This is a genomic window from Alteromonas sp. DY56-G5, from assembly GCF_041414725.1.
Taxonomy (GTDB): domain Bacteria; phylum Pseudomonadota; class Gammaproteobacteria; order Enterobacterales; family Alteromonadaceae; genus Alteromonas; species Alteromonas macleodii.
Genome location: NZ_JANHZQ010000011.1, coordinates 1 through 115343, shown reverse-complemented (window position 1 = coordinate 115343; position 115343 = coordinate 1). Strand labels below are relative to the sequence as shown.

General features: G+C 45.3%; 100 protein-coding genes and 1 pseudogene (1 of these 101 running past the window's edge). 40 read left to right on the top strand and 61 right to left on the bottom strand.

All coding sequences use genetic code 11. The features are described 5' to 3' along the window. The 5 genes and pseudogenes from NO989_RS07995 to NO989_RS07975 form a co-directional block, all read right to left on the bottom strand. Positions 1–440, bottom strand: partial view of an Ig-like domain-containing protein gene (locus tag NO989_RS07995; RefSeq protein WP_278345963.1) — the 5' portion only. Its footprint begins 139 nt before the window's first position; 440 of the gene's 579 nt are visible here — the first part of the coding sequence; the start codon lies at positions 438–440; its stop codon lies beyond the left edge, outside the window. 11 nt (positions 441–451) lie between these two features. Then, complete coding sequence (locus tag NO989_RS07990; protein WP_239241163.1) at positions 452–2044, bottom strand: DUF4331 domain-containing protein; 1593 nt, start codon at positions 2042–2044, stop codon at positions 452–454. 153 nt (positions 2045–2197) lie between these two features. Continuing rightward, complete coding sequence (locus NO989_RS07985) at positions 2198–2935, bottom strand: anti-sigma factor domain-containing protein (RefSeq protein ID WP_049588265.1); 738 nt, start codon at positions 2933–2935, stop codon at positions 2198–2200. Beyond that, on the bottom strand, positions 2932–3465 hold the full coding sequence (locus tag NO989_RS07980; RefSeq protein ID WP_156086877.1) for a sigma-70 family RNA polymerase sigma factor: 534 nt from the start codon (positions 3463–3465) through the stop codon (positions 2932–2934). Before NO989_RS07980 ends, NO989_RS07985 begins: the two co-directional genes overlap by 4 nt. A gap of 152 nt (positions 3466–3617) precedes the next feature. Beyond that, positions 3618–5693, bottom strand: a pseudogene (locus NO989_RS07975) (TonB-dependent receptor). 175 nt (positions 5694–5868) lie between these two features. Here NO989_RS07975 and NO989_RS07970 point away from each other — a divergent pair. After that, the gene (locus NO989_RS07970; RefSeq protein WP_014950605.1) at positions 5869–6453 is read left to right on the top strand and encodes an RDD family protein; all 585 of its coding nucleotides are present in this window, start codon (positions 5869–5871) and stop codon (positions 6451–6453) included. Between the two features lie 100 nt (positions 6454–6553). Here the strand turns inward: NO989_RS07970 and lptG are convergent, their stop codons facing one another. Then, positions 6554–7615, bottom strand: a complete 1062-nt coding sequence (gene lptG, locus NO989_RS07965; RefSeq protein WP_014950604.1) for an LPS export ABC transporter permease LptG — start codon at positions 7613–7615, stop codon at positions 6554–6556. Continuing rightward, positions 7616–8716, bottom strand: a complete 1101-nt coding sequence (gene lptF / locus NO989_RS07960; protein ID WP_049588260.1) for an LPS export ABC transporter permease LptF — start codon at positions 8714–8716, stop codon at positions 7616–7618. Positions 8717–8979: 263 nt separating this feature from the next. On the opposite strand from lptF, the gene pepA reads away from it, so the two are divergent. The 3 genes from pepA to NO989_RS07945 are packed head-to-tail and all read left to right on the top strand — an operon-like array spanning position 8980 to position 13724. Further along, a complete protein-coding gene (gene pepA / locus NO989_RS07955; protein WP_014999437.1) occupies positions 8980–10485 on the top strand; it encodes a leucyl aminopeptidase in 1506 nt (501 codons plus the stop codon). Positions 10486–10491: 6 nt separating this feature from the next. Beyond that, positions 10492–10914: a DNA polymerase III subunit chi gene (locus tag NO989_RS07950; protein WP_371342352.1), complete on the top strand. Its 423-nt coding sequence runs from the start codon at positions 10492–10494 to the stop codon at positions 10912–10914. A 35-nt stretch (positions 10915–10949) separates the two neighbouring features. Further along, entirely contained in the window at positions 10950–13724 is a 2775-nt protein-coding gene (locus NO989_RS07945) for a valine--tRNA ligase (RefSeq protein WP_014980190.1), read from the top strand. Between the two features lie 212 nt (positions 13725–13936). On the opposite strand, the gene NO989_RS07940 is transcribed toward NO989_RS07945, so the two are convergent. Beyond that, positions 13937–16609: an ATP-binding protein gene (locus NO989_RS07940; RefSeq protein ID WP_371342351.1), complete on the bottom strand. Its 2673-nt coding sequence runs from the start codon at positions 16607–16609 to the stop codon at positions 13937–13939. Between the two features lie 55 nt (positions 16610–16664). Next, entirely contained in the window at positions 16665–17948 is a 1284-nt protein-coding gene (locus tag NO989_RS07935) for a PotD/PotF family extracellular solute-binding protein (RefSeq protein ID WP_269350658.1), read from the bottom strand. A gap of 187 nt (positions 17949–18135) precedes the next feature. On the opposite strand from NO989_RS07935, the gene NO989_RS07930 reads away from it, so the two are divergent. Beyond that, on the top strand, positions 18136–18984 hold the full coding sequence (locus NO989_RS07930) for an SPFH domain-containing protein (protein WP_014980187.1): 849 nt from the start codon (positions 18136–18138) through the stop codon (positions 18982–18984). A 71-nt stretch (positions 18985–19055) separates the two neighbouring features. Continuing rightward, a complete protein-coding gene (locus NO989_RS07925) occupies positions 19056–19262 on the top strand; it encodes a hypothetical protein (protein WP_014980186.1) in 207 nt (68 codons plus the stop codon). A 56-nt stretch (positions 19263–19318) separates the two neighbouring features. On the opposite strand, the gene NO989_RS07920 is transcribed toward NO989_RS07925, so the two are convergent. From NO989_RS07920 to NO989_RS07910, 3 genes are all read right to left on the bottom strand, one after another. Beyond that, a complete protein-coding gene (locus NO989_RS07920) occupies positions 19319–20131 on the bottom strand; it encodes a choice-of-anchor H family protein (RefSeq protein ID WP_171337869.1) in 813 nt (270 codons plus the stop codon). 116 nt (positions 20132–20247) lie between these two features. After that, the gene (gene rraB, locus NO989_RS07915; protein WP_014980184.1) at positions 20248–20646 is read right to left on the bottom strand and encodes a ribonuclease E inhibitor RraB; all 399 of its coding nucleotides are present in this window, start codon (positions 20644–20646) and stop codon (positions 20248–20250) included. Between the two features lie 32 nt (positions 20647–20678). Beyond that, positions 20679–21404 (bottom strand): 1-acylglycerol-3-phosphate O-acyltransferase, encoded by a 726-nt coding sequence (locus NO989_RS07910; RefSeq protein WP_014950593.1) that lies wholly within the window; start codon positions 21402–21404, stop codon positions 20679–20681. 205 nt (positions 21405–21609) lie between these two features. Here NO989_RS07910 and NO989_RS07905 point away from each other — a divergent pair, with 205 nt between their 5' ends. Next, positions 21610–22749, top strand: a complete 1140-nt coding sequence (locus tag NO989_RS07905; protein WP_014980183.1) for an HD-GYP domain-containing protein — start codon at positions 21610–21612, stop codon at positions 22747–22749. Positions 22750–22819: 70 nt separating this feature from the next. Here the strand turns inward: NO989_RS07905 and NO989_RS07900 are convergent, their stop codons facing one another. Next, positions 22820–24139 (bottom strand): aspartyl protease family protein, encoded by a 1320-nt coding sequence (locus NO989_RS07900; RefSeq protein WP_014980182.1) that lies wholly within the window; start codon positions 24137–24139, stop codon positions 22820–22822. Positions 24140–24301: 162 nt separating this feature from the next. On the opposite strand from NO989_RS07900, the gene NO989_RS07895 reads away from it, so the two are divergent. Together NO989_RS07895 and NO989_RS07890 are read left to right on the top strand one after the other, a co-directional pair. Next, a complete protein-coding gene (locus tag NO989_RS07895) occupies positions 24302–24808 on the top strand; it encodes a hypothetical protein (RefSeq protein WP_370136232.1) in 507 nt (168 codons plus the stop codon). Then, a complete protein-coding gene (locus NO989_RS07890) occupies positions 24808–25014 on the top strand; it encodes a helix-turn-helix transcriptional regulator (RefSeq protein WP_014980180.1) in 207 nt (68 codons plus the stop codon). The genes NO989_RS07895 and NO989_RS07890 overlap by 1 nt, the downstream gene beginning before the upstream one ends. A gap of 47 nt (positions 25015–25061) precedes the next feature. Here NO989_RS07890 and glnG read toward each other — a convergent pair whose 3' ends face one another. The 4 genes from glnG to glnA form a co-directional block, all read right to left on the bottom strand. Next, positions 25062–26471, bottom strand: a complete 1410-nt coding sequence (gene glnG / locus NO989_RS07885; protein ID WP_014980179.1) for a nitrogen regulation protein NR(I) — start codon at positions 26469–26471, stop codon at positions 25062–25064. Next, positions 26461–27546, bottom strand: coding sequence for a nitrogen regulation protein NR(II) (gene glnL, locus NO989_RS07880; RefSeq protein WP_014950590.1), 1086 nt, complete (start codon positions 27544–27546; stop codon positions 26461–26463). The genes glnG and glnL overlap by 11 nt, the downstream gene beginning before the upstream one ends. A 130-nt stretch (positions 27547–27676) precedes the next feature. Then, a complete protein-coding gene (locus tag NO989_RS07875) occupies positions 27677–28303 on the bottom strand; it encodes a DUF4124 domain-containing protein (RefSeq protein WP_371342350.1) in 627 nt (208 codons plus the stop codon). A 239-nt stretch (positions 28304–28542) separates the two neighbouring features. Next, positions 28543–29952 carry a glutamate--ammonia ligase gene (gene glnA / locus NO989_RS07870; RefSeq protein WP_014980177.1) on the bottom strand — a complete coding sequence of 470 codons (1410 nt, stop codon included), beginning with the start codon at positions 29950–29952 and terminating at the stop codon, positions 28543–28545. Positions 29953–30409: 457 nt separating this feature from the next. On the opposite strand from glnA, the gene typA reads away from it, so the two are divergent. The 3 genes from typA (at position 30410) to NO989_RS07855 (ending at position 34386) form a co-directional block, all read left to right on the top strand. Next, positions 30410–32242, top strand: coding sequence for a translational GTPase TypA (typA, locus tag NO989_RS07865; RefSeq protein ID WP_371342349.1), 1833 nt, complete (start codon positions 30410–30412; stop codon positions 32240–32242). A gap of 327 nt (positions 32243–32569) precedes the next feature. Further along, a complete protein-coding gene (locus NO989_RS07860) occupies positions 32570–32947 on the top strand; it encodes a response regulator (protein ID WP_371342348.1) in 378 nt (125 codons plus the stop codon). Between the two features lie 263 nt (positions 32948–33210). Next, positions 33211–34386: a MalY/PatB family protein gene (locus NO989_RS07855; protein ID WP_202941977.1), complete on the top strand. Its 1176-nt coding sequence runs from the start codon at positions 33211–33213 to the stop codon at positions 34384–34386. 215 nt (positions 34387–34601) lie between these two features. Here NO989_RS07855 and NO989_RS07850 read toward each other — a convergent pair whose 3' ends face one another. Next, complete coding sequence (locus NO989_RS07850) at positions 34602–35798, bottom strand: Nramp family divalent metal transporter (RefSeq protein WP_014980175.1); 1197 nt, start codon at positions 35796–35798, stop codon at positions 34602–34604. A 253-nt stretch (positions 35799–36051) separates the two neighbouring features. Between NO989_RS07850 and NO989_RS07845 the strand changes: the two genes are divergently transcribed. Then, positions 36052–36753 (top strand): UPF0149 family protein, encoded by a 702-nt coding sequence (locus tag NO989_RS07845; RefSeq protein ID WP_039226366.1) that lies wholly within the window; start codon positions 36052–36054, stop codon positions 36751–36753. 60 nt (positions 36754–36813) lie between these two features. Here NO989_RS07845 and NO989_RS07840 read toward each other — a convergent pair whose 3' ends face one another. From NO989_RS07840 to NO989_RS07830, 3 genes are all read right to left on the bottom strand, one after another. After that, positions 36814–37005 (bottom strand): hypothetical protein, encoded by a 192-nt coding sequence (locus NO989_RS07840; protein ID WP_014950582.1) that lies wholly within the window; start codon positions 37003–37005, stop codon positions 36814–36816. A gap of 196 nt (positions 37006–37201) precedes the next feature. Then, a complete protein-coding gene (locus NO989_RS07835) occupies positions 37202–37630 on the bottom strand; it encodes a CopD family protein (protein WP_014950581.1) in 429 nt (142 codons plus the stop codon). A gap of 1 nt (position 37631) precedes the next feature. Next, a complete protein-coding gene (locus NO989_RS07830) occupies positions 37632–39308 on the bottom strand; it encodes a chloride channel protein (RefSeq protein ID WP_039235311.1) in 1677 nt (558 codons plus the stop codon). A gap of 106 nt (positions 39309–39414) precedes the next feature. Between NO989_RS07830 and NO989_RS07825 the strand changes: the two genes are divergently transcribed. Continuing rightward, positions 39415–40122, top strand: a complete 708-nt coding sequence (locus NO989_RS07825) for a DUF6776 family protein (RefSeq protein ID WP_269350672.1) — start codon at positions 39415–39417, stop codon at positions 40120–40122. Positions 40123–40180: 58 nt separating this feature from the next. On the opposite strand, the gene NO989_RS07820 is transcribed toward NO989_RS07825, so the two are convergent. Together NO989_RS07820 and azu are read right to left on the bottom strand one after the other, a co-directional pair. Further along, positions 40181–41290 (bottom strand): putative manganese transporter, encoded by a 1110-nt coding sequence (locus NO989_RS07820; RefSeq protein ID WP_371342347.1) that lies wholly within the window; start codon positions 41288–41290, stop codon positions 40181–40183. A 202-nt stretch (positions 41291–41492) separates the two neighbouring features. Next, entirely contained in the window at positions 41493–41942 is a 450-nt protein-coding gene (azu, locus tag NO989_RS07815) for an azurin (RefSeq protein ID WP_014950577.1), read from the bottom strand. Between the two features lie 190 nt (positions 41943–42132). Here azu and NO989_RS07810 point away from each other — a divergent pair, with 190 nt between their 5' ends. The 5 genes from NO989_RS07810 (at position 42133) to minE (ending at position 46232) form a co-directional block, all read left to right on the top strand. Beyond that, positions 42133–42471, top strand: a complete 339-nt coding sequence (locus tag NO989_RS07810) for a hypothetical protein (RefSeq protein ID WP_014980170.1) — start codon at positions 42133–42135, stop codon at positions 42469–42471. Between the two features lie 153 nt (positions 42472–42624). Continuing rightward, positions 42625–43998 (top strand): class II fumarate hydratase, encoded by a 1374-nt coding sequence (locus NO989_RS07805; protein WP_371342346.1) that lies wholly within the window; start codon positions 42625–42627, stop codon positions 43996–43998. 351 nt (positions 43999–44349) lie between these two features. After that, positions 44350–45132, top strand: coding sequence for a septum site-determining protein MinC (gene minC, locus NO989_RS07800; RefSeq protein ID WP_039218971.1), 783 nt, complete (start codon positions 44350–44352; stop codon positions 45130–45132). A gap of 30 nt (positions 45133–45162) precedes the next feature. Further along, positions 45163–45972 (top strand): septum site-determining protein MinD, encoded by an 810-nt coding sequence (minD, locus tag NO989_RS07795; protein ID WP_039218970.1) that lies wholly within the window; start codon positions 45163–45165, stop codon positions 45970–45972. Next, positions 45972–46232, top strand: a complete 261-nt coding sequence (gene minE / locus NO989_RS07790) for a cell division topological specificity factor MinE (protein ID WP_014950572.1) — start codon at positions 45972–45974, stop codon at positions 46230–46232. The genes minD and minE overlap by 1 nt, the downstream gene beginning before the upstream one ends. Before the next feature lie 48 nt (positions 46233–46280). Here the strand turns inward: minE and NO989_RS07785 are convergent, their stop codons facing one another. Then, a complete protein-coding gene (locus NO989_RS07785; RefSeq protein ID WP_371342345.1) occupies positions 46281–47114 on the bottom strand; it encodes a polyphosphate kinase 2 family protein in 834 nt (277 codons plus the stop codon). A 248-nt stretch (positions 47115–47362) separates the two neighbouring features. Here NO989_RS07785 and erpA point away from each other — a divergent pair, with 248 nt between their 5' ends. Beyond that, on the top strand, positions 47363–47707 hold the full coding sequence (gene erpA, locus NO989_RS07780; RefSeq protein WP_014950570.1) for an iron-sulfur cluster insertion protein ErpA: 345 nt from the start codon (positions 47363–47365) through the stop codon (positions 47705–47707). 191 nt (positions 47708–47898) lie between these two features. After that, positions 47899–48471 carry a glutathione S-transferase family protein gene (locus NO989_RS07775; RefSeq protein ID WP_039218964.1) on the top strand — a complete coding sequence of 191 codons (573 nt, stop codon included), beginning with the start codon at positions 47899–47901 and terminating at the stop codon, positions 48469–48471. A gap of 61 nt (positions 48472–48532) precedes the next feature. On the opposite strand, the gene NO989_RS07770 is transcribed toward NO989_RS07775, so the two are convergent. After that, positions 48533–49525 (bottom strand): D-2-hydroxyacid dehydrogenase, encoded by a 993-nt coding sequence (locus NO989_RS07770; protein WP_278344026.1) that lies wholly within the window; start codon positions 49523–49525, stop codon positions 48533–48535. A 155-nt stretch (positions 49526–49680) separates the two neighbouring features. Between NO989_RS07770 and NO989_RS07765 the strand changes: the two genes are divergently transcribed. After that, positions 49681–51492 carry a PLP-dependent aspartate aminotransferase family protein gene (locus NO989_RS07765; RefSeq protein WP_371342344.1) on the top strand — a complete coding sequence of 604 codons (1812 nt, stop codon included), beginning with the start codon at positions 49681–49683 and terminating at the stop codon, positions 51490–51492. A 201-nt stretch (positions 51493–51693) separates the two neighbouring features. Beyond that, positions 51694–52140, top strand: a complete 447-nt coding sequence (locus tag NO989_RS07760; protein ID WP_239241707.1) for an SRPBCC domain-containing protein — start codon at positions 51694–51696, stop codon at positions 52138–52140. Between the two features lie 79 nt (positions 52141–52219). Here the strand turns inward: NO989_RS07760 and NO989_RS07755 are convergent, their stop codons facing one another. Together NO989_RS07755 and NO989_RS07750 are read right to left on the bottom strand one after the other, a co-directional pair. Further along, entirely contained in the window at positions 52220–53362 is a 1143-nt protein-coding gene (locus NO989_RS07755) for an alkene reductase (protein WP_371342343.1), read from the bottom strand. A gap of 211 nt (positions 53363–53573) precedes the next feature. Continuing rightward, positions 53574–54893, bottom strand: a complete 1320-nt coding sequence (locus NO989_RS07750) for a carbohydrate porin (RefSeq protein WP_171337877.1) — start codon at positions 54891–54893, stop codon at positions 53574–53576. Positions 54894–55392: 499 nt separating this feature from the next. Between NO989_RS07750 and fucP the strand changes: the two genes are divergently transcribed. Beyond that, a complete protein-coding gene (fucP, locus tag NO989_RS07745; RefSeq protein ID WP_371342342.1) occupies positions 55393–56730 on the top strand; it encodes an L-fucose:H+ symporter permease in 1338 nt (445 codons plus the stop codon). A gap of 246 nt (positions 56731–56976) precedes the next feature. After that, the gene (locus NO989_RS07740) at positions 56977–58230 is read left to right on the top strand and encodes an SLC13 family permease (protein ID WP_371342341.1); all 1254 of its coding nucleotides are present in this window, start codon (positions 56977–56979) and stop codon (positions 58228–58230) included. Positions 58231–58293: 63 nt separating this feature from the next. Here the strand turns inward: NO989_RS07740 and NO989_RS07735 are convergent, their stop codons facing one another. Both NO989_RS07735 and NO989_RS07730 read right to left on the bottom strand, forming a co-directional pair. Next, positions 58294–59496: an anhydro-N-acetylmuramic acid kinase gene (locus NO989_RS07735; protein WP_371342340.1), complete on the bottom strand. Its 1203-nt coding sequence runs from the start codon at positions 59494–59496 to the stop codon at positions 58294–58296. Between the two features lie 10 nt (positions 59497–59506). Further along, positions 59507–60832 (bottom strand): OapA family protein, encoded by a 1326-nt coding sequence (locus NO989_RS07730; RefSeq protein WP_014950560.1) that lies wholly within the window; start codon positions 60830–60832, stop codon positions 59507–59509. 316 nt (positions 60833–61148) lie between these two features. Between NO989_RS07730 and tyrS the strand changes: the two genes are divergently transcribed. The 4 genes from tyrS (at position 61149) to NO989_RS07710 (ending at position 64630) form a co-directional block, all read left to right on the top strand. Beyond that, positions 61149–62348 (top strand): tyrosine--tRNA ligase, encoded by a 1200-nt coding sequence (gene tyrS / locus NO989_RS07725; RefSeq protein ID WP_014950559.1) that lies wholly within the window; start codon positions 61149–61151, stop codon positions 62346–62348. Between the two features lie 374 nt (positions 62349–62722). Then, positions 62723–63430, top strand: coding sequence for a hypothetical protein (locus NO989_RS07720; RefSeq protein WP_342339809.1), 708 nt, complete (start codon positions 62723–62725; stop codon positions 63428–63430). 70 nt (positions 63431–63500) lie between these two features. After that, positions 63501–64028, top strand: a complete 528-nt coding sequence (locus NO989_RS07715; RefSeq protein ID WP_014950557.1) for an RNA polymerase sigma factor — start codon at positions 63501–63503, stop codon at positions 64026–64028. Then, entirely contained in the window at positions 64025–64630 is a 606-nt protein-coding gene (locus NO989_RS07710) for a hypothetical protein (RefSeq protein ID WP_371342339.1), read from the top strand. Before NO989_RS07715 ends, NO989_RS07710 begins: the two co-directional genes overlap by 4 nt. Before the next feature lie 15 nt (positions 64631–64645). Here the strand turns inward: NO989_RS07710 and NO989_RS07705 are convergent, their stop codons facing one another. The 13 genes from NO989_RS07705 to gltB all read right to left on the bottom strand — a co-directional run bounded on the left by NO989_RS07705 (position 64646) and on the right by gltB (position 79836). Continuing rightward, the gene (locus NO989_RS07705; RefSeq protein ID WP_014950555.1) at positions 64646–64999 is read right to left on the bottom strand and encodes a DUF1428 domain-containing protein; all 354 of its coding nucleotides are present in this window, start codon (positions 64997–64999) and stop codon (positions 64646–64648) included. Between the two features lie 97 nt (positions 65000–65096). Next, the gene (locus NO989_RS07700; protein WP_371342338.1) at positions 65097–66455 is read right to left on the bottom strand and encodes an FAD-dependent oxidoreductase; all 1359 of its coding nucleotides are present in this window, start codon (positions 66453–66455) and stop codon (positions 65097–65099) included. A gap of 30 nt (positions 66456–66485) precedes the next feature. Further along, positions 66486–67091 carry a GNAT family N-acetyltransferase gene (locus tag NO989_RS07695; RefSeq protein WP_014950553.1) on the bottom strand — a complete coding sequence of 202 codons (606 nt, stop codon included), beginning with the start codon at positions 67089–67091 and terminating at the stop codon, positions 66486–66488. Then, positions 67088–67489, bottom strand: coding sequence for a DUF2721 domain-containing protein (locus NO989_RS07690; protein ID WP_061486467.1), 402 nt, complete (start codon positions 67487–67489; stop codon positions 67088–67090). The genes NO989_RS07695 and NO989_RS07690 overlap by 4 nt, the downstream gene beginning before the upstream one ends. Before the next feature lie 136 nt (positions 67490–67625). Next, on the bottom strand, positions 67626–68030 hold the full coding sequence (locus NO989_RS07685; RefSeq protein WP_014950551.1) for a rhodanese-like domain-containing protein: 405 nt from the start codon (positions 68028–68030) through the stop codon (positions 67626–67628). Positions 68031–68163: 133 nt separating this feature from the next. Then, a complete protein-coding gene (locus tag NO989_RS07680; RefSeq protein WP_156087363.1) occupies positions 68164–69069 on the bottom strand; it encodes a cobalamin-binding protein in 906 nt (301 codons plus the stop codon). Between the two features lie 14 nt (positions 69070–69083). Next, a complete protein-coding gene (locus NO989_RS07675; protein ID WP_156086858.1) occupies positions 69084–70031 on the bottom strand; it encodes a cobalamin biosynthesis protein in 948 nt (315 codons plus the stop codon). A gap of 1 nt (position 70032) precedes the next feature. Continuing rightward, positions 70033–70734: a 5'-methylthioadenosine/adenosylhomocysteine nucleosidase gene (locus tag NO989_RS07670; RefSeq protein WP_014950548.1), complete on the bottom strand. Its 702-nt coding sequence runs from the start codon at positions 70732–70734 to the stop codon at positions 70033–70035. 164 nt (positions 70735–70898) lie between these two features. Continuing rightward, positions 70899–71486: a DUF2726 domain-containing protein gene (locus NO989_RS07665; protein WP_014950547.1), complete on the bottom strand. Its 588-nt coding sequence runs from the start codon at positions 71484–71486 to the stop codon at positions 70899–70901. 209 nt (positions 71487–71695) lie between these two features. Beyond that, a complete protein-coding gene (locus tag NO989_RS07660; RefSeq protein ID WP_014977266.1) occupies positions 71696–72145 on the bottom strand; it encodes a hypothetical protein in 450 nt (149 codons plus the stop codon). Between the two features lie 159 nt (positions 72146–72304). Next, complete coding sequence (locus NO989_RS07655) at positions 72305–73822, bottom strand: M20/M25/M40 family metallo-hydrolase (RefSeq protein WP_371342337.1); 1518 nt, start codon at positions 73820–73822, stop codon at positions 72305–72307. A 118-nt stretch (positions 73823–73940) separates the two neighbouring features. Next, positions 73941–75356: an FAD-dependent oxidoreductase gene (locus NO989_RS07650; RefSeq protein WP_014950544.1), complete on the bottom strand. Its 1416-nt coding sequence runs from the start codon at positions 75354–75356 to the stop codon at positions 73941–73943. 13 nt (positions 75357–75369) lie between these two features. Continuing rightward, complete coding sequence (gene gltB / locus NO989_RS07645; RefSeq protein ID WP_281715647.1) at positions 75370–79836, bottom strand: glutamate synthase large subunit; 4467 nt, start codon at positions 79834–79836, stop codon at positions 75370–75372. 662 nt (positions 79837–80498) lie between these two features. Here gltB and NO989_RS07640 point away from each other — a divergent pair. From NO989_RS07640 to NO989_RS07620, 5 genes are all read left to right on the top strand, one after another. Next, positions 80499–81422, top strand: a complete 924-nt coding sequence (locus tag NO989_RS07640; protein ID WP_371342336.1) for an N-acetylmuramoyl-L-alanine amidase — start codon at positions 80499–80501, stop codon at positions 81420–81422. Between the two features lie 99 nt (positions 81423–81521). Beyond that, on the top strand, positions 81522–83876 hold the full coding sequence (gene arcB, locus NO989_RS07635; protein WP_014950541.1) for an aerobic respiration two-component sensor histidine kinase ArcB: 2355 nt from the start codon (positions 81522–81524) through the stop codon (positions 83874–83876). Positions 83877–84075: 199 nt separating this feature from the next. After that, entirely contained in the window at positions 84076–84630 is a 555-nt protein-coding gene (locus NO989_RS07630) for a PH domain-containing protein (protein ID WP_156086854.1), read from the top strand. After that, positions 84630–86336 carry a PH domain-containing protein gene (locus NO989_RS07625; protein WP_061486463.1) on the top strand — a complete coding sequence of 569 codons (1707 nt, stop codon included), beginning with the start codon at positions 84630–84632 and terminating at the stop codon, positions 86334–86336. Before NO989_RS07630 ends, NO989_RS07625 begins: the two co-directional genes overlap by 1 nt. A gap of 101 nt (positions 86337–86437) precedes the next feature. Beyond that, the gene (locus NO989_RS07620) at positions 86438–88015 is read left to right on the top strand and encodes a sodium/solute symporter (RefSeq protein ID WP_371342335.1); all 1578 of its coding nucleotides are present in this window, start codon (positions 86438–86440) and stop codon (positions 88013–88015) included. Between the two features lie 10 nt (positions 88016–88025). Here NO989_RS07620 and NO989_RS07615 read toward each other — a convergent pair whose 3' ends face one another. The 6 genes from NO989_RS07615 to NO989_RS07590 form a co-directional block, all read right to left on the bottom strand. Then, entirely contained in the window at positions 88026–89282 is a 1257-nt protein-coding gene (locus NO989_RS07615) for a response regulator (RefSeq protein ID WP_371342334.1), read from the bottom strand. Positions 89283–89403: 121 nt separating this feature from the next. Then, on the bottom strand, positions 89404–90585 hold the full coding sequence (gene prpF / locus NO989_RS07610; protein WP_371342333.1) for a 2-methylaconitate cis-trans isomerase PrpF: 1182 nt from the start codon (positions 90583–90585) through the stop codon (positions 89404–89406). Between the two features lie 312 nt (positions 90586–90897). Continuing rightward, positions 90898–93489, bottom strand: a complete 2592-nt coding sequence (gene acnD / locus NO989_RS07605) for a Fe/S-dependent 2-methylisocitrate dehydratase AcnD (protein ID WP_371342332.1) — start codon at positions 93487–93489, stop codon at positions 90898–90900. A 15-nt stretch (positions 93490–93504) separates the two neighbouring features. Continuing rightward, complete coding sequence (prpC, locus tag NO989_RS07600; protein WP_371342331.1) at positions 93505–94626, bottom strand: 2-methylcitrate synthase; 1122 nt, start codon at positions 94624–94626, stop codon at positions 93505–93507. A gap of 259 nt (positions 94627–94885) precedes the next feature. Continuing rightward, positions 94886–95761, bottom strand: coding sequence for a methylisocitrate lyase (prpB, locus tag NO989_RS07595; RefSeq protein WP_014950533.1), 876 nt, complete (start codon positions 95759–95761; stop codon positions 94886–94888). A 65-nt stretch (positions 95762–95826) separates the two neighbouring features. Next, positions 95827–96489 (bottom strand): GntR family transcriptional regulator, encoded by a 663-nt coding sequence (locus NO989_RS07590; RefSeq protein ID WP_283645245.1) that lies wholly within the window; start codon positions 96487–96489, stop codon positions 95827–95829. Positions 96490–97286: 797 nt separating this feature from the next. On the opposite strand from NO989_RS07590, the gene NO989_RS07585 reads away from it, so the two are divergent. The 3 genes from NO989_RS07585 to NO989_RS07575 all read left to right on the top strand — a co-directional run bounded on the left by NO989_RS07585 (position 97287) and on the right by NO989_RS07575 (position 100334). Continuing rightward, positions 97287–99551 carry a TonB-dependent receptor gene (locus NO989_RS07585; protein ID WP_014950531.1) on the top strand — a complete coding sequence of 755 codons (2265 nt, stop codon included), beginning with the start codon at positions 97287–97289 and terminating at the stop codon, positions 99549–99551. Between the two features lie 126 nt (positions 99552–99677). Then, positions 99678–99950: a hypothetical protein gene (locus NO989_RS07580; protein ID WP_371342330.1), complete on the top strand. Its 273-nt coding sequence runs from the start codon at positions 99678–99680 to the stop codon at positions 99948–99950. Between the two features lie 51 nt (positions 99951–100001). Further along, the gene (locus NO989_RS07575) at positions 100002–100334 is read left to right on the top strand and encodes a hypothetical protein (RefSeq protein WP_014950529.1); all 333 of its coding nucleotides are present in this window, start codon (positions 100002–100004) and stop codon (positions 100332–100334) included. Positions 100335–100341: 7 nt separating this feature from the next. Here NO989_RS07575 and NO989_RS07570 read toward each other — a convergent pair whose 3' ends face one another. The 10 genes from NO989_RS07570 to NO989_RS07525 form a co-directional block, all read right to left on the bottom strand. Continuing rightward, entirely contained in the window at positions 100342–100962 is a 621-nt protein-coding gene (locus tag NO989_RS07570; RefSeq protein ID WP_014950528.1) for a DNA-binding response regulator, read from the bottom strand. Further along, complete coding sequence (locus NO989_RS07565; RefSeq protein ID WP_371342329.1) at positions 100959–102149, bottom strand: sensor histidine kinase; 1191 nt, start codon at positions 102147–102149, stop codon at positions 100959–100961. Before NO989_RS07565 ends, NO989_RS07570 begins: the two co-directional genes overlap by 4 nt. Before the next feature lie 16 nt (positions 102150–102165). Beyond that, positions 102166–102495, bottom strand: a complete 330-nt coding sequence (locus NO989_RS07560; RefSeq protein WP_014950526.1) for a multidrug efflux SMR transporter — start codon at positions 102493–102495, stop codon at positions 102166–102168. Positions 102496–102523: 28 nt separating this feature from the next. Further along, entirely contained in the window at positions 102524–103120 is a 597-nt protein-coding gene (locus tag NO989_RS07555; protein WP_014950525.1) for a hypothetical protein, read from the bottom strand. Positions 103121–103245: 125 nt separating this feature from the next. Next, positions 103246–104628 carry an MFS transporter gene (locus tag NO989_RS07550; RefSeq protein WP_371342355.1) on the bottom strand — a complete coding sequence of 461 codons (1383 nt, stop codon included), beginning with the start codon at positions 104626–104628 and terminating at the stop codon, positions 103246–103248. Positions 104629–104647: 19 nt separating this feature from the next. Next, positions 104648–105223: a BON domain-containing protein gene (locus tag NO989_RS07545; protein ID WP_014950523.1), complete on the bottom strand. Its 576-nt coding sequence runs from the start codon at positions 105221–105223 to the stop codon at positions 104648–104650. A 14-nt stretch (positions 105224–105237) separates the two neighbouring features. Then, complete coding sequence (locus NO989_RS07540; protein WP_014950522.1) at positions 105238–105834, bottom strand: phosphoheptose isomerase; 597 nt, start codon at positions 105832–105834, stop codon at positions 105238–105240. 178 nt (positions 105835–106012) lie between these two features. Further along, positions 106013–107101 (bottom strand): glycosyltransferase family 4 protein, encoded by a 1089-nt coding sequence (locus NO989_RS07535; protein WP_039226230.1) that lies wholly within the window; start codon positions 107099–107101, stop codon positions 106013–106015. Positions 107102–107282: 181 nt separating this feature from the next. Continuing rightward, complete coding sequence (locus NO989_RS07530; RefSeq protein ID WP_061486452.1) at positions 107283–107624, bottom strand: YraN family protein; 342 nt, start codon at positions 107622–107624, stop codon at positions 107283–107285. A 4-nt stretch (positions 107625–107628) separates the two neighbouring features. Continuing rightward, the gene (locus tag NO989_RS07525) at positions 107629–109629 is read right to left on the bottom strand and encodes a penicillin-binding protein activator (protein ID WP_156086844.1); all 2001 of its coding nucleotides are present in this window, start codon (positions 109627–109629) and stop codon (positions 107629–107631) included. 141 nt (positions 109630–109770) lie between these two features. On the opposite strand from NO989_RS07525, the gene rsmI reads away from it, so the two are divergent. From rsmI to NO989_RS07510, 3 genes are all read left to right on the top strand, one after another. Next, complete coding sequence (rsmI, locus tag NO989_RS07520) at positions 109771–110607, top strand: 16S rRNA (cytidine(1402)-2'-O)-methyltransferase (RefSeq protein WP_014980129.1); 837 nt, start codon at positions 109771–109773, stop codon at positions 110605–110607. A gap of 98 nt (positions 110608–110705) precedes the next feature. Next, entirely contained in the window at positions 110706–110969 is a 264-nt protein-coding gene (locus NO989_RS07515; RefSeq protein WP_061486450.1) for a hypothetical protein, read from the top strand. Positions 110970–111052: 83 nt separating this feature from the next. Continuing rightward, positions 111053–111820, top strand: coding sequence for a glycosyltransferase family 2 protein (locus tag NO989_RS07510; RefSeq protein WP_061486449.1), 768 nt, complete (start codon positions 111053–111055; stop codon positions 111818–111820). A 91-nt stretch (positions 111821–111911) separates the two neighbouring features. Here NO989_RS07510 and nspC read toward each other — a convergent pair whose 3' ends face one another. The 3 genes from nspC to NO989_RS07495 all read right to left on the bottom strand — a co-directional run bounded on the left by nspC (position 111912) and on the right by NO989_RS07495 (position 115137). After that, a complete protein-coding gene (nspC, locus tag NO989_RS07505; RefSeq protein WP_156086843.1) occupies positions 111912–113042 on the bottom strand; it encodes a carboxynorspermidine decarboxylase in 1131 nt (376 codons plus the stop codon). A gap of 182 nt (positions 113043–113224) precedes the next feature. Next, positions 113225–114427 carry a saccharopine dehydrogenase family protein gene (locus tag NO989_RS07500; protein WP_156086842.1) on the bottom strand — a complete coding sequence of 401 codons (1203 nt, stop codon included), beginning with the start codon at positions 114425–114427 and terminating at the stop codon, positions 113225–113227. A 299-nt stretch (positions 114428–114726) separates the two neighbouring features. Continuing rightward, a complete protein-coding gene (locus NO989_RS07495; protein WP_039226244.1) occupies positions 114727–115137 on the bottom strand; it encodes a hypothetical protein in 411 nt (136 codons plus the stop codon). Positions 115138–115343: the final 206 nt, after the last annotated feature.

The window sequence follows — 115343 nt, the reverse complement described above, 5'->3', positions numbered from 1 at the left end:
GCCTCAATCGTAACGCTAACAGTAGCGGTAACTTCTGGATTTACGCCGTCAGAAACGGTGAATGTGAAGCTATCGCTACCTGTTACCTGAGCGTTAGGTGTGTAGGTAAAGCTGCCATCAGCATTAACTTCTGCATTACCTAACGTACCGTTTTCACCAAGCCCGAAGGTAAGTGCATCACCATCGTCATCGGTTGCTGTCAACGTGCCATCAAACGCAATATCTGCTTGCGTCGTTAGCATTTCATCAATGGCTACGGGCGCTGCATTTTCTTCTGGCGCTTGATAATCGTTATCGTCATCACTATCGAAACAACCAGTTAGCGCTAGCACCAATCCAGAAATGACCCACAACTTATGTTTCTGCAAAGGGGCTTGACCCGACTTAACAAACGCGGGGGCATTTGGATTCTTGTTAAATAACCTAATCTTCATAGACATGATGGGTCTCCTTATTCAGAGCCAGCAAGTGGTGTTTTTAGGTAAGGAAACGATGAATCAATCATGCTTGCATCTACAGGTGCACCATCAGTGAAAGGTACATTACCTACGCTGGCGTCCTCTGGTGTACAAAGGCCAAGGTCTGTATCTTCACCTGCTACCGGGATGGGATAACACAAACGGCCCATAACAACGCGAAGGGCAATATCAACCACGTCATCACCTGGGCGGCGACCGTTCGGGAATCCTGCTAAGTCATCGCCTGCCACACCAAATGCTGACTGCGATTCGGCTGGCGTTGCTGGGATCCCTGTGTTTAGGCGCAGCATTTCTGATGCTGTTACAGTTGCTTGCTGGTTAACGCCAGGGAAACCTGTAAGGAACGCTGTTACTAAGTCCATACGCGGGAAATTCGTCGGCGCAAGGGTCTCAATATCCGTACCCAGCGTAGTATTCACTGCATCTTTAAACAGAATGTTCAGTAGTTCTGGTAAAGAAGGGTGGGTTACATAATCAGCGAATTGACCGTCTGCACTTGGATGAGAAGTAGAGAATTTGTCTTTATCGCCAATACCGATAACAAGCTCATTTACTAGCGGGCTACCTAAACGAGACACTTGAGTCATCGCACCACCATTAGTCTCAGGTTTCGCAAAAGTAGCATCTGGGTTTAGGATACGCGCTTGCGGCAAGCTTGCCGTGGTCCAACTACCAATTACGCCATTACCTTCACCTGTAACACACGCCTTAGGTACTTCAATAGATAACGCTGTCACGTTTTTATCGGCTAAGTCATCATTCATGGCACTTTGCGTTATACCGCCAGGAAAACCTTCACCATCGCCTGCGCCCGGTGCGCTGTCGCCCTCAACAGGTACATAATTTACCAGGTCGAATGTTTTGCCCAAGTTAACAACGAAGGGGTCTTTACGCTGACCAACAAACACTTTGGCCATGTCATCGCACCCAGGGATGCTGAACGAATAAATAAAGCTTTCAGCATAGCGTACGTATTCCGCTTCACTGGTAAAGGTTTTATTACCAATGTAATCAAGCGGCTTTTTAAACATATCGCCCATGGCGGGATTAAGAGTAGTGCGCGTGCCTGTCTGCATGTCGCCACTCACCATAGTAAGGCTGTACATTTCCGAGAAGTTTGCTGCGCTTGAATCGTCTGCGCTGATACCGCCTACATTTTTAAGCGGTACTTTCACCATTTTCTGTTCGCCTTCAGGGCCTATAGGCAAGGCGATACCTTCGTTATCGGCAGCAAGCATATTGTTAAACTTAAAAACAAAGCTTAAGTCTTCAACCGCGTCGCCATCGCTATCAATATGAATCGCGTAGTGCGCATTCGGGTCCATTGCAAAGTAGTTAGGGCCACCATAGGCATCTTGCAGTGGAATATAATTTGCTATGAAAGTCACATAATCTTCACGGCCTTGTTCATAGCTATTGAAAGCATAAAAGTCGGTGCTATCTAACGCTGGGTGGCGAGTGATATTAGGTGCTTCTCGGTGACTTGACGCTATTGCGCCAGCAGTTACGGCTGCACATGTCACGGCGACAGCCAGTGACAAAGTTTTGCGTTTGAATTGGATCATGTCGAGTCTCTCTGCTTTTTTATGAGTTCAAGAGACCAAACGACTGAGGTTTCACCTTAGATGCAAAAATATTTAAAAAATTAAAATAAAGTTTTTATAAAAAGTAAAAGGCCACGTTTCGTGGCCTTTTGGTGTGCTGCTTTGTGCGTAAAATTACACGGAAACAATCGGCGCTATATATAGCACTTCCGTTGGTGCGCCTGTTACCGAGCCGCCTGGTGCTTCTAAGCTCACTGCTAACGCCGCGATACTTTGATCTAGCAAGATATCTGGTGTCGCGCGCGTGTCGCCATTAACTTCAGGCATCAAGCCGAGAGAAATTGGTGCTTCGCCGTTTGCCGGCACCATCCAAAGCTCATAGTCTTTGTCTGCTAACGCCACAAATGCATCGGTGACCTTAACATTCATGGTTGTGTCAGATACTTCTATTACCCACAATGGCGTGTTATCAGCATTATTGACTACGGCAATATGGGAAACCTCTGGGGTAGGCACAGGTTGCATCAGGAAAAGCAATACGGCTAACACCAATGCAGCAGCTGTGGATATGAACGATAAGTTCTTCCAGCGTTTCTGCTTTTCTTTTTCAAGATCAACTACATTGTCGCTACTGGGTATACTATTAGTAGTCTGACCGACAAACTCTGTATCATTGGCCGCTTTGTGGCCAAGCTTCACTTGTATGCTCTCCCACACGCTGTCAGGTGGTGTCACCGGAGGCAAGGTTTCAGCAAATCCAGTAAGGTATTGCTCCCATTGTGCGGTTGCATCGCTAACAGCCTGATACTGCATCATTAACTTTTGATAGCGCGTACGCGCTTTGCCGCGCAGCGTTCCAACTACATATTCAGCGGCGAGGGCGTTTAATCGCTCTTCTTTTAAATAATTCATAGTGATAGGCACCTCTGCAAGCTTTGCAAGCCTCGTCTTATCCAGCTTTTAATGGTTCCAAGTGGTGACGCCAAGTGAGTTACCACCTCTTGATGCGACATGCCATTCACATAGGCTAATTGGATAGCCTGACGCTGCGGTCCATCAAGTTCATCTAAACAAGAGGCCAACTTTGCTTGCTCTGCCTCTAACTTTATTGATTGTGTGGTTTCCATACCTGACGGTGCGTCATCATTTAATTCGACTTCATTTCTTACGTTGTGATAGCGGATTAAATCGAGCGCACGATAGCGAGCTATACTGACCATCCAGGTAAGTACCGTACCTTTGCCTCGTTGATAATTACCGGCGTTATGCCAAATTTTTATATAGGCGTCTTGTGTGGCTTCGTCAGCGAGTTCAGGGCGTTTCAAAAGCTTTAAAGCAACAGCGTAGAGCTGTGGACTTGTTATCTTATAAAGCTCTGCGAACGCTTTTTTGTCGCCGTCTGCGGTTTTACACAGCAGAGGAAACAGAGTTTCGTGTTCCATTGTTGCTCCTATTTTTATCGTTGTAGTGCGGCCATTTGTTTATTGCTCTAACTATTTGGCGGCTACTTCTTAAAGTAGCATGTTTTATATACAACTGCCTGAATGGTTACCTAATCAATAGACAGCCCCCCAAACAGTAAAGCGTTTATGTATTAATACTTTATTGAAAAGGTAAGGCGCACATTTCTCGGCTCGACAGGGTGATAATGTAAATCCTCAACCCCTTCCTCTGACTCACCAAGAAGTCTAGATGCGTAAAAGTAATCTATATCGTGATCGTCACTGTCTAAGGCGTTGAGCATTTCTAATGTTATGTCCCATGTTGGCTGGCGATAGGCAACTTGAGCATTCACTAAAAATGTTGACGGCGGTGAAATTTCATCGAAGCTTTCTACGGTGCGAGAACTTAAGTAGCGGCCTCGTAGGGTATAGCTGAACCCCAGTTGGTTACTTCTTTGATAGTAGGTTAGTCCTGCACTCACCACACCTGGCACGGTGCCATCAATGTGACGGCCTTCGCCTTCAACGCTGTCGCTAAATCGTGCCTTGGTCCACGCAGCTTCAATGTCTGTTGTTAGGTGATGGCTTATCCAGTAGTAGGCACTCACTTCAATGCCGTGTCGCTCGGAGGGACGACTAGCCTCAGTAAAGCCTGCATCACCAACATATACCAGCTCGCTATCAAGTTCTAAGCGCCACAGGGCAGCAGATAGGTTATAGGTTTTATTATCGGTATAGTTAACGCCCGCTTAATAGCCAAGGCTCTTTACCAATAATGGAGCTGCTTCGGTAGCGTCACCACTTACCGGGTCTATATTAATGGTGGCTCCCCGTGCATCGTTGGAATGAAAGCCCTGCCCAACGTTGGCAAATGCGGTAAGTTGGTCTGATACACTGTACTTCAAGCCTGCTTTAAGGGTAAATAAATCGTCACTTTCGCTTCCTGAATTAGCACCAAGATTGCTGGTAACGTCTACATCTAAGTAATCGTATCTACCTCCTAATGAAAGGCTCAATGCGTCACTTAGCACAATGTTTGACTGGGCAAAAAGTGCATAGCTGTTACTGTCTATTTCGTCTTCTCGGATAGTGCCAAAGCGGGTTAAGTTTTGGGTGCGATACAACCCCACATTATCGATATCGTCGAAACGCCACTGGCCACCTAGGGTAATACTGCTCCCGTTTGTTATTGCCAAGGGCAGGGTAGTGAATATCTCGCCACCGTATATTTTTCTGTCGTCAGCTTGTTCGAACTGATCGCCACGCTCAGGATTATCAAGGAAATAGGTAAAATTAGAGAACAAACTAAGTTCGGTATCTATGACATAAAGCGAAGCATTCCATGTATCACTGGTGTAGTTTGTAGATAAACTATACCGAGAGAATTCACCGCCAACTTGGGTATCGATAGAGCCAAGACGGTCTATTAAGCCGCTTTCAATAGAGCGCTCAGGTACTTGGTCAGCACCGTTCCAGCTATTATCGTAGGCCATTCCTGTAATGGCGAGTTGGCCGTTTAACAAAGGCGTAATATAACGAATATGGACGTTCTTCTTTTTTACGTCTTCGTCTACGTCAGTCCACGGGCCGTCATAGGTTTGATATTCAAAGGCGGTAACGACACGGCTCTCTCCAGCCTCAAAATGGTTTAATGCGACAGCGCGCTTGAATCCATATTCACCTAGGCCTAAAAACAATTGATTCTGTTCAAGGGAGTCTCGCAAGTTGAAGAACGCACCGCCAGCGCTAGAAAAATCGCCTATGTTGGCGTAATAGGTGCCTTTGAAATAGCTAAGGTTGTCAATAAATTCGGGGATAATAAAGTTAAGGTCACTGTAGCCTTGACCGTGTCCGTGGCTTCGCATATTCACTGGCATACCGTCTACACTCACCGTGAAATCAGTGCCATGGTCTAGGTTAAATCCACGCAAAAAGTACTGGTTGGCTTTACCCGAGCCGCTGTGTTGGGTCACCATCATGCCTGGGATGAATTCGAGTATTTCACCGGCGCGCAACATTGGGCGTTCAATCAAGGTGTCACCAGACACCCATCCCTGCGAAGCCGAGATAAACTCTCCGTCTTTTACAGATGAGTCACTACGTACTCGAATATGCTCAATATCACCTTCGGGGTCGTCTAACGCCATTGCAGCGCCCATACCAAGCGAAAATGAGCTAGCGAGAAGTGTTGTTACCAGAGTTTTTGCTGTCACCGTATTTACGTCCATTATCCGTTTGTAATAGCAATAACGATTAACAATGGTTAATGGATGCAAAAAGGTGGAAATCATTTTTCTTTGCCTATTGCATTATTAAATGCCGTTAACTAAGGCTTATGTTGTTTAAGCTATCTGGTGCTTGTGTCAAAATAAACGCTGTTGTTAATGAAGTGAAGAGAAGCCCGTGGCGAGACACGACAGAAAAGCCAAGAAGAAGTCCCCATCATCAAACCCTCTAAAAACGAAGGATGATAAAAACGCGCCCAACTCAGAATCAGACAGTTCATCGCTTGAGCGGGCGGGGTTTGTGCGACGATTGTTGGCAATGATTTACGATACACTAGTAGCCACTGCCGTAGGGATGTGTGCGGCCATGGTCATGATCGTAACGCTGGTGGTTATGCTGAAAAATGGCGCGCTTGACCTACAAGGCTATGCTGAACCTGCCGATCTGATTCAGGCCTCTTTTGTTTATAAGCTGCTTATTCAAACGTGGGTGGGCTTGTGGATAGCTGGGTTTTTCTTGTGGTTCTGGCGCAGGGGCGGGCAAACCCTAGGCATGCGTGCATGGCGTTTGCGAATTTACAGCACGGTTGAAGAGCCAATGACCTGGCCACGCTTGTTCATTCGCCTAATAGCATCGTTAGGTGGTCTAGGCACCTTACTTGTTTTGTTTGATTTTAAAAATAAACAATCACTGCAAGACCGACTGGCAAAGACCGAAGTGCTAAAGTTGACCAAAGAAGCGAACGACCACAAGAGCTGGTAAAGATGCCTTGTAAGACGCTAAAGAATCGGAAAAAAAAGAGGCTGTAAGGCCTCTTTTTTATTAGTTTTGACTGTTGAATCAGACGAGTGTGATAGCTTGATCAACGCCTCAACATTACCCCTGCAATGGCCGCAAACAGTAAGCTAGGCAGTAAGGCGCCAAGGAATGGTGGCAGCTGATAGACTAAACTCACTGGCCCAAATACTTCGTTAAGAATAAAGAAACCGAAGCCTGTCAGTACGCCCATGATCACGCGAGCGCCCATTGTAACGCTACGCAGCGGGCCAAAGATGAACGACAATGCCATTAACAGCATTACGCCTACCGAAATAGGTTGGAATACCTTGCGCCACAAGGCGAGTTGATAACGAGAAGGGTCTTGATCGTTATTTTCTAGGTAGTTCACGTAATCCAGCAGCCCAGTAATAGATAAAGCCTCTGGCTTAACCGCAACAATGCCTAGTTTGTCTGGTGTCAGTGTTGAATTCCAACGCATGCGGTTATTTTCATCTACCGTAACATTCGTTTCAGTAAACTTGGTTACTTCAACGTCGCTTAGCCACCAACCGTCGCCGTCGAAGGCCCCATTTTTAGCGTGAGTAATGCTCTCTAGCGACAAGTCAGGGTTAAAGCTAAATATGCTCACATCTTTGAGAGAGTCTTGGCTTAACACCTGACCTATGCTTACAAATCGGTCGCCATCCTTTGCCCACACCAGCTTATCGGAAGAAAATAAACTACCGCCTGAAATAGCTTCAGTTCTTATCTGTTTTGCCTTGGTTTCACTGTACGGGGTTACCCACTCGCCAACGGCCATCACTAATAAGATCATTACAAGGGTCGACTTCATGGCTGAGTTTATGATGTTCCAGCGGCTCATACCTGCGGCTTGCATCACTACCAATTCGCTATTGCTAGCCAGTACGCCCATACCAATAAGGCCGCCTAGCAATGTTGCCATAGGGAAGAACTGCTCTAAGTCGCGAGCCAAGCTTAGCAATACGTAGATAAAAGCGACCAGCATGTCATAGTCGCCTTCGCCAATTTTTCGCAGCTGTTCTACAAATTTAATAAGTGCGCTTAAGCCAATAAGTACACTAAGCGTAACGGTAATAGTGCCTAACAGCGTACGGGCGATATATAAATCGAGGATCTTAAACATCTACTTTTTCCCCAATATCCAAGCGCGAAGCTCAGTGCCGGTTTTTCTGTCTCGCACAATTAACATGACACCAATTATCAGCATGATGGTGTGCACCCACCATAAGCCAAGCTGAGGTGGCATTTTGCCGTCTTCTAACACTCGTCTACTTGCCAGTAGCAGCAAGAAGTATCCCAAGTAAAGCAGGATGGCAGGGAACATTTTACCAAAGCGGCCCTGACGCGGGTCGACTGCGCTTAGCGGCACAGCAATCAGTACTAAAAATGGAATGGAAAGCGGTATGGCAATACGCCACTGAAGCTCTGCTCTGGCTTCAATACTGTCGTCTTCCCACAGTTCGTTAGTAGGCAGTACACTTACCTTACGACGAGTTTCGTCAGCAGGTTTATCGGCAATCTGAATTTGGTATTCGTCAAATTCTACTTTGCGGAAAGCCTTTTCAGATTGCTTTCCTTCGTACTGTACCCCTTCTTTCAATACAAGGTTTCGCGTGCCGTCAGGGTTATTAGCCACTTCTCCAGTTTGCGCATACACAACGCGCACGTCGCCTTCGCTATCGTCTGTTTGATTTTGCGATAAAAACACACGTTGTAGCTTATCGTTGTTGTCTACATCGTGCACAAAAATAACCGCTTTTTCGTTACCGGTTTGCTGGAATCTACCTGGCATTAACGCTGATATTCCCGCCTCATTTCTGGCTTTTTCTCGCAGCTGATATTCGTTCTCTGCAGCCATTGGCGCGAAATAAAGGGTAATTGCGCCTGTGACTATCATGATAAGTACAGACAAGAACAGCATTACCCGCGTTACATACCATTCACTGATACCACAGGCTCGCATTACGGTCATTTCACTGTCTACATACAGCCTGCCATGTGCCAGCATAATGCCCAAATAGGCGCTGATAGGCAGCACTAGTGAAGAGAGGATAGGGGCATATAAACCTAGGAAGCCAAGCACTAGCCCAGCGGGAATATCACCGTCTGAGGCGTCGCCCAAAACGCGCACAAATCGCAAGGTGACAAAAATTGCCATTAGGATAAAGAAAATCGCTAACTGAGATTTCAGCGTTTCCTTAAGTAAATAGCGGAATATCAGCATCTCAGCCCTTCCGGAAAATTAGGAATTTTAGTGAAAGAAAGCACAATTTTGTTTAAACTTACCGTTTTTACAAGTTTTGCCTGCAATCATAAACCGTTTGCATGGTGTTTTGACGCAAATTTAACCTATATTCAATAGGTCTTTAAGCGTAAATTGCAGCGAACTAAAAAGTTATGCTGCGTATTAAAACATAAAGCAGCGCGAAACGTTACGTGATTTTAGTCATCGTGCAAACCATAAACGACGAAAAGCGAGGTGATATCGTGGAGTTTAGTGTAAAAAGTGGCAGTCCTGAAAAGCAACGCAGCGCATGTATTGTTGTGGGTGTCTTCGAGCCGCGCCGCCTAACGGCAGTGGCTGAACAGCTAGACGAAATCAGTGAAGGTTATATCAGCAACTTGTTACGCCGTGGCGACCTTGAAGGTAAAGCCGGCCAAATGTTGTTGCTACACAATGTGCCAAATGTACTAAGCGAGCGCGTGCTTCTAGTCGGTTGTGGTAAAGAGCGCGAATTAGACGAGCGTCAGTACAAAAACATTATTGCCAAAACCATTCAAACATTGAATGAAACAGGCTCAATGGAAGCGGTATGTTTCCTTACCGAACTTCACGTTAAAGGTCGCGATACCTACTGGAAAGTACGTCAGGCAGTAGAAGCAACTGAAGACACGCTTTACACCTTTATGCAGCTTAAAACCAAGAAAGGCGAACCACGTCGCCCACTGCGTAAAATTGTATTTAACGTACCAACACGCCGTGAACTTACTGTGGGTGAACGTGCAGTTGAACACGGTTTAGCGGTTGCTCGCGGTGCGAAAGTGACCAAAGACGTGGCTAACATGCCGCCAAACATCTGTAACCCAGCGTATCTGTGGCAGCAAGCGCAGGAGCTTGCCAGCCAGTACGACAGCGTAACCGCTGAAGTCGTTGATGAAACCCAAATGGCCGAGCTTGGTATGCAAGCGTATTTGGCTGTTGGCCGTGGTTCAGACAACGAAAGTATGATGAGTATTATGCATCATCGCGGTGGCCCAGCTGATCAAGCCCCAATTGTACTTGTAGGTAAAGGCCTTACGTTCGATTCAGGCGGCATTTCAATTAAGCCAGGCGAAGCCATGGATGAAATGAAGTACGACATGGGGGGGGCTGCCGGCGTACTGGGTACTATGCACACTATCGCGGCGCTGAATCTGCCCATTAACGTTATTGGCGTATTGGCAGGCTGTGAAAACATGCCAGATGGCAAAGCGTACCGCCCGGGTGACATTCTAACGACTATGTCGGGTCAAACCGTTGAAGTGCTAAACACTGATGCGGAAGGCCGTTTGGTATTGTGTGATGCGCTAACTTACGTAGAGCGTTTTGAGCCAGAGCTAGTGATTGACGTAGCCACGTTAACTGGCGCAGCAATTATCGCACTTGGTCACCATGCGACAGCTGTAATGAGCACGCATAACCCGCTTGCTCACGAACTACTTAATGCATCAGAGCAAAGCTCAGATCGCGCATGGCGTTTACCGCTGTGGGACGATTACCAAGAGCAGCTTGAAAGCCCATTTGCCGACATGACGAACCTAGGTGGTCGCCCGGCTGGCTCAATCACCGCAGGTTGTTTCTTGTCGCGCTTCACTAAGAAGTACAACTGGGCTCACCTTGATATTGCCGGTACGGCATGGCGCAGTGGTAAGAACAAAGGTGCAACAGGCCGTCCAGTGCCTATGCTGTCTCAGTTCTTAATGAACCGCGCTGATATCAAGTTAGAGGACTAATCATTCATGCCACAAGTGATATTTTATCAACTTACCAGCAGTGACAATGGCGTGGCAGGTCGCGCCAGTGAAGTTATTGCCTCAGCGTTTGCTAATAAGCAAAAGATTAGCGTGCTGTGTGACACACAGTCGCAAGCTGAAGAAGTTGATGAATTGTTGTGGCAGCTACCGGCTGACCGCTTCGTGCCCCATAACCTTTATGGTGAAGGTCCACAATCGGGAACGCCGGTGGAAATTTGTTGGCGGCCAGAGCAGGTAGCCAGACGACAAATGGTGGTTAATGTGGGGTCCGGTATGGTGCCTTTACCCAACCAGCATCGTCAAATCATCGATTTTGTACCCGTGGACGAGAACGCCAAACAGGCCGCGCGGGTAAGATACAAAAACTATCAGCAAGCTGGATGCAACATGCAGTTCAAATCTGCATAAGTCATTCGCGTTTAGCTTCAATTTGAGAGTGTGTAATGGATAAAACCTTCGAACCGCAGTCCATCGAGCAGCAATGCTACAAGTCATGGGAAGAGGCGGGTTTATTTAAAGCTTCAGGTAGCGGCGACCCTTATTGTATTTTGCTTCCGCCACCAAACGTTACCGGTAGCCTTCACATGGGCCATGGTTTCCAACAAACCATTATGGACGCCTTAACCCGTTATCACCGCATGAAGGGCGACAATACGCTATGGCAAGTGGGTACTGACCACGCCGGTATTGCTACCCAAATGGTGGTAGAACGCCAACTTAACGCTGAAGGCAAGACGCGCCACGATTTAGGTCGCGAAGACTTCATCAAGAAAGTATGGGAATGGAAAGAGCACAGCGGCGGTACGATCACCGGTCAAATGCGCCGTCTAGGTACGTCTCCTGACTGGTCTCGTGAAGTGTTCACCATGGACGAAGACTTGTCTAAAGCCGTAACTGAAGTATTCGTGAAACTACACGAAGAAGGCCTTATTTACCGCGGTAAGCGTTTGGTTAACTGGGATCCAGTGCTTCACACTGCAGTATCTGATCTTGAAGTACTAAACGAAGAAGAAGACGGCCACATGTGGCACATGCGCTACCCACTTGCAGATGGTAGCGGTGAGCTAGTGGTTGCGACAACGCGTCCTGAAACTATGCTAGGTGATACCGCGGTTGCGGTACACCCAGATGACGAGCGTTATCAAGGCTTTATCGGCAAAGAAATTAAGCTACCGATTACTGGCCGTTTGATTCCGGTTATCGCCGATGACTATGTAGATCAAGAATTCGGTACAGGTTGCGTTAAAATCACGCCTGCTCACGACTTTAACGACTACGATATGGGTAAGCGTCATAACTTGCCTATGATCAACATTCTTACCGACGATGCGAAAATTAACGACGAAGCGCCAGAAGCGTATCGCGGTTTAGATCGCTTCGACGCCCGTAAGCAAATTGTTGCTGATTTAGACGCACAAGGCGCATTGGTTAAGATTGAGCCGCACAAGCTTAAAGTGCCGCGCGGCGACAGAACGGGTGCGGTAATTGAACCCTACCTAACTGACCAGTGGTATGTAGCCGTTGAGTCTCTTGCTAAGCCTGCAATTGAAGCGGTTGAAAGCGGCGAAATCCGTTTTGTGCCAGAGAACTGGAACAAGACTTACTACCAGTGGATGCACAACATTCAAGACTGGTGTATTTCACGTCAGCTGTGGTGGGGACACCGCATTCCAGCGTGGTACGACGAAAACGGTAACGTTTTTGTTGGCCGCACCGAAGAAGAAGTACGCGAAAAGCACGGCCTTGGCAGTGACGTAACCCTTTCACAAGATGACGATGTTCTTGATACCTGGTTCTCAAGTGCGCTATGGCCGTTCGCGACCATGGGCTGGCCAGAAGAAACGCCAGATCTTGAAACCTTTGTACCGTCTTCAGTGCTAGTAACTGGCTTTGACATCATCTTCTTCTGGGTTGCCAGAATGATCATGATGACCAAGAAGTTCACTGGCAAGATTCCGTTTAAAGATATTTATATTACCGGCCTTATCCGCGATGAGAACGGTGATAAAATGTCAAAGTCGAAGGGCAACGTGCTCGACCCAATCGACTTGATAGACGGTATTGATATTGAGTCGCTAGTCACTAAACGCACCGCGGGCATGATGCAGCCTCAGCTTGCTGAAAAGATTGCCAAGCGTACCCGTAAACAGTTCCCTGATGGTATTCAGGCCTACGGTACAGACGCATTGCGCTTTACCTTTGCCGCTATGGCGTCAACCAGCCGCGATATCAACTTTGACATGGCCCGTGTTGAAGGCTACCGCAACTTCTGTAACAAAATTTGGAATGCATCGCGTTTCGTATTGATGAACACAGAAGAGCACGATACAGGTCGCGACGGTGGTGAAATGGTACTTAGCATGGCCGATCGCTGGATTTGGGCTAAGTTCCAACAAACGCTGGTTGAATTTGAAAAAGCGCTTGAAGACTACCGTTTCGACATTGCTGCGCAAACCGTTTACGAGTTCACCTGGAACCAGTTCTGTGACTGGTATCTAGAACTTACTAAGCCAGTGCTTAACAATGACGCCAGCACCGAAGCTGAAAAGCGCGGCACACGTCATACGCTTATTAACGTACTTGAAAGCTTGCTTCGCTTGTTGCATCCGCTCATGCCATTTATCACCGACACTATTTGGCAGCGCGTTGTGCCACTAAGTGCACTTAAAGTGGAAGAGGGCGCAAGCATTATGGTTCAGGCATTCCCTGAAGTAGATGCAGCGAAACAAGACGACAAAGTACTTGCTGATATCGAGTGGGTGAAGAAGTTTATCGTGGGTATTCGTAATATCCGTGGTGAAATGGATATCTCGCCAAACAAACCACTTAATGCGCTACTTAAAAACGTAAGCGACGAAGACGCGCGTCGTCTTGATGCGGCTAAGGCATTCCTCGATAAGCTTTCTAAGCTTGAAACCGTAACTATATTAAAAGACGGTGAAGAAGCGCCAGCCAGTGCAACAGCGCTTGTGGGCGAGATGGAAATTCTTATCCCAATGGCAGGGCTTATCGACAAGGACGCAGAGCTTGCTCGTATTACTAAAGCCATGGAGAAAATCGAGAAAGATGTATCTCGTACTCGTGGCAAGTTGGGTAATGAGAAGTTCGTAAGTAATGCGCCAGAAGCGGTAATTGAAAAGGAACGGGCTAAGTTGGAAGAGGGTGAAAAAGCCCTAGCCAAACTTAAAGAGCAGTTCGAGACCATTAAAGCGCTTTAAGTGCAGCCCCTAAAACGGGGGGGATCGATACAAATTAGAAGGGTTACCGAAAGGTAACCCTTTTTTATTAGCAATTGAACAGGCCCTATACATAGCGCGTTTGTTCGAAGCCGTTCCTGCATTCCCACACTTCGCTAGGAAGCTTGCCAGCGCCTACTGAGCGGGCAATTATTTATGCGAATTGGTATAAGAACTTATCTTTACGTTCGCGTTTAGCGCTGTTTGCCTAAGTACTGTTTTAACATGCCTATCAATGATTTTTGCTTTATCGGCTTGGTGAGATAGTCGTTCATACCCGCGTCTATCGCGCTTTGTTTATCTTCCTTCATTGCATTGGCCGAAAGGCCGATAATAGGTACGCCAGTAAAGCCTTTTTCGCGGAGTTGTGTGGTTGCCTCATAACCGTCCATCACCGGCATTTGTACATCCATCAATATTAGGTCGTACTGCGGGGCATTTTCTACTTTTTGCACGGCTTGCTTGCCGTCTTCTGCAATATCGAAAGTAAGCCCAAGATTGGTAAGCATTTCTCCGGTGACGAGTTGATTTATATTATTGTCTTCCACTAATAGAACGTGGCCTTCTAGCGACGTTGCTTCCGCTTCTTCACTAAAATGATGTCCATCATAACTTGCATCTTTAGATATCACCTGATGAACAAAACGCTCAAATTGCGCAGGTGTGAATGGATGCATGATAAGTGGGCCTTTCCATAGCGTGTCATATTTAGCTTGTAGCGCGCTGCCTGCACTTTCCATTACCAGGCCTACCGACTTCCCTTTTTCTAGCAAGGCGTTTAACCAAGCAATATTCTGTCTGAATTCACTGAACTCATGGATATCTACAATGACATGTTCAGGTAAAGCGGCGATATTTTTGGCATCTTCTATTGATAGCGTTGATTTAGTCGGCAGCTGTATCTGGTTGCAATAAGCCGCAGGCAGCAATGCTGCTTCAGTAATATAAAGGCTATCAACAGGTAGCTGAGGTGTTTGTTCAAGCACGCCTGGTTGGTTTTTAAATGCTTTCAGCGGTAGTTCAACTTCAAACGTACTGCCTTTTCCCATAGTAGAAGTGGCATCAAGGCGGCCGTTCATAAGTTCAGTAAGCTGGCTTACAATCGCAAGGCCTAGTCCGGTACCGCCGTATTTTCTGTTGGTTGAACCGTCTGCTTGAGTGAAAGGCTTAAATATTCTATCTAGCTGGGCTGCACTCATACCTATGCCGGAATCGGTGATTCGCATGGTAAGGTTTAACAGGTTCCCTTTTTCGTTCAAGTTGCCATCAAACTCAATATCTATACGCCCTTGCTCGGTGAACTTCACAGCATTGTTGCCTATATTCATAATTATTTGGGCAATACGCAGTGGGTCGCCAATTACTTGCGGAGGTATCTTTGGGTTTACCGTAAAGTGCACCGATAAGTTCTTTTCTTTTGCGCGTAGTGCAATGACTGCAATGAGGTTGTCGAACAGTGAATGCAAAGAAAAGCTCACTTCCTCAATCTTCAATTTACCCGCTTCAATTTTTGAGAAGTCGAGAATATCGTTAATTACGCTCAATAATATTTGCCCAGAATACGCCGCCTTGTCGAGATACCCTTTAACAGTAGTGGACAGCTCTTGCTGTTGCGCCAGTTCTATAAGTCCGATAATGCCATTCATCGGCGTACGTATTTCGTGGCTCATATTGGCTAAAAACATACTCTTTGACGCGGTTGCTTGCTCCGCTTTTATTTTCGCCTCAGTAATCGCTTTATTTAAGCTTTCAAGCTGCGAATTCATGGTTCTTGCTTCATCTAGCAGTTTTTCTGTCTCTCGGTTTTTATCACTAAAAACAAGCGCCGCTTTTGCTAGCTTGCCAATCTCATCTTTTCGGCTGCTGCCAGGAATATTGGAAATTTGTACGCCTTGGGCAAGCTTGTTGAAAACTTGAGTGATAGAGCGGATAGGGCCCAATATGCGAAACATGGCAAACAGCGCTGCTGAGAGAGCGAGTAGAATGGCAACAAGAGAAAATAACTCTCCGTTACGCTGTGTACTTTCAGCCAGTGTGTAGGTGCGTTGAGTCGCAATTTCAGAGTTTGTGGTTACTTTCTTGGCCAGCTCACCGCTTAAATAGAGGAATTCATTGGCAGAACCCGCCATGACTACGTTAACCAAGAATAAATTACCTTGGGTTATCTGGGTTAGCTTTACGAAATCGGCTTTAATTTTTTCCGACAATCGCTCCACTCTTTCCTGAAGGGAAGTATTTTTCGTTAGCGTTAATTTTCGTAGTGAATCTGCGGCTTCGTTGAATGCTCGAATAAAACCCATGTCGGGTTTCATCAGATATTTCAACATCGCATTTTCTGCCCGAATAAGAAGCGTCTTTGCCTGTTCTTCAGAGGCAGCAGAGATATCTCCGTTTGTTTTAGCGTCACTCAATATCTTTTCCAGTAACGTAATATCAGATAGGGTGCCTCTTGCTATAAGGTTATCCCTTTCAGAGCGCGCATCGACAACTTGAGTAAAATTCTCCTGATAGGCGTTAAGGTGCTCCTTCATTCTTGAAAGGATATGGTTGTCTTCCTGTATTTCCTTGTCTTCGTCTACCAGGGCTAACTTGTCGAGTTTGGTGTTAATAGTCACCATGAGTCGACTGAAGCGAGTAATGGCTGATTTGCTCGCATTCTCTTTGAATATGAGCACGTTGCGCTGTAAGTCCACCACATCCCGTTCAAGTTCCTTAACAAGTGCAACATCAACTACTGCCTTTGACGCTGATGCCACGCCTTTGTTTAGGACTTCTTGGTTTTCTCTAGCAATAAACCCCTGTGCCAATATAAGCGCTATAAGAGCGAGTAGCACGGTGATAAGCTGAATTCGAATTGACGATAACATGTGAACTAAAAAAGCCTTATTCCATTAACGTTATGAGTTTTTACTTAACGCAACATTATGCAGTGATGAATTCGTACCACTTCTGCAAACTGTATTCGTAGGTTGGCATAACGGTATTCCATACGGCAACATTACTAAAACGCTCTTCATAACTCCCACCAGTGCGCTGGGCGCCTTGTCTAACACTAATATTTCCGTCGGGCCCTTTAAGCGGCTCTGATGCTACTTGCCCTTTGTACCAGTAATTCCATTCGGCGTCTGAAAGATATTGAGCTGAACGTTTAGGGTTGGAAATATAATAGCCCTGTCTGGCAATAAATGCGCCAGGCCACCCCGACAGCCACCAATTCATATATTCGTAAGCCACGTCCTTTATTCTACCTTGTGTGGCAGAGGACATGCACATTACACCGTGCCATCCGCGATAGCCTTCTTTCGGAGCTGCAAACGTAACCGGAATATCTTGACCGTTCAGTGCAGAGACCGCAGGCGAAAACATGCTTTCGATTGCAACCCGTCCACTTTTCATGAACTCTACAGATTCAGGGACCGAGGTCCAGAATCCATTGAAATGGTTTAACTGATTCAACTCTATAAGTAAGCTAAACAAATCATCAAGCTCATACTCGGTCATGGCACCGATATCTTGGAATTGAATGAATCCTTTAGCTTGTGCGGCAAGTGCTAAATCGAAAAGTCCGATAGTGGGGTCGTTAACTATGCCCACTTTTCCTGAATAGCGACTGTCTAAAAGCCAGCCCCAGCTTTCTTCTTGCCCTTGCAGTTCTTTGGGTAACTTTGATGTGTCATAGCCAAAAGAGTCAACATTGTGCACATAAGGTAAAAAACTAATTGTGTCAGTATGGTTGGCGCCTAGAGTGCCGTCGTCCTGTACGTTAATAATTTTATGAGGTGCGTCGCCAGCGCCCATTCGCGCGTTCTCGGTAAGTTTTCCAGTTTTGCTTAAATCGTTTATTTCTTCCCAATACTGAAGGCGTTTCTTCTCTATGGGCTGAATAGCATGAGCGCGCCACAATACATTAATGCTATTAGACCACTGCTCATAAAGGTCGAATGACGTGGGGTTCATCGACGCCTTTTGAAGAACGGTTGCACTGCCACCCGGCTCGAACTCAATATTAATGCCTAAGTCTTCCATGGCGCGCTGACGAATGGCTTCTTGAAGCGTGACATGAGTGCCTAATACGCGCAGCGTCGGTTTTTCTTTTCCGATTGAAAAAGGGGTAATGCCCGCAGTAAGGCCAAAGGCGAGACCGCCCTTTAATAAGGTACGGCGCTGGAAAGAAGAAGCGACGTTTTTATCTGAGTTTGAAGGCATTAACGTACGTCCATAGTAAACGATGACCCTCCATCATTCTGGCATCTATTTCATAGAGTTACCAAAAAATGTTACCTCATAGTTAAAAATAAAACGCTGCTTTGACATATTTGGTAACACATCAAAATTAGCGAGTAGTTAAATTTTGTATTATAAAGATATCAAAATGATATCAAAGGTGAGTGATATGAAAGAAAAGAAAGGGTTTTCGGTAAACGGTTATTTGATGATCTGTATTTTGCTAGTCGCACAGGCTGCTACGTTTTTCTATGCAGTGTCGGGTAACCCCGAAGCTGGTTTAATTCTAAGCGTTTTAGTGGGAAGTTTGTGGTTGGGCTATTTCATGGTGCAACCCAACCAAGCTAAGGTCATGACGTTTTTCGGCAGCTATGTAGGTACTGTCTCTGATGTTGGATTACGCTGGACAATTCCTTTGTTCCGTAGAGCTAATATTTCTTTGCGCATAAGAAACTTTGAAAGTGCCAGAATTAAAGTTAACGACAATCAAGGAAACCCCATTGAAATCGCCTCTATTGTCGTGTGGAAAGTGAGCGATACTGCTGAAGCAATGTTTGACGTAGACGATTACGAAAGTTTTGTGCGAATTCAAAGTGAGTCCGCAATCCGCAATATGGCAAGTAGCTTTCCTTACGATCCTCGTGACGACGAGCAAGCGGAAGTTGCACTTCGTAGCCACCCGATAGAGATATCAGCGCGTTTACAAGAAGAGATCCAGGCTCGCCTTGCGAAAGCTGGGATCACAATTTTGGAGTCTCGTATCAGCCACCTTGCCTACGCGCAAGAAATCGCTAGTGCCATGCTACAGCGTCAACAGGCATCAGCTATTGTGGCTGCCCGGAAGCAAATTGTAGATGGTGCTGTGGGAACGGTAGAAATGGCACTTCAGCGATTAAATGAAAAGGGTGTAGTAGAGCTTGATGAAGAGCGTAAAGCGACGATGATCAGTAATTTATTAGTTGTGCTTTGTGGTGATAAGTCGACGCAACCGGTTATTAATACAGGTACAATCTACTAGCTCGTTTTTTTAATTTAAGTTTGAAATTGTAGTGCCGCAGCGATGCACTGCGGCACATAAGGTTTGTGATTTTGGCAAAGAAAAAAGCGTATCCACTTAGGATAAATGAAAATGTACTTGCCGCCATGGAGCGATGGGCTGCCGATGACTTGCGCAGTGTAAATGCGCAAATAGAGTATGTATTAAGACAAGCGCTAGTGAAGCAGGGAAGAGTGAAGCTGGTAGAAAAAGTTGTAGTAGAGGTTGAAGAAATAGACTCCAATCAAAAAGATAACTGAACGCGAAATAGCAGGGTATCAGCTATCTTTTCGATACGATCGTCACTAGCTAAGGCTTAGATATTCCGCTTGATTCTGCGTCTAACAAGTACAATGCCACCTAATAGACACAGTGGGAGTAAAGACCATGCTCCGCCATGCTCTTCTACTATGACTACCGTATCTTCAACCACATATTCATTATTTTCACTTTCAAGGGGAAGATAGGCGAGTGCACTGTCATCATAGGCATCGGTATACGCCACAAGCATTTCGGTATCTGCATCATAAAGCTCTAATAGAATGTCGTACTCACCGGCCGGATAGCCAGAAACTAATGTGCTTTCAATGGTAAAGGTATCTGTTGAGTCTTCTGAGTAGATGTAAAATTCAGACGACACGTGAATCGACTCGTACACGTCGTTTTTTCCCAAATACAGGACCGCGTATACTGGCGCGCGAGTGAAAATGGTGTCGGCGTCAAACTCAATCGAAAACGTAGAGTGATAACCATCGTAATCAACGTCCTGCTCAAGCGTTACCCAGCTTTCATAAATCCAAAACTCATTAATACTGCTGACTACGATATCGCTAGAGGACTTACTCACGGCTAAATGCTGTTGATGCTTACCCGCCTTGGGAAGGGACTGTTGATCAGTCTCAACGTCATCAACAGATTGAGAGATTGTTTCTTCGCTTGTCAATGCACCTGAGGTTTTAGGCAGCAGCGATTCAGCGGCAACAAATGGTTTGTCGTAACGGTATTCGTTAGAGGTAACATTTTTGTTTTGTGCGCTATTTTCGGTACTGGCATGCACAGGTGACATAAGCGCAAGCTGTATTGTTGCAATAGCAGAATATGTAGTAAGTGAGAAAAGTAGCTTTTTCATCTGTCCATCCTTTTCCAATCGATAATGACAGTGTCATTGTTGACGGAAAAAGATGAACAAAAGCTGAAGGGTAACTTAACGCCTTCTCAGTTAAAACGGTGAGGGTGCCTTAGAGATCAGTCGTCGAAGTAGTGATCTTCTTCTTCGTATTCACCTTCTTCACGCGGCTCGAAGTAAGTACCCCAACCGTCGTAGGTTACATCATGCTTGTCGGCAATTTTAAGCAAGGCGTCAGAGTCCGCATTAAGTTTTTCAATATCTAGCTTTCTCTCTGCAACCGCGTCGAAGCAGAAAATGGTTTCGCCATCGTCAAGAATAAGCTCTTCTGCGTCGGTGACTTCAAAACCAGCTTTAAACGCATCAACAGCTGCCTTTTCTAGCACGTCGAAGTCAGTGCTGGCGAAGTGGTGCTCAATGGTATATTCGGCATCGGCTTGGCTGCCGTCTTCTAGAAGGGCATCAATAGTTTCTTGGTTAAACTCGTACCACTCTTCTCTTTCATCGAACTGGGTCATAATAAACACTCGTTAGCAATTTTGACGCAAGTTTACCTGCTTTTTTCCAGTTCATCGACCTGTGTATTAAGCGCATCAAACTTTTGTTTCATTTCATCGTTAAAATGCACCATCCACTCTTTAATTGTCTTGTCCTCGCTCAAAGCCTGAGGGGCAGCAATATCAATAAGCACAATTCCGTTATTCCAACGGTTCCATTTTACTTTATTGTGCAAATTGCTGGCGGTTACCATAACAACCGGTTCGTTGGTGGTCTTAGCTAGGCGAAATGCACCTTGTTTGAAAGGTAATATGCCTCTGCCATAGCTTCGCGTACCTTCTGGGAATAGCCATACCGACGTTTTCTTTTTCGCAATGCGTTTTGCAGCAATATCGAGTGTATTACGGGCTTTACCTGAATTCTTTCTATCAATCATGATATTGCCTGACAACCAATAGATTTGGCCGAAAATAGGGATCCACTTTAAGCTCTTTTTGCCAATGGTTACCACGCCAGGCAGTGCAGCTTTACAGATAGTGATAACGTCGAAACTGTTTTGATGATTGGCGATGTAGACGTAGGGCTCGTTTATTTTAACCGCAGGATCTTTCTTTATAATAATTTTGAGACCTACGACCTTAGCCATAAGTGAATACATACTACCCGCAATATGCACGTTATCTTTGTGAAAAGGTCGTGCGATACAAACAATTAGCAGAACGATGTTAATGAGTAAAAAAGCGATAAAAAGTGCCGGAATGCGGAATAAAGCGATCAAAACAACTCCTAGATACAATTGACGCGCGCAGTATAGATGAAGTTTCAGCGTACACTTGTCCGATGAGTTTTTACAGTGCGGAAGGTATAGTTGAGCAATAAGTTGCAAAAGTGGCTATGTTTCTCACCTTTAGTATGAGGAAATTTTGCCGATACCCAATTACAATAATAAAAAGCGCAATCGAACCTAACTCGGTAACCACTATATGCAGACATTTACTCCAGACGACCTAGAAGAAGATATTCTTGCTGACCTTATGGAGGAAATAAACGAACTCTATGAATCAAGTGAACAAACCTTGATTGAACTAGAGCTTCGTCCGGAAGACAACGAATTGCAGCGTGCTCTGTTTCGCTCAATCCACACCATTAAAGGTGATTTAGGCCTGGTTAACTTCTCTCCCATGATCCCGCTTTTGCAGCATGTAGAGGACTTGCTAGATTATTTGCGCAAAGGGCAGGTGGCGTACACAAGTACTATGAGTGACTTGGTATTGCTTACCATGGACAGAGTAAAAGCCTTCGTAGAGGCTGTAATGGCCAGTGGGAAAGCCGAATACGATGACAATCTTCACAATCAGCTGGTTTTAGCTATCGGTCGTGTGACACCTGAAAATACTGCTGAGCATGAAAAACGCCTTACCGAAGCGGTCTTATTACTTAACCCAGCGTTAGATATTGTTGCGGATGAAGACGACCCACAAAACGTTCAGATAAAGCCCCCTACGTTAGCGGCTACAGGTATTCCTAAAGATATTAGTAGTGAAAAGAAGCAAGATATTCTATTTTTCCGCGACTTAATGCAAACCATTGAACGCCGCTCTAACTACTGGTCTGGTCGTGGTGATCGCATTGCCAAACTGGCTATGTATATTAACGATGTGGCCGAAAACCCTATCGACGAAGATCAGCTTGCCGTAGCCAGCTATGTGCATGACTTTGGAATGGCCTTCATGCCATTGAAGCTTTTGCACAAAGGCGATGCGCTAAGCGATATCGAATTTAATCTTATGCGCTCTCATGTGTATAAAAGTGCCCGGTTGTTAGAGCACCTGGATCAATGGGACATGGCGCGCAAAATCGTAATGCAGCACCATGAACGCACTGATGGAACAGGTTATCCATTGGGGCTAAAAGAAGACGATATATGTGAAGGTGCGAAGTTACTAGCCATTGTTGATACCTACGATGCAATGACACACCCAAGAGCACACAATGAAGATAACGTACTTTCCAAAAAAGAGGCGGTGATAGAAATAAATCGAAGCGCCAAAGGCCAGTTTAGTATGAAGTGGGTAAGGCATTTCAATCAGGGAATGACGGCGTTACTGACGAAAGGACAGTGAGAACTGTCCTCTGGTTACAATTTGAGTTAGGTGCTAATTGAATTGTTGGCTGTCTTTAACTGCCGCCAAATCACAATCTCGAGTCAAGCGGTACTTCGTTACAGAGTTTCTGGTTTTTGAATTCCCAACAAAGTGGCACTGTTTCTCTTTTGGGGTGACTCAGCGCCATTTTCAGTTTATCGAAGCTTGCATAGGTAACTGGCTCACCTTCAAATTCAGTGATGATACTATTGACTGAAATTTTGGCGGTATAAGCGCCGGTATCTTTAGCAACATCTAAGACAATGGCACCTTCGATGTGGGGGAGCAAGCGAAGGCCAGAACGATCTGCGCCAATAAAGGAAATAAATTGCTTGCTGGGTTGGAACCACATGCGTTCTGCAGAAAAATCAAACACAGTGTTAAAACGTTTTAGAACTTGATTGCCCAGTACCCCGTCGCTTCCGTCCTGCGAATTACTCCCTTCAAATCTAAAGTATGTTGGCAGCTGATTAAACGTGGTGTCGCCTAAGGAGAAGTGAGGCAGCAGGCCCACAAGGTTAGCCGACGTCCCTTGAATTCCAGTACTTGTTGCTGCAAAGGTTTTATCTGGCAATGCAAAACGGTCATTTTCCGCAAATAAACTCAGTGTTCCTGTCGAACCCGTATCCAGCATGAGTTTTACCGTTGTCAGTTTCTTTTCATCGTGAAGTGTCGTGGTGAAGTAAGGCGTATTGCTCTCTACAGGCATAACGACTTCCTGCCATTGTTCAGTGCGATAATGCGCTCTACTGTTATCGTCTGGTTTGGTAATTGTTAATGTCTTAGCGTCGTGGTTGATTTCTACAAGACAACAGTTAAAAAAATCAGCGCCGAGTACACCGTCGAAATACGTTTCATCTACACTGCGAAAAGGCATCGCAGATGTTGGTGTATAAATTACTGATAAATCAGAGATAGAAAACCCACCTAATTGAATATGGGCGTTATGCACGATGTAAGCCGTAGGCGCCTTTCCGCTTCCTGCTCCTCCTATTGTAATTGGCTTGTTCGTGGGTAACTCAAGTGCATTGGTTTTATTAGTTTCAGTAATGACGGTGGCAGCTGCGCCTGAGTCTAGTACGAAAGTGAGTGGCATGGTTTTATTAACAGTCACATTCACCAAAATGTGGTTATTGAGCATAGTAAAAGGCACCACGGTTCGAGTAATGCTTTCATCTACGAATTCTTTGTCAGTGTTTTTGCCTTCATTTAGCCAAGCGGTTTTCGCATTTTCATTTTTCCACTGAAAGGCGGCCATGTCCCAAATGCGACATCCTGACAGACCAACAAGCAAAGTTGTAATAAGTATCCAACGCTGACAACTGCATTTACAGCCAACACGTGAAGCTTTATTAGTGTGATTAATCATAACAATTACCTCGTCTTTTTTATTAAGTTTAAGGTAAAATAATTATTGTTTTACAATAATTAATGAGTGTTTTGTAATAAAATGTTTCTGTTGTACGAGGATTTTTGTGTTGTGTATTACGGTGGCGTAAACTGATAAAAAAAAGGACAAAAAGAGCGCGCAATGCAATCTATTGAAGAATTAAAAAGGGTTAGTCACTTCACTCGAATAATGCTGTTTGCTGTTGTAGGCATTTTTTTAAGTATTGCCATCTATGGCTTCGTATTACAAGGGCAGTGGTGGGTGACCTTTGGAGGCCATCAATTTGACGCCTTGTGGCTTCAGTACGAAGAATCACAGTTTTTGTTAGCAACCATTTTCTCTCCTTTGATTGGTTCCTGGTTGCTCGGCTTCTATTTTCTTCAGCATTTGCTACTTGCGCTAAGTAGAGGACTTTTTTATGCAAAAACCACGTTACGACACTTGAAATACGTATCTTGGATCACGGTTTTTTATGTCTGTTATAAAATGTTAATGACGCCTTTGGCGACCTACCTAGTAGTGCCTAGTAGTTCGATTGATATAAGTCTTAACCCTATGACTATAATTATAGTGTTGTGCTTACCTGTGCTGGTTCACATATTTAGCGCTGCAGCAGAATTAGATAAAGAAAACAAAGAGATTGTGTGATGCCTGTTCTTGTTAACCTTGACGTTATGATGGCGAAGCGCAAAATTCGCTCTAAAGATCTGGCACAGAAAATTGGAATAACTGAGGCAAACTTGTCACTATTGAAAAGCGGCAAAGTGAAAGGCGTTAGGTTTTCGACATTAGAAGCAATTTGTCATCATCTACAGTGCCAACCTGGCGATATACTGGTGTATGAAGATGAGTAAGGGAAATTGAAAAGGGCACGCAAATGCCCTTTTTTGTAATGTGAGCGTTAATTCACACCGAGTTCTTTCAGTTTACGGGTAAGCGTATTTCTTCCCCAACCCAAGCGTTTAGCCGCATCTTGTTTATGACCATGAGTGTGCTGAAGTGCTCGCTCAAGCATAATACGCTCAAACGTCAGCATCGCGTCGTTAAGAATATTGTGATGGCCGTCGCGAAGCTGTTTATCGGTCCAGCTTGCCAACAAATCTGGCCACTCACCCGATTCAGCGCTAGGTTTTTCAATACTGCTGTCGCTGTGAATTTCCGGTGGCAGATCGCTGGGCAGCACTTCTTGACCACTCGCCATTACTGTTAACCAGCGACACACGTTTTCTAGCTGCCTTACGTTTCCAGGCCATGGTAGCTGAGACATTACGCGCTCAGCGTCTTTCGATATGCTTTTAGCTTCTACATCAAGTTCTTTGGCTGCTCGGCGCAAGAAGTGACGGGTCAGTAATGGAATATCTTCGCGGCGCTCGTTAAGTGAAGGAAGGTGCACTCGGATAACGTTTAAGCGGTGGAACAAATCTTCCCTAAACTTACCTTCAGCAACCCTTTGTTCTAAATTCTGGTGAGTTGCAGCGATGATGCGTACGTCCACACTCACTGACTGATGGCCACCGACACGATAAAACTGGCCGTCTGCAAGCACACGTAAAAGGCGGGTTTGTACATCTAACGGCATATCGCCTATTTCATCTAAGAACAATGTTCCGCCGTCGGCTTGTTCGAAGCGGCCTTGGCGAGCTGCCTGGGCTCCGGTAAACGCGCCCTTCTCATGGCCAAATAGCTCTGACTCTACAAGGTCGGCAGGAATGGCGGCCATATTAAGGGCGATGAAAGGTTTACTTGCTCTTGGGCTGTGCCTATGAAGGGCGTGCGCCACAAGTTCTTTACCCGTTCCTGATTGCCCGTTAATTAGCACGCTAATTGAAGAGCGAGACAAGCGACCTATGGCACGAAACACTTCCTGCATGGCAGGTGCTTCGCCAATAATTTCCGTTACTACGTCTTCAACTTGCGCTTTAGATACGGTGGACTGCTCTCTGGCATGTGCCAGCGCCCGCTGGGTTAAGGTTACTGCCTCGTCGATATCAAATGGCTTTGGCAAATATTCAAAGGCGCCTTTTTGATATGCGTTAACTGCGCTGTCTAAATCCGAATGCGCCGTCATAATGATAACGGGGAGCATAGGGTGCGAGGCATGCACTTCGTTCAGTAACGTCATGCCGTCCATTTGTGGCATTCTTATGTCTGAAATGATGACTTCAGGGGCTTGGCTGCTTTGAAGTTGAAGCAATAAATCTTCAGGGTTTTCAAAACTTAAGCAGCTGATATCTGCTGCTTGTAAGGCCTTTTGCAGCACCCAACGAATAGAACTGTCATCATCGACAATCCACACAGACTCATTCGTCATCGTCTGTCTCCTTACGATCTATTGGTATGTAAATTACGAACTCAGTGTGACCAGGGTAGCTATCTACATCTATTTTGCCGCCGTGGTGGTTTATAAGGGTCTGTGAAATAGACAAACCCAACCCAGAGCCATTTTGCTTGCTTGTGACCATGGGGTAGAAAAGTGTGTCTTTTACTTCAGCCGGAATACCCGGGCCGTTATCAATAATTTTTATTTTTGCTACCAGCGCGTGACGCTTCGTTTGAATTGTCATTTGGCGCTCTATTCGCGTAATTAACCTAATTTGTGGGTTGGGGGTTTGACTCTCGGTTAATGCCTGAACGCTGTTGCGCACAATATTGAGCACCGCTTGCTGAATCATGTCAGGGTCTAACATAAGCGGTGGAATGCTGGGGTCATAGTCGCGAACTATGGTAATGGGATTGTCTGAGTCAAAGCGCATTAAGCTGCGTATTTTTTCAAGCGCTTGATGCACGTTACTTTCTTCAAATCGAGGTAGTGAATTAGGTCCAAGCAAACGATCAACTAAGTTTCGCAGACGATCAGACTGCTCAATGATCATGCTTGTAAATTCTTTATGCTCGTCAATCAGCTCTTTTTCTAATAGCTGTGCTGCACCGCGAATACCACCAAGAGGATTTTTGATTTCGTGTGCAAGGCCGCGAACCAATTCTCGTGCTGCGTAATGTTGCGCGTTTTGTAAAGTTTCTCGAGAAATTCGCTTTTGCTGGTCAATCTTTTTAACTTCAAATAGCAGTCGTGGGCCGTCTTCGAAGTGCAAGTTGGTAACGGTTAGGTCGGCAGATACATAGCGGTTATCTCGAAAAGCCAACTTAATTTCGTTTTCGGTGAAATCTTCACCTTTTCTGATGGCAGCTTTAAGTCGGGTGGTTTCTATTGTGCCCGGCAAGAAAAAATCTTGAAGTGGATGTCCAATAAGTTGTTTTAATCCAGTCTCAAACAAAGCTTCACCAGCGTGGTTGGCATAAACAATCGTAAGTTTGTTGTCTACCATTACCAGTGCGGTATTTAGGCTATTGATTAGCTGTTGTGTTTCTAACTCGGTGGAATGCATCCGAGCTCGTCTCCTTTGCACCATAATTGTGCATTGTAGCTTGCAATGATGCGTTGCGCGAATAAAGAGCTCAAGAAGAAATGTTCACTGAACCTCTATGGTGCGCATACATAACAATGGTTGCACGCTATTAGTTATTAATTAACGCCGATGCCTGATGCAGGTAAAGGGTTTGTAATGGAGACGATGCAAGAGTCTTGCCCGTATTGTTCGTGAGTTCAACTTTATAAGTATGTGCCCCACGATGGATACCAGAAAGCTTAAAGACGCCTGAACTATTGCTAGCTAATGGGGCGTCGTCAAAGATTAATCGGTAGATTGGCGCTTTGGGTGCACCAGGTTGTGCGGCAGAGATAGTGAATTCTCCCAAGTTATTGCGAATTGTCGCTTCTGGTGCAGGTGACTTAATGACTACGCGATAGTTGGGCTTGGGGGCAGCCGGCTTCGCAGGGGGAGGTGGAGTAACCTTTGCCGCGGTTACTACGTTTTGCGTTTTTACATCGAACGCTAGGGGTTCTGCGTTTTGCTGCGGCTTGTCAGTGTAAGTCACAGAGCCGTCTTTACCTACCACCTTGTATATGGTCATTGGAGAGGTAGCTGCAGCTGATGTTGCATTGCCGCTTTGTTCGGTTACGCTTTCTTGTGCTTCTTGCTGGGTACTTTGTTGGCTCAGCATTTCCGCTTGCACAGGCAGTAAGCCGTTGCCGCTACTTAGTAATAGCGAAATTAAGCAAATGTGTCGCGTCATGTTGTGCACGTGTCGTTACCTAATTAATGTGGTTTTGGCTAGCTGGCTAATTTACATAGCTTGCTACGTCTGGCTTATTGATAACCTCTTTAGATGTATGCAAGTGCAGCGGGGCAAAGCCCTGTGCGCAGTTGATGTAGCATGAAAGAGTATTCGTTAGCATAGCTATAAAAACATAGTAGATAAATCGTACGCATAAAAAAAGCCCGCAGAGCGGGCTTTAGTATAAATTGCTATACAGTGCGAATTTACACGCTGTAGTACATGTCGAACTCAACTGGGTGAGTAGTCATGTTAAGTTTGGTTACTTCTTCAGACTTAAGGTCGATGTATGCATCAATCATGTCGTCAGTCATAACGCCACCTGCTTTAAGGAAGTCGCGGTCGTTATCAAGGGCTTCAAGCGCCATTTCTAGCGAGCTTGCAACTGTTGGAATTTCAGCAGCTTCTTCTGGCGGTAGGTCGTACAAGTCTTTATCCATTGAATCACCAGGATGGATCTTGTTCTTAATACCGTCGATACCGGCCATAAGCATAGCGGTGAACGCTAGGTATGGGTTGGCTGTTGGGTCAGGGAAACGTACTTCGATACGACGCGCTTTATCGCTAGTTACGTGAGGAATACGAATAGACGCAGAACGGTTACGTGCAGAGTATGCAAGCATTACCGGTGCTTCGAATCCAGGAACTAGACGCTTGTATGAGTTAGTTGAAGCGTTAGCAAACGCGTTGATTGCACGCGCGTGCTTGATAATACCACCGATGTAGTAAAGTGCTTCTTCAGAAAGGCCTGCGTACTTGTCACCCGCGAAGATGTTTACGCCATCTTTAGAGATAGATTGGTGGCAGTGCATACCAGAACCATTGTCGCCAACAAGCGGCTTAGGCATAAAGGTAGCGGTTTGTCCGTATGCGTGTGCAACGTTGTGAACTACATACTTGTAAACTTGGATTTCGTCAGCTTTCTTAACTAGCGTGTTAAATTCGCAAGCAATTTCGTTTTGGCCAGCAGTTGCCACTTCGTGGTGGTGCGCTTCGATAACAAGACCCATTTCTTCCATAACTAGGCACATTGCAGCACGGATATCGTGCGCAGAGTCCACTGGTGGTACTGGGAAGTAACCGCCTTTAACGCCAGGGCGGTGTGCCATGTTGCCGCCTTCAAACTCTTCGCCAGAGTTCCACTTAGCTTCAGAAGAGTCAATCTTGTAGAAAGAGCCCGCCATGTCAGTGTGGAAGCGTACGTCATCAAAAAGGAAAAACTCTGGCTCTGGGCCGAAGAAACATGTGTCACCGATGCCAGTTGATTTTAGGAATTCTTCTGCACGACGAGCAACTGAACGTGGGTCACGCTCATAACCTTCCATTGTTGAAGGTTCAACGATGTCACAACGGATATTTACTTGCGTTTCCTCAGCGAAAGGGTCAACTACGCAGCTTGTTGCGTCTGGAAGAAGAACCATGTCTGATTCGTTGATGCCTTTCCAGCCAGCGATTGAAGAACCATCGAACATTTTACCTTCTTCGAAAAACTCTTCATCTACAACGCTCGCAGGAATAGATACGTGTTGTTCTTTACCCTTTGTATCGGTAAAACGTAAATCTACAAACTTCGCTTCACTTTCTTTAATCAGCTCTAATGCCTTTTCTACTGACATCGTGTCCTCCAGGTTTAATGTAAAAATGCGGAATGATCAGCTTCACTCCAACAGTGGCAAAAGTGAAAGCGATTATCATGCCATCTATATGTGTGCCGATTTCTGTGGCATAGACGGGCATCCATCACTTCCGTTTGAATTAAATTGCACTATATTGATGCAGCGTTGCACCAATATGGCGCTTCGTGCTCATTTATACGTCAATCAGCCTAGATTACTTTGTAACGTATAGCCACCAAATATGATCAATTAGGTGCAACGGGGCTGGTTATTTGTTGAACAAGTGTTTGAAAACCAATAAAACTCGTTTCCATCAAAAAAAAGATGCGCAAACGTCGTGGTTTTTCTGTACAATCCGCGCAAATTTTTCTATCTGCATTTTTTTGCAACAAATCTAACGCATACTCCTTTCCACTGAATTGAAGTAGACGTTGATTTACACAGGCTCTATATAAGCATGAATACCACTGATATTAATAAATTGCGCAACATCGCAATCATCGCCCACGTTGACCACGGTAAGACCACCCTGGTAGACAAACTGTTACAGCAGTCTGGCACCCTTGAATCTCGAGGCGAGCAAGAAGAGCGCGTAATGGACTCGAATGACATCGAGAAAGAACGTGGCATTACCATCCTAGCTAAGAACACAGCGATTAACTGGAACGACTACCGTATCAACATCGTAGATACTCCAGGACACGCTGACTTCGGTGGTGAAGTAGAGCGTGTAATGTCGATGGCTGACTCTGTACTTCTACTTGTAGATGCACAAGAAGGCCCGATGCCACAAACCCGTTTCGTTACGCAAAAGGCATTTGCTCAAGGTCTTAAGCCAATTGTTGTTATCAACAAAATCGACAAGCCTGGTGCGCGTCCTGATTGGGTTATGGATCAAGTTTTCGACCTATTCGACAACCTAGGTGCAACTGACGAACAGCTAGATTTCCAAGTTGTTTATGCGTCTGCACTTAACGGTTGGGCATCACTAGATGCAGATACTAAAGAAGACGATATGACGGCATTGTTCCAAACTATCGTTGACCAAGTTTCTCCTCCTGATGCAGATATCGACGGCGCATTCCAAATGCAGATCTCTCAGCTTGACTACAACTCATACGTGGGTGTAATCGGCGTAGGTCGTGTTAAGCGTGGTTCTGTTAAGCCAAACCAACAAGTAACGGTTGTTACTGCTGATGGCAAAAAACGCAACGGCAAAGTTGGCTTAGTTTACGGCTACCTTGGCCTTGCTCGCCACGAAGTTGAATCTGCTCACGCGGGCGACATCATTGCAATCACAGGTCTTGGCGAACTTAAGATCTCTGACACCATTTGTGACATCAACACTGTAGAAGCACTTCCTCCACTTACGGTTGACGAGCCTACAGTAACCATGACGTTCCAGGTAAACACCTCGCCGTTTGCAGGTAAAGAAGGTAAGTATGTAACGTCACGTAACATTCTAGAGCGTCTTAAAGACGAACTAGTACACAACGTTGCACTGCGCGTTGAAGAAATGCCTGATCCGGACAAGTTCCGCGTATCTGGCCGTGGTGAACTTCATCTAGGTATTCTTATCGAAAACATGCGTCGTGAAGGTTACGAGCTTGCAGTGTCACGTCCAGAAGTAATTCTGAAAGAAGTTGACGGCGCAACGCAAGAACCATACGAAACCTTGACTATCGACTGTGAAGAACAGCACCAGGGTTCAATCATGGAACAGCTTGGTCTGCGTAAAGCAGAAATGACTGACATGTCTCCAGATGGTAAAGGTCGTGTTCGTATCGACTTTATCATTCCAAGCCGTGGCCTAATTGGTTTCCAAACAGAATTCATGACGTTAACGTCGGGTTCTGGTTTGCTATATCACACGTTCGATCACTATGGTCCGTATAAAGGCGGTATCATCGGTAAGCGTAAGAACGGTGTTCTAATCGCTAACGCAAACGGTAAAGCACTAACTAACGCCCTGTTTAACCTTCAAGAACGCGGTCGCCTATTCATCGGTCACGGTGTTGAAGTGTACGAAGGTATGGTTATTGGTATTCATAGCCGTGACAACGACCTAACAGTAAACGCGCTTAAAGGTAAGCAGCTTACAAACGTACGTGCCTCTGGTACTGACGAAGCGCAAACTCTAGTTCCACCAATCAAAATGTCTCTTGAGCAAGCGCTTGAGTTTATCGATGATGATGAACTAGTAGAAGTAACGCCAGAGTCTATCCGTATTCGTAAGAAGCTTCTTACTGAAAACGAGCGTAAGCGCGCATCACGTGCACCTAAGTCTTAATAGCTTCTAAGACTTACATTGATTTTAAAAATGCCAGCGTCAGCTGGCATTTTTTTTCCATTTTGCCGATGAGTTTAGCCTGTAACTTCCCATCAATAAAACGGCTTTCTAGCGTTATCACTAAAACGTTAGAAAAAGTTTAAATATCGACCAAAGGTTAGTGGTTAAATACGTTCAGAGATTCTATGCTTGAAAATATCAGCCCACATAGCTCAATACCCAGCGAGCACTTATCTATGCGGATTGGTACAATAGGCAAACGCCTTAACACATCAGCTAAGTCGTTGTAATATTTCTGTCTAATGACCTAATGAAAGGGGAAGGGTAGTGTTTTCTGTAGCAGTAGTTGAAGATGATCCTATCACGCTTGACCTTATCACTGACGCGTTGGAAACGCAGTTAGACGCCACCGTGTATCCATTTACACGTAGTAAATTTGCAAGGGATTTTTTGCTGCAACAAACCGCAGAATCTATCAGCTTGATCATTAGTGATCAAGTAATGCCAGATTATGACGGACTTAGTCTCCTAAAAACCTGTCAGTCATCGGGCTTGAATGTTCCATTTTTACTCATTACTGCCGACCCTAGCAAAGAATTAGTAATAGAAGCACGTAAACTGCAAGTCACCGGGTTTTTGGCTAAGCCACTTAACATGGAAGAGCTTGTACAAAAGTCGAAAGAAGTGGTGTCTAAGGCTAGCTAAGTCTATCGATGTTTTTACACTTTATTGCTTACACGCTAAACGTATCTGTGCGAACAGAAAATCCATACCGGACTTGAAGACGGCTTGCGTAAAATTAACGTATTCGGCAATGCTCATCTTTTTTGCTTTTAGAACTATTTATTTATCTCTAATAAAGCACATTTCGATATAGCAAATTCGGGTTAATTCTTCTCACGCCCCTAGTTTATGAGGCGCTAAGATTCTACACTGTTGACATAAGTTTTTATGCAACAGGATGTAATGTGAGCTCCTTATTCGATAATACCCCTCCTAGAAAAGACACGTTTTCGTTTAAATGGCAAAAGTACAAAGGAAAAGACATCATTCCTGCGTGGGTTGCTGATACCGAGTTTCGTTGCGCGCAGCCAATTCTAGACGCCATTTCGGGTCAGGTTGAGCATGGCAACATGGGTTACATACTGCCTGCACATCACGAAGGCGCTATTCAGGCTGTAGTGAGATGGCTTAAAGATAAGCATAATTGGGAAATTCAACCCGAGTGGCTAGTGTGGACACCAGGCGTTGTGCCAGCGTTTAACGTAGCGTGTAAAGCCTATTGTGAACCCGGTGATAAAGTACTTATTCAAACACCTAATTATCCGCCTCTACTGGCTGCCCCAAAACTAAATGGTCTCGAACGGGTAGATATAGGCACGGTAGTGCAAAATGACGACGGCACGAGTTCTGAAACTATCTCAAGTGTTGAAGGTGCGCGCTATACGTTAGATTTTGAAGCATTAGAAAGAGAAGCGGCTGATCCTAAATGTAAGCTGTTTATTCTTTGTAACCCAATGAACCCGGTAGGTTCGGTGCTTACTAAAGCTGAATTAGATCGCATTGCTGAGATCTGTAACGCGAACAACGTTAAGCTATGTTCTGATGAAATCCACTGCGACCTTATTCTAGAAGAAGGCAAGCAGCACATACCGGCGGGCCGCGAGTCGAACCTTGCTGAAAATAGCGTTACGCTAATGGCTGCCAGTAAAACATTTAATATTGCTGGTTTGGGAACGTCTTTTGCCATCATCCCTAATCGCCAACTGCGTCAGGCATTTACCAATGCCGCAGCGGGCATCGTACCTTGGGTTACTGTATTGGGCTTGGCGGCTACAGAAGCAGCATTTACTCAATGTGACGAGTGGCATCAGCAGCAACTTACCTACTTGCGTGAAAATAGAGATATGGTGTTTAACACAGTAAACAGTATTGACGGGCTTAAAATGCTCAAAGCCGATGCGACTTTCCTTGCGTGGGTAGACGCCAGTGGACTAGGTGTAGAAAACGTTCAGCAGTGGGCCGAAGAGAAAGGCGTAGGCCCGTCACCAGGCATCGATTTTCACAAGGCGGACCATTTCAGAATTAACTTTGGCTGCAGCAAAGCGATGCTCCAAGATATTCTGCAACGCCTCGCCAGCTAAAAATTGGGGTCAGAGTACTTTTTCATCCCCAAAATGGGGTCAGAGTACTTTTTGCAGCTACGCTTTCTATTAAAAAGGGCCAAAGTATTACTTTGGCCCTTCTCATATGCAGTTAGTTTGTTAGTCACGTAATTTCATTGCTATCTTCAAGTGCACGCTACAACGACATACAAAGGGATTAAATTACTCTGACCCCATTTTTGCCATTTTTGCAGCTAGCTAAATACGCCGATTAGTTTATACAGGCCTAAACCAATCACAGTACCCACTACCAGAAAGCCTGCCAGGTTACTTTTCCATGTGTTTCTAAATTCACCCAGTGCGGTGCTTTTATTCATAACGACCAATAGGAATATGGCAATAATTGGCAGTAAAAGAGCATTAGTCGCTTGAGCAAACAAGATGGCGGGTAGGGGCTTAAAGCCAAGTGCTGCAACGCTGACACCCACTACAATGATGATAAACCATACCGCTTTAAAGCTCTTGCTTTGCATATCGTCAGAAAGCCCCAGCGCTCCTGTTACCGCATAAGCGGCTGCTAGCGGCGCAGTGATAGCACTGGTTAAGCCTGCGGCGAATAACCCTAGTGCAAAGAACCACTGAGCTTTGTCACCTAAAACCGGTTTAAGCTGCTCGCCCATGTTCGAAGCGTCCATAGTGGCAGCTTGATTGAAGAACGCCATCATTGCTGTTGCCATTACGATAAGCGTAATAAGCCCACCCATACTAATAGCTCTAGCAGACTGGTTTCGGCACGCGACGACGGCTTCTTGTTTATCTTGGCCTTTCGATGATTTTGCAACTAGGCTCGCGTGAAGAAACAAGTTATAAGGCACGATGGTGGTACCAATAAGCGCCAGCACCGTGGTAATGGCGTCTGCGTCCAGCCGCGGAGACATTAACTGACTAAACATCGCGGCGATATCAGGTTTGGCTACTAACAGCGTGATAAGAAATACGCCAGCCATAATAAAGACGAGATAAACCAGTACTGTCTCTATCCACTTGTAGCTGCCCGACCAGAGTAAAACTATAGCGATCGTGCCCAAAATACTGGCCCAGGGGCCAATGCCTATACTGATAAATGCGTCTAGCCCGATTGCAGCGCCGGTTAGGTTGCCCGATTCATAGGCTGCGTTGCCAATGCCGATAGCACTGACGATAAGCACGATAAAAAGATTCTTTAGCCATGGCTTGTAAGCCATATTTTTCATTGCACTGGCTAGGCCTTGGCCGCTGGCCACACCTAAACGCGCTGCCATGTCTTGCAGTACTATGGTTGCGAATATGGAGAAAAGGAGCGCCCATACTAGGTGAAAGCCAAAGTTTGCACCTGCCAGACTTGCTGTAGTTACTGTTCCAGGGCCAATAAAGGCGGCCGCGATGATGTATCCTGATTTATCTTTTGCCATTGCAACGACTCTTAGTTAAGTTTTGCTATCATGACAATAGGTAGGCGAGCACGCAACAGTACCGCTAAACCAATACAGTAACAGATTGGTTTTAAACCTATTGTCGCGTACCCAGTGTAGAAGTTTGTTGTTTACTCTTTACCTTATTTCCCATTATTTTGGGTAGATAAAAGGTTACAAAACATGCCCTCTACAAAGTGGCCGCGCAGACTACCGTTTCATACAAGAGAACGCAAATTAAAATAGGATGGTAATGGTGAAAGATGGGTTTCCAATAAACACAATCAGCGATATTGTTTCGCTTCCCAGTTTCGAAAATGTGCTTCCGGATGCTTATTACGTAGATGGAATGATCTTTGCCGTTGCCTCCGCACCAGAAATTCCCATGCCTGAACAGTGGATGCCGTGGCTCATACAGTCTAGTGACAGCCACCTTGTAGACAAAGATGTAGATAAGCTTGCTGATACATTAATGAATGGCCTGCGGGCGCATTTGGATTTTATGCGTCAGGAAAAGTCGCCCATGCCTAGTGAATTGAACGTTGCGATAGAGGTGCAAGGAACGACGAGGCCTTCGAAAGAACTCGAAAGCTGGCTAAATGGGCTTTTACACGTGCACAAGCAATTAGAACCTGTGTGGCAAAATGCGTGGAACCATTGGGAAAAGCATTTAGAAAAAAGTAAGGCGAACAAGAAAGACTGTGACGATAACGAGCCTGAGAAAACAGAACCTGCAGAAGCTCGCCTGTCTCGATGTTTAAAGCTTTTCTCAACGCTTGCTAATATTGAATTAGCCTTGTCTTACAGAAACGACAAACAAGCTGCTCAGCTTGAAAGTAATATAAATATGCTTGTTAAACAGCTTCCTTCGGTGCTGGCAGATTACACTAAGTTGTCAGGGGAGCTAGCCGGCGCGTTACCCAATCAATTTGAAACCTTTAACAAAGTAACCTAGGGGAAAATTTGATCACTGGGAGCTGCAGGAGAAGCAAAAAACAAAAACGCTAATTCAAAATTAGCGCTGTCTTTGTTGTTGATGCCGTTGATTCAACGTGTGTTTAAGCGAAGCGGTATAGCTGTCTAGTTCAAGCTTCGCCTTTTCGTATTGCTCGTTAAGAAGCCGTGAAGCAGGCTCCCTCATAAGCGCCTTAAAGGCAATGTCTGTCTGTTTGAGCAAATGCTTGAGGTGTTGATTACTGTCATCCATGTATAGCATTCCGATAAAAACAATTTGTTAAACCCGAGAAACAGCAGGTTCTGGGCGACTATGTGCAATGCTTACAACACTCTCAACAACAAGCTTAAAATTACTTCTCACACTACACAGCAGTACTGGTTCCTTGAGTACTGACTTTTCAATAATTTTGTACGTGCGCCTTTACTATTTAGTTTGGCTTAAACTTTTATAAAGGTTTTACCACAGCCAGGCAAACGATGGCGAGAATGATAAGCACCGGCGCTTCATTTAAAAAGCGATAAAAGCGCGGAGAGTGTCTATTTTCGTCGCGTGCAAATTGCTTCATTAACTTAAACAAATAGAAGTGATAGCCGTAAATAGCAAGAAGCAGCAGCAACTTTATATGAAGCCACCCCGACATTTTAAACCAAGTTCCACCATAGCTGACAATAAGCGCAACGCCGAATGCCAGAGTTAACAAGGCGAATGGAGTAACAAAGAACCACAGGCGGCGCTCCATGACCTTAAATTCGTCTTTTACCACTTGAGATTTCGTTGTCGCGTGATAAACGAAAAGTCGCGGTAAATAGAAAAGTCCTGCCATCCAAGCCAGCATGAAAAAGATGTGCAGCGCTTTAAACCATAAAATGTACATACTAATAATGAGCCTTTTGTAAGAAGCTTTGTAAGATATTCCACGTTACTACGCCAATAATATCGTTTAGCTCCTGATCGTAAATATAAACTGCGCCAGAGCGCGAGTTTTTAAGGTGTTCGTATACTTCGTGCAGCGTAGACTGCGCGCTAATACCTTCCATTTCGTAATAGTTTAACGCTGTTGCATCGTGTTCCAAACTCACATTGTATTGGACCAGCTTATACTGTACATCTATTTCAAATTTTAACTTCTGAATGACAATTTTTGTTGGATCGCTTTCTAAGTAGTTAATTAACGCTTGCTCTGGCGCATCGTGAAATAGCTTGTACTCAGTATTCATCGCTGCAAGTACGCCCGTTTTCTCAAGTGCTTCACGAATAGACGAGATAGCGTAAGGGAGATTTTGATAATCAAGCTGGCGTATGAAAATAGAGCGGTTGCCAAAGAACTGCGTAGAAGTCACGTAAGCAGGCACAATTACCAACATGGCTGGTAGAATAATTTGCGGGCTGTACGATAGTTCCATAACCGCGGAAAGCGCTGCAAGAGGCGCGTGCAATACTGCGGTCAACATGCCTGCTATGCCTAACAGGGCGAAGCTGTTGGTAAATTCGGGTACGTCAATAAAGTACGACAGTGGCAATAAAAGTACGGCGCCAGCGAGCATGCCAATAACCATCACTGGGCCAATGATCCCTCCTGGAATACCGAGGCCAATAGCAAATACCGCCAAGATAACTTTAAACACCAAAGTAGAAACCAACAGCAGCGCGCCGGGGGAGCTATCAAATAAGTGCTCAACATCGATAAAGTTGGCGCCAAGGGCTTCAGGTATAAACATACCAATGGTACCGGTAATTAGCGCAGCAAGTATTAAACGCCACACCATGGAAACCGGCCTGAACCACGTCATCACCCGCATAAGCTGGCTATTAAATAATACCGCTAACATGCCTAACAGAATGCCTAGCAGCACCAAGTAAAAATACATCCACTGGCTAAATGCATTAAACGATAAAAACGAAAGCTCGTTTACTTCCCCAAATACAATGCGAGTGAGCACCGAGCCACAGGCAGCAGCCAGCATGACAGGAACAAAAATATGTATTTTGTATTCTCTAAGTACGACTTCCATCACGAATATTACGGCAGCAAACGGGGTGTTGAATGATGCCGAGATCCCTGCCGCAATGCCGCAGCCTGCAAGTATTCGAATACTGTTGTAGGGTAAGCGAAGCCATTGCCCTAAGAAACTACTGCCTGACGCGCCTAAATGAACGGAAGGGCCTTCTCGACCAACAACGAAACCGCCGGCCAGGGCTAGCATGCCTCCAAAGAACTGGTTAATGGTGGTTCTAAATGGAATATGACCGTAATAGTACTTCACTCGATGAATAACGAAGGGAATACCTAAACGGTAGTGCTTGAAGCCCGTAAGAAAGGCGATAAATAGAATTAACCCTACACTGATAAATGGCATGATAAGCCAAACCAACCAGTCATAGGTAAGCACCGACTGAAGCGACGAAACACCTGTTTCTTGTAGCCATTCTACGCACAGCCGAAACAGTATAATGATAAGCGCCGCGCAGGTTCCCCCTACAATGCCCAGCATGCACAACTGAATGGATGTGCGTGGATGAGCTACTTCCTCTCTTAAAGCCTGCAAGCGCATGTTGTGGTACAGTAGATTAACGTAAAAAGAAGCTTACCATAAACACCTAAAATTCATAATGTTTAGAGCGCCTTAGCGCACGGTGTTTTTTGTTGATGTAGATATCATGACGACAGATCAGTTAAAAGAAGTTTTAGGCAACTACAAGTGGACACTGTTAGTGGCGCTTATTATGTTTGCCATGGTTGGGTTCGGCTATAAGCTAGCGCGAATTATTGACGAAGGCGACAGCAAGAAAGTACAGGCTCAGCAAGAAACTATTGCTATTTTGTCTGAAGAAAACCATGCGCTTACTACCAAAGTGAATCAGCTGGAAGTCGCCATGGAGCTTGCCACGCTCGAGACAGAGAGCATTACCAATACATTAGGCGAACAGAAAAAAGAACTTGAGGCGCAACAGGAATTACTGAGTTTCTATGAACGCGTCGTGGCGCCTGAGAAAACCGACGAAGGTTTTGCCATTGAAGGGGTAGAAGTTTTTAAGTTAAGTGACAATACCTATCAACTTAGGTTGGTTCTGCTGCAGTCTAAACAGCAAAAAGCAGTGATAAATGGCAGTTTAGATATTGCCGTAGTCGGTCAGCGAAACGGTGAAGCGATCACGCTGAAATCGGGCGAATCGAGCCTGCTGGCAGAAGATATCAAATACCGCTTTCGCTTTTTCCAAGCGGTTAACGTAACTCTCACTATCGAGGAAGATATAAACCCCGAATCCATTGCTTTTTCTACAACGGTCTATCAATACAAAACCCGTAAAGGCAACTATGAGATAAGCGTGCCGTGGAATGAAGCGCTTTCTGTCGAAATAGAGTAATCGCTGTGGGGCAGCGCTAGCCTAGCCGTTAATTCAACCTTTTAACGCATCGAAAGCTTTATTCAAACAAATACCAGTAGCCATAACCCACAAGAAATGCAGGAATAGCAGAGTACACTGTGGCAATAAGCGCTGCTTTGGGTGAGAGCGCAATGGCGGGAAACAACGCGTCGCCGTCATTACTTATTGCATTGCCAAGTTGTGCTGAAAACGGAACTGCGCCATTAAGGTATAAGCTGGTTACCAATATCTGCGGACCGCAACCAGGTAAGAACCCGATGATGATCGCCAGGCCAACTAAGCCGGGGCCCATGGATTGAAGCAGCCCTGCAATGTCTAGCCCAAACCAGACAACAGACAGCTCGAATATAAGAAACGCGAGTACTACCCATGCCAATACAAACTGTGTGTCTAGTGCGGCTTTCTCTTGCCATTTAGGCGGAGGCGGAATTAAATCCTCTTTCGTAATCGAAGCGTATCCGCTTCCCGAACCACACAAAGACCATAGTCCAAGGCTCGAAATACATAACGCGGCACCAATCAGCGTTAGTGTACTTTCACTGATAGCAAGGTAACTGTGTACGGGAAGTTGAAAGGCCAAACCAAGCGCAATCGCCAACGAGGGTAAGCTCGCAATCATCCAGAATACTTTAGAAAGTGATATGGCTTTGTGGCTTACTGTTTTGGGTTTATCACAGTTTTGCGATTGTTGGAGCGCACCATCGGCTTCAGGAGCCTGGTAATTATGAAATTTATTGACCACTAGCCCCGTCATTGCACCCACCGTGACGCTGACGGCCATTACGGTTAAGGCATCTAACGGTGCTTGGGCGAGTAACAGAAATGCGGCATCGCCCATAGTGCTGGTTAGCACTGCTACCACGGCTCCAAAGCTTGTCACACCTCGCGTGTACTGAGTGACAACGATGATAGCACCACCGCAGCCTGGCAGAGCACCAAGTAGAGCAGATAATCCCACCTCATGCACAGGGTGCGCTTTCATATAATTACCAATGGCTTCGGCCGAAACGCGCAACGTGGCGACGTAATAAAGCGCAAGCGATGCATATACAAACGCTGCCACTTGAAAAAATGCATCTGACAACACCGATAAAGTAACCGCACGGGTGCTGTTATAAGTAAGAAGAATGGCTATAAACAGCGGCATCAACAGCCGTTTATTGGTTAAGTGAGGAAAAAAAACGTTTTTTAATAGGGCGCTAGTAAAAGAAGGTAAGTGCTTATACCGGACCACCGCCTTAGCGCTTTTTGATGTGTGAGACGCCGTATCCATTACAACTACACCCTCGACCTATTGTTATCCATGTTTAAGGCGTGCCTAGTTAAGCACGCCTAGTTTTCGCAACGCCTTAGCTCGAAAGCGTAACTGTGCCTTTCATGATGCCGATGTGACCAGGGAACGAGCAGAAAAACATGTATTCTTCATCTTTGCTTAACCCTTCAACAGAAAAGGTCGTAGAAGTTTGTTCACCGCCGCCAATAATGTCAGTCGCGCCAATTACGCGCTCATCGTCTGGCTTAACGTAATTGTTGTCTAAACCCGCACTCATACCGTCTGTTGCCACTGCTTGTCCGTTGGCTTTTGTTGTCATCACCCAGTTATGGCCCATGGCTTGTTTAGGTAACTGACCAGTGTGCTTTAAAGTCACGGTAAACTCGCTACAACTCGCCGGGATAACAACGTTCGACGTATTGAATTGCATGGCGTCGTTTGATTCCACAGTCACTTCGCATTCGTTAGCAAATGCACCAGAGGCCATAAGAAAAAGGGCTGTGCCACCAAGTAACTTCTTGATCATAAATAATGTCCTTTGAATTTTGGTTAACTTCACCTATCGGTGGAATTGGAAGATCCAATTTTCTTTACGAAAAAGAATAGCACTGGATCATTGTAAATGCTAACGATTATCATTTATATTGAGTGGTATATAAAGAAAGCGCTTTTATGTACATCGAGCTTTTTTGTTTTTTCACGCACAAGGGATGCACATGTCTTCGATACGAAATGCAGTTCAACACGTTCGATTTGGATACAACGACAATGAGCTGAACTCAACGCTTTTAAGAAATTATCTAGATGGCGTAACTTTCGTTGCCAACTTATTGCCAAGTGATAGAGACAAATTTTCTATCTATAAAAATGCGGTTGAGGTGCTTTATGAAACCCTGTGCGATCCGCAGGTCAGTCAGCAATGGCGGCATAGTTGTTTAGAGCATTTGTACAAGCCGTTACTTAAAGCTGAGCGCTACGCGTGTAACGAGAGTGATCGAATTGCGCTTGCGAGAATAAAAATAGACATGAACACCAGAGAGCCTGTTGATCTTTGATGTACAGCAAAGGTCTGCAAGCGCTAGTGCACCATTTTTTATAATTCACTTACTAGGGCCTAGTTTTCTAATGCCACTAGCCCTAATAGGATTCTGATAAAAGCGTGGCAACCACGCCGAAAAACTAGCTATATCAACACAAGGATACGAGTCATGACAGCAACACGCACAGAACGCGACAGTATGGGCGAGCTACAGGTCCCCGAAAATGCACTCTACGGCGCGCAAACTCAGCGTGCCATTCAAAACTTCCCTGTAAGCGGGCAGCGCATGCCCGAAGCCTTCGTACGCGCGTTGATTACAGTAAAAAAAGCCGCAGCACAAGCCAACATGAAACTCAAAGTGCTGGATAAAGATCGCGGCCAAGCGATAGTTAAAGCCTGTGATGAGCTGTTGGCACTTGATGATGTGATGCAGCATTTTCCCGTTGATATATTTCAGACTGGTTCAGGCACCAGCACAAACATGAACGCCAACGAGGTCATTGCTCGCTTAGCCTCTCGTTATTCCAGCGAAGAGGTTCATCCGAATGATCATGTAAATTACGGGCAAAGTTCAAATGATGTGATCCCTACCACCATTCATGTTAGCGCGGCTATTGCATTGTCAAACGAGCTTATACCGGCGGTTGAAAGTTTAGTTCGTACTATTGAAATTAAAGCAAAGTCGGTAGCGCAATACTGCAAAACCGGACGCACTCATCTCATGGATGCGATGCCTGTAGGCATGGATCAAAGCTTACTGGCTTGGGCTTCTCAGCTTAAGCAGCAGATTAAAACCCTGCGCGCTGTGCAGCCAGCTATTCAAACCCTTGCCCAAGGAGGCACTGCCGTGGGAACAGGTGTAAACGCCCATGCGGATTTTGCTACGACATTTTCAGATGCGCTAGGGGAGCTGACCGACATTGCGTTTAAGCCCGCTGACAATTTCTTTGCATTGATTGGCTCTCAAGACACAGCAGTGACGCTTTCCGGTGCGACAAAAAGTTTAGCCGTCACCCTTATGAAAATTGCTAATGACTTGCGCTGGATGAATTCTGGGCCTTTGGCTGGTTTAGGTGAGATTGCGCTGCCTGCGCTACAGCCAGGTTCATCGATTATGCCCGGCAAGGTAAACCCGGTTATTCCAGAAGCAGTGGCAATGGCTTCAGCACAGGTAATAGGTAACGATACGGCGATTACTGTAGGTGGGCAGTCTGGGAATTTTGAGTTAAATGTAATGCTACCAATGATTGCCAGCAATTTGCTTTCAAGTCTGTCGCTAATGACCAACAGTGCGACGCTAATCGGCGAGCAGGCGATCGAGGGCTTTACTGTAAATCAAGATAACATTGAAGCGGCGCTTTACAGAAACCCCGTGCTCGTCACCGCGCTCAACCCTGTTATTGGCTATGCTAAAGCCGCAGAAATAGCAAAAACAGCCTACAAAGAAAACAAGCCTGTTATTGATGTGGCTGAAGCGATGACAGATATCCCCAGAGGCGAGCTAGAATCACTACTAGACCCGAAAAAACTTACCACACCTTAAGCGCCGTGAGAAAACGAAGATGATAAAAAGTGCGATCTACGATCGCATTTTTTTGTGGTGAAAGAGACGTTTTTATACAAACAGGACGCACTAAAAACTCGCATGATCCACGCTTGATTAAAAACTGCTCAATGATTGGCACGTTCTTGGCTTGTTCTAGGGTTATTATCAGGGTAAAACGTGTTTTAACCGGTATACAGTTGCTGTATGCGAACGGGATTTTTGATACAGTGACATAATAAATAAATTGTATAGCTGCGTAAGACAGCAACAGACACTAGCGCTAATAGGTTTTGCTTATTGTCATGGCTAATTGCTATGAGGAAAGTGACGCCTTTTCGGGAATAAAAAATGACAGAAACTTGCTTTCGCATGAAGGGCACTACGCTCACCAGTATTGTGTTAGAAGTAATAGATTTTGAGCCAGATAATTTTGAAGCTCAGTTATCTCAGAAGGTCGCGAGCGCGCCGCAGTTCTTTACCCGTTCCTCACTGATTTTACATTTAATAAAGCCTTTATCTGCTACAGAGTTCGAGCTGCTGGTGGCGCTATGTCGTCGACTGCAATTGCAGCCTATGGCCGTGAAAGGTGAAGTGGCAGAGTTGAAGCCCACTATCAATGATTTGGGGTTAGCTGATGTAAGCCAAAGCAAATTTACAGACAGCGCCCTTCGTTCGAACAAAGCGAGCGGAAGTGAAAACAATAATGGTAGCGGCGAAAACGCGTCTCAAACCGCACAACAAGATCAAACCGTTTCTGCGCCGCCAAAAAGTGAACCAGCTCCTGCAGCCGCAACCACGCTCAAACCTGCCAAAGTAATTAATCGTCCGGTACGTTCTGGTCAGCAAGTCTATGCCGAAGGCGGAGACTTGGTAGTAACGGCTTCTGTAAGCGAGGGGGCTGAGCTGCTTGCCGATGGTAATATTCATGTTTACGGCACACTGCGCGGCCGTGCGTTGGCAGGCGTAAAAGGCAATACGGGAGCCCGTGTATTTTGCCAGTCGTTAGACGCGGAACTTATTTCAATTGCAGGGCAATTCATTATGCATGAAACCGTGAAGGGTGAATGCTGGAAGAAACCTGCACAAGTATATTTAGAAGAAGAAACATTACGTATAGAGCCGTTGGCTTAATGCTTTGTACGCACTAATAGGAAAGAATAGATGGCAAAGATTATCGTAGTAACCTCAGGAAAAGGTGGTGTAGGCAAAACTACATCGAGTGCAGCAATAAGTACGGGACTTGCGTTAGCAGGCCATAAAACGGTAGTGATAGACTTCGATGTGGGCTTGCGAAACCTAGACCTTATCATGGGGTGTGAACGCCGCGTTGTTTACGATTTCGTAAACGTCATTAATAAAGAGGCCTCACTTAAACAGGCACTAATTAAAGACAAAAGAACGGAGAACCTTTTCATTCTTCCGGCATCACAAACTCGCGATAAAGACGCGCTTACCGTTGATGGTGTGCAGGCCGTATTAGACGAGCTTAAGAAAGACTTTGAGTTTATTATCTGTGATTCGCCAGCGGGGATTGAGCAAGGCGCACAGATGGCGTTGTATTTTGCTGATGAAGCCATTGTGGTTACTAACCCTGAAGTGTCGTCTGTACGTGATTCAGATCGTATTTTGGGTATTCTTCAAAGTAAATCTATGCGTGCAGAAAAAGGCGAAGCGGTTAAAGAACACCTTTTACTAACCCGCTATAACCCAAGTCGTGTTGAAAGCGCTGAAATGCTTAGCGTTGCAGACGTTGAAGAAATTTTGGCGATTCCACTATTGGGCGTTATTCCAGAATCTGAAGCTGTGCTTAAAGCATCGAACCAAGGTCAGCCGGTTATTCTTGACGAAGAAGCTAATGCAGGACAAGCTTATGCTGATGCTGTAAAACGTCTGCTAGGCGAAACTGTTCCTCATCGTTTCCTAGAAGCAGAGAAGAAAGGGTTCTTTAAGCGTCTGCTAGGAGGGAAGTAATGGGAATTTTCGACCTGCTCAAAAAGAAGCAAAAGCCAAGCACCGCAGCGGTCGCCAAAGAGCGCTTACAAATTATTGTTGCGCACGAACGTAAAAAGCGGACAGAGCCTGATTACTTGCCAATGATGCAGCAGGAAATTATTCAGGTAATTCGCAAATACGTGACGATTGCCGACGATCAAGTATCAGTACAGCTAGACAATAACGATGATTGCAGCGTACTTGAATTGAACGTGACTTTGCCAGACAGCAATAACTAGGGCTTAATCGCTTAAGTAGTTATGGCTGCCTGCTAGCGTTATTTTACCTTAGTCGTTCAGTAGGTCTTCATCAACATCAAGTTGTTTGGAGGCCAGCGCGATTAAACGCTCGTCAAGTGGAGGCGGAGAGATATCTACGCCTTCACTGAGTTTGGCGATAACGGCGTCAAGCACGTTAACCCTTGCTTGCCACTTAAACTCTCCGTTAATTACATGCCACGGCGAGTAGCTGGTGTGAGTATGCTTGAACATGTCATTCGTTGCTTCGATATAGGCTTTACGCATCTTACGGTTATGCAAGTCTTCTTCGGTTAACTTCCAGCGCTTGAAGGGGTTATGAAGACGCTCTTCAAATCGCTCTCGCTGTTCGCGAGAAGATATATGCATAAAGAGTTTGATAATGCGAACCCCGCTGTCACTGAGCGTTTTTTCAAATGCGTTTATTTCGTCATAACCGCGCTGCCATACCTCTTCATCAACCAACTTATCTACTCTTTCTACAAGCACTCTTCCGTAGTGTGAGCGGTCAAATATTTTAAGTGTGCCAGGGGAGGGGATGTGTTGCCAAAAGCGATAGAGAAAGTGTTTGTCTTGGTCTTCTTTTGCGGGCTTTGCCACAGGAAATACACTCACGCCACGAGGGTCTAATTTCTCAGTAATACGCCTTATAGCGCCGCCTTTCCCTGACGCATCCCATCCTTCAAACACAATAAGTGCTCGTTTTTTCTGATGAAAGTAAGATTGCTGAACGTGAAAGAGTTTTTCTTGCTGTTTCACTAACGCGTCTTTGTATTCTTCTTTGCTCGTAAAGCGAGACTGTCCGAAATCGTCAAACAGCACTGGGGTTGAAGAAGGTAATTGAGAGTTGTCGGTTGTACTCATATGCCGCCCCTTTATTCTTGTATCGTCAATATATTAGATACGTTGACCACACTGCTATTTTCTATCTGTTAGTGTTAACTAGTTTACTTAACTTTTCTATCTCAACGTGTCACTTAACAGAAATGCCGTTAACTTGCAGTAACTTGAATCGTTAAGTTTTGCCCCAATAATTGCTAACTATCCGCAAGTATTAGATAATTGCGGCCAAGCACAAAGTGCGAAAGCACGAGGTTAATGTAGAGGTGGGTATGTCTGTAGAAACGGCGTTGCCAATTGAGTTTTCAGACGCTGCAGCAGCGAAAGTGAAAGCCCTTGTTTCAGAAGAAGAAAATCCTGATTTAAAATTACGTGTATACGTAACAGGTGGTGGTTGTTCTGGCTTCCAATATGGTTTCACGTTCGATGAGAAGGTGAACGAAGGCGATATGACCATTGAAAAAGACAGCGTAACTATGGTTGTCGACCCGATGAGCTTACAATACTTGGTCGGTGGCATTGTCGATTATGTAGATGGTCTGGAAGGTTCACGGTTTTTAGTTCAAAACCCAAATGCCACGACGACCTGTGGCTGTGGTGCAAGCTTTAGCGTTTAGGGGCTTGAGCTAAGCACTACTGCGCTTTTTAAGCATTGAACGTTCAGCTTTGAGCGCTTGATGTTAATACGATAGGCATACATCGCATCATTTTGTATGCCTATCCGTTGTCTTGTTCTCAACACTTCCTTTTATTTTCAAATTCCGGCTACACTGATTTCATAGAACGACTACGGTTTAGGACAGCGTTTATGAAATTATATGGCTCCACCACTTCTCCCTACGTGCGCCGCATTCGCATAGTACTTGCTTCTACCGAGCACGAGTTTTTGAATCTTCAAATCTTTTCAGGCGAAGACCGCGAACTTCTAGCTTCTCGTAACCCCACGCTCAAAGTGCCCTGTCTTGAAGATGACGGCCAAATGATTTTCGATTCTCGGATTATCTACAATTATCTTGCTGACAAGCTTGATCACGATGGCTTGAGTTGGGAAGAAGAGAATCAACTAACCCTGATTGATGCAGCTAACGATTCCTTTGTTCAGCTTATGCTGCTGAAGCGTTCAGATTTTGATATTGGCGAGGACAAAATGTATTACCGTCTTCAAAACGAGCGAATTGAAGCGGTATTAGGTGCACTGTCAAACCAGCTTGATGCGGGTGGATTTAGCGGTTGGACTTATCCAGAAATCTGTTTGTACAGCATGATTGACTGGGTGCTTTTCCGCGAGCTTCACAGCATGAAGGAATATCCTCAGTTGCTAACGTTCCATGAAAAGCACCATGATCGAATTGAAGTGACAGCAACCGACCCGCGTAGTTAATTTTCGCATTATCAGGGCTCTACTGAGTTTGAAACCCGTTCAAATAAGGACTGTTATATGATTAATAACCCTTATCAAAATCAAACTGGTAATTAAGCGGTCCACCGTTGATGTAACGCAGCGCATTCTCTAAAAACACGTCGGCTACGTCGCTTGGCTGTGATTCCGCTGCAGTGTGAGCGGTCACTGAAATACGAGGGTGCTGCCAAAATGGATGAGCGGAGTCTAGGGGCTCGTTACGAAAGACGTCCAATACAGCATGGGCCAATGCGCCCTTGTCTAAAGCTTGCAAGAGCGCATCGTCGTCAACCGCACTGCCTCGCCCTGCGTTAACAAATACACTGTGGGGTTTCAGCGCACTAAAAAATTCGTGAGAAAGCATGTTTTGCGTAGATGGCGTGTCGGGCATTAAATTCACCACGTGGTCACATGCTCTGGCAAACGCTTCGATAGTGTCGGGTGTATAGACAGCATCGGCACCTTCCACTGCTTGCCCACTTCGGGTTAAACCCACAACGCTCATACCCAATGCGTGAGCAACGGGGATCAATGCTTGCCCAATACTGCCCAGTCCAGCAATGCCAAGCGTTTGTCCATTTAGCGGCATTCGCTTTGATGCTTCCCAAATTGGCTGAGCGGCACGCTGGTTTTGCTCAAAAGCCTTTACGTTTCTGGCATGCCCAAGCAAGTAAGCAAAAACATACTCTCTCATGAGTTTACCGAAAATTCCCTTTAGTCCGGTAAGTATGTAGTTCTTCTTATCGGCATTTAGAAGGGGAGCATTGCCTGCCCAGGTAGACTGGCACCAGGTGAGTGCTGAACATTTATCAATAATCCGAGACGCAAGGTCGGGGTCTGCAAGCAGTACCGTAACGGTTTCTGGATTTATATCTTCGGGACATTGAGCAATTTGTTTAAGCGCCAAAAGCGGGTGGCCATCAGCGTCTTTGAAGTCGTTGTTATCTGCTATTTTTGGGCGAATCGCTTCGGCAATATCATTCGCCTCATCGCTTAAAATAGTCAGTTCAATCCTCTTTGAACTCCTTGCTGTCATTCGCTTAACACTCCCAAAGTAAACTTTTCTTTCCTCTGTCTGACTGCACAATCGTAATGCTGATTGTTCTAAAAATGTGATTTAAGTTTTACATTTTTGTAAAAGGTGTTGGTGTCATGTACATGCACCTGAAGTCAATTTGCAACGGAATCGCTATGCAGTCAGAAAACAAATTCCAAAACTCAACAGATGTTGATGTAACGCACGCTAAGGTGCTTTCACCTAAGCGTAACACGACCCAAGCCGAAACAACGCAGGCTTTAGTTGAGGAACAATTATCTCATTTCGGTATAAATGCTGAGAGCGACTACGGTAGGGCACTCGCCAACACCGCTCATCACCTATATTGTGCTCAAGCAAGCGTTATGCAGCTATGGGATATTACGAGTAATACGCTACAAGGGCTTGATAAAGAAGACAGACTGGCTTATTTCAACGCTAAAAAGTTTCTGTCTTTTCAAATTGCGAAGATACTGGATACGCTGCAAAACCCATTTCGTGCCACGTACCAAAGTTTGTCGAGTGGCAATGGCTCGCAAGGGCACTATCCACTGTTCGACAATGTCACGGCACTTTTTTCTGCAACACCCGTGGTGGTAAGAACAGCGACTTATGTGTATGCCTGTACTGAATGGGTCGACGACGCATTTCAAGGCAAAGAATTTACTCACCAAATTTATTCACGTCTGTTAAACCCAACGAATATTTCCCTTGCTAACGCCATTGTGGATATGGAAGCGGGTCCTTACGCTGCCGAATATCTAGCCTGGAACTTCAACTCGGGCATGGCTGCCATTGATGCGTGTTTATCAAATGTTCTTAGTCATGGCGATGTACTGATTGTTTCGAGGAACGTGTACGGCGGAGTGTACCAGCTACTTCATGATTATTTCGCCCGCAGCAACCGAATGGACATACAGATTGCGTGGTTTGACGGTTATGACGCACAGAGCTTTGCAGAGTTCATGCAGCAAACTAAAACTGAACATGCATCACGCTTAAGCAATGGCGCAAAAATGCATGTCTACCTAGAATCGCCTTGCAACCCACACGGCTACGTACTGGACGTGCCTGGGATCTGTGAATTAGCGCATGCACAAGATGCGTTGGTAATGTTGGACTCCACCCTTGCGACACCTGTACTGCACCAGCCACTTCAGCATAAAAACAAAGCTGCACGACCTGACTATGTGATCCACAGCTACACTAAAGATTTGTGTGGTAGCGGTGCTACCACAGCAGGCGTAGTTATTGGCGAAGGGCACCGCATGTTCCAGCCAAAAGGCAGTTCAGCAAATGGTGTTGATTGGTCACAGACCATGTTTTGGGATGTGTACTACATCAAAGGTGCGTTCTTAGATTCTGAAAAGGCCTTTGATGTATTAAACGGCATGAAGACCTTAGAGCAGCGCATGATGACCAAGGTCATCAATACGCAAGTGTTTACTGCATTTTTGAATGCCCACGATCAAATTCGCGTTAACTGTCACGCACTGCCTGAACACAGTAATGCCGGTTTGCGTGAAAAGCAGCATACACACGGCTGGCCGTGTACTTTATTCACGGTTGATATGGCGCCGGCAAACCTTCCTCGCGATGTATTTGTGCGGTTCTTCGATGCCCTAGAGCCTGCATTCAGCCACCAAGTGAGTATTGGCCAGAATAATACGATAATTTTATGCCCGGCGCTGACCTCTCACTCTGAGCTCAGCTCAGACGAGCAGAAGAAAGCAGGGATAGAACTGACCACTATGCGTATCGCCATGGGTACCGACAACGTTAAACAGCTCATTGCCCACTTTATGCTAGCCGCCAAACATTTTATCGAGCCTCATGTTCCAGGATTTTGTGAAAAGTTTATGGCAAATGCCGACATCGACAATCTGTATTTGTCGGTAAGTGAAAGAGTAAGTTCACAGCACTTTGGCAGCAAGGCCAGTATGGATTCACTGATGAAAGGTGCGTAGGTTCATTTTTTAGCTCAAGAAGTTGCTTTGAGCTGTCGATAAAAAATATTGAGGATGTTCTCCTTCTCCCGGGCCTTTCCTTACGCGGGCTCGGGATTTTTTTATTTATAGCAAAGGTAAATGACGCTAGAGCGCCTAACTTTTGTTATAAGGTAAGATAGACACAGATCTTTAACGTCAAAGAATATCTAAGGCAGCCTTATGCACGAGTTTAAAATTGATGTAACGCTAGATGCATCATTGCCCTTTGTTTTTGCAGCATTTCACGAGCCTGAATATCTTAGTGAGTGGTTTGCGCCGGGCGATTGTTCGGTCACACAAATCATGAGTGATTTCAAGGAAGGCGGTCGCTATCGCATAAAGATGATGGATCCCAGCGGTATTGAAATGTCATTGACTGGTGAGTACGTGACTATTTTAGCGAACGAGCAGCTGTCGTTCTCTTGGGCGTGGGAAGATGATATGGAAGAGTCGGTGATGACATCAGTGGACATTCACTTCGAAAAGACCGAAGAGGGGAATGTCAGGTTGGTGCTCATTCAGCAGGGCTTTCTCAATAAGCAAGAGTGCGATCAGCACAACTACGCGTGGATGTCGTGTCTAGAAAAACTTGCCGTATTAGCCGCTAAGGAAAAGTCGTTTAACTAAGGCCATACTAAAATAGTGAGAACGCGTTAGCATTACGCATCGTGTTATTTCAAATAACGCTTTTGAAAAGGGCAGAGCGCTAGGCTCTGCCCAAAGACAATAAGGTCAGCGAAGTCATCGCGTCCTTCCCACTCTTCTCGCGGTAGGTTTCAAAATCGTTGTAGCCTTCAACACCACCTCCGTACCACGATGATGGATCGTCAAAGGACTCGAGAGGGTAATTATGCTTAAATCGTGTCGGAAGATCTGGATTCGTGATCCAAGGTCTTCCAAACGCAATCATGTCACCATCGCCATCAGATAAACGTTTCTCGGCTTCTTCTTTGGTGTAGCCACAGTTTCCAATGATCATACCGTCGAATAGTGCTCTAAATTCAGCAAGGGTCATGGCTTCGCCTCGTTCATGGAAGCCAAAGGCCAAGCCATCCATTACGTGTAAATAACCTATCTCCAATTTGTTTAGCTGTTGGGCAACAAAGGTAAAGGTTTCACGAAAATCATCGGCCCCCATATCGTTAAACACCCCGTTTGGCGATAATCTCACGCCAACGTGCTCTTTATCCCACACGCTCAATACTGCGTCCATCACCTCGGCCAAAAAGCGGTAGCGGTTATCGACACTACCACCATAATTATCGGTGCGCTGATTGCTGCGGCTATCCAAAAATTGATTGATGAGATAGCCATTTGCAGCATGAACTTCCACACCGTCGAATCCGGCTGCCTTGGCGTTAACGGCCGCTTCTTTGTAGTCTTGCACTGTGCGTTTTATATCGTCAAAGGTCATCGCCTTCGGCACTTCGTAGGGCTTCTTGCCTTTAGGCGTGTGAATTTCGTCCCCTTCAATTTTTATTGCTGATGCAGACAGGGGCAAATTTCCATTGTGGAAATCGCTGTGTGATGCGCGTCCAGTATGCCAGAGCTGCAAAACGATTTTTCCCCCTGCCTCGTGCACTCTATTGACCACCGAGCGCCAGCCCTCGACCATTTTGTCGGTATAAATTCCAGGGGTATCAACCCAGCCTATGCCTTCTTCTGAAATGGCCGTTGCTTCAGTAATAATGAGCCCTGCATCTGCGCGTTGTACATAGTGATCGCCCATAATTTTATTGGGTATGCGGTCGGCGCCAGCTCTACCTCTCGTCATAGGGGCTAATACCATGCGGTTTTGCAATGTATTCTCTGCCCAATCAAACGAGCTAAAAAGTACTGAGTCTGTCATTCTTATTCCTTATTCAACGTAGAATAGATTGATGTTGAAGCGCTAAGCGTATTGGTGCTCAAAACGCTATAAGATAGTAGTGAATACAGAGATAGCGAGAAGTTGGATTTGTGGAAAGTTGTCCTTGAAACTAATTAAACACAACGGCAGGGAATGGCATCGGTTTGAAAAAAAGCGCCCGAAGGCGCTGTAAAGTGTATTGCAGGGAGATTTAAAGTATCAAAGCCGCTAGGTTTACGTCGAACCTTAGGCCCAGAACAATCGCATCATCAAGTGCCATGACTCTGTCGCGCTGTGCGAATTGGTCGGGGTTGATAATGTAGTGAACGTTCGGCTGAATTCTTACGTGGTCATTGAGTTGATAACCATAACTTAGCTCTAACATGGTTTGGCTGCTTGCTGGTGTACCAACCCCGCCGTTTATGCTTCTTAATATACGCTGATCCTCTAGCGCTTCGTCACTGTACTGTTGACGGGTAAATACGAAGCCAATGGTATCGTCAGGGCGTGAGGCCAGTGTGCCTCGCAATACAAAGCCCGCTTTTATATAGTAGTCTTCAATCAGCTCGCCCGAAGTACCGGTTAGCACGGCACCGAATAGTGTTAACCCTTCTTTCGTAAGTGGGTTAGGACGAGTAACAGTTTGTTCAAAACGTGCGAATATACCCGAACGACCGTTTCTAACAGCGTAATCATTGCCTGACTGCGCCGCATAGTTGCCGTCCTCATCAAAGACTGGGTCGGTGTAGTCTGCGCCATCGTACCAACCGCCAATTTCGTAGCGTCTTGGAAGTTCGTCATTGTCCCACGTAGTTTGATAGCCCAGAGTGAAGGGCACAACAACACCTGTAGCCTCATTAGTCGCCCAATCGAAGCCGTGATCGCCTAAGTCTTGATGACTGGTGTTATCTTCATAGACGCCGGTATGAAAATATGTTTTTGGCGAAAGCCAGTATTTCGCATGGCCACCCCAACTCGAAACCGGCCACCAAGTAAAGTTACTGGTTCTAAATACAAAGGTTGGGTTCCCACAAGCAGCATTGGTTTGAAAGTACTGACAAAGTTCAGAGCCTAAAAAGCTGATATTCGCTACCGTACGGCCACCTTCCAGTTCTAAATCGCCATCTAAAAACGAGGAAGAAATCGTAAACCGTGCAAGACGGGTATTTTGGCCGCCAAATATTTCTTGTACGGACGTACTGTTCCCAATGTAGTGCTCGGCTAAGTTTTTGCCGTGTCGGTTTGTCATGGCAATATGGATTTTGGTGTCTTTCCAGCCCGCTAGCGTATTTAAATCTAATTCCCCACCTACAAAGAGCTGACCAGCATAGGCACTGCCTCTGCGTTCACCACCGTCAATATTGGTGGCTGACTCACCCGTATAACTTGCTTGAAAGTCAAACGCGTCTTGAAACTTACTTTGTGATGCTGACGCAGTGGCGGCAACAATGGCGGTGCTTGCGAGGAGCGCTGTTTGCAAGCCTGTCTTACATCCAGAAAAGCGACGGGTAATTGTAGGTGTTTTCATCATTATTCTCTCAATTAAAAATGTTTATCAACCGCAGCTTGTTATGAGCGTGTGACTGATGACATCTATGCATTTGTTGCTAACTCCTTGTTGACGCGAGATAAATCAGAGTTAGCTAACGTTACAACGCGTTAACATATGCTTGTTTTGAACGAAATCTAACTAACCTTTTTTATTAAATCAACCTTGTTTATTTATTTCTTTTGCTACATTTGTGTGTTTTTCGTTAATAGTGGGGAGGTGCGATGGCAATATTTCAAGGTGAGTAGAAAGCGCTCAGTGAGGCTTGCTATCTTGGTTATATTATTGTCTATTAAGAAATTTTCAAAGGACGTTTTATCCGTTTAATAACAGTCACGCATTGTCTGTTATCGGTCGTCTACATATAAAGTCTAATTTTTAACGCAATTTGAAATAAGTAAATCAAATTGATTTATTGACAGGGGTAAAGAGCAATGCTTAAATTGGTTAACTAATTTTTTACAAGCGAAAGGCCGTTCTTATGAAAAACAACGCCCCTTTGGTTTCCAAAGACACATTGATTCCCTTTGTATTGTTAACGATTTGCTTTGCTGCATGGGGTGTGGCTGCGAACATGACAGACCCTTTGGTAAAGGTATTTAGTAAAATATTTACCATGTCGTCTTTGCAATCGGCATTGGTTCAATTTGCCTATTATGGCGCGTATTTTTGCTTAGCCATTCCTGCTGCTTTTATCAACAAGCGCTTTTCTTATAAAACAGGTGTATTGACCGGACTGGGCTGCGCGGCCGCGGGGGCATTTCTGTTTTATCCAGCCAGTCAAACCATGACTTACGGTTTTTTCCTTGCTGCACTTTTTGTATTGGCTGGTGGATTATCCATTCTGGAAACGTCGGCGAACCCTTACGTCATGGCGATGGGAAATCAAAAAAGTGCGACACGCCGTTTAAATCTAGCTCAAGCATTTAATCCCGTTGGTACTAATTTAGGTGTGTTTTTGGCTGCAACGCTTATATTACCAAACCTGAATCAGGCATCTGCACAAGAGCGTGCCGCCATGTCGGTAAGCGAGCTTAAAAACGTGATAGGGGCTGAGCTTGATGCGGTAATGCTTCCTTATGTAGGTATGGCATGTGTACTCGTTTTGGTTTGGGTTGCAATCTTCCTGATCAAAGCGCCAATTCAAGAATCGGTTGAGTCTAGTGTGGAAGACGTTAAGTTGGGCGCTTCGCTTAAGCGGTTAGTAGCCAACAAGCATTATCGGTTTGGCGTATTGGCTCAGTTTTTTAATGTCGGAGCACAAACGTGCGTGTGGACCTTCACCATCCAATATGCAATGAAAGCGACAGATGGCAACGAAGTGAGTGGTGGTGAAATTTTACAATACAGCATGATTGTATTTCTAATTTCTCGCTTCGTGATGACGTGGGTTATGCAGTACCTCTATCCAGCTAGACTGCTAATGATCATGTCACTGATTGCCATGGCGCTATGTATCTTCATGACACAGTCTCCTAATTTAGCAGGCGTAATCGCATTGGTATCTATCTCTGCCTGTTTGTCACTCATGTTTCCAACGATTTACGGCATTGCGCTTGAAGGTCTGGGGGAAGACACCAAGCTAGGCGCAGCAGGTCTTGTGATGGCGATTCTTGGTGGAGCTATTATGCCGCTGTTCCAAGCCGCCATTATTGATAGCGCAGGTGTTGTTGTATCATATATTGTTCCAGCTATTTGCTTCTTGCTTGTAGGTGGCTACGGCTACTTCGATATGCGCGCTAAAAAGAGCAGCGCTAAGCCTCAGTCCGATATAGACGCAGATGCCCTTAAAAAGATGGAAATGGGAATAGCTAAGTAGTATTTCTTCAGAAACGTGTACGGGGCCAGTGATTCTATCACTGGCCTTTTTGTATATTGAATACGTTATGTATTCCACTTTTTTGAGGAATGCACTCAATTAGTTAACAGCATTTTTTCACCGTATTTTCATCAGTTTAGTGCATGTTGAATATAACTGATTTTTCCCCTTGTATAGCGCAGAACACCTGCTAAAGCATGAACAGCAATCGTATAATTCACCCCTGACAATTTGGGAGTAAAACGTATGCTGGACTATGTGCTCATTGGCATAGCGGTAATGGCATTATTGGGTGTGGTATTTGAAGAAGTGCTTCACGTGAATAAGGCCAAAACCACATTATTTTTCGGAACATTCGCATGGATCCTTCTTTTCATAGATGCGAATAGGGGCCCTCACCTAGCAGAGCTCAATGAACACCTCATAGAAAACATAAGCGAAATATCCACCCTCTGGTTATTCCTTGTAGCGGCAATGACTTTCGTTGCTTACCTTAACCGCAAAGGCATGATTGAAAACATGTTAAACATTATCATGCCGCAAAAAATAACCCTCAAAAAACTCATATTCTTTACCGCTATTTTTAGTTTTTGCTTCTCCTCGCTAGCTGACAACATCACAGCGACCTTGGTGTCTGTTGCCATGGTTTTATCCTTGGGTTTGCCCTTTAACCAAACCATGCGATTTGCCGTGCTAGTGGTATTTGCGGTGAACTCTGGGGGCGTGTCGCTAATAACCGGGGATGTCACCACTCTTATGATTTTCTTGGATGATAAGGTCACTATAACTCAGCTGCTCTTACTTATTATTCCTTCACTCACAGCAGTACTATTTCTAGCGTTACTGTTGAGTATAGGTATGAAGGGGGAGGTTAAAATAAAAAAAACACGCCATGAACTTAGGCCGGTTGATTACGTAATTGCGGGAATATTCCTGTCCACTATTGTACTGACGTTAATTGCCAATGTGCTTTTTGCTATTCCACCTATGCTTTCGTTTTTAGCGGGTATGGCGGTTATGTTTTTAGTGGCAACCTTTATGGGAGAAGAAAAATATGATGATCCTATCTTGGACTATATTCGCCTAATAGAATTCGACACGCTTCTGTTTTTCCTTGGGGTGTTGCTGCTTGTCGGAATGCTCGATCACATTGACGCATTGGGCGCACTTTTACATGTATATAGCGTAATGCCTTCAACAGGGGCCAACTTTGTGATGGGGGTGTTGTCTTCCATGATAGATAATGTGCCATTAACAGCTGCGTTGTTAAAAGCGGACATTGCCATGTCGACAGCTGAGTGGATGGCGTTCACGTATGCAGTAGGTGTGGGGGGCTCGTTACTTATTATTGGCTCATCAGCAGGTATTGTTACCATGAGTAAGGTTAAGGGCCTGACGTTCGCCAAATACGGCAAGTTCGTGTTGCTTCTTCTTGCAGCGTATAGCGTGGGTTACGCGTTGGTATTGGTAATGGCGAATATGTTTGTTACGGCAAGTTAAGGTGGTGACGTTGCTTTTATAAACAGAACCAATAAAGCGTTTGAGGGTGATAGCCTGTCGCCCTTATGCTTTTTTATATAACGCTCCGAGTACCGTGGCTTTCGAAGCCCCTGTGACTTCAGGCACGTTGCCTGGAATATCATTCATATACGCATGTGCAAACCACGCAAATGCTGCGCCTTCAACGTGCTGTGGATGGATGCCCAGAGCATGGCTGTCTGTTACTACATAATCACTTAAAGCATTGCTCAAGTTATGCATTAATGCTTTATTGAAAGCGCCACCGCCACACACTATAACTTCGCTTTTTGCGCCTTCTTTATTTGTTTTAGGAAAATGCTTCACAATTTCCTGAGCGATAGTGCTACCTGTTAGCGAAAGTAAGGATGCTTGCACGTCTTTAGGGGCTAAATTATTGTTCTTTTCTTCGCTTTGCAGCTCTGCACTAGAAGGGAAGTAATCGGCGAGCGCATTGCTTAACCAATTAATATTGAAATACTCTCTGCCAGTACTTTTAGGCGCAGGCAAAGCGAAGTAATCATCCAGTAAGAGCCTGTCTAACAGACCTGAGTGACAATGCCCTGACGCAGCCCATGCTCCATCTTTATCAAAGCTTTTATTTAAATGAAGACTTATCCACTGATCCATCAAGGTGTTACCGGGTCCGGTATCAAACCCTTTAGGTGGCGAAGCATCTTGTTTTGGCGCAAGCAGTGAAACGTTTGCTATACCGCCAATGTTAACGAGTGCTCGGTGTTTATCATCACTGGCAAATACTGCATTGTGAAAAGCGGGCACTAAGGGAGCTCCTTGACCACCAAGGGCAATATCTTTGCGCCTAAAGTCGGCAATAACATCAATGCCGGTAAGAACAGCGATGGTATTAGGATCGCCTATTTGACAGGTGAAGCTGCGTATGGATGATTCTGCAAAGTGTGCTGACAATACATCGGAATTCGGATGATGACGTACGGTTTGGCCGTGCGAGCCAATAGCCGTAATATCCGAAGGATGTAGGTTGTTTTTCTCAAGCAGCGCTAAGGTGACCTTTGCAAAGGTTTCAGCAACCAGTCTATCAGCGATGGCCAAACTGTTAAGTTCATCAGGACCTTCACTACAAAGTGCATTGAGTGCAGTAAGTAATTCGGCAGAATAAGGAATTGAATGGGCGGCGAGGGTGGTGCAAGACGTTTGCGAGATGTCGCACAGGACGGCGTCGACGCCGTCCATGCTAGTACCTGACATCAGGCCAATATATTTTGCCATTTAGTCGTCGCTATTTCATTGCAAGCATAATGCGCTTGTTATTATCTAGCTGCTCTTGGCGTATTGCGGCAATTTCCATAAACCTTTCTTTCTCTTCCTTAGCAATAGGAAGCGCCTTCGGTAGTTCTACCGTTCGTGGGTTTCGGTGAACACCATCCACTAAAAACTCATAGTGAAGATGGGCGCCAGTAACCATACCTGAACTACCTAAATAGCCCACGGTTTGGCCTTGCTTAACCGTATCTCCCACTTTCACTGCACGCTTTTTAAAGTGAAGATATTTGGTTGTGTATTTCTCGCCATGCTGAATGAAAACATGGTGACCGTTATATTTATCGTATCCGGCTTTAATTACCTTACCGTCACCCGCAGCCATAATTGGCGTACCAACCGCAGCAACATAATCTGTACCGCGGTGCGCTTTCCAACGCTTTTGCACGGGGTGGAAGCGAGCTTTTGTGAAGTTAGAGCTTACATATCTAAAATTCACTGGCGCACGCAGGAAGCTCTTACGCATACTGCGCCCTTCAGGCGTGTAGTATGTGCCATCTTCGTGAAGAATAGCGCTAAAATGCTCGCCTTGGTTGGTAAACTCCGCTGCAACGATGTCGCCGTAACCGACAAATTCACCGTCGATGTATTGCTCTTCGAATACTACGTTGAACGTATCGCCAGAACGGATCTCAATGGCGAAGTCGATATCCCAGCCGAAAATACCCGCCAAATTCATAATTTGGTTGCTGGTTAAGCCTGCATCACTGGCGGCGTTCCAAAAGCTTGAGTGAATTTCACCTTGGGCGAAGTTGTAGCGAATGTCTACATCTCGCTTTTCAAGCTCAGCGGTTAAGGCGCTGTTCTCATCCGACGATTCTGGACGTACAAACAGGGTTTCAGTCGAAGACAATTTGTACTTTAGCTCGCCGAAGCTGCCGTCTTTATTCGCTTTAAACGATAGTTCATCGCCGGGCAATAAAGTAACCAGCGTTTTTGTTAGCTCTCCTGCCTGCGTTACGTTATATACGTCACGCGAAGTGAAGCCAGCACGCTTAAATAGCTTTGCTAATGTATCGCCACTGCGCACCTTGTACGTCTGCCATGAAGATTCTTCTTCACCAGAAAATACATTGGTTGACGGCGCAATATGAAGCTCCACCGGATAGCGGACACCCGCATCCAGAATGTGTGCTTCTTGATGGCGACTGGCTTCTACTGGTTCACTTGGAAAAAGAATAAGCCCACCCAGAAATAAGCTAGCTACTGCTAACCCAGTTCTGTGCTGTTTCGGTAATTTTTTAAATAAATTTAGCGCTTTAGAAGCGTCTAATTTCTTTCTCATACTACTGCCCACCTGAGAAATGTTATGTGCACAACACTATTTCACATACGTTGCTTAAAAATGCAACTTTTCTCATTATATTGTTAGCGCAAATTGTTACACCCAATAGCTCTTATCATGAAGACTATTTCTTGAGATTACTGAATACAGTCCACGATAATTCAGCACTCTAATTCTACGTTAAAAACTGTTGGGTTTAACAACATGACTGTTTGTAATCCGTTTTTTGACGCGCAAACCTTTTAATGGTTCCGTTGTACGCGTAAAATGCCCGCCAATATTGAATATACAGTTTTTTTTAGAGTGTGACGTACAAATGAAAGATTGGCAAACAGCGCTAGCTGAGATTAAACGGGGCGTTGATGAAATACTCCCCGAAGAGGATTTAATTGAAAAACTAAAATCCGGCAAAACCCTAACCATCAAAGCGGGTTTTGATCCAACTGCGCCTGATCTGCATCTTGGTCACACTGTGTTGATCAACAAGTTGCGTACATTCCAGCAACTAGGCCACAAAGTTGTTTTTCTTATTGGCGATTTTACTGGCCTAATTGGCGATCCTACAGGTAAAAATGTAACACGCAAGCCTTTAAGTAAAGAACAGGTATTAGAGAACGCGAAAACGTATCAAGAACAGGTGTTCAAGATCCTTGATGAAGATAAAACGGAAATACGTTTTAACTCAGAGTGGATGGATGGCCTCGGCGCGGCAGGCATGATTAAACTTGCGGCTAGTCAGACCGTTGCACGTATGCTTGAGCGTGACGACTTTAAAAAGCGCTATAACAACGGTCAGCCAATTGCTATTCACGAGTTTCTGTATCCGTTAGTGCAAGGTTGGGATTCTGTTGCGCTAGAGTCAGACGTTGAATTAGGTGGTACTGATCAGCGTTTTAACTTGCTAATGGGTCGTGAGCTTCAAAAAGAGCAAGGCCAAAAGCAGCAATCTATTGTAATGGTTCCGCTTCTAGAAGGTCTAGACGGCGTTCAGAAGATGTCTAAGTCTTTAAACAACTACATTGGTATTACAGATGCGCCAAACGATATGTTTGGTAAAGTGATGTCTATTTCTGATGATTTGATGTGGCGTTACTATGACCTTCTAAGCTTCCGACCGCTAGAAGAGATTGCTGAGCTTAAAACTCGCGTTGCTAACGGTGAAAACCCACGTGATATTAAAATCATGCTGGCGAAAGAAATTATTGCACGCTTCCATGACGACGCAGCGGCAGAAGGCGCGCATCAGGACTTTATTCAACGTTTCCAGAAAAACGCTATTCCTGACGACATGCCCGAGCTTGAAATTGCATTAAGTGATGAAGGTATTGCCATTGGTAATTTGTTGAAAGAAGCTAACCTTGTAGGTTCGACTTCAGATGCTATGCGCATGATTAAGCAAGGCGCAGTTAAAATTAACGGCGATAAAGTGGAAGACACCCGCTTAGTAATCACCGAAAAAGGTGAAAATGTGTATCAGGTGGGTAAACGCAAGTTTGCGCGTATTACGCTAGCCTAATGTTTTTCTGATAGTTTTTGAAAGCCCGCTTAGTTAAGCGGGCTTTTTTTTGCCTGAAATATAAGTACTAGTGGATAGTAGGGCGATTATTTTTTTAGAAGGCCCTAACTACTCATACAAAGTTAAGCATCAAGCCAAATTTGAAAGTGGGGGATATTGGCTTTAACGTTTATAAGTAATTGTCGTTAAACGTTTTTTTATTTTTCTTACTTTTTTTTGAAAAAGTTTGTCAGGATTTTGCAATCGCTATCGTCTATAGGGGAAAAATCAATCAATGAACCCAACTGTACGATAAGCAGTTAACGCGTAGCAGGCTGGGATGAAACAACAGTGAAACTCAATACTAACGCTTACGCAATGCAAAGGATAAAAACATGACAACGGTAACTTCAACTCGTGCAACATACCATCAAGCTAACAAGAGCCTTCCTGCGAAGGAAGCGTTCATATGGCTGAAAGAGGGGGGGCAGCTTTTTATAAAAGCACCTTTCAAATTATTGGGGCTTTCTTTTGTTACTTTATTTGCCGCGGGGCTCATTCAAGCGCTAGCAGGGCCAATTGGCTTAGGCATATCGAAATGGGTAGGTCCGCTTCTGGCTACCGTAATGTGGTTGGCCATTGCCAACTTAGCAGAGAATAACAAGCTGAGATTGTCGGGCGGTACCCTGCGCTCATGGACAAATGTCGCTTTGTGGAGTTGCACCGGGCCAGTGATCGCATGGATCCAATTTCAAATTGGCGCTATGTTAATGGGCGCAGATTCAGTGGCGGCGTTAGCAAATGGTGTTGTAGTAGATGTACCCGCTTGGAAGGTCGGGCTAATGATGGGCTCGGCAACACCAATAAATTTACTGCTTTTATTTGTACCTATGTTGCTTATTTTAAAACATCGCTCAATCCCAGCATCTTTTACAAATAGTATTGCTGCAGTAGTGGGCGCTTATAAGCCGATGTTGATAATAGGTGCCCTGATTTTCTTAACAGTTGCACTTGCGCCCTATACTTTTGCATTGTCGGGATTAGTGTTTGGCCCTATTGTTTCATGTATGTGCTTTGTTGCCTATCAGCGCTTATTTCGCTAATCAGCTAGGAAGCGTAATTCAACTGCTCACTTAAAGCGTGGAATTAAAAAATAATAAAAATGGAAATGCAGTGAAAGAAACCATTCAAATAGAAAAACTGCTTAGTGAATACGCGCCGCTCATGGCGCGTATTGCGGCAACATTTGAGGCTAATAAATCACTTCAAGATGAGCTGATACAAGAAATGTCACTGGCGGTTTGGCGCGCTTTTGAAGGAGCTTCAAAAGGCAGTGATAGTGGCTTTCGCGGTGAGGCAAGTGTGAAAACGTTTGTGGCCAAAGTAGCGCACAACAAGGCGGTCGATCACGTGATTAAAGAGCAGCGGCGTAAAGAGTTTACCCATGACGGCGAGTTCGATTCTTCTCACACAACCAGCGCCAGCTTATCTCGGGATGCCACGTTACAAGAAAATGCGATGGATCTCATGACAGGCTTACGTCAGCTAGAAATAAAGTACAGACAGGTACTGGCATTGCTTTTAGAAGGTTTCAGTCAGCTGGAAATAGCTAATATGTTAGGTATTAAAGAGACTGCCGTCGCTAAGCGGGTAAGCCGCGCCCGCCAACAGCTAACGCAGATAATGGAGCAACAGCCTTGAGCGAAGAAAAATTAAGTATGGCCGAGAACAGCACGCAAATGAACGAAATAGATAAGCAACTCGCTCAGTGGCAAAGTGCCTACAAGGATGCAACCCCTTCAGTAGATACAGATGCACTGATAAAAGAAACCAAGAGCGCAAGATTTAAACTTAAACTAAAAGGTGCCGTTGATTTGGTGCTCGGGCTAGCGGTTTCTGTGTGGTGTTTAACTTTGGTGTTGTTCGAGCCACTTAGCACGTATCAATTTTTGCTTTTCATGGTACTTACACCTATTCCCGCCGCTTTCGGGGCATGGGGATATTGGGTAAGGCAAAAGCAGTGGAAGGTCCAGGCGTTAGACGTTCAGTCAATGTTGGCGTTTAAACAAAACCAATTAAAACAACAATTACATTACTGGAAAATCAGCCTCTATGGATGCTTAGCTTTGTGGTGTGGATTGCTGGCACTCGCCGTCTTTAATGTACTGATGTTTAATGCCTTCACGCTGTGGGGGACACAGCTTTTGATAAACAGTGTGGTCGTTTTTATTGTATACCGCCGGTACAAAAAGTTAGCCTCCGACTTGCCGTCGGCGCTAAAGAAAATAGAAGATATGAAATAGCTGAAACTAATAGTCTTATAATTCCAGCATTGGTACGAAGCCCCCGTAAATAAGGCGTTTACCGTCGAAAGGCATGGGGTTTTCGTTTTCCTGCATTCTAGGATCTTCCATCACCTTTTTCCAAGCAGTATCACGCACTTCTTTTGAAGGCCAAAATGCAATGGAAAACACCACGGTTTCATTTTCTTTGGCTTTAACAGCCATCGGGAAAGACGTGACTTCCCCTTCAGGGACATCGTCACCCCAAGCTTCAAGTATTTTAGTCGCACCATACTCTTTAAAAATATCGCCGGCGAGTTTGGCGTGCTCAATGTATAACGCTTTATTTTCAGTGGGAACGGCTACAGCAAAGGCATCGATATATGACATGAGGTGACTCCGTCAAAGAATAGATACCTAAAATAGCCTAATTTATAGACAGCATGCAATGCTTAACATTAAGGTGAATCGTAATTTATAACCATTACTAGCGTTCTGCTATTTTCGCCCATTGGTACAAGCCATGCAGTGCTAGCCTTCTTGCTTTTGCAAAGGGGTAGGTTTTCAAAGGAGAACGATAAAGGGGAAGCGATAAATCGACGTCATTGCTACCCATCATACGTTGAGCAAGTCGTTGCCCTGCAAACGCGGCAAAAGATACGCCCGAACCGCAATACCCCATGGCGTAACCGATATTACCGCTAGAGCGGTTAGAATTGTTGCCGCTAACCTCATTGTCGATAAATATCCGCGGCATGCTGTCTAACGATACACTTACCCAACCACTCCAAAAATAATCCATGGCTATACCGCTAAGTGAAGGGAAACTTTTTACCATAGCGCGGTATAGTCGCTGTTTCTCTGACGCGTTATCTGCATCTTTACCTTTTACGGCACCACGACCGCCGAATAATAATCTGCCATCTGGCAAAACACGGTAGTAGTATTTCATCATCCGTGTATCCATAAAGCTCATTGGCGTGGTTAGGCCAGACTTTGCACGCTGTTCGCTACTCAATGGCGCAGTGACAAAAATGCTCGATTGAACAGGAAATTGCTTATTGTCTACGCTGTCATGAAAGCGCTTAGGGGTATAAGCATTAGTAGCAATGAGTATGTGTTTGGCAAAAACTGCCCCGCTGGGTGTTACGACAACATATCCGGTCTTGTGCTTTTCAATGCGAATGGCTGGCGAGTCGTAAAAAAGCGTTGCTCCAAGCTCCTTTGCTACTCTTGCATATTCGCTTACTAATTTTAGTGGGTGTAAGCATGCACCCTTTAGCTCAACGCCACCATACGCCCCTTCAATACCAAAGCGCGCAATAAGGTCTTTTTCACTAAGTGGAGAGCTCGGCACATTGAAGTGTGACTCAAGATGCTTAGCACTGGCACAGAGTAGTTCGGCTTGCTTTGGGTTATGCGCCAGTTTTAAATAGGGTCCTTCTACCAAATCGACCTGCATATCAAAGTCTGCAATACGTTGTTTAAGCAGGTGTACCGCGCCATCAAACTCGCCCTGCATAGCTTTGGCGATGTCACGACCCCACTTGTCCTCTATGGCGCTTAAGCTCAATCGGCCGCTACCCGAGAGGATAAAGCCTCCATTGCGGCCCGCACAGCCAAATCCCGGTGAATTCGCATCAAGTAGCGTGACTTCTTGTTTCGCTTGAGCAAGTGTGATGGCAGCTGAAAGACCGGTATAACCACCACCAATGACGAGGTACTCAGTGTTTACCTTCTTGTTTAAAGGCGGCAGTGTTGGTGGTTTGTGTGTGGCATGCCAGTAGCTGTTTGCCGCGGGTAACATTGATGAAACGCCGCGTGAAATAAGAGGATCGTAGGTCATAGAATAAAAACGTTTTTACCTTTGGCGTACTTATGGAGCTTGAAATTGAAGTAGCATTTCCGCACCTTCACACTCGCAATAACCCTCGCATACAGGGCAATCGTAGCCTTCGTGAATAGATGCGTAGCGCCATTTATTGGGGTGTTTCTTGATAAGCTGCCCCCCATTTTTGGTGAAGTACTTAAATGCGCTGTTGCCCGGACTTGCCAACCAAATATGTGCTAAACCCGCTTCTGCGCCTTGAGTTTGCGCACATTCAATCGATTTACTTAATAGTCTGCTGCCAATTCCACAGCCCTGCATTGCGGGGTCTACCGTGTTGCATTTGAAATAACATACGGTATTTGGATCTACTGGCCAAAGGGAAGGGCTGCACCACTCATCTGCTTCCCATTGCGTATGCGCAAAGGTGAGCCTGAAACCAACAACTTTTTGTTTGTATAGAGCTACCCAGCTAGCATTAGTATTGCCAACAAAGCTCTTTGCATAGTAATCAGCAAGTAGCTCGTTGGTTAGGTAGTTATCTCCGTGCACGTGATTGCCAAGAGCAATCACCCCTGCAAAAAACTCAGGCGCTAGAGACTCGTAGCTGATATCACTTTGAATTATGTGGCTCAAATGATTTGTGGGCTTCATACTTTTTCTTTACGTGGGGCGTTTTTCATCCCGTCAAGGTGCACATCCAAGGCTTCAACTGATATCAATATTTCTCTTACCGACATCCATAGTGAATACAGAAGTGATACTAAACTTGCAGCAAACACCCAGTTTCCTACCTGTTGATAGGTGAGGTATATCGCTAGCATGGATACTACACAAAGAAAAAAACTACCCACACCTGCTATTTGCATTCGCTTAATAAGTTGAATACGTAATCGAAGGTTTTTTATTTGTGCTTGAGTATTATCATCTCTCTCTTCTTTTGAAAAGTTTCGGATAATAGTTGCAAGCGTTAAAAAGCGATTGGTATAGGCTAGAAGCAATAAAGAAATCGCCGGAAATAACATGGCCGGAGTAGCAATATCTATTTTCATGGGTGTTTCATACAATCGTCGAGTAAAAAGAGTGTATCACAGGGGCTCAGTTACACACAGTAATCAGCCAAGAGGTTGAACTTACAACATCTTTAGTGCCAAAGACTAATACGAAGGAGAAGGCGGAATATTGAGTCTACATTCGGTCAACTGTCATGCCAGCGGCACTCCAGCCTAACATATCGCCTTCTAAATGCATGACTTCAGAAAAATCGAGTTCTTCCAATACTTTCATTGCCAGTTTGGCTCTTCTGCCTGAACGACAATAAATGATAATAGGCTTGTTTTTGTGGCCTTCTAATTCGCTAAGGTAGTCATTGATATTTTCATGGGGCATATTTACTGCGCCAGGAATGTGACCATCGGCGAATTCTTGCGGAGAGCGAACATCAATAAGGAGCCAGTCGTTGTTTGCAACTCGCTCGATAAGGTATGGTGATGCGGCAACAGAGGCTTGCGCGGTCGCTTTCGCTGTGCACTGAAGCGACACAAACAATGCAACACTGATAACAACTAGAAAACCCGCAACAACAATCCGCATGAATAAAAACTCTTACCTTTTTATAGAAGATTAGAACCTGCTCTTATTCTGTTACACAAAGGCGCTTAAATTGAGCCAAGTCGGTGTGTATCAATTGAAAACAGCCCAGCAGGTCTAGACTTAAGTATAACGCTTATGCGCTTTCTTTAATACCTTTACAGAGTACTTTTAGTTCATTTATTAATCGCAATGAAAACCGACTGGTGACGTCTGGATCCACAACAATTAAGGGGGCTTTGAGGAAAGAGCGATGATCACGCCAGAATACCTCAAGTTCTGAATGCGTACTTTTAGATGCCGCAATGAGTGCATGAGGTTGGCGAGTGAGTACATCTTTTAATGCGACTTGAGGATAGTCTACAGGACTGTCTGCAAATAATGTTTGAGCACCACACACATTCAGCAGTTGGTTACCCCACGCGTTGGGACCGATGGTCATAAGTGGAGCAGTCCACGAATAATAAAATATTGGTATAAGCGAGGATTTGTCGTATTTACTTCGAAGTTCGGCTAGTTCGTTGAGAAAATCATTGGAGAGCTGGGTCGCCTGCTTTTGCGTATTTGTAAGTGCCCCAAGCCTTTTAATTTCGCTGGCTATATCAGTGATATTTTCGACCTTGCTGCTAAATACGTTTAGACCCATCGAGGAAAGCTTATGGATATCTTGCGGCTTATTGCCTCCATCCCATGCAAGAATTAAATCAGGTTCTAACGCCACAATGGTAGCGATATCGGCACCTTGAAAATCCGCCACCCGCTTAATATTTTTCGCGGCGTCAGGATAGTCGCTATAGTCGCTTACACCTACAAGGTTAGGGCCTAAGCCCAAACTAAATGCCCATTCGGTAAGGTGGGGCGCAAGGCTGACTATCTTTAGCTCGACGGAATTTGATAAGGCGCTTGATTCCGAGCTTGGTGCAACATCGGCAGAAGCAAATTGATCTGAATGAGCTAGGTGCTTTGTCTCGGCATCTGATTCTGAGTTAGCAAATGTGAGAAGAGGTAAATAGCTTAAAATTACAAAAAAAATGGTTTTCATCATAACTGCTGTTTTCATTGGGCTACGGCCATTGCCAGCATAGCTAACGATGCGAAGGCGCTAACCGCAATCATGGCATGAGTGACCGTATTTTTGGCTGTCAACATGTGAGAGTACTTTACCTCGTTAGCGCCTCCCACGCGGGTGTATCGAATCTTCTTGTTGGCATAAATTGCTGGTCCGCCGAGTTTAATATCAAGCACACCGCCCATAAGCGCAAGCAGTAGCGACGTTTTATCTTTCACTGGGGAGCGCTTTATGGCGCGAAACCCTTTAATAGGATGGCTGACCAGTAGTGTTGCTAGACCACCAATGACCGCGGGCGGCATATTAAGTAAGTAAACAAGGTTACGTACGGGTTTGGCAAAGAAAGTCATTGCAGGGGTTCGGTAATGCCACTGCCAAGATGTGAGCAAAAGCAATCGATAAATGAGTGCGCCTATGGGGCCTGCCACTACAAAGTAGAAAATAACGCCGCAATAAAGATAAAGAAACTTCAGCCAAAGCGATTCTATCGCGGCTTTGGCAATTCCTATATCGGAAAGTGAAGCGCATTGACGTGCGGTAATGGTTTGCGCCATTTCACGTGCGAGGGATTTTTTATTTCTTCCCACACTCGCCAGCACTTTTTTGTACTGTTGACGCTGGTAACCGTAATCGAGCAGTGCGACAAGAATAATCGCCTCAAAGAATACGGGGTATTGGGCCATGTACACCAAGATGGCAACACATACTACCAATGGCGCAAGAAGAACTAGGGCGGCTAATGAGCCTGAAATATAGTGCTGAGACCTACCGTATTCGCGAGAGGGCACCACTTTGCGCCCCATTTGCTGAACGAGGTAGCGCATGAGCGTTAATGGATGAGTACTTTGGGGCCAGCGCCATAATGCGTCAACGGCGATAGCCAGCCAAAGTACGAATAGCGACTGGTATTGCGGGTCGCTAATTACCTCTGTCATCTTATTTTGCGAGAGCCTTAATCATTGCCATAACTAATTGTGCTGAGTGTTTAGCGGCAGTGTCTAGATACTCTTTAAAGCTCACTGACGACGTTTTTCCTGCAATATCCGACAATGAACGAATGACAAGAAAAGGCGTGTCGAGCATATGGCAAGTTTGACCTATAGCTGCACCTTCCATCTCAACCGCTTTCATGTCTGGGAAGTTTTCACGCAGTTCTGCTACAGCTTCGTCGCTACCGATAAACGCATCGCCCGTACAGATTAAACCTGTTGTCGACTGAAGCGACGTAATGCCTGTGGCAGCACTACGAGCGGCTTCCATTAACCTTGTATCGCAACGGAAATCTTCAGGCATACCTGCGCATTGACCGAGCTTGTAGCCAAAATGGGTTAAATCGGCATCATGGTGAATAACGTGACTGGCGATCACTAAATCACCGATGTTTAGATTCTTGTCGAAACCTCCGGCAGAACCGGTATTGACAACAGCATCAGGGGCGTACTGTTCGATAAGTACAGTAGTAGCAATTGCTGCAGCCACTTTACCAATACCGCATTTTACTAGCACCACTTCTATGTCGTTAAGTGTACCTTCGTAAAACGTCAGGTGCTTCCACTGGGTTTCTTTTACATTCCAAAGTGACGCTTTAAGTAGCGCAACTTCTTCGTCCATTGCACCTAAAATACCAATTTTTTTCATAACTTTACCGACGGTGTTGAGGGAGTTTAACGCGTGAATACGCTGCTGAAAGCGTTAATTGTATAAGGAAAACGGGCAAACTGACAGAAAAATGCCTCTGTTACCGCTATTTGAGAGTAAGAAAATAGCAAAGCAACAAAGGCCAGGGGAAGTGGGGTTATGTCTTAAGCTGCAGCTGGTCTGCTTGAACGCACTGGGCGAGTCGGGCGCTTTGGTGGCTCTGGATTATGCGTTGGCAGCTGTGCCATTTTTTGCTGTAAACGGCGATAAGGAATGAGTTTGTTTTCCAAACACTCGCGAATATCGTCAACGGTATAACCAGATTTCACTTTAATTCTTGCATGAGGAAGGCCGGCAGCATCAAGTGCTCCGGTTACAAACCAGTCTTTTTGTGATTTATAACCATCTTTGCCTTGGCTATGAACTAAGTCGATAGCAAGAACAGGACTCATGTCGTGTTTATCTACTAATACAAAGTCGAGCTGTCTGCTAGAAGCTCTGCTGATGGCTTGGCTTGCCGTCTTTTTATTTGCAGACTGGCGAACCGCCACTAAATCGTTAAGACGCACACGGCACACTATGCGAAACTCTCTTCCCATAGCCTGTTCGATAAGGTTTAAAAAAGAGTGCTCAACGGGGGTGAACAATTGCGGCTTTCGCCTAAATGGAAATGCGACACCGCCGTCTGACAACTTTATGGCACCCAGTGCAACGACAATAAGTAACATCATTAGAATAATTGCCAATTCCATCGTAACCCTCGCAAATATCAATAGTTAAAGCCCACGGAATGCATAATAAAGAAGCCCGCTAAAGTATTTATATCGAAAAAAGCTTGGGCTCCGTTTGCAGTTTGAGCGTCATAAAAATGACACTCACTGTTACCGTGGAGTAGTTATTGATGATTTTGCAAAGCAGATGCCAACATGAGTAGATTTCGTAGTTGTCTTGCTAAAAGGGCTTATTTTGTTGTGGATGTAACAAGAATATCCACTTGAGAGCCAGTATTATCTGGGCTGATTATTACCCTGACCCCTTTATCTTCTGAGGATAACAACGTGCGGCCGCTAACTGGCGTGTGAGTTTTTAAAGCGGGGTGCGCCGTTTGGTAAACATTCAGTAATTCACTCGGGGAGCGAGGAGAGTGGTAAACCATTACTGCTGTCTTGCTTTCGTCAAATGCTTGGCATTGTCTTGCATCATCAGAAATCTTAACTTGCTGAAAATCAGAAGGGCAAGACCTGATGCTTGGCTTACTAGGTGAAGAGTTGACGCTTTGTTTCTTAGTTTGGTTGTTAACTTGCGCATTTAATGAAGCGTCAACAGCAATGGTATCAGCTAAGCTGGCATTGCTCGCTGCTATCGCCAGTGTTAGACAAAATGTAAGTTTCTTAATGTTTAAATGCTGCATAGATAGATTCTTCACCCGATGTGCGATGTCTTTAATTGCTTAAACGATAGTAGAGTCGTAACTCTCGCGCTTCAACTAAACCTTGGTCTATTAACGTATATTAGTGAGGTTTTTCGTATAAGTTTTGGTTTAAAGCATCACTTCATCACTACAACTCTATTACTGGTCATAAGGCGTGGTCAGTAATTGATACAGCGCATTTGTTCCACTGTAAAAGTTGCCTATACGTAAGTTTTCATTAGGGGCGTGTTGATTGTTATCAGCATTGACTAATGGAATAAGAATTACCGGCTTCTCTATACTGTTTACTAGCGGTGCGGTTGGAACAGTACCCCCCATCATTGGAATAACTACAACCTTCTCATCGCTTACAGATTCTAGTGCCTTTTGCGCCCATAGACCAACTGGCTCATCGAGGGACGTTTGTAGTGCTGCAGTGCCGGGGCTAACTTCTATAAGAATGAGTTTTTCATGCTTTAGACGGGTTTCTTTTGATGGCAATTCGTCCACAATGTGATATCCCTTAGCTGTTATATAGTCTTTTAACAGCTTAACTTGTCTGGACGAGTGAGCCTCTTTTGTAGTTCTAATATCGATGGACGCTGTAGCGCTAGCCGGAATGATTGTCCTTACTGCTGTTGTGCTTGCAGCGCTCAATCCATTGATATTTAGAGACGGAAGACTAATGGATTCATAGTAGTTGCTACCTACAGACTCTGACTTTGCTACCCCAAGGCGTGCCAATAGTGCAGTTTCATCAATAGGAATGTCTCGAAGCACCTGTTTTGTTTCTTCTGACAAAGGAGCGTCTCCGTAATAATTAGGAATAGTCACCTTGCCATTTTCATTTTTCATCCCTGCTAAGAGTGTTGAGAGCAAAAAAGCGGGGTTTTGAATGTAGTTGCCAAAGTGCCCACTATGGCTATCAGAGTTTGGTCCGAAAACAGTGAGCTTAACCAGTGTCGCACCGCGATGACCGAAAACTACGGTAGAAGCGTTGGATGGATGCATGGGACCGTCTAACATTACTACGGCATCTGCAGAAAGCTGCGCTTTGTTTTTTTCTATCACTTTTGCGAGGGTAGGAGAGCCACCTTCCTCGTTTGAATCAAGGAGCACTTTGATATTAACTGATGGCGTCACCTTATTCGTCGAAAGTGAGTTTATGGCTGCTAGTAACATCATAATTGGGGCTTTGTCGTCAGATGCCGAGCGCGCAAAAATACGCCAATTAGGGTCATAGTCTTTATCGAGTAAAGAGAGTGGTTTTTCAACCCAGCTGTCATTTTCTTCGATTTTTAGAACGGGCTGCCAAGGGCTGTCTTGTTCCCACAACTCAGCGTTAACCGGTTGACCATCCATATGTGCATAAAAAAGCAGGGTAGGGGCATTTTTCCCAGCTAGCATGTAATCAGCATACAGCATCGGCATGCCGTTGTTTTCCAGCAGCTGAGTATTAAAACCATACTCGCTGTATTTCGTTGCCGTCCAACGCGCAACCTTTTCTATATCAGTTGCTGATTGCGTTGCAACGTTGGGTAGCGTGAGATATTCCAAGTAGTCTGCGAACACAGCTTTAGCCGAGTGAGTGGTAAGTGCGTTACTTTCCTCTGCCTGGGCGCAATATGAAACGGAAACTAAAAATAACCCGTAAAGTAGCCCTGTCCGCAATCTCATGATGTCATCTCTTTATTCAATTATTCTATCTAATGTAAATCGTATCTCTTTAGTTTTAAATAAAAAAGCTCGATAGCAGAACTATCGAGCTTTTTATAAAGCGACTTGAGAGCGACGGTTAAACGCCTATGTAATCCATAATACCTTCGGCAGCTTTACGGCCTTCGTCGATAGCAGTAACAACCAAGTCACTACCACGTACCATATCGCCACCGGCAAAGACTTGCGGGTGAGAGGTCTGGTAAGCAAATTTGCCAGCAGATGGCGCGCGTACGCGACCTTTTTCATCAAGCATAATGCCGAAGTCAGCAAACCATGGCGCAGGGCTGGGCTGGAAGCCGAAGGCGATAATTACCGCGTCTGCTTCTAGTACGTGCTCTGAACCTTCCACTTCAACAGGGCGGCGGCGACCATTGGCATCCGGTGGCCCCATTTCGGTTTTAACCAGCTTAACACCACATGCCTTACCGTTTTCATCTACTGCAATGTCTAGAGGCTGAAGATTGAATTTAAACTCAACCCCTTCTTCTTTCGCATTAACAACTTCGCGGCGAGAGCCTGGCATGCTTTCTTCGTCACGGCGGTATGCACAGGTAACTTGGGCAGCGCCTTGGCGGATTGACGTGCGAACACAGTCCATCGTGGTATCACCACCACCTAGTACTACTACGCGCTTGCCTTTCATATCAATGTAATCAGCAGGATCTTTTTCAAGGCCCATTACGCGATTGGTGTTGGCGATAAGGAAAGGTAAGGCTTCGTGAACGCCTTCAACTTCTTCGTTATCGAAACCACCTTGCATCGACTTGTACGTACCCATGCCTAAGAAAACAGCATCGTATTTATCAAGCAAATCCTGGAACTGTATGTCTTTACCAATTTCAGTGTTAAGTACGAACTCAACACCCATCTCGGTAAAGATTTGGCGGCGTAGCTTGATCACGTCTTTCTCTAATTTAAAAGACGGGATACCAAATGTAAGTAGGCCACCAATTTCTTCGTATTTGTCGTAAACAACAGGTTTAACGCCGTTACGAACCAGGATATCAGCACATGCAAGACCAGCTGGGCCTGCACCTACAATCGCCACTTTCTTGTCGGTCCATACCACGTCAGACATATCTGGGCGCCAGCCCATTTTGAATGCTGTATCGGTAATGTACTTCTCAATACTACCGATAGTCACAGCGCCAAAATCGTCATTCAGTGTACATGCACCTTCGCACAGTCTGTCCTGTGGACATACGCGGCCGCATACTTCCGGCAAACTGTTGGTTTTATGAGAGAGTTCCGCAGCTTCCAAAATACGGCCTTCGTTCGCCAAGCTTAACCATTGTGGAATATAGTTGTGTACAGGACACTTCCATTCACAGTATGGGTTACCGCAGTCCAAGCAGCGATCTGCTTGGCCTTCGGTTTGAGATTGGCTCAGCGGTTGATAAATTTCCGCGAACTCTTGTTTACGTACCATGATCGGCTTTTTCGGCGGATCGATACGTTCAACATCGACAAATTGATATACGTTCTTTGCCATAAACTAAATCCTCCTACTGAGCCTGAATGCGTAATTCAGCACTTGAACGACTGATGTGACCAAGCAAGTTTTTCACATCACTGGTTTTTGGCTTAATAAGCTTGAAGCGTTTCAGCGTTGCGGCGAAGTCAGTAAGCAACGACAACGAGTGCTCGCTTCCTGTTTCTTCGTAATGCTGATTAATTAAGCCACGTAAGTGCTCAGCAAGAATCGCTTTATCTTCAATTGGCATTACATCGACCAGTTCCGCATTTACACGGTTATCAAGGTCGTCGCCATCATCCATAAGATAAGCAAAACCACCAGTCATACCTGCACCGAAGTTAACACCAACCGGACCAAGTACAGCCACGATACCGCCTGTCATATATTCACAGCCGTTATCGCCAATGCCTTCAACTACCGCAATAGCACCAGAGTTACGTACGCCAAAGCGCTCGCCAGCACGGCCAGCAGCAAACAGCTTACCGCCTGTTGCACCGTAAAGGCAGGTGTTACCCATAATGGCGCTGTCGTGGGCGTCGTAAGAGATATTGCGTGGTGGGTGAATAACAAGCTTACCGCCGGTCATCCCTTTACCTACATAATCGTTGGCATCACCTTCAAGGTGCATATGCAGGCCGCCAGCGTTCCACACACCGAAGCTCTGACCCGCTGTACCGGTAAGTTCAACTTTGATAGGTGTATCTTCAAAGTCGTGGTTACCGTGGTGTTTAGCGATTTCACCTGATAGCAATGCGCCGACAGAGCGATCCGTATTGCGGATTGGGTATTTAAGGGTAATAGATTTACCGTCAACAACCGCTTGCTGGCCGTCTTTAAGCATCTGCGCGTTCAATTCACCTTTATCGATAGGTGCGTTGGTCGTTTGTGAGCAGAATAAGCGCGTATGGTCGCCTGCTTTAGGCTGCGCTAGCAACGGAGACAAATCTAAACGGTTTTGCTTAGCGGTAATGCCATCTAAAACTTTAAGTAGCTCTGTGCGACCAACAAGGTCGTCGAACTTAGCAATACCCATAGACGCCATGATTTCACGCACTTCTTGAGCAATAAACTTGAAGTAGTTCATTACCATATCAGGTAAGCCAATGAAGTGGTCGTCACGCAGTTTTTGATCCTGCGTCGCAACACCGGTCGCACAGTTGTTCAAGTGGCAAATACGCAAATATTTACAGCCTAAAGCCACCATTGGACCTGTACCAAAACCAAAGCTCTCAGCACCTAAAATACCGGCTTTTACTACGTCTAAGCCTGTTTTCAACCCGCCGTCGGTTTGAACGCGTACTTTATGACGTAAGCCGTTTTCAATAAGTGCTTGCTGAGTTTCAGATAAGCCAAGCTCGAACGGACTACCCGCATATTTAACTGATGTTAGCGGGCTTGCACCTGTACCGCCGTCGTAACCTGAAACGGTGATAAGGTCGGCATAGGCTTTCGCTACACCTGTTGCAATGGTGCCAACACCCGGCTCAGATACTAGCTTAACGGATATAAGTGCCGTTGGATTAACCTGTTTCAAATCGAAAATTAGCTGTGCCAAATCTTCAATTGAGTAAATATCGTGGTGTGGTGGTGGTGAAATAAGGGTTACACCCGGCACAGAGAAACGTAGCTGTGCGATGTATTTATTTACCTTATCGCCAGGAAGCTGACCGCCTTCACCCGGTTTTGCTCCCTGCGCCACTTTAATTTGAATAACGTTTGCGTTAACCAAATAGTGAGGCGTTACACCAAAGCGACCTGAAGCCACCTGCTTAATTTTAGAGTTCTTTTCAGTTCCAAAGCGAGAAGGGTGTTCGCCACCTTCCCCAGAGTTAGACTGACCGCCCAGGCGGTTCATGGCAATTGCTAGTGCTTCGTGCGCTTCAGGGCTTAGTGCACCAATTGACATTGCCGCAGTATCAAAGCGTGGGAATAAGTTTTCCGGTGCTTCTACTTTACTAATATCAATAGGGTCGCAATCAGGGTTTATAGCTAGCAAGTCGCGAATGTGCGCAGGCGCACGCTCGTTAACAAGCTTTGCATATTGCTGGTAGTCGTCGTAGTTACCAGACACCACAGCCTTTTGAAGCGTACTGACTACGTCTGGGTTATAGGCGTGATATTCGCCACCGTGCACGTATTTAAGCAAGCCGCCGTGATCGACAGATTTACGCTTAAGCCAAGCAATACGGTTTAGGTTGATAAGATCTTGCTGGAAATCATCGAAGCCCGCACCTTGAATGCGTGAGGTCACACCTTTAAAGCATAACTTCATCACTTCGTTGTTAATACCCACTGCTTCAAACAGTTTAGAGCTACGGTAGCTAGCAACAGTGCTAATACCCATTTTCGACATGATCTTGTACAAGCCTTTGTTGATACCCTTACGGTAGTTCAACGTGGCCTGCATAGGAGAAATATCTAGCTCGCCTTTTTCACAAAGCTGCTCAATAGTTTCATATGCTAGGAATGGGTAAACCGCAGTGGCACCTAAGCCAATCAACACCGCGAAATGGTGTGGATCGCGGGCACTTGCTGTCTCAACAACAACGTTAGCATCGCAGCGTAATGACTTTTCAACTAAGCGACGTTGTACCGCACCAACTGCCATCGCTGCAGGGATAACCAAGCGATTTTGTTTAATGTTTCTGTCAGACAGAATAACGAACGCAGCACGCTTGTTTTTAACCAGCATCTCGACTTCGTTACACACGCGCTCGATGGCTTTCTTCAAACCTTCTTGCGGCGCATATTGAAGCTCAACGACTTCTGAGTAGTAGTTGTCTGGGTTAAATTCGCGCAGTTGCTTAAGGTCGGTATACATTAGCACTGGCGAGTCAAACAATACGCGGTCAGCGTAACCTGAGGTTTCGCTAAATACGTTTTGCTCGCGGCCAATACAGGTTGCCAACGACATAACGTGGTTTTCACGTAGCGGGTCGATAGGCGGGTTAGTAACCTGTGCGAATTGCTGACGGAAATAGTCGTAAACCGTACGTTGGCGCGAGGACATAACCGCCATTGGCGTGTCATCACCCATTGAACCAACAGCTTCTTGACCGTCTTTCGCGAGTACTTTTACAACTTGTTGAATTTCTTCATAGCTGTAGGCGTGTAGCTTGTGGTACACCGCCATGGCATCGTCGTCAAACACGCGTTTACCAATTAATGACGCATCAAGCTTTTCAATTGGTGTAAGTCGACGAATATGCTTATCTAGCCACTCTTTATAAGGGTGACGTGCTTTTAAGTCTTCATCAATTTCAGTAGAGCGCCAGATTTTGCCTGTGTATGTGTCTACAGCAAGCATTTCACCTGGGCCTACACGGCCTTTTTCAATTACGTCAGCTTGCTCGTAATCCCAGATACCTACTTCTGAGGCTAGGGTAATGAAACCGTTCTTAGTAATAACGTAACGAGCAGGACGTAGACCATTTCTATCAAGGTTACAGGCAACGTGGCGACCGTTAGTCAAAACGATACCCGCTGGGCCGTCCCATGGTTCCATGTGCATAGAGTTAAACTCGTAAAATGCACGAAGATCATCGTCCATGGTCTTGTTGTTTTGATAGGCGGGTGGAACAAGTAACCGCATAGCACGGAATAAATCCATACCGCCGGCTAAGAATAGCTCCAGCATGTTATCCAGCGAGGATGAGTCTGATCCTTCAGTATTAACGAAAGGGGCTGCATCTTTAAGATCTGGAATAAGTGGCGTTGCGAATTTAGCAGCACGTGCCATGGCCCAGTCGCGGTTTCCTTTAATGGTGTTAATCTCACCGTTGTGCGCAAGGAAGCGGAAAGGCTGAGCAAGCGGCCAGCGTGGTAGTGTATTTGTTGAAAAGCGTTGGTGGAAAACGCAAATTGCGCTTTGCATACGCTCATCGGCAAGATCGTGATAAAAGGCAGGTAAGTCTTTTGGCATTACCAAGCCTTTGTAGATCGTTACCAAGCCTGACAAACAAGCTACGTAAAAATCGGGATCTTTCTCAAGACGTTTCTCAGCGCGGCGGCGGATCATATACAAACGACGCTCAAGGTCGCGTTTTCTCCAACCTGCTGGCGCGTTCACAAATACCTGTTCAATTTGTGGAACACCCGTTAGCGCTAATTCACCCAGTACTGAGTGGTCGACAGGCACTTCGCGCCAACCCACTACTGAAAGTGTTTCTTTTTCTAGTTCTTCATTAAGTACTTCACGCGCGGCTTGCGCAAGTACCGGGTCCTGACTTAAGAAAATCATGCCCACGCCGTATTTTTTGCTGAGTTTCCAGCCATTTTCTTCGGCGATTGCATGGAAGAACGCATCCGGTTTCTGTAGTAATAAACCACAGCCGTCACCGGTTTTCCCGTCGGCGGCGATACCGCCACGATGCTGCATACGGTCAAGACCGTGTATTGCAGTAGTTACCAATTCATGACTGGCTTCCCCATGAGTGTGAGCGATTAAGCCAAACCCACAGTTGTCCCGGGAATCATTGGGATTATATAAACTCATCTCTTAACTCCTTCAACCTTTTGACTGGGCAAGGTATGCGTTGCGTGTAGATGCGCCTAGGTTTGCGTATCACAACATTATTAGACGTCTTTTATGCCTGCGAGCGGTATTGCTCGCGGCGTGCGCCTTTCTTGTCGTTATTTTATTATTAGAGGATTCCAGTCGTTTCCGCATTTTTATGCATTATTGCGATGCGGGCCGTACAAAATACCCACATTAAAAACTAAAATCAAACGCTAAAAGTATAAGCTTTATAGTGAATTAGTATAAATATAATTAAATGTTTATTAATCAGTTGCTTACGTGTCGTCATTTATGTTTGTAACAAAAATGTTATCAGTATTGCAAAGTGAATAACTCACCCCTTATAAATGATATTACTTCTCATTTGCGTTTTATTAATGAATAAATATGCTTTGAAATTGATGTTTTATGTTGTCAGTAGCGGTTTGCGGTGTATTTTTATTAATTTGTAAAGCTATGGTTCCACTAATATAAGTAGTTTGCTATATTGGTTGAAAATTAACCACAGGTAAGGCTCGTGGTGCGCTGAAGGATGTTGATAGAGAGCCCTGTGTGGGAATTGAGTGTACGCTTATGTGAAAGGCGAAGAATAAAAATTCACTGTGGTGGCGTGCTGTTAAGACAATAAGGATTATTGTATGAATACACTACATGCTTCACCACTGCCTATATTTAGTATAGATGATCATATTCTAACTGGCGACAATATCACCTTCAGGCTTTCTCCTAATACATCTGGGCGTTTTCAATCTGGATCTCCCGATACTATTGTTATTCATTTTACCGCCGGTAGTAGCCTTTCATCTTCGGTGAATGTCTTGACCAATGCCGATAGCGGTGTGTCAGCTCATTTTGCCGTTGGACGCAATGGTGACATTGTTCAAATGCTTCCGACCGATAAAATAGCGTGGCACGCAGGAGAAAGTTATTACGAGGGGCGTAGTGGCTTGAATCAGTACTCTATCGGCATTGAATTAGACAATGCCGGCCAGCTTAAGGCTAGAGGAGACGGCACTTTTGAAAGTTGGTTTGGCGAAATTTTTGGCGAGAATGAAGTATTAGCTGCCCAGCACATTAACCAACAGTCTATGGGCTATTGGCACAAGTACACCGACGTACAAATTGTTAGGACGCTATCGCTGTGTAGCCACTATAACATCTCTACTATCGTCGGGCATGAAGAAATAGCGCCGTCACGAAAGGTCGATCCTGGCCCCGCTTTTCCCCTTCAAAGACTCAAAGCCGCTGTTTTGCAAAGTGATAGTGAAAGGTGGGCAACTGAGTCAAGTGATTCGAATTCACAGCGAGAGGCGCATGATCAAATTCAGCGGGATCTCGCTAGCCCTGTAAAGCGGGTGGCCAATGTAAGTGCCAATTCGCTGAATGTGAGAAAAGGGCCAGATGTTTCGTACCCAACTGTCGAGAACGGTTTGAATAAGGGCGAAGTGCTAAAAATACTGGAAAAGCGAGGGGAGTGGGCGAAAGTGTCTTACACGAAGGTAGGATGGGTGAATACCAAATACATTAATGAAATTACTGAAAAGTCGCCTTTCAAATCCTAATTCTGAGCAGGGCCACAGAGTTATGCTTTGACAAACCGCATTCCCGAAAAGAGGAAAGCCTGATAGGATAACCGCAAAATAAGCTTAAATTAGACGTACATGCATTCAGATTCACCAAACGATTCTTGGGCAATTCGCTTTGCCCAATTTGTTCAGCGTTTTGGCACTCTAAAGCTCAGCATATTGTTTGTTGTTCTTTCGCTTGTGTTTACGCTAGGGGGCTCATACGTAATTCGCGTGAGCATGGGAAGCCAGGTTCAGCCCGATGACTTCATCAGTGCTGTAGTACTGACCATGTTATCTGCGCCTTGGGTACTTTATTTCTTTAGTGAGTTAATCAAGCAATTAGAAAACTCACGTACCAACTTAAAGGAAGTGGTAAGCCAGTTGGAAAGTTTGCGTGAAGAAGATGTCTTTCTTAACCGCGAACTTCAAAGCAACATCAGACAGCTTAATCACGAGATAGAGCAGCGCAAGCAAGCACAAGAAGAGCGTGAGGCGCTGTTTAAAGACTTAGAAAAAGAAATTCAGGATAAATCAGAACAAGAAGCACAAGCACGCCGCTTATCAACCTTGTTACGTTCAATCATCGATGCCTCACCAGACTTAATATATTACCGAAATGAAGAAGGCAGGTTTGCTGGTTGTAACCGTATAGCGGAGCTTATGACGGGCAAAACCGAGCAAGAGCTGCTTGGCTTAACGCCAAAAGACGTATATGAGGAAGAGCTTGCCCGCCAAATTGTAGCGAGTGATCACGAAGTTCTAGAAACCAACGCCAGTATCACAGAAGAGCTGTGGCTTCGCTTTGCTGATGGACGTCGTCGTTACTTCGAAATGAAGCGTGTACCTTTCTTCGATAAAGACGGTAATCGCCTTGGCTTGTTGTCGTTCGGTCGAGACATGACTGAGCGTAAGCAAGCTGAAAATGCTGCTGCAAAAGCAAGTACCGACAAAACTCGCTTTATCGCAACCATAAGTCATGAGCTACGCACACCGCTAAACGGTATTGTGGGCTTAAGCCGTATGCTGCGTGATACGGAGTTGAGTGAAGAACAATTTAACTGGGTAAGTACGATATACGCCAGCGCTATAACATTAGGTAATATTTTTAACGATATTATCGACCTTGATAAGTTAGACAGAGATAAGCTTGAGCTGAGTCTAAAAACCATATCGTTGAAAGACTTTACCGAAGAACTTAGCAGCATTATTCGTTTACTTGCAGCCGACAAACAGCTAGAGCTTAAAACGACAATTAACGAGCCGCTTCCCCGTCTTGTTGAAATAGATGGTACGCGCCTTCGTCAGATATTATGGAACATCCTGTTTAACGCAGTGAAGTTCACACAAAAAGGTCACGTAAGTCTAACGGTTTCATCGACGAAACCTGATGGTGATAAGGCGTATGTAACATTTGTGATTGAAGACACGGGCGTAGGTATTCCTGAAAGCGAAATTGATAAGATTTTTGCCATGTACTATCAGGTTGATCACCCTGACCACCAATCGGCCACAGGTACCGGTATTGGATTGGCAATTTGTAAGCAAATGGTCGACTTGATGAAAGGTGAAATTCACGTTTCAAGTAAAGTGGGTAAAGGCACCCGTTTTGAAATTGTGTTGCCAGTTCAAATTTCTAATAGCCCGATGAAAGTCGCGCAGCTTCAAGTGACAGGGCTCAATATCTTGTTAGTAGAAGATATTGAATTGAACGTCATGGTCGCTAAAGCCTTGCTCGAGAAGCTTGGCCAGAAAGTCGATGTAGCAATGACCGGTCAAGAAGCCATAGACAAAGTCAGGGAAAACCAATACGACCTTATCTTGCTTGATATTCAATTGCCTGACATGACCGGATTCGATGTGGCAAGTACGATTATTGAAGAAGATCTGGTTATGCAAACGCCCATCGTGGCGCTAACGGCAAACGTCATTAAAAAGCGTGATGAATACTTAGAAAACGGTATGGATGACGTTATTGCTAAGCCGATTAAAAAATCTCGCGTTATCGAGGTGTTTAACGAGCTGTTCCATGCACCACCTGCACCGCTTGAAATTGATGGCGAAGTAGAGCGCCCTGAACCTAACAAAACATTAAGTAACATTTTAGATATGGACTTGTTACAGATGTTAGTTGATACCATAGGGGATGAAATGGTGCGCGCTAGCGTTAAAGTATTCCAAGAAAAAATGCCTGAATACATGGAAATACTGCAGCTAAGCTTAAGTGCGGACGAAAAGTCAGAAGTGTGCTCACAGGCTCACAAAATTAAAGGCGCCGCTGGCTCTGTTGGTTTGGCTCGTGTACAGCGTATTGCTAATCAAATTCAGCAAGGCGACCACCCTACATGGTGGGAGAACGTGCATGATTGGGTGGAAGAGTTACAAATGGCGGTTCAGCACGACATGAAGGCACTACACGATTGGCTGAATGAACAGCAGGTTGATGACTAGTTAGCATAACGCGCTCTTTAATAGGAAACGTAAAAAAGAGGGCTTGCCCTCTTTTTTGTTATAAAAACTGCGCTAGAGAAAGCGTTCAGAGCAGCGTTGCTAAGTAGCAAAGTAGCTAAGTAGTTAAGTAGCTAAGCCTCTCCTTAAAAAAAGGCGGCAGGCTGATCTTATTTATACAGTGGTAAAAGGAATTAATGCGATGACAATTAGCGCACAACAAGAAACCGTGTTTTCGAATAATCAGCTCAGTGTTGAGGAAATTCCCTCACTTCAAACGCTCGCATTACTTCCTATATCCAAAAAGTACCGGACACTAAATATCCTCTCCATTGGATTGATAGCCTTAGTGCTAATCGGTATTGCTTCTGCGTTACGATTCCAAAGCTTTTGGTCATTGCCAGAAGGACTGCTGCAAGCCTACCCGTATGTTGTTGCTGGTATCGTCGCTGTAGGCTCTCTATGGGCGCTGTACCACTTTTTTGCTGATGTACGCGTATTTTATGCGATTCGAGAGCAAGACATCAGTAAGCAGTCAGGGCTAATTTTTAGAAAACTTTCGTGCCAACCTATTTTGCGTGTTCAGCATGTAGAGGTTAATCGCGGTCCATTGGACAGGTGGGCGGGTCTTGCCTCACTTCAGGTGTTTTCGGCTGGTGGTGAAATGCACACGTTTGAGATACCTGGGTTAAGCATTGAAAGGGCAGAGCAGTTGCGTGAGTTCATTCTTGCTCATAAAGATATAGGTGCACGCTAATGACGGTATCAGAAACGCCCTCACACCAAGCGCCTACACTTAATCAGTCAAAAGAGCTGAAAGAAGATACTGCGCTCAAGTCCCATGGGCAAGATGCTAATATGGAAGAACCGAAACTTAAAGTAGAAACGGGTGATGAGTGGCAGCGCCTCTCTCTAATTTCTATTTTGTACTTTACTATTCGCAATTTTACCAACTCGGCTCAAGTGCTTATTTATACCATTCCCGCCTTAGCCATATCGTTCAATATTTGGGATAACCTGCTGTCGCCTGAAGTACTAATCGGTGCTGGAATCCTTTTTCTATCTACCAGTGTTAGCGGCGTAATAAGCTTTTTAATGTACAAGTTTCGCGTGCACAACCAGCACGTTGAGATTCATCATGGCGTGTTCCAACGCCGCTATACCAACTTGCCTTTGTGGCGTATTCAAAACGTTAAGATAGAACGCCCTTTTTATTACCGACCTTTTGGGTACGCGTTAGTGGTGCTTGATACCGCAGGAAGTGGGAAAGAAGAAGCTAAAATTGTAGCGGTTCCTGAAGATTATGCTGAAGCGCTCAAAAAGCAGGTGTTGTATGAAAAAGCGCTGCACGATGAGGGTGACCTGGATTGTTTGCCAAATGAAGATTTATCCGACGAGCAGAGTTCGTCTTTTCCCACGCCACGAACGCGCACTAAAGCGATAGATTCTTCCCATTCAAATGAAGAAGTATTAAATCGACGGTCCGTGAAAGACATCATTATTCACGGTATCACCAACAATCGCGTGTGGATCATACTGGGTGCTGCGGCACCTTTCTATGACGATGTGTTCGGTCTGGTTTCAGAGTGGTTAGCCGATAAAGGCTTGCAGCTTAATCAGCTGGTTGGTGAACAAACGGTTGCGTGGTGGCAATTTGGATTGTATGCCTTTGTCATTCTCATGATGCTTATGGCGTTAGTGGCACTGCTGAGTGTTGGTGGCGCGCTTTTCACTTTTTACGGCTATACACTTTCACGAACAGGTGATCGCTATATCCGTCGCAGCGGCTTGCTTAATAAACTGGAAGTCAGCATGCGAGCTTCACGCATCCAAATGATTACGGCGAAGCAAGACTGGCTGGATAAAATACTAAAGCGGGTGAATTTGTATTTTGAGCAGAACTCAACGGCTGGGCAGCAAATGCAAGAACTGATGTCGCCAAATAAGCTTATTGTGCCATCGGTAACCGAAGATGAAGCCTTCGCGCTTAGTCAAGAAGTGATGCCAGGATGTGACCTGCGAGGTCAAGATTATCAAACCATTAGTAAGCGATTTATTACTTTTTGGTTGCTTGCGGGCTGGACGTTGCCTTTTATTACCTTTTTCACTATTGGCGCTGTGTCATCCCATCTAGATATTATGCTAGGTTCACTCGTTGTCTTTAGTGCGGTATCGCTGTTACTCACGCTTAGGTGGTGGCGATGGGGTATAGCCTACGACAGTAAGTACGTTTATATAAGGCGAGGTAGAATAGGCATCGACTATCAATGCTTTGAGCCCTATAAAGCGCAGCAAGTTATCGTTAAGCAAAGCGTGTTTATGAAGCGAAGAAAACAGGCCACCGTTAAGTTTGTACTGGCTTCGGGGGCGGTGACTGTGCCGTTTCTACCAGAAGACTACGTTAATAAACTAGCAGATAGTGTGTTATTCGAGGTGGAGTCAACCAGAAGGTCTTGGATGTAACGTACACTATTTCTTTGAACGCTGCTTTTTTATACGTTTTTTATGCAAATAGACCGAGTTTATGTAATGGTAGGTATTTAGTTGCTTAACCTTGCGTCTATATGGATATTCTTGATTACAGTGTCATCGCGATTTACCTCATCACTTTACTCGTCATCGGCTTTAGCTTGCGTGGACAGCAGTCAAAGAAAGATTATTTTCTCGCTGGAAGAAGCTTAAGTTGGAAACCGCTGTTACTTTCAGTGATGGCGACGCAACTCTCGGCGGTCAGTTTCATTTCCGCTCCTGCATTTGTCGGCTTCCGTGAGGGGGGAGGGCTGATTTGGCTCTCTTATGAACTGGCAGTTCCGTTAGCCATGCTTTTACTCATTACTACCGTGTTGCCTACGTTATACCGAAGCGGTGTGGTGAGTATTTATGACTATCTTGAGCGACGTTTCTCTACCTCTACCCGTATTTGTATCAGTGTTGTATTTCAATTTAGCAGAGCCTTCGCTACCGGCATAATGGTTTACGCGCTATCCATTATATTGCAAGGAACCATGCAGGTTTCATCCACGCATGCAATATTACTCATTGGTGTGATTACCATTTTGTACTCCTTACAAGGAGGCATGAAAGCAGTTGTATATGGTGACGCGGTACAAATGGTTGTCATCGTTTTGGGCACAGCTATCTGCATTGCTTTTGGTCTTAACGCATTAGGCGGTTGGGAGCACTTTCTACAGTTACTTCCAAGCGAGCGGGTCTCTACCCTTAATTTTTCATCTCTGGGTTTTGATGGTGACGGCTTCGGCTTTTTTCCTATGGTGCTAGGTGGCGTGATCCTTTACGCCTCATACTACGGTTGTGATCAATCAGAAGCACAGAGGGCATTGTCAGCGAAATCGGAAAGCGATCTTAAAAAGATGATGTTAGCCAATGGCATTTTTAGGTTCCCTATAACACTTCTATATTGTTTAGCAGGCTTGGTGGTCGGCACACTAGCGTTTAACGACGCCAACTTGCTATCGCAAATTCCTAAAGATAATCCGGACTGGCTTATGCCGGTCTTTATTCTTAATTATTTACCTCATGGGCTTATCGGCTTGCTTGTGGTCGCTATTCTTGCTGCAGCCATGTCATCACTGAGCTCAGCAATAAACTCTCTTGCCGCTGTTTCGCTTGAAGATTATTTCAAACTCACTCGGAAACGCGCAAAACCTGAAGGCTACCTGAATCATGCTAAGTTTGCGGGCTTGCTTTGGGGAGGGATTATTTTGCTGCTTTCGCTCAATGCTGGCGATATAGCGCCTACCGTAATAGAAGCGGTGAACAAAGTGGGCTCTGTTTTTTTTGGTCCTGTCTTGGCTGTGTTTCTACTTGGCATGCTAACGAAGAAGATAAATGCCACACAGGTCAATACCGGCCTGATGTGTGGCGTGCTGACTAATTTGTCGTTCGCATTTTTTGTCGAGGACGTGTTTTGGTTTTGGTGGAATGTAACGGGGTTCGCGAGCACAGTGATACCCGCTATTATCTTGTCTGTTTTGTCAGCTAATGATGAAAACGATACAGCGACGATCACCACCTCTGGTCAACGACGCTTACTGATTGATAAGCCGATTGCCACCCTATTGCTTGGCTATTTTTGCTTATTGGTCGTTGTTTGCTACTTAATGCCGCGTTGGCTGCAGTAGACTCAGTGATTTACGCCTCTACTGTTTTGGCGACTGAGTCTCTCAGAATAATCTGATCTTTGCCCGCGTGCTTAGCTTCGTATAAGCGCGCATCAGCCACTTCTAACTGCGACTCCAAGCACTTGTGTTCCTCGGTACATACGCCGATACTGCACGTGATATTGAACTTGAGATTGGTAAAAATAGTAGAGCGCACTGCATCCATAAACGCTGAAAGCGCAGATAGATACACTTTAGGTGGCCTTACCGATACCACTGTAAATTCTTCACCCCCATAGCGCACAATAAGATCGTCGGGGAAGTAATCTTTTAACAATGCTGCAAATTCCTGCAATAACATGTCACCCGTTTTATGGCCGTAGGTATCGTTTACACTTTTGAAGTTGTCAGCATCGATCATAGACACAATGACATCCTTTCTCGACGCTTTATTGGCAAATAACTCCTCTGCTTTTTCGTAGAGAAAACGGCGATTGTATACCTTGGTTAGCGGGTCTAAGTTTGCTGAATTTCTAATGGTTTGAATCATTTCTTGTGATTCAAGGTTTTGCATAATTCTGCAGTAGAATTCTTCGTGATAAAACGGTTTGGACAGGAAGTCATTGGCGCCGCTTTTAATGAATTTAGAGGTCAACACGCTGTCGCCGTTTGCCGATAAACCGATAAATACCAAGTCTTGCATGCGTTTTTCGTGGCGTATTGCTTTAACTAGTTCATAGCCGTCCATATTGGGCATACGGTGATCGGCAATAACCATTTTAATATCGCGGTGATTATCAAGCTCTTCTAACGCTTCTAAGCCATCGTTCGCTTCATGTACCTGAAATTGGAATTTGCGAAGTAATGAACAAATGTGATTTCGGCTCGTTCTAGAATCTTCCACCACCAACACTTTGGTAGTGAGATTCTTTCTTAAACGGTCTACAAGTTTAGACACTTGAAGGTATGAATAGCGAGACTCTTTTGTGATGTAATCCAGTACGCCCTGATCGAGTAACTGAGCACGGGTAAATTCGTCGAAATTTCCAGTAAGTACGATGGTTGGAACGTTGTAGGAAAGTGCAAGCTCAACGCTCTCGCCGTTGGGCGCGTCGGGAAGGTTTAAGTCGACGATGGCTGCCAAGTATTCGGTGTCACTCTCGAGAGCACTTTTCGCTTCCGCAAGATCTTCGCACAGATCACACGTAAAGTGAGGATTATCCTCAATAAGTTTGTTTACAATCTTTCGGACAGTGAGACTGTCTTCTACTACAAGAACTTTATACATGTGATCTACTCTCGGCACTTAGGCTTCGATAATAACCAATTATAGACAAAAAAGCCCTCAAAGAGAGGGCGTTTTATACTTATGTCTAAATAATTTTATTCTTATATAATATTGCGTTGTACTAACTTTGTTCAGTGGGAACACGCACGGAGCCTTCCATCAAAATACGTGCGCTTCTGCTCATTACAGCTTGCTTAATTTGCCATTTGTTATCTTCAAACGTCGCTTTAGCACCTACTCTTAGCGTTCCTGATGGATGCCCAAAAGTAACTGAGTCTCTTTCGTCGCCGCCAGCTGCGATATTTACAAGAGTGCCGGGTATCGCCGCAGCCGCTGCGATCGCGACTGCTGCCGTGCCCATCATAGCATGATGAAGCTTCCCCATAGACAGTGCGCGAACCAATACATCAATGTCTGAACCCAAAATATCTTTGCCACTGGAAGCTTGGTAACCTCTTGGAGGTGCAACGAACGCGACTTTTGGTGTGTGCTGCCTGTTTGCAGCTTCACCCACATCATTGATGAGCCCCATCTGAACCGCGCCGTGTGCACGAATTGCTTCGAACTTGGATAGCGCCTCGGAGTCGCTGTTTATATCATCCTGCAGTTCAGTGCCTGTGTAGCCAATATCTTCTGCGTTGATGAAAATAGTCGGAATACCCGCGTTTATCATGGTCGCCTGAAGTGAGCCTACGCCTGGAACTTCAAGTGTGTCGACTAATCGTCCTGTCGGGAAGATTGCCCCTTCACCGTCAGCTGGGTCAACAAAGGCAACTTCTACTTCTGCGGCAGGGAAGGTGACACCGTCTAGTTCAAAGTCGCCGGTTTCCTGTACTTCCCCGTTAGTCATTGGCACCTTAGCGATAATGGCTTTGTTGATATTGGCTTGCCAAATGTTGACGGTGGCAATGCCGTTTTCTGGTAATTTACTTCTATCCACTAGCCCATTGGTTATCGCAAATGCGCCTACGGCTGCCGTTAGGTTTCCGCAGTTTCCACTCCAGTCTACGAATGGCTTGTCTATGGCTACTTGACCAAATAGGTAGTCGACATCGTAACCTTCACGTTCACTTTTGCTTAAGATAACGGTTTTGCTGGTACTTGATGTAGCACCGCCCATACCGTCGGTTTGTTTACCGTACGGATCGGGGCTGCCAATTACGCGCAGAAGCAGGGCATCGCGCGCCGGACCTGGCTTTTGCGCGGCTTCTGGCAAATCGGTTAAATTGAAAAACACACCCTTACTGGTACCGCCACGCATGTAGGTAGCCGGTACTCGAAGTTGTGGCGCATACTTTGTCATGTTTTTTCCTTTCGTCGGTATGAGTGCGTTGAGGCACAGTTGAAACACGCCGTAAATACATCCTTGTAGGCTCTCGGGGCGCGTCCATGCGCCCCGAAGGTTTCAACCGTGCCTCAACGCACTCTTAAACTAAAAACCATTTTATCTGGAGAGAAGTAAGGTTGTTCGTGATTTGAAACACGCTGTGAACACATCCATGTGCGCTCCCCAGCCGCATCCTTGCGGCTGGAGGGTTTCAAATCACAAACAGCTTCCAACCAAACTAGCTGATACTAATCCACCTCCTCCCACTGAAAGGTCTTCCTATCACAATCAGCTAGCTTCAGCTTCTAAGAAGTCCTTGGCGAAGCGCTGTAATACTCCGCCTGCGCTGTAAATAGAGACTTCTTCTGCTGTGTCTAAGCGACAGGTTACCGGTACTTCTAATTGCTCGCCGTTTTGACGGTTCACTACCAGTGTTAGCGTTGCACCTGGTGACGGTTCGCCGCTAACGTCGTAAGTTTCTGTGCCATCTAGCTCTAGTGTTTTACGCGTTGTGCCCGGTTTAAACTCAAGGGGTAATACGCCCATACCAATAAGGTTAGTACGGTGAATACGCTCGAAACCTTCAGCTACAATCACTTCAACACCGGCAAGGCGCACGCCTTTGGCTGCCCAGTCGCGTGATGAACCCTGACCGTAGTCAGCACCAGCAACAATAATCAGCGGCTGTCTGCGGTTCATGTAGGTTTCAATAGCTTCCCACATGCGCATAACTTGTCCTTCTGGCTCAACGCGCGCCAGTGAACCTTGCTTCACTTCACCGTTTTCCAGCACCATCTCGTTGAACACTTTCGGGTTCGCAAGGGTAGCGCGCTGTGCGGTTAAGTGGTCACCACGGTGTGTGGCATACGAGTTAAAGTCTTCTTCCGGTAAGCCCATTTTGTGGAGGTATTCACCTGCCGCGCTGCTGGCTAAAATAGCGTTTGAAGGCGACAAGTGATCGGTGGTGATGTTATCTCCCAAAATAGCCAGTGGACGCATACCTTTCATGATGCGCTCAGCATCCATTGCGCCTTCCCAATAGGGCGGGCGACGAATGTAGGTGCTCATTTCACGCCAGTCATAAAGCGGGTTAATGTCTTTTCCGTAGTCAACGCTAAGGTCGAACATTGGCTCGTACACTTTTCTGAAGTGCTCTGGCTTCACCGATTTCGCTACAATAGCGTCAATTTCTTCGTCGCTTGGCCAAATGTCTTTAAGCGTTACTGGGTTGCCTTCTTTGTCGGTGCCCAATACGTCTTTTTCAATATCAAAGCGCACGGTACCGGCGATGGCGTAAGCTACAACCAGTGGTGGCGATGCTAAGAATGCTTGCTTTGCGTAAGGGTGAATACGGCCGTCGAAGTTACGGTTACCCGACAATACTGCTGTTGAGTAAAGATCGCGGTCGATGATCTCTTGCTGAATTTTAGGGTCTAGCGCGCCGCTCATACCGTTACAGGTAGTACACGCAAAGGCAACCACGCCAAAGCCTAAATCTTCCAGCTCGCTCATCAGGTTAGCTTCTTCAAGATACAGCTTAACGGCCTTAGAGCCTGGTGCTAGTGAGCTCTTAACCCACGGCTTACGGGTTAAACCGCGCGCGTTGGCATTTCGAGCAAGTAAACCTGCAGCAATTACATTGCGTGGGTTAGATGTATTGGTACAACTTGTGATAGCCGCGATAATAACCGCGCCATCAGGCATTTTGCCTTCCTCCTCGGTCCATTTCGCTGCTATACCGCGACTTTCTAAATCGCTGGTAGGTAAACGTGCGTGTGGGTTAGAAGGGCCAGCCATGTTACGGCCAACAGCAGAAAGGTCGAACGTAAGCACTCGCTCATACTCGGCAGTTTCTAAATCATCAGCCCATAAACCTGTGTGCTTAGCATATTGCTCAACTAGCGCAATTTGCTTTTCCTCACGTCCTGTTAGGCGCAAGTAATCAATAGTTTGCTGGTCAATGTAGAACATGGCTGCAGTGGCGCCATATTCCGGTGTCATGTTCGAAATGGTTGCGCGGTCGCCCAGCGTTAGGTGCGATGCACCTTCACCATAGAATTCAAGATACGCGGAGACTACGCGCTCTTTACGCAAAAATTCAGTTAACGCTAATACAATGTCGGTTGCGGTAATGCCAGGCTGTGGTTTGCCGGTAAGTTCAACACCTACAATGTCAGGCAAACGCATGTAAGACGCGCGGCCCAACATTACGCTTTCCGCTTCAAGGCCGCCAACGCCTACGGCAATTACACCAAGTGCATCAACATGCGGCGTATGGCTGTCTGTACCTACTAGCGTGTCAGGGAAGGCTACGCCGTCGCGAGCTTGAATAACCGGCGACATACGCTCCAAGTTGATTTGGTGCATAATGCCGTTACCCGGGGGGATAACATCCACGTTCTTAAATGCCGTTTTTGTCCAGTTGATAAAGTGGAAACGGTCGTCGTTACGTCTGTCTTCAATTGCACGGTTTTTTTCAAACGCGTCTTTCTCAAAACCAGCATGCTCTACAGCTAATGAGTGATCCACAATCAACTGTGTTGGAACTACGGGGTTAACCTTCGCCGGATCGCCGCCCTTTGCGGCAATAGCATCGCGAAGCCCCGCTAAGTCTACCAGTGCCGTTTGACCTAAAATGTCATGACACACTACGCGAGCAGGAAACCACGGAAAGTCCAAGTCGCGCTTACGATAAATCAGCTGTTTAAGTGAGTCGGTAAGCATTTCAGGGGCGCATTTGCGCACCAAGTTTTCAGCCAACACACGTGACGTGTACGGCAGCTTGGCGTAGGCGCCTGGCTCTATGGCATCAACCGCTTCACGAGTATCGAAGAAGTCGATACCCGCATTTGGAAGCGGTTTACGGTATTCAATATTCATAAACCACCTATTCTCTTAGCGTTCGCTGATTGCAGGAACAGGGCGCAATTCTTCGCCCGTGTATTCTGCTGATGGGCGAATAATACGGTTGTCAGCGCGCTGTTCCATTACATGTGCAGCCCAGCCTGTAAGGCGAGACATAACGAATATTGGGGTAAACAGCGGCGTAGGGATTCCCATAAAGTTATAGGCAGAGGCGTGGAAAAAGTCTGCATTACAGAATAGCTTCTTCTCGCGCCACATCACTTCTTCACAGCGAACAGACACAGGGTAAAGTACGTCGTCACCCACATCAGCAGCCAGTTTTTCAGACCATTGCTTGATAATTTCGTTACGCGGGTCAGAGTCTGAGTAAATAGCATGGCCAAAGCCCATGATCTTCTCTTTGCGCTCAAGCATGCCCATCATTTTTTCTTCTGCGTCATCAGCAGAGGTAAAGCCCTCGATCATTTCCATGGCGGCTTCGTTAGCACCACCGTGAAGCGGGCCGCGAAGTGAGCCGATAGCACCCGTTACACAAGAATGCATATCAGATAAGGTTGAAGCGCAAACACGTGCAGTGAAGGTAGACGCGTTAAATTCATGCTCTGCATAAAGAATTAACGATACATGCATAACCTGTTCATGAAGTTCACGTGGCTTTTCGCCATGAAGCATATGAAGGAAGTGACCTCCAATTGAGTCGTCATCGGTTTCAACGTCTACGCGCACGCCGTCGTGCGAGAAGCGGTACCAGTAACAAATGATACTTGGGAAGCAAGCTAACATACGATCCGTAACATCTTGTTGCTGGTCGAAGCTGGTTTCCATTTCAAGGTTACCTAGCATTGAACAACCCGTGCGAAGTACGTCCATTGGGTGAGCATTTTTTGGTATGCGCTCTAGCACTTCTTTAAGCGCGGTAGGAAGGCCGCGCATGCTGCGAAGTTTTGTTTTATAAGCGTCTAGCTCAGACTGGTTAGGTAGCTTGCCCTTTAGAATAAGGTACGCTACTTCTTCAAATTGACAGTTTTGCGCTAAGTCTTTTACGTCGTAGCCACGATACGTTAAACCAGAACCTGATTTACCTACGGTTGATAATGCTGTTTTGCCTGCAACTTGGCCGCGTAAACCCGCGCCACTTAACTGTTTAGCCATCTTGTTGTCTCCGGTCTTGTAAAATTTGTAAGGTACTTTTTTAAAAATTTAGAAATAAAAACTATATTGAACTCATCAGGCGAGTGGGGTGCGAGGCACCGAGAGAGTGGGGGCGGTGCACGGGGCGTTACCCCTTTGAGGCATGGATGCCGAAACGGAGCCCCCATGGATGGGTTCACGGCGTGGTAACGCCCTGTGTACCGTTTCAACTTCAATGGTGCCTCGCACCTCACTCGCTTCCTGCTGTTTCGTATTCGTGTTAGTTCTTACCTTCTGCGAATAGAGCATCTAGTTTTTGCTCGTACTCGTGGTAGCCAAGATAATCGTACAGTTCCATGCGTGTCTGCATGCTGTCGACAACGGCTTTTTGGTCGCCGTTTTCAAGTATAGATTTGTAAACCATTTCTGCTGCTTTATTCATCGCACGGAATGCACTTAGTGGGTAAAGCACCATGTCGGCACCCCATTCACCAAGTTCTTCTTTATTCCATAGTTCGGTTTTGCCGAACTCAGTGATATTGGCAAGGATCGGAACGTCTAGCGCTTCAGCAAATGCACGGTAATGTTCTTCGGTTTGCACTGCTTCGGCAAAAATACCGTCAGCACCTGCTGCAACATAGGCTTTTGCACGTTCAATGGCTTTGTCTAAACCTTCTTGTGCGAACGCGTCGGTGCGCGCCATAATGAAAAAGTCTGGGTCAGTTCTGGCGTCAACTGCAGCTTTTATGCGGTCTACCATTTCTTCTGTGCTAACAATTTCTTTGTTAGGACGGTGACCACAGCGCTTTTGCGCAACCTGGTCTTCCATATGAACTGCCGCCGCGCCTGCTTTTTCCATGTCGCGAATAGTTTTGGCAATGTTAAATGCTCCGCCCCAACCGGTGTCGATGTCTACCATTAGCGGAAGATCGCACGCGCTGGTAATGCGCTGAACGTCTGCAATCACATCATTAAGTGACGTCATGCCTAAGTCCGGTAGGCCGTAAGACGCATTCGCTACGCCTCCACCTGAAAGATAAATCGCTTGGTGCCCAATAGCCTTTGCCATCATGGCAGTATAGGCGTTAATGGTGCCGACAATTTGTAGCGGTTTGTTGTTCTCTAATGCGGTTCTGAATTTCTTTCCTGCACTCATGATAATCACTCGCTTATTTGAAAGTAGGGTAGAGGTGAATTAGGTATGAAGAAGACTGAGTGGTGTTAACCATGATTAAGCTTCTTCTCAATATTATTTTTTGAATAAAGAATATGGCGACGCATTAGCATTTCAGCCAGTTCCTCGTCGCGATTGGCAATGGCATTTACAATGTGTCTGTGTTCATCAAAGGCGGTACTTACGCGAGGGCCAGCCATACCGAGCTGTACGCGATACATACGAACAAGATGGTAAAGCCCGTCTACAAGTACGCTGATGAGATGATCGTTTTTACTGCCGGTTACAATTCTGTAGTGAAAGTCTACATCGCCGGCTTCTTGATAATAGCTTTGACCGTCTTTTACTTTATCGAAGTGGCTATCAAGCAACGCCTGCATGTCGGTAATTTCTTCATCGCTCATGTAGCGTGCAGCCAAGCGGGCGGCCATACCCTCTAATGCTTCGCGCACTTGGTATAGCTGAATAAGGCCTTCGGGGGACAGTGCAACCACACGGGCACCCACGTTAGCTTTACGTTCCACCAAGTGACAGGTAGCGAGACGATTGATGGCTTCACGAATAACGGCGCGACTGACTTCATACTTTGTCGACAATTCCATTTCACTCAGCTTACTGCCTGCTGGAATGATACCCTCAACAATATCCTTTCTTAATTGAAAGAAAGTGCGGTCGGCATTGGTGATGGCTTGTTCGCTTTTTACTAACACTGTATAGAATCTTAAAATGACTAATGTCGACAATATATGCCCATTTTGGCGTTTTTTCAACCTTAAAAGGTTTGGATTGTCGACAACGAGAGTAAGATATTAGTCTGATAGTCTTGTTTAGCGGCCTGTGTTGACAGTTGTGCAATGGTTTAATGCGATACGCAAACAGAGCCATGTGTCAGCTTACGTCTATTAGGCGAACCTTGCGCAACCATATTGATAGCTACTGCCCGGACGGAAGAGGGAATTTGGTAACGAAAGTTACATACAGAGGTTCTGAGCTAAAGAATGATTCAAGCCAATGGTGATTTGTTTAAAGTTTGTCCATTTGGTCTAGGTCTTCTTTACTTTATTCGCTTAGGTGTTGTGAAGAGATAGAGTAAATTATCTTTATGATATCTAATTGTTTTTATGGAATTTATATATACTTTTTGTTTGATGCTTAACCTAACCAATTAGTCTGATTTTGAAGCCTTATTTTAGTAAAAGTGTAATATTTTACTTTGCAAGATCGTAATCTAACGGTAACATATCGTTCCAGTCTTCAAGCCTAAATTCTTCGTACTGAATTTTAGAGGGCTGGAAAAGTAAGTTCTACTTTTAAAGCAGAGTTTCATTGAAAGTAAGTTTGTAATGTTTTATTGCGACTTACTTTTTTATTGCCTGTAATCCAGTATAAGCACAAGGTTATGTGCGCCTCTTAAATTAGTGAGTTTAGTCTTTCAAAGTTCCAAAGAAGAACTTGAAGCGGCCTAAAAATATTATTACACCTAACACTCACGCAAAGGGGTTATACCATGAAAACCAATACTGACGTGTCTAAGGCACTCGCCAGTAAGCTTTCACCTGTCGCACTAGCAGTAGCGATGACCGTTCCAGCAATTTCAAATATTGCCGTTGCCCAAGAAGCAGAAGCAACTGAAGAGCAACAATTTGAAGCCATTACCGTTACCGCAACAAAACGCCCTCAAGTTATCTATGAAGTTCCAATTGCTATTAGCGCCTTCGATGGCGACAAGTTAGCTGACCAAGGTATTACTGACCTGACTGACGTTGGTAAATTCGTTCCAAACCTAAATGTTACTGGTTTCTCTGCCGGCCACACATCGTCTGTAAACCCATTTATTCGTGGTATTGGTCTTCAAGATCACCTAATCACAACCGATCCGGGTGTGAGTGTTTATGTAGACGGTGTTTATCTGGGCCGTCAGGTTGGTCAAAACTGGAGCCTAAATAATATTGAGCGTATTGAGGTACTTCGTGGCCCTCAAGGTACGCTATATGGTCGTAACTCGATTGGTGGTGCAATTAACATCATCACAAAAGAGCCAGACCAAGGTGATGTAACCAAAATCAACACTGAATTTGGTACACGTGGTCGCGTTAAAGCTGATCTTTTTGTTAACCACGGTCTTTCAGAAACCGTAGCGTTTAACATGAACCTGTCATTTAACAAGCGCGATGGTCTTGGTGAGTTCATCAACGTGCCTAACGCCGAGTACGATGTTGGTGAGACTGAAGATGTTTCTGGCCGCGTTTCTCTTAAGTGGGAGCCATCAAATGACTTCCGCATGGTATTAACTGCAGATGCTAACAATGGTGACGGCGGTCTGCGTCCTTACACTGTGCTAATTGATGAAGTGGGTTCAGATCGCTACTTCGGTGGTCAGAATGGTGTTGGCGTACCGTTACGTAACACAGATGTGACACCTGAAGGCGCTGATATCTACGACAATGCAACAGGTACTGAAGCAGTAACTGGCGTGTCGAACGAAGCGCGTGGTCTTTCACTCACTACTGAGTGGGACATTAACGAAGACTACACTGCAAAGGTTGTTGCAAGCCAGCGTACATCTAAGTACAAAGCAGGTCTTGATGATGACGGTACAATTTACTCGTTAGATCAGTTCCCTGAGCGTGGCGAAGCCGATCAAACATCAATCGAACTTCAGCTTAACGGCTATATCAACGAATACACTGACTTTGTTGCTGGTGTTTACTACTTCAACGAAGAAGGTAGCAACCGTCAAGGTGACGACTCTAGTTTTGACGGTGGGGCTAACCTGCTAGAACTCGATCAAGAAACCACTTCAAAAGCGGTTTACGTTAACGTTCGCCGTGACTTAACTGATGAGCTTAGCCTTTCTGGTGGCCTTCGTTACACGAAAGATGAAAAAGAAGCATCAGCGAACGTATTTTCAGCACTTGGTACTATCTATGATTCAAATGATTGGGACGAAGTGACGTGGGAACTCGCCACTAACTACACATTTGAAAATGGCATGACAGGCTATGCGACAATTCAGTCTGGCTACCAGTCGGGCCAATTTCCAGCACGTCCTTACTGCTTAATTGGTGAGTTCTTTGGTGCAGGTGGCTTTGATGATATCGAAGGCGCTCAAGCGGCGGTTCGCGCAAATAACTGTTTTACGGCGTCTGACAATATTACTGCTACTAACTATGAAGTAGGTATTAAAGGTCGTGTGAATGATTACTTCGACATTAGCGTCGCAGTATTTAACACTGAGTTTGAAGATCTTCCTTACCAAGTAAGTCGCGTGAGCGAAGGTGGTTTCGACACCGCAAACCTTGTGGTAGAGCAAACATCTCGTGGTGTTGAAGCTGATGCTACGTTTACCTATGGCAACTTCAGCATGATGACCAGCGTTGGTTATATGGATGTTGATGTTGAAGAGCAAGATGGATTCAATCCTGTAGCGCCACTTACTCCAGACCTAACCCTTGCAATTGGTCCGCAGTATACCTTTGAGCTTGATGGTGGTGATTCAATTCGCGTACGTGCAGATTACTCATATCGTGCAGAAATGTATGGTGAGCCTACTTCAGCACCTGAGCGTATGACTAAACTTGATAGCCGTGAGCTTGTTAACTTCGACATCGCTTATACGCCAGCGAATGATGCGTATACTGTTGCACTTTACGGTCGCAATATTTTTGATGAGCGTTACGACAATGCACGCTTGAATACAGGTGACTACATCCTGCAAATTCTAAGCAACGACGCAAGCGAGTTTGGTGTTAGATTCTCAACTGAATTCTAATAGCTACAACGAGTTACAATTATAAAGCCAGTCTAAAGACTGGCTTTTTTTTGCTTATTTTTTCTTGTTTTATCTTCATTATTAGCATAGTTTTAAAACTGTTCTAAAAATGCCCAGCAACTATTTATGAAAGTGAAAGCACTTTACCGTATTGGTTTTCTTGTTGTTAATATGCTTTTGTCAGGGTGTACCTACACGGTGTATTTACCCGACGATGAAGATATAAACGCGAAGAAAAACGGCAAGGTTGCAGTTGCTAAACCTGAATTTGGTAACCAATGTCGTTATAGCGTATACGGTGAGTATGGCGCGTGCCCAACGTCAAATAGTGAAATGGTTGGAACATCGTGTTCTTGTCCAACACCTTCAGGGCAGATTATGGGAACGGTGTCGAAATAGAAGACGTGCTTTTGTAGTAAGTAGGGCCTTTCAATCATACGGAGATGGAGCGTGGGATTGTTTACCAGTTTTAAAAAATCGCGGTTAGAAAAAAAGTTTAAGAAAAACGAATGGGTAATCATTCAACCTATTCCGTTCGCTCAATTTGAACAACTTATCGTAGACCATGTAGACGGAGGTTGGGAAATAGAAGATGACTATGAAAGGCTCGCTGAAACGACCGCTAAGTGGCAGTGTGAATTACGCAAAGGTACGAGTATTTTAACCTGCGTATGGACCGCTAAACAGCAAGGTATCGTATACGGTCCCGAACGCGTGCTTACCGGCTTGTCTGAAAAGCTAAATATACCGACGTCTACAGCAATTGCTACGACGTGGTTTTAAGCCTTTATTATAGCCAACCTTTTTGTTTAGCTATGCGAGCAGCATCTACGCGGTTGGTCGCATCGAGCTTTGAAATAGCCTCTGAGAGGTAGTTTCTTACCGTACCTTCAGATAAAAACAGTGATTGAGCAATGCCTTGGGTTTTAAGCCCTTCTGAAGCAAGTTTTAGTGCGGACATTTCTTTTTGCGACAGTGGATTGTTGTCGTCAAGAGCCATGATGGCGAGCTCAGTCGAAATTACCTTTTCTCCCGCAGAGACTTTGTGAATGGCATCTATCAGGTAGTCGCTGTCAGACTCTTTCAATATAAACCCCTTAACCCCTAAACTTAATGCACGCTTGATGTAGCCTGGTTTAGAAAAGGTAGTCATTAATACCACCTTGGTATTGAGATTTTGCTTTGCAATGTGGGCGGCTAGATCTAGCCCTGAAACCAGCGGCATTTCAATATCGCTCAAAATAATGTGTGGTGCAGGGTTATCATTTAAATAATCAATGGCTTCCTTTCCATTACTGCACTTTTCAACAATGGTTAAGTCGTCTTCTAATGACAGAAGCATGGCAATGGCATCGCGAACCAGCGACTGATCTTCAACAATCAAAATAGTAGTTGGCGCTTTTGAGTTCATAGGGAAGCCTTATGTGACAAAGCTTGCTCGGCAGTAAGCTGAATCCTGACAATAGGGTGGGGAAGGAAAGAAATGTCCACATCCGCATGAATAGACGCCGCGCGTTCTCTAATTCCCATTAATCCGTTTCCTTCTTTAATTGATGCGGTGTTCTCAACTACGCCATGATCTTTATAGGTCATTTTCACGGTTTGCTCATTAACTTCAAGACCAAGGGATACCGCGTTACCGTTTGAATAGCGTAAGGTATTGGTTGTCAGCTCTTTGATAATAAGCGCAAGCTGGCTTTCTTGTTTAGCGCTTAAACGTGCTTCAGCGCCGCCTTCAATATCGGTTGTAACATTAAAGCCGTTTTCTTCTAACAGTGATTTGTCTTTTGCTATTTCATCGCTAAGAGAAAGCTGCTTGATATCTGACACTGCTTGACGGATATCACTCAGTAGCGCTTGAGAAAGCTGTGCCAGCGCTTTTACCTCGCGATGCGCGTCTTCAATCTTATCTTTGCTTATAAGTTTATCGGCCAGTTGTGCCTTTAACGAAATAGAGCTGAGTGCGTGACCCGCAACATCATGTAAGTCTCTGCCTATTCGCTCACGTTCAGCGATCGCAGACAATACTCGTAGTGCTTCGGCCTGCTGGCTCTCTTTCAGACTATGGAGCGTTTCTTTGCGCTCCATAACACCAAACCCGAATAGCACTAAGCTGTTGAGCAACGAAGCACTTAAAAGAAAATGTGCGTTATTAAATACGGTAATGTGCAGTGACACGAGTACCAGCATCATCACGCCTATGCTCATTATGCCTGTCTTGAGCGAATTGTAATAACCTACGATAAAAGCAATAAAGCCGATAATTGTTGCGCCACCAGGGTTTTGAAAGCTGCATGCAACCGAAAGTAGAAACATGAGTAGCAAATAAGTGGGCAGTGTTTTAGCAGGCTGGTTTATGGCTTTAACGTAAAGAATGACAAAGCTAAGGTATCCCAGGGTTTGAAGTACCCATGTTTCGATGGGAAGAGGACGGGAAATAATAAGTGGAACAAAAAAGAACAGTGAAAAAAACAAGCTTCCGTGAGACCAGCGCTTTTTCCGTCCACTTGCCAAAAGGGGCATGTCAGGCGCGGTGCTCTCGTTTTTGACGGCAGGCACCGCGCTGTTACTATCTTGTATGCTTTTATTGCTGAGCATTTTGAGTACTTCGTCCCTACTGAAATACAACGGCAGACTTGCTAGTAATTAGCAGCGTACCAGAGATAATCAACATAATACCCAGCACGGCATAAATGTCGAAAGTTTGTTTCCAAAATACCACCGAAGCAGCGGTGATAAGTGCGATTCCCATGCCCGACCAAATGGCGTAGGCGACCCCAATTCCCATATTCTTTAAGACCATGGCAAACAGCATTCCAGATATCGCGTAGAAAAAGATAGCGCCGTACCCAAAAGCCCACTTCTCCCATCCGTTCGACATTTTAAGCAGCATGGTAGCGGTAACTTCGGTGATAACTGCAACTGCCAAAAGTAAATAAGTCATAGTGCATTCCTTCTTAGTTAAAGTGAAATTAGTTAGATTTGATTGATTGAAAACGACGTTCAAGGGTGATTAGTGACACAATGTAGACAGCGACAATCACAGCCGATATTGCCTCTACCCGTGCATCGGGAAACAAGTACCAGGCGGCGACAATGCCGAAGGTTCTAGTTAGCGTGTGAAAGTAGCCTATCCAGTGTTCGATAGCCCATGATAAAGGCATCCACATCAGGCCTGCGAGAATGCCAATACTCAATGGAACGGTGGTGTGGTCGATGGCTGCAACGGGAAGCGCAATGGCGAATACCATTAGGCTCATGATCATGCCAACGAAGAAAAGACGATCAAAACTGTTCTTGGCCGCCTTCTTGGCAAAAAATCGCTCACCGGTGAGATAGGAAAGACCTGCACCGAGGTAGAAGATGGCACCTGTGCCGATATACAGCAACCAGGTTATGGTTAATTCAGATACAAAAGGAGCGCTGATACCAAGCAGAGCCCAAACAACAGTGCCTGCCAGCGGCATAGCAATGAATCGGTTCTTTTTAAAATCTTCCCGCTGCTGTTCCAATGGGATGGAAGCATTCTGAGCGGGAGTTATTGACGAAGCGTGAGATACTTGTTCCATGAGCTTTACCTAATGTTGTAATGTCTATAGGTAAAGTATGCCGAGGTACCTCAGATTGCGTTAGTCACAAACGTCACCAATCGCGTATGACAATTGTCATCAGTTCACTTAATGAAGCCTATGAACTAAGTCTGCCGTGCTTTTTTCGCTTTTCGTTTGTTTAACACTGAATCGCCATCTTCCTTCGACAGCATTAAGCTATCGTAAATGCTGACAAGTGCTACTGCGGCCATAAACATCATAGATAGCGTAAACGTTTGTAGGTTTGGCATATTGGCGCTTTGTCCAAGAATGAATGCTGCAGCAGCGATAGCAAGCGCAGAAAGGGTAATGCCAAGACCGCGGTTCATTTGCATTAAAATGGCGCCTAGCGTGTTTGCGTCTCGCATTTTATTGGGTGGAACGTCGGCAAAAGCAATGGTGTTTATTAGCGTTAAGTGCATTGAGCGAGTAATACCGTTAACAAATAAAATAACGGCAATAGTAAATGACGATGTGGAGTGATTTATCATCGCGAGCGCAACAAAACCGAGGGCGATGAGCACGCCGTTTACTACAAGCACGCGTTTGAAGCCGAAGGTATTCATGATCCACGTTGTCGCTGGCTTTATCGCTAAGTTTCCAGCAAACAGCCACAGCAACAGTGAGCCGGCTTCTACAGGTGAGTAACCTAATCCAAGCTGGAGCATGAGTGGCACAAGAAACGGTGCACTGCCAAGTGCGACACGCATAACAGAGCCGCCAAACACAGTAAGCCGGAAGGTTTTGTGTTGCATCGCATCGAAAGAAAATAGTGGATTCTTGGCCGTTTTTACGTGTTTGACTGCTAATACCATGAGTACTAAGCCAATAGCGATGATGCCAAGTGGTCGAATAAGCTTGTCGCTGGTACTTGCTAAAAACTCGATCCCCGCCATAAACAGCGCAAAGCCGATGCCGGTGAGCAAAAAGCCTTTAATATCGAATTTACCTACATTGCCTTTGATGTTTTTAAGGAGATACAGTGACGCGATGATAGCGATAATGCCCAGTGGAATATTCATATAAAAAATCCACTGCCAGCTGAAATGAGTGGCGATGTAGCCGCCTAGCACAGGGCCTAGTAGCGGTGCGCTTAACGCAGGCCAGGTTATAATGGCCACGGTTTTTACCAGCTTTTCCTTTGGCAAGTCCCGCAGAACCACTAATCTTCCCACGGGAACCATCATTGCCCCGCCAAAACCTTGAAGAATGCGAGACAAGGTAAATTCGAATAAGCTAGTACTCAGGCCACAAAGGACCGAGGCAAAAGTGAATACGGCAATCGCTGCTACAAATATAGTGCGTGCGCCAAATTTATCGGCTGCGTAACCACTTAATGGAATAAAGAGTGTTACGGCTACCAAGTATGCCGATACACCAATAGATAAGTGGGCTGCCGGCACATTGAAGTCGGCAGCAATGACAGGTAACGCCGTGGTGATAACCGTGGCGTCTAAAATTTCCATAAAGAGTGCCCCTGCAACCAAAAGGGCAGTGGCGAACTCTCTATTGAACAATTTCAAAGGCTCTAACTACGCGCGCGACACCCGTAATATTACGAGCAATATCTACAGCGGCTGTGGCTTCTAAATTGGTTAACCGACCCATCAGGAATACTTCTGAATCTTGAACCACTACCTTAACTTGTAGAGCAGGCACTCGTTCGTCTGCCACAATTTTAGTACGCACTTTTGACGCTAACCACAGGTCGTTGGCTTGTGTGCCTGCACCTATCGCCTCGCCAATTCTAATTTGGTTGTGAATTTTTTTGATATAGCTTACTTCTTGAGCGCGGCGCACAGCTTCGTCAACTAAGCCTTGGTTTGGCGCTTGCCCGGTTAGCAACGCTACACCGTTATAAACATCCACTTGAAGGTTAGCCTGCTCTTTAAGCGCATCGCTTTTCGACCATTGATACGACACCGCAGCATCGGCATTTTGGTCATCAAGCTGCGTGCCCACAGTACGTCTGTCATTAGCCACTTTCGCAGCCATGGCGCCTGCAGCTCCAACGGCCACTACACACCCTTGTAATGTAAGAATTAGGGCTAATAAAGAACCCAGTAGTCCCAAATTTTTCACTTGTGTCCTCTTTACTACTCGTCGCCGTGATCGGCAGGGAATAAGCTGTCGTCAATGCATTCACATAAATTGTGAATTACCAGTAAATGAACTTCTTGAATACGCGAAGTGCGGTTTGACGGTACGCGAATTTCAACATCATGTTCACTTAAGAAGCCCGCCATTTCACCTCCGTCTTTGCCAGTAAGCGCGACAATGGTCATATCGCGAGATAATGCCGCTTCCATCGCTGCTATGACGTTACGAGAGTTACCGCTGGTTGAAATAGCCAACAGTATATCTCCGGGTTGGCCGAGCGCCCGTACTTGCTTCGCAAATATTTCTTCGAAGTTATAGTCATTCGCAATAGACGTCAGGGTTGAGGTGTCTGTGCTTAATGCGATTGCCGGTAAGCTGGGACGGTCGCGCTCGTAGCGATTGAGCATGTTGGAAGCAAAATGTTGCGCATCACCTGCAGACCCGCCATTACCACAGCTCAGTACTTTATTACCTCTAATTAAGGCTTCAACGATCATGTACGCCGCTTTCTCAATATGCTCTGGCAATATTTCCGATGCCGCTATTTTGGTTTGTATGCTCTCGGTAAAATTCGCTTTTATCTGTTCAATCATGTGTCATCTCTTTGTTTTCACCACACGGCAGACCATTTAGTGAAATTTTTTGCGCTGCATTACAGCGCCTTGATTTTTGTAATGGCCAGTATCTGAAAGTCAGAGGTTTAAACGGTGGCCTCAGCGCGAGAGAAAAACAGCCTAACGTTTATCGCTCGCGATAATCAACTCGCATTTACTATTGAAGCGTGCGAAAAAACTCAACCAGGTTTCTAGCTTCATCTTCAACCTTAAAATTTTTCACAACGTGTTCGCGTCCGGCTTTGCCCATTTCTGCGAGTTTGTCCATATCCGAAAGCAGCAAATCCATCTTTTCTGTGACAGCTTGCTGGTCTTTGGTAGGAACAATATACCCATCAACGCCTGGCCTGATGATGTCTTCCCATGCGCCCGCCTGAGTAGCTAATACCGCAGCCCCAGCACTCATGGCTTCAGGTACAGTTAATCCAAACCCTTCGTTATAGCTAAGTGCACTTACTAATGACAGTGCACTGAAGATTCTAGGAATTTGCTCAAACGGCAATTCACCGGTGAAAACAATTCGGTCAGTTAACCCGGCTCTAGAAACTTTTTCTTTAAGCTCGTTTACAAATTCTTGGTTACTCGAGGATATGGCACCTACAACTACTGCGTTCACGTCAGGGTATTTGGGCAATACTTTAATGCACGCTTCAACAAATAGATGAACGCCTTTTTGCTCTCTAACTCTGCCCAGAATACCAATGCCGTACTTGCCGCCGTAGCCTAATGCTTGCCATGCTTCTTGCTTGTTTTCTGCTGGCGTGTAGTTGTCTATTTGCACACCGTGTAGATTTATCTTGGCGGGGGGCTTATTTAGATATTTTGCAGAGCGATTACTCATTGCAATAACCGCATCCATTTTATTGCTTAACCACACCGTAGAAGCCGAACGCTTTCGCTGAGCGGCAGAGCTAAATACAAGCTTTATCTTGGCGCGAAACACGTATTTGAGGATCACACCCTGAATCATCTCGTCAACGCGACGTGCATGAAAAATTCGCCACTTACCATTACTAAGCGGGCGTCGACACATTTTTGCGACCTCCCAAAAAGTAATAGTCATTGATGGGTCTGGAACAAAATGCTTGCCCATTATCCGCAAATTAATCATATGCTTCTGTAGCGATGTTACTTGCAGCATCGTAGACGTTACGCCAGAAAAATTAGAGCTGGAGTTGCCGACTATTAGCTCTATTTCTTGGTTATCAACGCTGCTGGACGAAACCTTGTTGTTGGGATGACTCATTATTTGTGGGAACCTAAGAAACTTTCATCAAACCGATGAAGGGTTGCAAATCATAAGATAAAACAAACGGAATACTTCTGACATAAAGACATTTTCATCAATATCGGCCGCGCTCATCGTTGGCGCACGCTTCTAGTCCTCTTTGGGGAACATCAGTTTAAAAGCTGGATATTGTCAGTCTTTAGCCCACGTTCTTCAACCACTGAAGGTTGTCTCCGTCTATGGCAACAACGTCTATTCGCAGAGAAGTAGACGCTGGATTTAAGCCATTATCTAACAAATAGAAATCAAACGCAGCTTGAATTCGCTGGAGCTTTTTGGCAGTCACAAAATCTAGAGCACTGCCAAACTGATTTCGTCTTCGGTATTTAACTTCAACGCACACTATGGTGCTGCCGTCTTGCATTACAATGTCGAGCTCGCCACGCCGAGTGTGGTAATTTCGACATCGAAGAATAAGGCCTTGTTCCATCAGATATTTACAGGCCTTGTCTTCTGCTGCACTCCCTTGCAGTGTTGACATAATTTTACTCCGAAAGCATTTGAACTTTTTCGTTACGAATAATTGCCTGAGGCTGTTTGCGTATTACTTCACCTTGTTGATTAAGGGAAAGTGTACCCGTTAACCCTTCGTGTGAAAGATATTTCAGCGTGTTAAGCATGCCTAGCTGAGGCAACAACTGATAGGCATCAAAACCGAACGCAAATAAACGTTTTTGCATAGTATTTTGATTTTGCCAAGCCTGTTCAACCTCCTGCTGAAGAGGTTGCCAACTATGTGAAGGCATTAACCAAGGCATGTCGATAAAGTGCACATTCTGCAGGTCACGCCATTGGTTTTTCCCGCTGTCGTAATCCATTGAACGAGAGGTGGCATACACGGGGACTTGTTTGCCATCGTATGGGTTTAAGCTCGCTTCGATAATGGGGTTAAGCAGTTCTGTGTCTTGAGGTGAGGCAAATGCAACAATGGCATCAATATCACGCCTACTGCGAGGCATGTTGTACACTTCATCATTTGTCATGTACTCAATTTGATTGATACGCTCGTTGCTTTGCGCCACATCTAGCGCCTGTGTAATTCCCTCTCGAAGTGAATTACTGTCGTTAAACGATACCGACGTTATGTTGGCTCGCTGCTTGTTTTCCTGATTGTTGAGTATTCGCCAGTGCTTTTTAAAGGTGTCGTCCATTCGCTGGTACAGACTGCTTTGTGCGGCAATAACGATAGGCGCACGATATCCTTTATTAAAGATAAATTCAGCAAGCTGCTTTGCTTCATCTTCTGGTGCTAGCCCGTAATAATTCAGCGAGGTAGGCAAGCCTAATGAGTGGAGTTCATTTTGTGTGTCATCACCTGCGAGACCTGTACCAGAGGCAAGAGCATCATCGGCTATCGCCGGATTTGACGATCCTGTTGCCAACCCTTTAGCAGACGCATTGTCTGGCAATTCGTCAGGCCTGTTTAATGCAAGTACGTTCACACCAAGCGGCAAACTGGGAATTAAACGTTCAACAGTGTCTTTTAAAAGAGGGCCAATGATGAACTTGGTATCGCCAATTTCGCTGAGTAAATGCTGTGTATCTACTTCGTTGGTGTCGATAAAACGAAGACGAGGTAGAAGGTGTTCATCTTGGCGCTTTTCAACATCGGTGTAATAAGCCGCCATGATGCCATTTTTAACGACTTGTCCTGTGCGAGCTAACCTGCCAGAAAGTGGTAGTAAAACCGCAATATCGTTGGCGCCAGCATCGGTAAGCTGGGTTGCTTCAATTACATTTTCAGGCAAAGCGTTTTCTAGTACATGACCGCGATAAACCTGCTTAAATTGCTGCAGGCTTTTGGCTAATTTTTCCGGTGACGACGCGTTTTCTTCGGTTAGTTCGCGAAGAGTAATGAAAGGAGACAGATCGGGATAAGCACTGCCCACTGAATCAAGTGACGATGCAGGAATGGAGGTAATCCACTGCCAAACTTGTTGCACTTTTTCATCGTCAGTAAGATTGGTTTTTAATACGCTATTCGCTGCCGCAGCCAGGTTGCCTTGCTGCGTGAAGAGCTGGGTTTGAAGCTCCGCTTTTTGGAATGCGGTTTCGCCTGTACCGGTTACGCCATCCAACATAGCCAGTAATTCTTCTGCCGAGGCATCAGGCATTCCCGCATAGGCTTTGGTTACCAGAAGGGAGTAATAAGATTGATTTATCCCTGAAATTCCGTCTTCTTTTACCTCATATAGCACTTGCTGAGCCAAAACGGGCTGTTGATTTTGAAGGTACAGGTCAGCCGCTTGCAGCAACAGCGTATCGCGCTGTTCTTTGTTGCGAGTGCGCTCCCATACTTTTTTTGCTTCAAGGAGTTTGTGCTCAGGTGTGACGTTATCTTCAACCTGTGTTGTTTCAATTGGGGTAGGTTGTACTACCGCAGGCTTTGACTGGGTTTTAGGTGTACTTCCACAGCCCGTTAGCACCAATACAGAAGCGACGGCTGATAGCGTAAAGATTTTTCCAGCTTGTCCAATATGACGCACAGTTTCATTCCTTTTACATCGTTATAGGCCAAGTTTATCTTAACCAGTGTGAAAATCTACGCTTGCCAGCATAATCTGGACTAATGGCGTGATACACTTATCGCATATTCTTTAAAAATAACGTAAGACTTAACCACTGTTATGACAGACACCGCCACCTTATATATTGTTCCAACACCTATCGGTAATTTAGACGACATAAGTGCCAGAGCAATACGCGTATTAAGTGAAGTAAGCTGGATCGCTGCCGAGGACACCCGTCACAGCGCTCGACTCTTACAGCACTTTAGCATTGGAACGAAAACTCTTTCTCTGCACGAGCATAACGAAGATAAGCGCACAGCAATGCTTTGTGAGCGTTTAAAGGGCGGCGAGTCGGTAGCATTAATAAGTGATGCTGGAACGCCGTTAATCAGCGACCCGGGCTTTGTTTTGGTACGCAAGTGCCGTGAGCAAGGTATTCCGGTTAGCGCTCTGCCGGGCCCATGTGCTGCAATTACAGCATTAAGTGCTTCGGGACTGCCAACAGACAAGTTTATATTTGAAGGATTCCTACCGGTTAAAGTGCAGGCACGTGAAAGCGTGTTGTCAGCGCTAATAGATAGAACGTTCACCACTGTTTACTATGAAGCGCCACGTCGAATTTTAGACACCGTTACTGATATACAGCGCGTTCTAGGCGATCGCCAGATTGTGGTAGCGAAAGAGCTATCCAAAACCTTCGAAACCTACGTGAGTGGCAGCGCGCAAGATGTAATTGATTATCTCAATGCGGATGTTGCGCACCAGAAAGGCGAATTCGTCGTCATGATTGGCCCTGCGAAGGTAAGTGACCAGGCGATACCCAGTGAGGCAATGTCGTTGCTAAGTGTATTGTGTGAGCACATGCCGCTTAAAAAGGCCGCGGCGGTGGTCGCCACTCACTATGACTTGAAAAAGAATGCGCTTTATCAAGCTGGGCTAGACGCAAAAGCGTAAACACGTTGTTGATCTTAAGGGCCTTAGAATAAATACAAAGGAGTGTAATTCACGTCAACTGCCCAGTTCAAAAAGGACTGAGGTTTATGGAGGCTCATATGACAAAAACACTCAAAATCACCATGTCAGAAGGAAAATGGTTAGTTGATATATTTTCTCAAGCTAACGACTCAGGTGTTTACGACTTAATCCACCCTAATACCTTTGCGGAAGTTTCTCTAAATGAAGTCGAAATGTACGGCTTTCGTTATAGCCTGCATGGAAAAGCGGGAACGTCATTTAAAATTGAGTTAGATGACGAAGTACTGGCTGAAGGTGAGATAGACAAATCTGAGGCGGCGTCGGGAAGTGGAGTTGTATAGTCACTAGAACAGTGTTTAGCGATTATTCTGCACGCTTTTATTGTATACTCGCCTGTTTTAGAAGCTCTCTTTAGGATTGAAGTATGCGCCAACCCCTTTCTGTTATTGTTATTACCAAAAACGAAGAAGACCGCATAGCCCGTTGTTTGAAGTCTATCGAAAAAATAGCAGATGAGATTGTTGTTCTTGATAGTGGTAGCACAGATAAAACGGTAGAAATTGTTCACCAATTTACAGACAAAGTGTTTGTTACAGATTGGCAGGGCTTTGGTGTTCAAAAGCAACGAGCTCTGGATAAAGCAACGTGCGATTGGGTGTTATCTCTCGACGCAGATGAAGAAGTGGACGAGCAGCTAGCGTCCACTATCTCAAAACTACTCAAGTCCGAGCCCACTCATAACGCTTACAAATTGCGTTGGCGCAATATTTTCCTTGGAAAAGTTACCAGATTTGGAAGGACTGGCAGGGCACCTACAAGGCTTTTTAAAAGACAAGCGTCACATTTCACCAAAGATATTGTCCATGAAAAAGTGGTACATCAAGGTGAGGCAATTTGTTTGAAAGGTGGCTATCTAAAACATTACTCAGTGCGTGATTTTGAACACTTGCTACATAAAAATCGCGATTACACATGCCTAATGGCGACTAAAAAATTTAAGGCAGGTAAAAAGAGCCATGGGCTTGCGTTGGCATTGTTAAGGTCAATGCTAACCTTTATCCAAATCTATATTTTCCGCTTAGGGATCTTGGATGGAAGTAGAGGATTCCTGTTCGCTGTTTTGTTCGCACAATATCAGTTTAATAAGTACGCAGGCCTTTGGGCGCTAGAACAGACAAAATCGAACTCATAATTTACATTTACGAACCTAAACAAAAAGCCCGTGACGTCAATGTCACGGGCTTTTTTTATAGAGAATAGCTAACTGATTTTTCGTCTCAAGTTTAAGACAAGCGACCTTTAAAGTCTTCGTAGCTAAATTCGCGAACTAGTTCGAAATCGCCGTTAGAACGCAGAATGCCGATAGCAGGATGTTCTACACCGTTGAAGAAGGTGGTTTTTACCATGGTGTAATGCATCATATCCTCAAACTGTAATCGATCGCCGGTCTTAAGCGGCGCATCGAATGAGTAGGTATCAATGACATCGCCTGCAAGGCACGAATTGCCACCTAGCTTCACATTATATGCTTTTTCATTAGGCATACCCGCGCCCAAAATTGTAGGTCGATAAGGCATTTCCAGCACATCTGGCATATGTGCAGTCGCTGAAATGTCTAGAATAGCGATATCACCGTCATTTTCTACCATATCAACCACTTCGCAAATTAATGGCCCTGTCTGCCATGCTACCGCAGACCCTGGCTCAAGAATTACGTCTAGGTGTGGGTAACGGGCTTTAAAGTCTTTTAGTGTGTTGATGAGGTGCTCAACGTCATACCCTTCACGGGTCATCAGGTGTCCGCCACCTAGGTTTAACCACTTTAATTGACTAAGCCATTTGCCAAAACGCTTTTCAATGGCTTCAAGCGTGCGTGCAGTAGCAAAAGAATCACACTCACAAAGGTTGTGGCAGTGAAAACCTTCAATACCCGATAAGTCTACGCCTTCTAGCTCACTAGCGCGTATGCCTAAGCGCGAACCTGGTGCAGCTGGGTCGTACAGTGGTGTATCTGCTTCTTGATGCTCAGGGTTTATGCGAAGGCCTAACGACACGCCTGCTAGCACGTCTTTATGCGCGTTCCACTGGGTCAAACTATTAAAAGACAGGTGATTAACAAGACCCGCCAATTCCTTTGCGTCATTAACCTTGTACGCAGGAGAATATGCGTGAACTTCTTTACCCATCTCTTCAGCAAGTTTCGCTTCCCAAACCGAACTGGCCGTTGCTCCGTGTAAGTACTGTTTGATGATGTCGAAGCAAGACCACATAGAAAAGCCTTTAAGCGCCAAGATAATACGCGCGCCAGATTCGTCTTGAACCCGTTTCATCAGCTCAAGGTTTTTAATTAATTTTGCTTCTTCCAGCACGTAGCAAGGAGAGGGAATATCAGTACGTTGAGTTAAATCGGTCAATGGGATAAAGCTCCAAAAAATAAAACGGCTTTCAACATTTATCAAACGCCTAATGTATTACATTACAGGTCGTAGCTCAAAACTACTCTGTGTCCTACATTCCAGTAATCTGATCTAGATTTAAATTTAAATAGTGGCGTTAATAAAAAAGGGCGCTTGAATTAAGCGCCCCGATATTTCAATTATTTAGTGAAAGGGCTACCTTCACATTCGAGTACGTGCCATGGCAGACCGTGCTCGTTAAGCATATCCATGAATGGATCTGGATCGAATTGTTCCATGTTCCATACACCTGCTTCTTTCCATGTGCCGTTAAGCATAAGCGCTGCGCCAATCATTGCAGGAACACCTGTGGTGTAAGATACTGCTTGCGCGCCTACTTCTTCGTTACATTTCGCGTGGTCACAGTTGTTATAGATAAAGATAGTTTTTTCTTTGCCATCTTTAATACCTGTGATGTAAGTGCCAATGCACGTCATTCCGCTATAACCTTCGGCAAGTGAGCCTGGGTTAGGAAGTACTGCTTTCAAGAATTCTAGTGGTACAATCTTCTGGCCTTGGAATTCAACTGGCTCAATGCTAGTCATACCAATACCTTCTAGTACACGCAGGTGGTTAAGGTAAGCATCACCAAAGGTCATCCAGAAGCGTGCACGCTTAAGGGTAGGGAAGTGCTTAACAATAGACTCTAGCTCTTCGTGGAACATCAGGTAAGATGCGCGAACACCAATGTTTTGATAGTCAAGATCTTCACGTACGCTTAACGGATCGGTTTCTTTCCACTCGCCGTTTTCCCAATAGCGACCGCGTTGGGTAATCTCACGAATGTTGATTTCAGGGTTGAAGTTAGTCGCGAAAGCCTGGCCGTGATCGCCGCCATTACAGTCTACGATATCAAGATAGTGGATTTCGTCGAAGTAATGCTTAGCTGCATATGCTGTGTAAACGTTAGTTACACCTGGATCAAAGCCACTGCCAAGAAGGGCCATAATGCCCGCGTCTTTAAACTTGTCTTGGTAAGCCCACTGCCACGAGTATTCAAATTTCGCTTCGTCTTTAGGCTCGTAATTGGCGGTGTCTAGGTAATCAGTATTAGTTGCAAGACATGCATCCATGATTGGAAGGTCTTGATATGGCAACGCAAGGTTGATTACTAGGTCTGGCTTTACTTCGTTGATAAGTGCTTCCACTTCTTTTGCGTCGTCAGCATCAACAGCGAAAACACCCTTAACGCGATCTGCACCTACTTCTTGCTGTAGCGCTTCACACTTAGATACCGTGCGGCTTGCTAAGTAAATTTCGTCGAAATGTTGCGGTAAACGTGCACATTTTTTCACAGTTACCGACGCAACACCGCCAGCACCAATAATTAAAACGCGAGACATAATAACTAATCCCTAATTTTGCTAATGAATTTTGGGCTGAATGCTAGCAGACCAATGGGATTTGGCAAGCAAAGACAGCCCATGACAGTACAAAAAATTTTAATCGTAACAACGAATGTAAAAGGTATTGCACACCTACTAGCGGCCTACCTTTCAAAGGCCTCATTATTGACCGTTTATGGTCCACGCCGAGATACGTCGTTCAATAGAAGTTTGAGCTGATACGAAAGCACACACGTTTTAAAATTAATAACGTGTCTGCAACTCTGCTCGGTTTAAAATATAAAGTCGCTCGAATTTCAGCGGGTAACCGTATCAATTGGTGGCGATATGACTACCTTATCATCAACTTTGTAATAGGGGTAAAGAATCAAACGCTCTTCATGATTTGGTGTAGCAGTGGCTATGGCAATGGCGTCGAGGGTTTTACTGTCTTGGGTATTAACCGCCGCAGCATAAACCAATACGCTGTAGCTGTTTGTGTCGGTGGTGGTATCGATAATTCGCCACTGAAGCTGCTCGATAAGCTGTGACTCTCGCTTTTGACCTTGTGTTTCGTCGTTGAAAATACAACCTACTCGGCCGTTTTCATAGATGGCCGCAAAGGGGTAAAACACATCGCATACGGGTAACATAAGCTCACATAAGCTTAGTGACTTCGACACGAGTACGTTTAATGGCGTTGGCAATGTAACTGGACGGTCGATCATAGCGCATCTCCTGTGAGTTAGCGTTGCTGGACACTTGCTAATACCTACGCTTACTACGTCACATTAGTTTAATATTCACCATTGCGATAGCTAAACATTACCATTTCATACTAAAAGATTAAGAGACTAACCTAGGGCCTGTATATGGTCTCCCCCGTTATTGCAAGAGTAAACATGCTGTTTTGACTAAAATGGTTTGCGTCCGT

Bases quoted from the DNA above. Each gene is read 5' to 3' on its own strand.
- NO989_RS07685 (WP_014950551.1), bottom strand. From the start codon at position 68,030: ATGCGGATTGTTGTTGCGGGTTTTCTAGTTGTTATCAGTGTTGCATTG.
- NO989_RS07705 (WP_014950555.1), bottom strand. From the start codon at position 64,999: ATGTCATATATCGATGCCTTTGCTGTAGCCGTTCCCACTGAAAATAAA.
- NO989_RS07830 (WP_039235311.1), bottom strand. From the start codon at position 39,308: ATGCGCTTGCAGGCTTTAAGAGAGGAAGTAGCTCATCCACGCACATCC.
- NO989_RS07895 (WP_370136232.1), top strand. From the start codon at position 24,302: ATGCAATCTATTGAAGAATTAAAAAGGGTTAGTCACTTCACTCGAATA.
- gltB (WP_281715647.1), bottom strand. From the start codon at position 79,836: ATGAGTTTATATAATCCCAATGATTCCCGGGACAACTGTGGGTTTGGC.
- NO989_RS07700 (WP_371342338.1), bottom strand. From the start codon at position 66,455: ATGACCTACGATCCTCTTATTTCACGCGGCGTTTCATCAATGTTACCC.
- NO989_RS07840 (WP_014950582.1), bottom strand. From the start codon at position 37,005: ATGGATGACAGTAATCAACACCTCAAGCATTTGCTCAAACAGACAGAC.
- NO989_RS07570 (WP_014950528.1), bottom strand. From the start codon at position 100,962: ATGAACTCAAAAGCGCCAACTACTATTTTGATTGTTGAAGATCAGTCG.
- NO989_RS07940 (WP_371342351.1), bottom strand. From the start codon at position 16,609: ATGTTATCGTCAATTCGAATTCAGCTTATCACCGTGCTACTCGCTCTT.
- glnL (WP_014950590.1), bottom strand. From the start codon at position 27,546: ATGCATTCCACCGAGTTAGAAACACAACAGCTAATCAATAGCCTAAAT.
- rraB (WP_014980184.1), bottom strand. From the start codon at position 20,646: ATGACCCAGTTCGATGAAAGAGAAGAGTGGTACGAGTTTAACCAAGAA.
- NO989_RS07730 (WP_014950560.1), bottom strand. From the start codon at position 60,832: ATGAGAAAGAAATTAGACGCTTCTAAAGCGCTAAATTTATTTAAAAAA.
- NO989_RS07540 (WP_014950522.1), bottom strand. From the start codon at position 105,834: ATGATTGAACAGATAAAAGCGAATTTTACCGAGAGCATACAAACCAAA.
- NO989_RS07810 (WP_014980170.1), top strand. From the start codon at position 42,133: ATGTCTTCGATACGAAATGCAGTTCAACACGTTCGATTTGGATACAAC.
- NO989_RS07905 (WP_014980183.1), top strand. From the start codon at position 21,610: ATGCAGACATTTACTCCAGACGACCTAGAAGAAGATATTCTTGCTGAC.
- NO989_RS07935 (WP_269350658.1), bottom strand. From the start codon at position 17,948: ATGCCTTCAAACTCAGATAAAAACGTCGCTTCTTCTTTCCAGCGCCGT.
- NO989_RS07640 (WP_371342336.1), top strand. From the start codon at position 80,499: ATGAATACACTACATGCTTCACCACTGCCTATATTTAGTATAGATGAT.
- NO989_RS07945 (WP_014980190.1), top strand. From the start codon at position 10,950: ATGGATAAAACCTTCGAACCGCAGTCCATCGAGCAGCAATGCTACAAG.
- glnG (WP_014980179.1), bottom strand. From the start codon at position 26,471: ATGACGAATGAGTCTGTGTGGATTGTCGATGATGACAGTTCTATTCGT.
- minC (WP_039218971.1), top strand. From the start codon at position 44,350: ATGACAGAAACTTGCTTTCGCATGAAGGGCACTACGCTCACCAGTATT.
- typA (WP_371342349.1), top strand. From the start codon at position 30,410: ATGAATACCACTGATATTAATAAATTGCGCAACATCGCAATCATCGCC.
- NO989_RS07735 (WP_371342340.1), bottom strand. From the start codon at position 59,496: ATGGCAAAATATATTGGCCTGATGTCAGGTACTAGCATGGACGGCGTC.
- NO989_RS07580 (WP_371342330.1), top strand. From the start codon at position 99,678: ATGAAAGTGAAAGCACTTTACCGTATTGGTTTTCTTGTTGTTAATATG.
- arcB (WP_014950541.1), top strand. From the start codon at position 81,522: ATGCATTCAGATTCACCAAACGATTCTTGGGCAATTCGCTTTGCCCAA.
- NO989_RS07930 (WP_014980187.1), top strand. From the start codon at position 18,136: ATGAAAGAAAAGAAAGGGTTTTCGGTAAACGGTTATTTGATGATCTGT.
- NO989_RS07765 (WP_371342344.1), top strand. From the start codon at position 49,681: ATGCAGTCAGAAAACAAATTCCAAAACTCAACAGATGTTGATGTAACG.
- NO989_RS07835 (WP_014950581.1), bottom strand. From the start codon at position 37,630: ATGTACATTTTATGGTTTAAAGCGCTGCACATCTTTTTCATGCTGGCT.
- NO989_RS07900 (WP_014980182.1), bottom strand. From the start codon at position 24,139: ATGATTAATCACACTAATAAAGCTTCACGTGTTGGCTGTAAATGCAGT.
- NO989_RS07950 (WP_371342352.1), top strand. From the start codon at position 10,492: ATGCCACAAGTGATATTTTATCAACTTACCAGCAGTGACAATGGCGTG.
- NO989_RS07850 (WP_014980175.1), bottom strand. From the start codon at position 35,798: ATGGCAAAAGATAAATCAGGATACATCATCGCGGCCGCCTTTATTGGC.
- minE (WP_014950572.1), top strand. From the start codon at position 45,972: ATGGGAATTTTCGACCTGCTCAAAAAGAAGCAAAAGCCAAGCACCGCA.
- NO989_RS07655 (WP_371342337.1), bottom strand. From the start codon at position 73,822: ATGAGATTGCGGACAGGGCTACTTTACGGGTTATTTTTAGTTTCCGTT.
- NO989_RS07750 (WP_171337877.1), bottom strand. From the start codon at position 54,893: ATGATGAAAACACCTACAATTACCCGTCGCTTTTCTGGATGTAAGACA.
- tyrS (WP_014950559.1), top strand. From the start codon at position 61,149: ATGAAAGATTGGCAAACAGCGCTAGCTGAGATTAAACGGGGCGTTGAT.
- NO989_RS07755 (WP_371342343.1), bottom strand. From the start codon at position 53,362: ATGACAGACTCAGTACTTTTTAGCTCGTTTGATTGGGCAGAGAATACA.
- rsmI (WP_014980129.1), top strand. From the start codon at position 109,771: ATGACAGACACCGCCACCTTATATATTGTTCCAACACCTATCGGTAAT.
- NO989_RS07985 (WP_049588265.1), bottom strand. From the start codon at position 2,935: ATGAATTATTTAAAAGAAGAGCGATTAAACGCCCTCGCCGCTGAATAT.
- NO989_RS07760 (WP_239241707.1), top strand. From the start codon at position 51,694: ATGCACGAGTTTAAAATTGATGTAACGCTAGATGCATCATTGCCCTTT.
- acnD (WP_371342332.1), bottom strand. From the start codon at position 93,489: ATGAATATTGAATACCGTAAACCGCTTCCAAATGCGGGTATCGACTTC.
- NO989_RS07770 (WP_278344026.1), bottom strand. From the start codon at position 49,525: ATGACAGCAAGGAGTTCAAAGAGGATTGAACTGACTATTTTAAGCGAT.
- NO989_RS07670 (WP_014950548.1), bottom strand. From the start codon at position 70,734: ATGAAAAAAATTGGTATTTTAGGTGCAATGGACGAAGAAGTTGCGCTA.
- NO989_RS07785 (WP_371342345.1), bottom strand. From the start codon at position 47,114: ATGAGTACAACCGACAACTCTCAATTACCTTCTTCAACCCCAGTGCTG.
- NO989_RS07690 (WP_061486467.1), bottom strand. From the start codon at position 67,489: ATGAAAATAGATATTGCTACTCCGGCCATGTTATTTCCGGCGATTTCT.
- lptF (WP_049588260.1), bottom strand. From the start codon at position 8,716: ATGCTGATATTCCGCTATTTACTTAAGGAAACGCTGAAATCTCAGTTA.
- lptG (WP_014950604.1), bottom strand. From the start codon at position 7,615: ATGTTTAAGATCCTCGATTTATATATCGCCCGTACGCTGTTAGGCACT.
- NO989_RS07650 (WP_014950544.1), bottom strand. From the start codon at position 75,356: ATGGCAAAGAACGTATATCAATTTGTCGATGTTGAACGTATCGATCCG.
- NO989_RS07805 (WP_371342346.1), top strand. From the start codon at position 42,625: ATGACAGCAACACGCACAGAACGCGACAGTATGGGCGAGCTACAGGTC.
- NO989_RS07625 (WP_061486463.1), top strand. From the start codon at position 84,630: ATGACGGTATCAGAAACGCCCTCACACCAAGCGCCTACACTTAATCAG.
- NO989_RS07740 (WP_371342341.1), top strand. From the start codon at position 56,977: ATGCTGGACTATGTGCTCATTGGCATAGCGGTAATGGCATTATTGGGT.
- NO989_RS07775 (WP_039218964.1), top strand. From the start codon at position 47,899: ATGAAATTATATGGCTCCACCACTTCTCCCTACGTGCGCCGCATTCGC.
- NO989_RS07510 (WP_061486449.1), top strand. From the start codon at position 111,053: ATGCGCCAACCCCTTTCTGTTATTGTTATTACCAAAAACGAAGAAGAC.
- NO989_RS07980 (WP_156086877.1), bottom strand. From the start codon at position 3,465: ATGGAACACGAAACTCTGTTTCCTCTGCTGTGTAAAACCGCAGACGGC.
- NO989_RS07890 (WP_014980180.1), top strand. From the start codon at position 24,808: ATGCCTGTTCTTGTTAACCTTGACGTTATGATGGCGAAGCGCAAAATT.
- NO989_RS07565 (WP_371342329.1), bottom strand. From the start codon at position 102,149: ATGCTCAGCAATAAAAGCATACAAGATAGTAACAGCGCGGTGCCTGCC.
- prpC (WP_371342331.1), bottom strand. From the start codon at position 94,626: ATGGCTAAACAGTTAAGTGGCGCGGGTTTACGCGGCCAAGTTGCAGGC.
- NO989_RS07680 (WP_156087363.1), bottom strand. From the start codon at position 69,069: ATGAAAACCATTTTTTTTGTAATTTTAAGCTATTTACCTCTTCTCACA.
- erpA (WP_014950570.1), top strand. From the start codon at position 47,363: ATGTCTGTAGAAACGGCGTTGCCAATTGAGTTTTCAGACGCTGCAGCA.
- NO989_RS07530 (WP_061486452.1), bottom strand. From the start codon at position 107,624: ATGTCAACACTGCAAGGGAGTGCAGCAGAAGACAAGGCCTGTAAATAT.
- NO989_RS07585 (WP_014950531.1), top strand. From the start codon at position 97,287: ATGAAAACCAATACTGACGTGTCTAAGGCACTCGCCAGTAAGCTTTCA.
- NO989_RS07920 (WP_171337869.1), bottom strand. From the start codon at position 20,131: ATGAAAAAGCTACTTTTCTCACTTACTACATATTCTGCTATTGCAACA.
- minD (WP_039218970.1), top strand. From the start codon at position 45,163: ATGGCAAAGATTATCGTAGTAACCTCAGGAAAAGGTGGTGTAGGCAAA.
- NO989_RS07630 (WP_156086854.1), top strand. From the start codon at position 84,076: ATGACAATTAGCGCACAACAAGAAACCGTGTTTTCGAATAATCAGCTC.
- azu (WP_014950577.1), bottom strand. From the start codon at position 41,942: ATGATCAAGAAGTTACTTGGTGGCACAGCCCTTTTTCTTATGGCCTCT.
- glnA (WP_014980177.1), bottom strand. From the start codon at position 29,952: ATGTCAGTAGAAAAGGCATTAGAGCTGATTAAAGAAAGTGAAGCGAAG.
- fucP (WP_371342342.1), top strand. From the start codon at position 55,393: ATGAAAAACAACGCCCCTTTGGTTTCCAAAGACACATTGATTCCCTTT.
- NO989_RS07495 (WP_039226244.1), bottom strand. From the start codon at position 115,137: ATGATCGACCGTCCAGTTACATTGCCAACGCCATTAAACGTACTCGTG.
- NO989_RS07665 (WP_014950547.1), bottom strand. From the start codon at position 71,486: ATGGAATTGGCAATTATTCTAATGATGTTACTTATTGTCGTTGCACTG.
- NO989_RS07660 (WP_014977266.1), bottom strand. From the start codon at position 72,145: ATGCAGCATTTAAACATTAAGAAACTTACATTTTGTCTAACACTGGCG.
- NO989_RS07820 (WP_371342347.1), bottom strand. From the start codon at position 41,290: ATGCCGCTGTTTATAGCCATTCTTCTTACTTATAACAGCACCCGTGCG.
- NO989_RS07500 (WP_156086842.1), bottom strand. From the start codon at position 114,427: ATGTCTCGCGTTTTAATTATTGGTGCTGGCGGTGTTGCGTCGGTAACT.
- NO989_RS07695 (WP_014950553.1), bottom strand. From the start codon at position 67,091: ATGAAGCCCACAAATCATTTGAGCCACATAATTCAAAGTGATATCAGC.
- NO989_RS07515 (WP_061486450.1), top strand. From the start codon at position 110,706: ATGACAAAAACACTCAAAATCACCATGTCAGAAGGAAAATGGTTAGTT.
- prpB (WP_014950533.1), bottom strand. From the start codon at position 95,761: ATGAGTGCAGGAAAGAAATTCAGAACCGCATTAGAGAACAACAAACCG.
- NO989_RS07990 (WP_239241163.1), bottom strand. From the start codon at position 2,044: ATGATCCAATTCAAACGCAAAACTTTGTCACTGGCTGTCGCCGTGACA.
- NO989_RS07845 (WP_039226366.1), top strand. From the start codon at position 36,052: ATGGTGAAAGATGGGTTTCCAATAAACACAATCAGCGATATTGTTTCG.
- NO989_RS07615 (WP_371342334.1), bottom strand. From the start codon at position 89,282: ATGTATAAAGTTCTTGTAGTAGAAGACAGTCTCACTGTCCGAAAGATT.
- NO989_RS07720 (WP_342339809.1), top strand. From the start codon at position 62,723: ATGACAACGGTAACTTCAACTCGTGCAACATACCATCAAGCTAACAAG.
- NO989_RS07555 (WP_014950525.1), bottom strand. From the start codon at position 103,120: ATGGAACAAGTATCTCACGCTTCGTCAATAACTCCCGCTCAGAATGCT.
- NO989_RS07535 (WP_039226230.1), bottom strand. From the start codon at position 107,101: ATGAGTCATCCCAACAACAAGGTTTCGTCCAGCAGCGTTGATAACCAA.
- prpF (WP_371342333.1), bottom strand. From the start codon at position 90,585: ATGACAAAGTATGCGCCACAACTTCGAGTACCGGCTACCTACATGCGT.
- NO989_RS07825 (WP_269350672.1), top strand. From the start codon at position 39,415: ATGACGACAGATCAGTTAAAAGAAGTTTTAGGCAACTACAAGTGGACA.
- NO989_RS07675 (WP_156086858.1), bottom strand. From the start codon at position 70,031: ATGACAGAGGTAATTAGCGACCCGCAATACCAGTCGCTATTCGTACTT.
- NO989_RS07620 (WP_371342335.1), top strand. From the start codon at position 86,438: ATGGATATTCTTGATTACAGTGTCATCGCGATTTACCTCATCACTTTA.
- NO989_RS07560 (WP_014950526.1), bottom strand. From the start codon at position 102,495: ATGACTTATTTACTTTTGGCAGTTGCAGTTATCACCGAAGTTACCGCT.